The organism is Rhodococcus sp. BH5 (genome assembly GCF_027583855.1).
GTDB lineage: Bacteria > Actinomycetota > Actinomycetes > Mycobacteriales > Mycobacteriaceae > Rhodococcus_F > Rhodococcus_F qingshengii.
Genome location: NZ_JAJHVW010000005.1, coordinates 57,672 through 173,014 on the forward strand (window position 1 = coordinate 57,672; position 115,343 = coordinate 173,014).

At 63.2% G+C, this 115,343-nt stretch carries 104 protein-coding genes, 2 tRNA genes, 1 pseudogene and 1 riboswitch (1 of these 108 only partly in view); of the genes and pseudogenes, 69 read left to right on the forward strand and 38 right to left on the reverse strand.

What is annotated here, in order from left to right; genetic code table 11:
* A protein-coding gene (locus RhoBH5_RS14315) for an NAD(P)/FAD-dependent oxidoreductase (protein ID WP_270008454.1) crosses the window boundary here: on the reverse strand, positions 1-195 show its 5' portion. 1,041 nt of this gene lie to the left of the window's left edge; 195 of the gene's 1,236 nt are visible here — the first part of the coding sequence; its start codon is at positions 193-195; its stop codon lies off the left edge, out of view.
* Positions 196-361: 166 nt separating this feature from the next.
* Between RhoBH5_RS14315 and RhoBH5_RS14320 the strand changes: the two genes are divergently transcribed.
* Positions 362-985: a DsbA family oxidoreductase gene (locus tag RhoBH5_RS14320; protein WP_003944541.1), complete on the forward strand. Its 624-nt coding sequence runs from the start codon at positions 362-364 to the stop codon at positions 983-985.
* On the opposite strand, the gene RhoBH5_RS14325 is transcribed toward RhoBH5_RS14320, so the two are convergent.
* The gene (locus tag RhoBH5_RS14325) at positions 973-1,809 is read right to left on the reverse strand and encodes a M48 family metallopeptidase (protein ID WP_270008527.1); all 837 of its coding nucleotides are present in this window, start codon (positions 1,807-1,809) and stop codon (positions 973-975) included. The genes RhoBH5_RS14320 and RhoBH5_RS14325 overlap by 13 nt on opposite strands.
* 142 nt (positions 1,810-1,951) lie before the next feature.
* Between RhoBH5_RS14325 and RhoBH5_RS14330 the strand changes: the two genes are divergently transcribed.
* On the forward strand, positions 1,952-2,425 hold the full coding sequence (locus tag RhoBH5_RS14330; protein ID WP_003944571.1) for a ribose-5-phosphate isomerase: 474 nt from the start codon (positions 1,952-1,954) through the stop codon (positions 2,423-2,425).
* A 15-nt stretch (positions 2,426-2,440) separates the two neighbouring features.
* The gene (locus tag RhoBH5_RS14335; RefSeq protein WP_050654623.1) at positions 2,441-3,238 is read left to right on the forward strand and encodes an Fpg/Nei family DNA glycosylase; all 798 of its coding nucleotides are present in this window, start codon (positions 2,441-2,443) and stop codon (positions 3,236-3,238) included.
* Here RhoBH5_RS14335 and RhoBH5_RS14340 read toward each other — a convergent pair.
* Both RhoBH5_RS14340 and RhoBH5_RS14345 read right to left on the reverse strand, forming a co-directional pair.
* A complete protein-coding gene (locus RhoBH5_RS14340) occupies positions 3,235-4,005 on the reverse strand; it encodes a DUF1542 domain-containing protein (protein WP_270008528.1) in 771 nt (256 codons plus the stop codon). The two genes, RhoBH5_RS14335 and RhoBH5_RS14340, sit on opposite strands and share 4 nt — an antisense overlap.
* A 194-nt stretch (positions 4,006-4,199) precedes the next feature.
* Positions 4,200-4,273: transfer RNA gene (locus tag RhoBH5_RS14345), tRNA-Gly, on the reverse strand.
* Positions 4,274-4,681: 408 nt separating this feature from the next.
* Between RhoBH5_RS14345 and RhoBH5_RS14350 the strand changes: the two genes are divergently transcribed.
* The 5 genes from RhoBH5_RS14350 to clpX all read left to right on the forward strand — a co-directional run bounded on the left by RhoBH5_RS14350 (position 4,682) and on the right by clpX (position 9,372).
* A tRNA-Pro gene (locus tag RhoBH5_RS14350) sits at positions 4,682-4,755 on the forward strand.
* A 115-nt stretch (positions 4,756-4,870) separates the two neighbouring features.
* Entirely contained in the window at positions 4,871-6,244 is a 1,374-nt protein-coding gene (gene tig / locus RhoBH5_RS14355) for a trigger factor (protein ID WP_007730958.1), read from the forward strand.
* A 216-nt stretch (positions 6,245-6,460) separates the two neighbouring features.
* Positions 6,461-7,048, forward strand: coding sequence for an ATP-dependent Clp protease proteolytic subunit (locus RhoBH5_RS14360; protein WP_007730960.1), 588 nt, complete (start codon positions 6,461-6,463; stop codon positions 7,046-7,048).
* A 48-nt stretch (positions 7,049-7,096) separates the two neighbouring features.
* Positions 7,097-7,759 carry an ATP-dependent Clp protease proteolytic subunit gene (locus RhoBH5_RS14365; protein ID WP_003944539.1) on the forward strand — a complete coding sequence of 221 codons (663 nt, stop codon included), beginning with the start codon at positions 7,097-7,099 and terminating at the stop codon, positions 7,757-7,759.
* A gap of 332 nt (positions 7,760-8,091) precedes the next feature.
* The gene (gene clpX, locus RhoBH5_RS14370; protein ID WP_003944582.1) at positions 8,092-9,372 is read left to right on the forward strand and encodes an ATP-dependent Clp protease ATP-binding subunit ClpX; all 1,281 of its coding nucleotides are present in this window, start codon (positions 8,092-8,094) and stop codon (positions 9,370-9,372) included.
* Between the two features lie 100 nt (positions 9,373-9,472).
* Here clpX and RhoBH5_RS14375 read toward each other — a convergent pair whose 3' ends face one another.
* The 3 genes from RhoBH5_RS14375 to RhoBH5_RS14385 form a co-directional block, all read right to left on the reverse strand.
* On the reverse strand, positions 9,473-10,810 hold the full coding sequence (locus RhoBH5_RS14375; protein ID WP_003944496.1) for an MFS transporter: 1,338 nt from the start codon (positions 10,808-10,810) through the stop codon (positions 9,473-9,475).
* A 190-nt stretch (positions 10,811-11,000) separates the two neighbouring features.
* Positions 11,001-13,223: a glycoside hydrolase family 3 C-terminal domain-containing protein gene (locus tag RhoBH5_RS14380; protein ID WP_050654638.1), complete on the reverse strand. Its 2,223-nt coding sequence runs from the start codon at positions 13,221-13,223 to the stop codon at positions 11,001-11,003.
* A gap of 71 nt (positions 13,224-13,294) precedes the next feature.
* Positions 13,295-13,969: a TetR family transcriptional regulator gene (locus RhoBH5_RS14385; RefSeq protein WP_007730968.1), complete on the reverse strand. Its 675-nt coding sequence runs from the start codon at positions 13,967-13,969 to the stop codon at positions 13,295-13,297.
* A gap of 127 nt (positions 13,970-14,096) precedes the next feature.
* Between RhoBH5_RS14385 and aroQ the strand changes: the two genes are divergently transcribed.
* The 3 genes from aroQ to RhoBH5_RS14400 are packed head-to-tail and all read left to right on the forward strand — an operon-like array spanning position 14,097 to position 17,334.
* Positions 14,097-14,546, forward strand: coding sequence for a type II 3-dehydroquinate dehydratase (aroQ, locus tag RhoBH5_RS14390; protein WP_007730969.1), 450 nt, complete (start codon positions 14,097-14,099; stop codon positions 14,544-14,546).
* Positions 14,546-15,424, forward strand: a complete 879-nt coding sequence (locus RhoBH5_RS14395) for a shikimate dehydrogenase (protein WP_162113792.1) — start codon at positions 14,546-14,548, stop codon at positions 15,422-15,424. The genes aroQ and RhoBH5_RS14395 overlap by 1 nt, the downstream gene beginning before the upstream one ends.
* Positions 15,421-17,334, forward strand: coding sequence for a sugar phosphate isomerase/epimerase and 4-hydroxyphenylpyruvate domain-containing protein (locus RhoBH5_RS14400; protein ID WP_270008455.1), 1,914 nt, complete (start codon positions 15,421-15,423; stop codon positions 17,332-17,334). Before RhoBH5_RS14395 ends, RhoBH5_RS14400 begins: the two co-directional genes overlap by 4 nt.
* On the opposite strand, the gene fdhD is transcribed toward RhoBH5_RS14400, so the two are convergent.
* Together fdhD and RhoBH5_RS14410 are read right to left on the reverse strand one after the other, a co-directional pair.
* Complete coding sequence (fdhD, locus tag RhoBH5_RS14405; protein ID WP_003944453.1) at positions 17,285-18,154, reverse strand: formate dehydrogenase accessory sulfurtransferase FdhD; 870 nt, start codon at positions 18,152-18,154, stop codon at positions 17,285-17,287. The two genes, RhoBH5_RS14400 and fdhD, sit on opposite strands and share 50 nt — an antisense overlap.
* Before the next feature lies 1 nt (position 18,155).
* Positions 18,156-20,465 (reverse strand): FdhF/YdeP family oxidoreductase, encoded by a 2,310-nt coding sequence (locus RhoBH5_RS14410; RefSeq protein WP_030536640.1) that lies wholly within the window; start codon positions 20,463-20,465, stop codon positions 18,156-18,158.
* Positions 20,466-20,586: 121 nt separating this feature from the next.
* On the opposite strand from RhoBH5_RS14410, the gene RhoBH5_RS14415 reads away from it, so the two are divergent.
* From RhoBH5_RS14415 to RhoBH5_RS14425, 3 genes are all read left to right on the forward strand, one after another.
* Positions 20,587-21,594: an iron-siderophore ABC transporter substrate-binding protein gene (locus tag RhoBH5_RS14415; protein ID WP_270008456.1), complete on the forward strand. Its 1,008-nt coding sequence runs from the start codon at positions 20,587-20,589 to the stop codon at positions 21,592-21,594.
* A 63-nt stretch (positions 21,595-21,657) separates the two neighbouring features.
* Positions 21,658-22,272 (forward strand): GNAT family N-acetyltransferase, encoded by a 615-nt coding sequence (locus RhoBH5_RS14420; RefSeq protein ID WP_030536638.1) that lies wholly within the window; start codon positions 21,658-21,660, stop codon positions 22,270-22,272.
* 12 nt (positions 22,273-22,284) lie between these two features.
* Positions 22,285-24,318: a S9 family peptidase gene (locus RhoBH5_RS14425; protein ID WP_050654660.1), complete on the forward strand. Its 2,034-nt coding sequence runs from the start codon at positions 22,285-22,287 to the stop codon at positions 24,316-24,318.
* 71 nt (positions 24,319-24,389) lie between these two features.
* Here the strand turns inward: RhoBH5_RS14425 and RhoBH5_RS14430 are convergent, their stop codons facing one another.
* Positions 24,390-25,091 carry a hypothetical protein gene (locus RhoBH5_RS14430; RefSeq protein WP_007730988.1) on the reverse strand — a complete coding sequence of 234 codons (702 nt, stop codon included), beginning with the start codon at positions 25,089-25,091 and terminating at the stop codon, positions 24,390-24,392.
* A gap of 172 nt (positions 25,092-25,263) precedes the next feature.
* Between RhoBH5_RS14430 and RhoBH5_RS14435 the strand changes: the two genes are divergently transcribed.
* From RhoBH5_RS14435 to proB, 9 genes are all read left to right on the forward strand, one after another.
* Positions 25,264-27,945, forward strand: a complete 2,682-nt coding sequence (locus tag RhoBH5_RS14435) for a valine--tRNA ligase (RefSeq protein WP_050654661.1) — start codon at positions 25,264-25,266, stop codon at positions 27,943-27,945.
* A complete protein-coding gene (gene folC / locus RhoBH5_RS14440) occupies positions 27,942-29,381 on the forward strand; it encodes a bifunctional tetrahydrofolate synthase/dihydrofolate synthase (RefSeq protein WP_003944455.1) in 1,440 nt (479 codons plus the stop codon). The genes RhoBH5_RS14435 and folC overlap by 4 nt, the downstream gene beginning before the upstream one ends.
* The gene (locus RhoBH5_RS14445) at positions 29,378-29,818 is read left to right on the forward strand and encodes a DUF4233 domain-containing protein (RefSeq protein WP_003944448.1); all 441 of its coding nucleotides are present in this window, start codon (positions 29,378-29,380) and stop codon (positions 29,816-29,818) included. Before folC ends, RhoBH5_RS14445 begins: the two co-directional genes overlap by 4 nt.
* Positions 29,819-29,836: 18 nt before the next feature.
* The gene (gene ndk / locus RhoBH5_RS14450; RefSeq protein WP_003944527.1) at positions 29,837-30,256 is read left to right on the forward strand and encodes a nucleoside-diphosphate kinase; all 420 of its coding nucleotides are present in this window, start codon (positions 29,837-29,839) and stop codon (positions 30,254-30,256) included.
* Positions 30,257-30,704: 448 nt separating this feature from the next.
* Positions 30,705-33,950, forward strand: a complete 3,246-nt coding sequence (locus tag RhoBH5_RS14455; protein ID WP_192712953.1) for a translation initiation factor IF-2 N-terminal domain-containing protein — start codon at positions 30,705-30,707, stop codon at positions 33,948-33,950.
* A 319-nt stretch (positions 33,951-34,269) separates the two neighbouring features.
* On the forward strand, positions 34,270-34,581 hold the full coding sequence (gene rplU / locus RhoBH5_RS14460; protein ID WP_003944533.1) for a 50S ribosomal protein L21: 312 nt from the start codon (positions 34,270-34,272) through the stop codon (positions 34,579-34,581).
* Positions 34,582-34,623: 42 nt separating this feature from the next.
* Positions 34,624-34,893 (forward strand): 50S ribosomal protein L27, encoded by a 270-nt coding sequence (gene rpmA / locus RhoBH5_RS14465; protein WP_003944532.1) that lies wholly within the window; start codon positions 34,624-34,626, stop codon positions 34,891-34,893.
* A gap of 231 nt (positions 34,894-35,124) precedes the next feature.
* Positions 35,125-36,576, forward strand: coding sequence for a GTPase ObgE (obgE, locus tag RhoBH5_RS14470; RefSeq protein WP_003944579.1), 1,452 nt, complete (start codon positions 35,125-35,127; stop codon positions 36,574-36,576).
* Positions 36,577-36,620: 44 nt separating this feature from the next.
* Entirely contained in the window at positions 36,621-37,724 is a 1,104-nt protein-coding gene (gene proB, locus RhoBH5_RS14475; RefSeq protein ID WP_003944552.1) for a glutamate 5-kinase, read from the forward strand.
* Here proB and RhoBH5_RS14480 read toward each other — a convergent pair.
* A complete protein-coding gene (locus tag RhoBH5_RS14480) occupies positions 37,697-38,554 on the reverse strand; it encodes an NAD-dependent protein deacetylase (RefSeq protein ID WP_007730998.1) in 858 nt (285 codons plus the stop codon). The two genes, proB and RhoBH5_RS14480, sit on opposite strands and share 28 nt — an antisense overlap.
* A gap of 50 nt (positions 38,555-38,604) precedes the next feature.
* On the opposite strand from RhoBH5_RS14480, the gene RhoBH5_RS14485 reads away from it, so the two are divergent.
* Positions 38,605-39,126 (forward strand): VOC family protein, encoded by a 522-nt coding sequence (locus RhoBH5_RS14485; RefSeq protein WP_083059232.1) that lies wholly within the window; start codon positions 38,605-38,607, stop codon positions 39,124-39,126.
* A gap of 44 nt (positions 39,127-39,170) precedes the next feature.
* On the opposite strand, the gene RhoBH5_RS14490 is transcribed toward RhoBH5_RS14485, so the two are convergent.
* The 9 genes from RhoBH5_RS14490 to RhoBH5_RS14530 form a co-directional block, all read right to left on the reverse strand.
* The gene (locus RhoBH5_RS14490) at positions 39,171-40,103 is read right to left on the reverse strand and encodes a D-isomer specific 2-hydroxyacid dehydrogenase family protein (protein ID WP_030536631.1); all 933 of its coding nucleotides are present in this window, start codon (positions 40,101-40,103) and stop codon (positions 39,171-39,173) included.
* A 9-nt stretch (positions 40,104-40,112) separates the two neighbouring features.
* Positions 40,113-40,511: an ectoine synthase gene (locus RhoBH5_RS14495; RefSeq protein WP_003944463.1), complete on the reverse strand. Its 399-nt coding sequence runs from the start codon at positions 40,509-40,511 to the stop codon at positions 40,113-40,115.
* Positions 40,512-40,526: 15 nt separating this feature from the next.
* A complete protein-coding gene (gene ectB / locus RhoBH5_RS14500; RefSeq protein ID WP_007731008.1) occupies positions 40,527-41,789 on the reverse strand; it encodes a diaminobutyrate--2-oxoglutarate transaminase in 1,263 nt (420 codons plus the stop codon).
* A gap of 48 nt (positions 41,790-41,837) precedes the next feature.
* Complete coding sequence (gene ectA, locus RhoBH5_RS14505; RefSeq protein WP_003944572.1) at positions 41,838-42,353, reverse strand: diaminobutyrate acetyltransferase; 516 nt, start codon at positions 42,351-42,353, stop codon at positions 41,838-41,840.
* Positions 42,354-42,513: 160 nt separating this feature from the next.
* Positions 42,514-44,613, reverse strand: a complete 2,100-nt coding sequence (locus RhoBH5_RS14510; protein WP_030536630.1) for a RecQ family ATP-dependent DNA helicase — start codon at positions 44,611-44,613, stop codon at positions 42,514-42,516.
* Between the two features lie 39 nt (positions 44,614-44,652).
* Positions 44,653-45,474, reverse strand: coding sequence for a MerR family transcriptional regulator (locus tag RhoBH5_RS14515; protein ID WP_007731010.1), 822 nt, complete (start codon positions 45,472-45,474; stop codon positions 44,653-44,655).
* Between the two features lie 53 nt (positions 45,475-45,527).
* A complete protein-coding gene (locus RhoBH5_RS14520) occupies positions 45,528-46,409 on the reverse strand; it encodes a ribokinase (RefSeq protein WP_030536629.1) in 882 nt (293 codons plus the stop codon).
* Positions 46,406-47,848, reverse strand: a complete 1,443-nt coding sequence (locus tag RhoBH5_RS14525; RefSeq protein WP_003944479.1) for an MFS transporter — start codon at positions 47,846-47,848, stop codon at positions 46,406-46,408. Before RhoBH5_RS14525 ends, RhoBH5_RS14520 begins: the two co-directional genes overlap by 4 nt.
* A gap of 243 nt (positions 47,849-48,091) precedes the next feature.
* Positions 48,092-49,195, reverse strand: coding sequence for an NADH:flavin oxidoreductase/NADH oxidase (locus tag RhoBH5_RS14530; RefSeq protein ID WP_070161359.1), 1,104 nt, complete (start codon positions 49,193-49,195; stop codon positions 48,092-48,094).
* A 218-nt stretch (positions 49,196-49,413) separates the two neighbouring features.
* Between RhoBH5_RS14530 and RhoBH5_RS14535 the strand changes: the two genes are divergently transcribed.
* The 12 genes from RhoBH5_RS14535 (at position 49,414) to holA (ending at position 61,825) form a co-directional block, all read left to right on the forward strand.
* Positions 49,414-50,700, forward strand: coding sequence for a glutamate-5-semialdehyde dehydrogenase (locus RhoBH5_RS14535; RefSeq protein WP_192712956.1), 1,287 nt, complete (start codon positions 49,414-49,416; stop codon positions 50,698-50,700).
* Between the two features lie 40 nt (positions 50,701-50,740).
* Positions 50,741-51,652, forward strand: a complete 912-nt coding sequence (locus RhoBH5_RS14540; RefSeq protein WP_003944506.1) for an AAA family ATPase — start codon at positions 50,741-50,743, stop codon at positions 51,650-51,652.
* Between the two features lie 8 nt (positions 51,653-51,660).
* Complete coding sequence (locus RhoBH5_RS14545) at positions 51,661-53,124, forward strand: vWA domain-containing protein (protein WP_007731020.1); 1,464 nt, start codon at positions 51,661-51,663, stop codon at positions 53,122-53,124.
* Positions 53,125-53,142: 18 nt separating this feature from the next.
* Positions 53,143-53,859, forward strand: coding sequence for a nicotinate-nucleotide adenylyltransferase (gene nadD / locus RhoBH5_RS14550; protein WP_003944462.1), 717 nt, complete (start codon positions 53,143-53,145; stop codon positions 53,857-53,859).
* Positions 53,860-53,905: 46 nt separating this feature from the next.
* Positions 53,906-54,352 (forward strand): ribosome silencing factor, encoded by a 447-nt coding sequence (gene rsfS, locus RhoBH5_RS14555; RefSeq protein ID WP_003944502.1) that lies wholly within the window; start codon positions 53,906-53,908, stop codon positions 54,350-54,352.
* Positions 54,349-55,023 (forward strand): histidine phosphatase family protein, encoded by a 675-nt coding sequence (locus RhoBH5_RS14560; protein WP_019749053.1) that lies wholly within the window; start codon positions 54,349-54,351, stop codon positions 55,021-55,023. The genes rsfS and RhoBH5_RS14560 overlap by 4 nt, the downstream gene beginning before the upstream one ends.
* Positions 55,010-55,792: a diglucosylglycerate octanoyltransferase gene (gene octT, locus RhoBH5_RS14565; protein ID WP_030536627.1), complete on the forward strand. Its 783-nt coding sequence runs from the start codon at positions 55,010-55,012 to the stop codon at positions 55,790-55,792. Before RhoBH5_RS14560 ends, octT begins: the two co-directional genes overlap by 14 nt.
* Positions 55,793-55,796: 4 nt before the next feature.
* Positions 55,797-56,639 carry a DegV family protein gene (locus RhoBH5_RS14570; protein ID WP_228401102.1) on the forward strand — a complete coding sequence of 281 codons (843 nt, stop codon included), beginning with the start codon at positions 55,797-55,799 and terminating at the stop codon, positions 56,637-56,639.
* Positions 56,640-56,838: 199 nt separating this feature from the next.
* The gene (locus RhoBH5_RS14575) at positions 56,839-57,462 is read left to right on the forward strand and encodes a LysE family translocator (protein ID WP_270008457.1); all 624 of its coding nucleotides are present in this window, start codon (positions 56,839-56,841) and stop codon (positions 57,460-57,462) included.
* Positions 57,463-57,588: 126 nt separating this feature from the next.
* The gene (locus RhoBH5_RS14580; RefSeq protein WP_228401100.1) at positions 57,589-58,497 is read left to right on the forward strand and encodes a ComEA family DNA-binding protein; all 909 of its coding nucleotides are present in this window, start codon (positions 57,589-57,591) and stop codon (positions 58,495-58,497) included.
* On the forward strand, positions 58,494-60,851 hold the full coding sequence (locus tag RhoBH5_RS14585) for a ComEC/Rec2 family competence protein (RefSeq protein ID WP_270008458.1): 2,358 nt from the start codon (positions 58,494-58,496) through the stop codon (positions 60,849-60,851). Before RhoBH5_RS14580 ends, RhoBH5_RS14585 begins: the two co-directional genes overlap by 4 nt.
* The gene (holA, locus tag RhoBH5_RS14590) at positions 60,848-61,825 is read left to right on the forward strand and encodes a DNA polymerase III subunit delta (protein ID WP_228401098.1); all 978 of its coding nucleotides are present in this window, start codon (positions 60,848-60,850) and stop codon (positions 61,823-61,825) included. The genes RhoBH5_RS14585 and holA overlap by 4 nt, the downstream gene beginning before the upstream one ends.
* A gap of 161 nt (positions 61,826-61,986) precedes the next feature.
* Here the strand turns inward: holA and rpsT are convergent, their stop codons facing one another.
* Positions 61,987-62,247, reverse strand: coding sequence for a 30S ribosomal protein S20 (gene rpsT / locus RhoBH5_RS14595; protein ID WP_003944567.1), 261 nt, complete (start codon positions 62,245-62,247; stop codon positions 61,987-61,989).
* A 197-nt stretch (positions 62,248-62,444) separates the two neighbouring features.
* On the opposite strand from rpsT, the pseudogene RhoBH5_RS14600 reads away from it, so the two are divergent.
* From RhoBH5_RS14600 to RhoBH5_RS14615, 4 genes and pseudogenes are all read left to right on the forward strand, one after another.
* Positions 62,445-64,069 (forward strand): annotated as a pseudogene (locus RhoBH5_RS14600) (circularly permuted type 2 ATP-grasp protein).
* A gap of 56 nt (positions 64,070-64,125) precedes the next feature.
* A complete protein-coding gene (locus RhoBH5_RS14605) occupies positions 64,126-65,097 on the forward strand; it encodes an alpha-E domain-containing protein (RefSeq protein WP_003944483.1) in 972 nt (323 codons plus the stop codon).
* An 8-nt stretch (positions 65,098-65,105) separates the two neighbouring features.
* Entirely contained in the window at positions 65,106-65,936 is an 831-nt protein-coding gene (locus RhoBH5_RS14610) for a transglutaminase family protein (protein WP_007731033.1), read from the forward strand.
* Between the two features lie 59 nt (positions 65,937-65,995).
* Positions 65,996-66,769: an aquaporin gene (locus tag RhoBH5_RS14615; RefSeq protein ID WP_003944482.1), complete on the forward strand. Its 774-nt coding sequence runs from the start codon at positions 65,996-65,998 to the stop codon at positions 66,767-66,769.
* Positions 66,770-66,799: 30 nt separating this feature from the next.
* Here RhoBH5_RS14615 and RhoBH5_RS14620 read toward each other — a convergent pair whose 3' ends face one another.
* The gene (locus RhoBH5_RS14620) at positions 66,800-67,333 is read right to left on the reverse strand and encodes a type II toxin-antitoxin system PemK/MazF family toxin (protein WP_270008459.1); all 534 of its coding nucleotides are present in this window, start codon (positions 67,331-67,333) and stop codon (positions 66,800-66,802) included.
* Between the two features lie 72 nt (positions 67,334-67,405).
* Here RhoBH5_RS14620 and lepA point away from each other — a divergent pair, with 72 nt between their 5' ends.
* From lepA to RhoBH5_RS14635, 3 genes are all read left to right on the forward strand, one after another.
* Complete coding sequence (gene lepA / locus RhoBH5_RS14625) at positions 67,406-69,298, forward strand: translation elongation factor 4 (RefSeq protein ID WP_003944564.1); 1,893 nt, start codon at positions 67,406-67,408, stop codon at positions 69,296-69,298.
* Positions 69,299-69,304: 6 nt separating this feature from the next.
* Complete coding sequence (locus RhoBH5_RS14630; protein ID WP_030536619.1) at positions 69,305-70,234, forward strand: NAD(P)H-dependent flavin oxidoreductase; 930 nt, start codon at positions 69,305-69,307, stop codon at positions 70,232-70,234.
* An 80-nt stretch (positions 70,235-70,314) separates the two neighbouring features.
* Positions 70,315-71,295, forward strand: coding sequence for an ABC transporter substrate-binding protein (locus RhoBH5_RS14635; RefSeq protein ID WP_270008529.1), 981 nt, complete (start codon positions 70,315-70,317; stop codon positions 71,293-71,295).
* 56 nt (positions 71,296-71,351) lie between these two features.
* Here RhoBH5_RS14635 and RhoBH5_RS14640 read toward each other — a convergent pair whose 3' ends face one another.
* The gene (locus RhoBH5_RS14640) at positions 71,352-73,310 is read right to left on the reverse strand and encodes a glycoside hydrolase family 15 protein (protein ID WP_003944557.1); all 1,959 of its coding nucleotides are present in this window, start codon (positions 73,308-73,310) and stop codon (positions 71,352-71,354) included.
* Positions 73,311-73,392: 82 nt separating this feature from the next.
* Between RhoBH5_RS14640 and RhoBH5_RS14645 the strand changes: the two genes are divergently transcribed.
* The 6 genes from RhoBH5_RS14645 to RhoBH5_RS14665 all read left to right on the forward strand — a co-directional run bounded on the left by RhoBH5_RS14645 (position 73,393) and on the right by RhoBH5_RS14665 (position 77,745).
* A complete protein-coding gene (locus RhoBH5_RS14645) occupies positions 73,393-73,599 on the forward strand; it encodes a hypothetical protein (RefSeq protein WP_003944489.1) in 207 nt (68 codons plus the stop codon).
* Positions 73,600-73,722: 123 nt separating this feature from the next.
* Positions 73,723-73,812, forward strand: a complete 90-nt coding sequence (locus tag RhoBH5_RS32590; RefSeq protein WP_309599318.1) for an Ms4533A family Cys-rich leader peptide — start codon at positions 73,723-73,725, stop codon at positions 73,810-73,812.
* 196 nt (positions 73,813-74,008) lie between these two features.
* Positions 74,009-75,040: a sulfate ABC transporter substrate-binding protein gene (locus RhoBH5_RS14650; RefSeq protein WP_270008460.1), complete on the forward strand. Its 1,032-nt coding sequence runs from the start codon at positions 74,009-74,011 to the stop codon at positions 75,038-75,040.
* Between the two features lie 7 nt (positions 75,041-75,047).
* Positions 75,048-75,896, forward strand: coding sequence for a sulfate ABC transporter permease subunit CysT (cysT, locus tag RhoBH5_RS14655; protein WP_030536617.1), 849 nt, complete (start codon positions 75,048-75,050; stop codon positions 75,894-75,896).
* Positions 75,893-76,699, forward strand: a complete 807-nt coding sequence (gene cysW, locus RhoBH5_RS14660; protein ID WP_003944503.1) for a sulfate ABC transporter permease subunit CysW — start codon at positions 75,893-75,895, stop codon at positions 76,697-76,699. Before cysT ends, cysW begins: the two co-directional genes overlap by 4 nt.
* On the forward strand, positions 76,696-77,745 hold the full coding sequence (locus tag RhoBH5_RS14665; RefSeq protein ID WP_007731046.1) for a sulfate/molybdate ABC transporter ATP-binding protein: 1,050 nt from the start codon (positions 76,696-76,698) through the stop codon (positions 77,743-77,745). The genes cysW and RhoBH5_RS14665 overlap by 4 nt, the downstream gene beginning before the upstream one ends.
* Before the next feature lie 125 nt (positions 77,746-77,870).
* On the opposite strand, the gene RhoBH5_RS14670 is transcribed toward RhoBH5_RS14665, so the two are convergent.
* From RhoBH5_RS14670 to RhoBH5_RS14700, 7 genes are all read right to left on the reverse strand, one after another.
* Positions 77,871-78,767, reverse strand: coding sequence for a universal stress protein (locus RhoBH5_RS14670; protein ID WP_003944544.1), 897 nt, complete (start codon positions 78,765-78,767; stop codon positions 77,871-77,873).
* Between the two features lie 55 nt (positions 78,768-78,822).
* A complete protein-coding gene (locus RhoBH5_RS14675) occupies positions 78,823-79,599 on the reverse strand; it encodes a DUF998 domain-containing protein (RefSeq protein ID WP_030536614.1) in 777 nt (258 codons plus the stop codon).
* A gap of 94 nt (positions 79,600-79,693) precedes the next feature.
* Positions 79,694-80,449: a sirohydrochlorin chelatase gene (locus RhoBH5_RS14680; protein ID WP_118602583.1), complete on the reverse strand. Its 756-nt coding sequence runs from the start codon at positions 80,447-80,449 to the stop codon at positions 79,694-79,696.
* Between the two features lie 4 nt (positions 80,450-80,453).
* The gene (locus tag RhoBH5_RS14685; RefSeq protein WP_020969973.1) at positions 80,454-81,740 is read right to left on the reverse strand and encodes a sulfate adenylyltransferase subunit 1; all 1,287 of its coding nucleotides are present in this window, start codon (positions 81,738-81,740) and stop codon (positions 80,454-80,456) included.
* Positions 81,740-82,675, reverse strand: a complete 936-nt coding sequence (cysD, locus tag RhoBH5_RS14690; protein ID WP_058039499.1) for a sulfate adenylyltransferase subunit CysD — start codon at positions 82,673-82,675, stop codon at positions 81,740-81,742. The genes RhoBH5_RS14685 and cysD overlap by 1 nt, the downstream gene beginning before the upstream one ends.
* A complete protein-coding gene (locus tag RhoBH5_RS14695) occupies positions 82,672-83,385 on the reverse strand; it encodes a phosphoadenylyl-sulfate reductase (protein ID WP_054831423.1) in 714 nt (237 codons plus the stop codon). Before RhoBH5_RS14695 ends, cysD begins: the two co-directional genes overlap by 4 nt.
* Positions 83,382-85,112 (reverse strand): nitrite/sulfite reductase, encoded by a 1,731-nt coding sequence (locus RhoBH5_RS14700; protein WP_007731056.1) that lies wholly within the window; start codon positions 85,110-85,112, stop codon positions 83,382-83,384. Before RhoBH5_RS14700 ends, RhoBH5_RS14695 begins: the two co-directional genes overlap by 4 nt.
* Before the next feature lie 502 nt (positions 85,113-85,614).
* Here RhoBH5_RS14700 and hemW point away from each other — a divergent pair.
* Together hemW and RhoBH5_RS14710 are read left to right on the forward strand one after the other, a co-directional pair.
* The gene (hemW, locus tag RhoBH5_RS14705; RefSeq protein ID WP_042450186.1) at positions 85,615-86,841 is read left to right on the forward strand and encodes a radical SAM family heme chaperone HemW; all 1,227 of its coding nucleotides are present in this window, start codon (positions 85,615-85,617) and stop codon (positions 86,839-86,841) included.
* A gap of 35 nt (positions 86,842-86,876) precedes the next feature.
* Positions 86,877-87,497 carry a CG0192-related protein gene (locus RhoBH5_RS14710; protein ID WP_064444265.1) on the forward strand — a complete coding sequence of 207 codons (621 nt, stop codon included), beginning with the start codon at positions 86,877-86,879 and terminating at the stop codon, positions 87,495-87,497.
* 3 nt (positions 87,498-87,500) lie between these two features.
* Here RhoBH5_RS14710 and RhoBH5_RS14715 read toward each other — a convergent pair whose 3' ends face one another.
* Positions 87,501-87,824 carry a type II toxin-antitoxin system VapB family antitoxin gene (locus RhoBH5_RS14715; RefSeq protein WP_003944521.1) on the reverse strand — a complete coding sequence of 108 codons (324 nt, stop codon included), beginning with the start codon at positions 87,822-87,824 and terminating at the stop codon, positions 87,501-87,503.
* Positions 87,825-87,981: 157 nt separating this feature from the next.
* On the opposite strand from RhoBH5_RS14715, the gene hrcA reads away from it, so the two are divergent.
* The 5 genes from hrcA to RhoBH5_RS14740 all read left to right on the forward strand — a co-directional run bounded on the left by hrcA (position 87,982) and on the right by RhoBH5_RS14740 (position 93,174).
* Positions 87,982-89,025 carry a heat-inducible transcriptional repressor HrcA gene (gene hrcA, locus RhoBH5_RS14720; protein WP_003944583.1) on the forward strand — a complete coding sequence of 348 codons (1,044 nt, stop codon included), beginning with the start codon at positions 87,982-87,984 and terminating at the stop codon, positions 89,023-89,025.
* Positions 89,026-89,105: 80 nt separating this feature from the next.
* Positions 89,106-90,257 (forward strand): molecular chaperone DnaJ, encoded by a 1,152-nt coding sequence (dnaJ, locus tag RhoBH5_RS14725; RefSeq protein ID WP_003944460.1) that lies wholly within the window; start codon positions 89,106-89,108, stop codon positions 90,255-90,257.
* Positions 90,258-90,259: 2 nt separating this feature from the next.
* Positions 90,260-91,021 carry a 16S rRNA (uracil(1498)-N(3))-methyltransferase gene (locus tag RhoBH5_RS14730; protein WP_003944495.1) on the forward strand — a complete coding sequence of 254 codons (762 nt, stop codon included), beginning with the start codon at positions 90,260-90,262 and terminating at the stop codon, positions 91,019-91,021.
* Between the two features lie 123 nt (positions 91,022-91,144).
* Entirely contained in the window at positions 91,145-92,383 is a 1,239-nt protein-coding gene (locus RhoBH5_RS14735; RefSeq protein ID WP_003944568.1) for a L,D-transpeptidase, read from the forward strand.
* Between the two features lie 14 nt (positions 92,384-92,397).
* On the forward strand, positions 92,398-93,174 hold the full coding sequence (locus RhoBH5_RS14740) for an alpha/beta hydrolase family protein (protein ID WP_050654648.1): 777 nt from the start codon (positions 92,398-92,400) through the stop codon (positions 93,172-93,174).
* Here the strand turns inward: RhoBH5_RS14740 and RhoBH5_RS14745 are convergent.
* Positions 93,166-94,770 carry an MFS transporter gene (locus RhoBH5_RS14745; RefSeq protein ID WP_270008461.1) on the reverse strand — a complete coding sequence of 535 codons (1,605 nt, stop codon included), beginning with the start codon at positions 94,768-94,770 and terminating at the stop codon, positions 93,166-93,168. The genes RhoBH5_RS14740 and RhoBH5_RS14745 overlap by 9 nt on opposite strands.
* A 128-nt stretch (positions 94,771-94,898) precedes the next feature.
* Between RhoBH5_RS14745 and RhoBH5_RS14750 the strand changes: the two genes are divergently transcribed.
* The 5 genes from RhoBH5_RS14750 (at position 94,899) to era (ending at position 99,654) form a co-directional block, all read left to right on the forward strand.
* Complete coding sequence (locus RhoBH5_RS14750; protein ID WP_007731067.1) at positions 94,899-95,594, forward strand: TetR/AcrR family transcriptional regulator; 696 nt, start codon at positions 94,899-94,901, stop codon at positions 95,592-95,594.
* 112 nt (positions 95,595-95,706) lie between these two features.
* Positions 95,707-96,795 (forward strand): PhoH family protein, encoded by a 1,089-nt coding sequence (locus RhoBH5_RS14755; protein WP_064113190.1) that lies wholly within the window; start codon positions 95,707-95,709, stop codon positions 96,793-96,795.
* A gap of 48 nt (positions 96,796-96,843) precedes the next feature.
* Entirely contained in the window at positions 96,844-97,386 is a 543-nt protein-coding gene (gene ybeY, locus RhoBH5_RS14760) for an rRNA maturation RNase YbeY (protein WP_192712964.1), read from the forward strand.
* Positions 97,387-97,407: 21 nt separating this feature from the next.
* Positions 97,408-98,712, forward strand: coding sequence for a hemolysin family protein (locus RhoBH5_RS14765; protein WP_003944509.1), 1,305 nt, complete (start codon positions 97,408-97,410; stop codon positions 98,710-98,712).
* 24 nt (positions 98,713-98,736) lie between these two features.
* Positions 98,737-99,654, forward strand: a complete 918-nt coding sequence (gene era / locus RhoBH5_RS14770) for a GTPase Era (protein WP_003944451.1) — start codon at positions 98,737-98,739, stop codon at positions 99,652-99,654.
* Here era and RhoBH5_RS14775 read toward each other — a convergent pair.
* Both RhoBH5_RS14775 and RhoBH5_RS14780 read right to left on the reverse strand, forming a co-directional pair.
* A complete protein-coding gene (locus RhoBH5_RS14775; protein ID WP_030536607.1) occupies positions 99,651-100,202 on the reverse strand; it encodes a TetR/AcrR family transcriptional regulator in 552 nt (183 codons plus the stop codon). The two genes, era and RhoBH5_RS14775, sit on opposite strands and share 4 nt — an antisense overlap.
* Positions 100,203-100,206: 4 nt before the next feature.
* Positions 100,207-101,625: an amidase gene (locus RhoBH5_RS14780; RefSeq protein ID WP_042450174.1), complete on the reverse strand. Its 1,419-nt coding sequence runs from the start codon at positions 101,623-101,625 to the stop codon at positions 100,207-100,209.
* A gap of 329 nt (positions 101,626-101,954) precedes the next feature.
* On the opposite strand from RhoBH5_RS14780, the gene kdpF reads away from it, so the two are divergent.
* From kdpF to RhoBH5_RS14810, 6 genes are read left to right on the forward strand one after another with little or no spacing between them, the layout of a single operon-like run.
* Positions 101,955-102,053 (forward strand): K(+)-transporting ATPase subunit F, encoded by a 99-nt coding sequence (kdpF, locus tag RhoBH5_RS14785; protein ID WP_007731078.1) that lies wholly within the window; start codon positions 101,955-101,957, stop codon positions 102,051-102,053.
* Positions 102,053-103,738 (forward strand): potassium-transporting ATPase subunit KdpA, encoded by a 1,686-nt coding sequence (gene kdpA / locus RhoBH5_RS14790; protein WP_003944472.1) that lies wholly within the window; start codon positions 102,053-102,055, stop codon positions 103,736-103,738. The genes kdpF and kdpA overlap by 1 nt, the downstream gene beginning before the upstream one ends.
* Entirely contained in the window at positions 103,735-105,840 is a 2,106-nt protein-coding gene (gene kdpB, locus RhoBH5_RS14795) for a potassium-transporting ATPase subunit KdpB (RefSeq protein WP_050654652.1), read from the forward strand. Before kdpA ends, kdpB begins: the two co-directional genes overlap by 4 nt.
* Before the next feature lie 6 nt (positions 105,841-105,846).
* Complete coding sequence (locus RhoBH5_RS14800) at positions 105,847-106,497, forward strand: potassium-transporting ATPase subunit C (RefSeq protein ID WP_064113198.1); 651 nt, start codon at positions 105,847-105,849, stop codon at positions 106,495-106,497.
* Between the two features lie 7 nt (positions 106,498-106,504).
* Positions 106,505-109,045 carry a sensor histidine kinase gene (locus RhoBH5_RS14805; protein ID WP_003944466.1) on the forward strand — a complete coding sequence of 847 codons (2,541 nt, stop codon included), beginning with the start codon at positions 106,505-106,507 and terminating at the stop codon, positions 109,043-109,045.
* The gene (locus RhoBH5_RS14810; protein ID WP_003944545.1) at positions 109,042-109,722 is read left to right on the forward strand and encodes a response regulator; all 681 of its coding nucleotides are present in this window, start codon (positions 109,042-109,044) and stop codon (positions 109,720-109,722) included. The genes RhoBH5_RS14805 and RhoBH5_RS14810 overlap by 4 nt, the downstream gene beginning before the upstream one ends.
* A 9-nt stretch (positions 109,723-109,731) precedes the next feature.
* Here RhoBH5_RS14810 and RhoBH5_RS14815 read toward each other — a convergent pair whose 3' ends face one another.
* Positions 109,732-110,712, reverse strand: a complete 981-nt coding sequence (locus RhoBH5_RS14815) for a zinc-binding alcohol dehydrogenase family protein (protein ID WP_058227193.1) — start codon at positions 110,710-110,712, stop codon at positions 109,732-109,734.
* Positions 110,709-111,170: a MarR family winged helix-turn-helix transcriptional regulator gene (locus RhoBH5_RS14820; RefSeq protein WP_064113202.1), complete on the reverse strand. Its 462-nt coding sequence runs from the start codon at positions 111,168-111,170 to the stop codon at positions 110,709-110,711. The genes RhoBH5_RS14815 and RhoBH5_RS14820 overlap by 4 nt, the downstream gene beginning before the upstream one ends.
* Before the next feature lie 121 nt (positions 111,171-111,291).
* Between RhoBH5_RS14820 and dinB the strand changes: the two genes are divergently transcribed.
* Complete coding sequence (gene dinB / locus RhoBH5_RS14825; RefSeq protein WP_270008462.1) at positions 111,292-112,590, forward strand: DNA polymerase IV; 1,299 nt, start codon at positions 111,292-111,294, stop codon at positions 112,588-112,590.
* Here the strand turns inward: dinB and RhoBH5_RS14830 are convergent.
* Entirely contained in the window at positions 112,587-113,867 is a 1,281-nt protein-coding gene (locus tag RhoBH5_RS14830; RefSeq protein WP_064689225.1) for an LLM class flavin-dependent oxidoreductase, read from the reverse strand. The two genes, dinB and RhoBH5_RS14830, sit on opposite strands and share 4 nt — an antisense overlap.
* Complete coding sequence (locus RhoBH5_RS14835) at positions 113,867-114,631, reverse strand: 3-oxoacyl-ACP reductase (protein WP_046379952.1); 765 nt, start codon at positions 114,629-114,631, stop codon at positions 113,867-113,869. The genes RhoBH5_RS14830 and RhoBH5_RS14835 overlap by 1 nt, the downstream gene beginning before the upstream one ends.
* 17 nt (positions 114,632-114,648) lie before the next feature.
* Positions 114,649-114,742: riboswitch (TPP riboswitch) on the reverse strand.
* Positions 114,743-114,880: 138 nt separating this feature from the next.
* Between RhoBH5_RS14835 and RhoBH5_RS14840 the strand changes: the two genes are divergently transcribed.
* Positions 114,881-115,315, forward strand: a complete 435-nt coding sequence (locus tag RhoBH5_RS14840) for a DoxX family protein (protein ID WP_054781580.1) — start codon at positions 114,881-114,883, stop codon at positions 115,313-115,315.
* Positions 115,316-115,343 lie beyond the last annotated feature (28 nt).

The following is a 115,343-nucleotide window of genomic DNA, read 5'->3' on the forward strand; positions in this document are numbered from 1 at the left end:
GTGGACGGTGAATTCGGGGAGCGTCTTCTTGCCTGCGAAGAACTCTTTCGACAGCGGCGGACGCTCGTACGGGAGGTGGTCTTCTTCACTCAGTACGGTGATCTCACCGTCGAAATCTCTGTCACGCAGGGCTTCTGCGATCTTTGCGCCCGCGAGCCCGCCGCCGACGATCACGAATCTCCGGTTGGTGCTCATTACTGAACCACTCCTTCGTACTCGTTTCTTTTCGACACTACTGCGATCGGGAGGTGGTTCGGGGGAAAGCGCGGGAAGGATTGCGGGTTCATGATTGTTGGCAGAACGGGAGTATGTCCCCGAACTGATATGACCTGACCGACATGAACTGATAGGGAGTTTCTTCGTGAGCGCAACCTCGAGCAAGACCACGGACACTGCTGACTTCTGGTTCGATCCGCTCTGCCCGTGGTGCTGGATCACCTCACGCTGGATTCTCGAGGCCCAGCAGGTACGCGACATCGAGGCCAAGTTCCACGTGATGAGCCTTGCGGTTCTCAACGAGGGCCGTGACCTTCCCGACGAGTACCGGGAGATGATGACCAAGGCCTGGGGCCCGGTCCGTGTCGCCATCGCTGCAGCGCAGCTGAAGGGTGACGAGATCCTGCTGCCGCTGTACACGGCTATGGGGACGAAGATTCACAACGAGGGCAACAAGGACTTCGCCGACGTCATCAAGTCGTCCCTCGCCGAGGTCGGCCTGCCACCTGAACTGGCCGAGGCCGCCGACACCGACAAGTACGACGAGGCTCTGCGCGAGAGCCACCACAAGGGCATGGACGCCGTCGGACCCGACGTCGGAACCCCGACGATCCATGTCAACGGTGTGGCGTTCTTCGGCCCCGTGCTCTCACGCATCCCGCGCGGCGAGGACGCAGGCAAGGTGTGGGACGGCGCAGTCGCGCTGGCCGGCTACCCCCACTTCTTCGAGCTCAAGCGGACCCGCAACGAGGATCCTCAGTTCGACTGAGCGGCAGTGAGCGCCGGATTTCGGTAGAGCTGACCCGGCCGGAAGAACAGATGCCCTGGGTGCGTGCGGTTGCGAAGCGCAGCCGCACGCCAGGTCAGCACCGGATGCGACGACAAGATGTTGACGAACCACGGGAAAAACCCGGATTCGAGTGTCGCCCGATCGGCCAGTTCGTCGAACCCGACCAGACCCACCAGATACTTTCCCGCGCCGAGGACGCCCATCGCGCCCGGTGCACCCTGCGGACGCATGTGAAAGCCGAAGTTGTCCGCCGTGTACTCCATGGAACGCGACAGCGAAGACCCGATCACCGGAATGTAGTTCGACGCGAACTGTCCCCACTGGCGCCAGTACGACGCATGCCCGGCAGCGATGTGGCCGACCTCGTGGCCGATGATGAATGCGAGCGCATCGGGCTCGCGTGCCTGCCCACCGACTTCGAACAGGTCGCTGTAGACGACGACGAAACGGCGAAATCCGTGCCCCGACGCAAACGCGTTGATCCGTCCGTTCCCCAGCACGACGTAGGCATCCGGCGGAGTTTTCATGCCGAACCGTGCCGCAGCCTCGGCAACCAGCTGATACCCCTCCGGAAACTGTGAAGGCGTCATCTTGATTCCGTTGACCTGTTGCGATCCGTACAGCTGACCTCGCGCGAGGAACAGCAGGATCGGAGCCGCGAGCACCACGAGGATCCACGTCGACAGATCACCCGCAGCGATCAGAACGATCGCCACCACATAAGTGACGACCGTCGTCAGCACCGCGAGCACGAGTAGCGGGATTTCCCACGGGTGGCGAACGGCGTCACTGCCCGGTGACATACGAAGGGCGGGTGCAGCGGCCTGGCCGTTGACGGGGTACATGGGCACCACGATAGGTGTGCTCGCGCGGCGATGCGTGTTCCTGAAAGTGTGACGTCGACCCGGGTGCGCCCGGCTGGTCGGGCCTGAGAGAATTGTCGCCATGCGCGTATACCTGGGTGCCGACCATGCCGGATTCGAACGTAAGAACGAGATCATCGAACACCTGAAAGCGAACGGCCACGAGGCCATCGACTGTGGTGCTCACGAGTACGACGCCGTGGACGACTACCCGGCTTTCTGCATCGAAGCCGCAAAGCGCGTCGTCGCCGACGAGGGCAGCCTGGGAATCGTCCTGGGTGGCAGTGGCAACGGCGAGCAGATCGCCGCGAACAAAGTTCCCGGCGCACGGTGCGCCCTCGCTTGGAGCGTCGAAACGGCGAAGCTGGCACGTGAGCACAACAACGCTCAGCTGATCGGCATCGGCGGACGTATGCATTCCCTCGAGGAATCGCTTGCCATCGTCGACGCTTTCCTCGCCACCGCATGGTCGGGTGAAGAGCGCCACCAGCGTCGTATCGACATCCTGTCCGAGTACGAGAAGACCGGCGTCGCACCGGCTCTGCCGCAAGCCTGATCCGAAAGTTGTTCCGTGCCTGAAGGTCATACCCTGCACCGGCTGGCACGGTTGCATGCCCGCAAGTTCGTCGGTTCACCGGTCCGCGTCCTCAGTCCGCAAGGCAGATTCGCCGAGGACGCGCGCCTGGTGGACGGACACGTACTCACGTCCTCGGATGCCTGGGGAAAGCACCTCTGGCACACGTACGACAACGGTCTGACAGTTCACGTACACCTCGGGTTGTACGGAAAGTTCACCGACGCCACCCTGCCGATGGAAGAACCGGTAGGCCAGGTCCGGATGCGAATGGTCGGTGCCGACTTCGGCACCGACCTTCGTGGTCCCACCGCCTGCGAAGTCCTGCTACCTCCTCAGGTCGCCGCGATCGAGGCCAGACTCGGGCCGGACCCACTGCGCCGCGACGCGGATCCAGAGAAGGCCTGGTTGCGAATCTCCAAGTCCAAGACGGCAATCGGCGCCCTGCTGATGGACCAGGCGGTCCTGGCGGGTGTCGGCAACGTCTATCGCGCCGAACTTCTCTTTCGTCACGGAATCAACCCTGAACGACCGGGGAATCTCGTCTCTCACGGCGAGTGGACCGCCATGTGGGCAGACCTAGTCGAATTGATGAAAGTCGGCGTCAGACGGGGGAAGATGCACGTCGTTCGCGCCGAGCACGACAACGGAGATCCGGCGTACGCGAAGGATCGTCCGCGTACCTATGTCTACAGAAGAGCAGGATCGCCGTGCCGCGTGTGCGGCACACCGATCCTGCATTCCGTCATGAAGGCACGAAACCTGTTCTGGTGCCCGGTGTGTCAGTCGGCTTAGAAGTCGAAGCCTCCGAAGTCGCCGCCACCGAAATCGCCGCCTCCGAAGTCCCCGTAGTCGCTGCCTCCACCGTCTGCGGTGAAATCGGTGTTGTCGATACTTCCTTGGTCGGCGCCGGGATCACCGGCGTCCATACCCTGATCTCCCGAGTCGCCGGAGCCTGTATCGGCGCCGGAATCGCCGCCCTGGGCGAAAGCCTCTGCGCCGTAAGGAACCCCGGCCATGCCGGAGAACATGGTCGAAAACAGCATCATCGAACCCAGACCCCAGGCGCCGGCGACGAGTGCAGGCTTCCACCAGGGTTCGGAGTACCAGCCGGCCGGGACCGGGCGTCCGGCGACTCGGCCACCGGGGTAGTAGTTGGGTGTGTGCGACGACGGATTGGGTGATGCGGCGACCTTGCGGCCCTCGAATTCGACCTCACGGTCTTCGGTGACCGAACCGGCAGCCTTCTGTCCGTCGATGGAAGGAACTTCCGGTCCCGGATCCATGCCCATCGCCACCCGTGCCGCGCGGATGTAGTAAAGCCCTTCCAGTGCAGTCTGTTTCGCGAGACGTGCTTGGACCGGCGTTGCGGCCTGATCGATCTGTGAGCCTGCGGCGTTGTACCGTTCGGCCGCGTCGGCGAGGGCTTGGCGCGACGGGTCGTCACTGCCGGTCAGGTTGTAGACCTGACCGCCGAGGCGTTCGATCGCCTGCCGGGCATCGGCTTTCGCATCGTCGAGCTGTGTTGCGCTGTGGCCGGAACCGCGTTGCTGGCTTTTCATGACCAGAAATACGACTACGGCCAGAACGACGAGTATGAGAAGAATCGTGGTCACGAGTGGCCTCCCGAGCAGAATCGATCCGGACAACTCCAGGATACGGACCGCAGGGGAGTGGTCTGAGTGGACAAAGTCGGAATACCAAAAATCCGCACCGGCTGGGCCGATGCGGATCTTTTGTGGAGTTTCCCTCCTGATGGAGGGGATGACGGGAATCGAACCCGCGTGATCAGTTTGGAAGACTGAGGCTCTACCATTGAGCTACATCCCCGTGCATACGACAACTCGGGATCGCCGTGTTCGTCGTCTGCGATACGAAACTGTACCCAATGCCCCACCGGATTTCATAATCGGGGGGTCGGAGAAGTTCGAGACCGTCGTTCACCTGGGGAATTGGCGAATTGCTCGGCGAGTCGGGGTGTCTCGGCCGCAGGCGCGACTTCTGATTCCGGCTCTGAATGGCAGTTGAGGCAAGGCTGTATGTGGCTGCCGTATGTGGCTGCCGTCGGATGACATACTGACGGGGTCGACAGCCGGGCCGTGTACAAATGGCGGTCGGGTTCGTGAGAGAGTAGTGAGCGCGATAGGGTTGTGCGCGGTCACCGATGGTGGCTGCCTTTGTGGCCCGCTGTCTTAGTGGCCTCGGATGGCCGTATCGTGTGTTTCATGTGATCGGAAACGGGATGTAGCGCAGCTTGGTAGCGCATCCGCTTTGGGAGCGGAGGGTCGCAGGTTCAAATCCTGTCATCCCGACAAGTACGTACATGGCACTTCACCTCCAGTAAGTCCGGGAGTGAAGTGCCGCGCCAGACAGCAGTACCGATTCAACACAAGTTGTGAGCAAGACCAGACGAAGGAGCGAAGTTTCGTGAAGAGCACCGTCGAGCAGCTCAGCCCGACGCGAGTCCGTATCAACGTTGAGGTGCCCTTCGCGGAACTCAAGTCTGATTTCGACAAGGCCTACAAGGCCCTCGCGCAGCAGATTCGTCTCCCCGGCTTCCGTCCCGGCAAGGCTCCGGCCCGCCTCCTCGAAGCGCGTGTCGGTCGCGGCGCTGTGCTCGAGCAGGTCGTCAACGACGCTCTGCCGTCGCGTTACTCCGAGGCTGTCACCAGCGCCGGCGTGAAGGCCATCGGCCAGCCCGAGATCGAGGTCACCAAGATCGAAGACGGCGAGCTCCTCGAGTTCACCGCCGAGGTCGACGTGCGCCCCGAGATCGAGCTCCCTGACTTCAGCTCCATCAACGTCGAGGTCGATCCGATCGAGATCACCGACGAAGCTATCGAAGAGCAGCTGCTTTCGCTGCGTCAGCGTTTCGGTACCCTCACCGGCGTCGACCGCGCAGTCGAGGACGGCGACTTCGTCTCCATCGATCTGTCGGCCACCGTCGACGGCGAGAACGTTGCCGAGGCAACCGCGAGCGGACTGTCGCACGAGGTCGGTTCGGGCCAGCTCATCGAGGGCCTCGACGAAGCCATCATCGGCCTCAAGGCGGGGGAGTCCAAGGACTTCACGTCGACGCTGGTCGCCGGCGAGTACGCAGGCAAGGAAGCTGTTGTCACCGTGACCGTGCAGACGGTCAAGGAGCGCGAGCTTCCGGCTGAGGACGACGAGTTCGCTCAGCTCGCCAGCGAGTTCGACACCCTGGAAGAACTGAAGGCTGACCTCCGTGAGCGCGTCGCACGCGTCCGCAAGGTCGAGCAGGCCGGTCAGATCCGCGACAAGGTTCTCGAGCAGCTGCTCGAGACCGTCGAGGTTCCGTTGCCGGAGGCTGTCGTCAAGGCTGAGGTCGACGCTGCACTGCACGACGCCGTTCACGGTCTCGATCACGACGAAGAGGCACTGAACAAGCTCCTCGAAGAGCAGGGCAGCAGCCGCGAAGAGTTCGACAAGGATGCACAGGAAGCCGCTGAGCGCTCCGTCAAGACGCAGCTCTTGCTCGACTCGATTGCCGATGCGGGCAACGTCACCGTCGGTCAGGACGAGCTCACCGAGCGCATCCTGTTCCAGGCGCAGCGTTACGGCATGGCTCCTGAGCAGTTCATCCAGCAGATCCAGCAGGCCAACCAGCTCGGCGCCGTCTTCGCAGACGTCCGTCGTGGCAAGGCTCTCGCGTCCGTCGTCGAGTCGGCCGGTGTCAAGGACACCTCCGGCGCAGTTGTCGACACCGCAGAGCTGTTCGGCAGCAGTGAGGCCGAAACCGAAGCGGACGAGTCTGATTCCGCCGAGAGCGAAGACAAGTAAAAACGCAGGCGGACGGGTGTTTTCACCACGATCGACTGCACTGAGTTTTCCGCTTTGAGCGAAGTAGGGCGGCACCGGGACTCCGGTGCCGCCCTACTTCGTTACTGTCTGTGTCAGTAGAAGTGTTTCGCATAGACGATCCACCGCACAAGTAGATCCACATAGAAGGCAGGTACCGTGACTTCCAATCACCTGGAGACTTTGCAGAGTCCCGCCATGACTTCAGCGACCGCTGGGTTGAACCTCAGCGACTCGGTGTACGAGCGCTTGCTGCGAGAGCGCATCATTTTCCTCGGTACCCAGGTCGACGACGACATCGCCAACAAGCTGTGCGCACAGATCCTGCTGCTCTCGGCCGAGGACCCGACGCGAGACATCTCGCTCTACATCAACTCGCCCGGTGGATCCGTGACCGCAGGTATGGCGATCTTCGACACCATGCAGTTCGCCGAGTGCGACATCGCCACCTTCGGCATGGGCCTTGCGGCGTCGATGGGTCAGTTCCTGCTCTCGGCAGGCACCAAGGGCAAGCGCTACGCGCTGCCTCACGCCCGCATCATGATGCACCAGCCGTCCGCCGGCATCGGTGGTTCCGCAAGTGACATCGCGATCATGGCCGAGCAGTTCAAGCACACCAAGCGCGAAATGGCCGAGCTGATTGCTCAGCACACCGGCCAGACGGTCGAGCAGATCACCGCGGACTCCGATCGTGACCGTTGGTTCACGGCGAAGGAAGCTCTCGAGTACGGCTTCGTCGACCACGTCGTCTCCCGTGCGAATCAGGCCGGCGGCACCGGCAACTGAGCCGGTACGCCCATCCTTTCGCTGCCCAATTCATACTTTGGAGAACTGATGACCAATCTTTTCGGAGCTAACTCGCTGGGCGGCCAGGCGCCGTCGGGCCCCCAATCGCGTTACATCCTGCCCCAGTTCACGGAGCAGACCAGCTACGGCGTCAAGACGTCCGACCCGTACAACAAGCTTTTCGAGGAGCGCATCATCTTCCTCGGCTCGCAGGTCGACGACGTGTCCGCCAACGACCTCATGGCGCAGTTGCTGGTTCTCGAATCGCAGGATCCGGACCGCGACATCACCATGTACATCAACTCGCCCGGTGGTTCTTTCACCGCGCTGATGGCGATCTACGACACGATGCAGTACGTCCGTGCCGACATTTCCACCGTCTGCCTCGGTCAGGCTGCTTCGGCAGCTGCCGTGCTTCTGGCCGGCGGTACGCCGGGCAAGCGCTTCGCGCTCCCCAACTCGCGCATTCTGATCCACCAGCCGGCTACGGGCGGCATCCAGGGTCAGGTTTCCGATCTGGAGATCCAGGCTGCGGAGATCGAGCGTATGCGTCGGCTCATGGAGAGCACGCTGTCGCTGCACACGGGTAAGGATCCGGAGACCATCCGCGTCGACACCGATCGCGACAAGATCCTCACGGCCGAGCAGGCCAAGGAGTACGGCATCATCGACGACGTGCTGGCTTACCGGAAGCTCAGCGCACAGAAGTAGTCGATTTCCGCCTCGTGTCGAGGATCTGTATCCCGATTCCCGACACGAGGCGGACACGTCGAGAAGTGCCTGGTGGAGCGCTTGCCAGGCTGAAATCTCGACTCTTTTCTTTTTTATCCGCAGACGAAACGCCGAGAACAGGTCGACCCCGTTCGGGATCTGCGGGTACCGTCACTTCACGGGCTGGTTCTCGACCGGCGTTCTGCGATTGTTCGACCAGATTTGTTCGATCAGTTTGTCTGATCTGACAACTACCGAAGTACTGCGGAGCGTCTCGACCGATCGAGTGGCGGCGAGTGCACGTACATGATGGAAAGTAGGGACCTCACGAGATGGCACGCATCGGCGACGGCGGGGATCTGCTCAAGTGCTCTTTCTGCGGTAAGAGTCAGAAGCAGGTCAAAAAGCTCATTGCAGGACCCGGGGTGTACATCTGCGACGAGTGCATCGACCTCTGCAACGAGATCATCGAAGAGGAATTGGCCGAATCGAGCGAGGTCAAGCTCGACGAGCTTCCCAAGCCTGCGGAGATCCGAGAATTCCTCGAGAACTACGTCATCGGTCAGGACTCCGCCAAGCGGACGTTGGCCGTGGCCGTCTACAACCACTACAAGCGCATTCAGGCCGGCGACAAGGGCCGTGACGCGCGGGGTGAGACGGTTGAGCTCGCGAAATCCAACATCTTGATGCTCGGCCCCACCGGCTGTGGCAAGACGTATCTCGCTCAGACTCTCGCGAAGATGCTCAACGTCCCGTTCGCCATCGCTGACGCGACGGCGTTGACCGAGGCCGGTTACGTCGGTGAGGACGTCGAGAACATTCTGCTCAAGCTGATTCAGGCTGCCGACTACGACGTCAAGCGCGCCGAGACCGGAATCATCTACATCGACGAGGTCGACAAGATCGCCCGTAAGAGCGAGAACCCGTCGATCACGCGTGACGTCTCCGGCGAAGGCGTTCAGCAGGCGTTGCTGAAGATCCTCGAAGGTACGCAGGCAAGCGTCCCGCCGCAGGGTGGCCGTAAGCATCCGCACCAGGAATTCATTCAGATCGACACCACGAACGTGCTGTTCATCGTCGCGGGCGCTTTCGCAGGTCTCGAGCGGATCGTCTCCGATCGTGTCGGCAAGCGCGGTATCGGATTCGGTGCCGAGGTTCGGTCGAAGGCCGAACTGGATACGGTCGATCGTTTCGCCGAGGTCATGCCGGAGGATTTGATCAAGTTCGGTCTGATTCCGGAGTTCATCGGCCGACTGCCGATGATCGCGTCGGTGACCAACCTCGACAAGGAATCGCTCGTTCAGATCCTGTCGGAGCCCAAGAACGCTCTCGTCAAGCAGTATCGTCGCCTGTTCGACATGGACGGCGTCGAACTCGAGTTCACCGAAGAAGCGCTCGACGCTATTGCCGATCAGGCGATCTTGCGTGGAACCGGCGCTCGTGGCCTGCGCGCCATCATGGAAGAGGTTCTTCTTCCCGTGATGTACGACATTCCCAGCCGTGACGACGTCGAAAAGGTGGTCGTCACCGCGGAGACCGTCAACGACAACGTACTTCCGACCATCGTTCCGCGTAAGCCGGAACGTGGCGAGCGTCGCGACAAGACGGCGTAGAACTTCAAAACGACTGTGGCCCGGTATCTCTCGCGAGATGCCGGGCCACAGTCGTTCGCGCAACACAGTGGTTCGTGCAGGGTGTCTGCGGGGTGGTCGGCTAGATCGGGTTGCCGAGCTCCTTGAGGGGGGTGCGGAACGTCTCCTTAGCGGTGAACGCCGAGATCGCGCAGATGACGCAGGCCACCGAAGTCAGAATGGCAACGGGCATCCAGTGTGTCTTGTCGCCGCCCATGAGGGCGTTGCCGATGGCGGGGGCAAAGCCTGCGAGGGCGAAGCCGACCTGGGTGCCGATCGCAATGCCCGAGTAGCGGACCTTGGTGTTGAACATCTCGGAGTAGAACGACGGCCAGATGGCATTCGGGGCAGCGTAGAAGACGGACATCAATCCGATTGCGGCGAGGAAGATCAGGGGAACGTTGCCGCTGGCGATTGCGCCGAAGTACACGTAGATGAACACCGCGCTACCGAGGGCGCCACCGATGAACAACGGCCTGCGACCGATCCGGTCGGAGAGCATCGCCCAGGCGGGCTGACTGAGCAGGGCTACGGCGTTGGCTGCGATGGCAACCCAGAGCATGGTCGACTTCGGAATCCCCACTTCTTCGGTGGTGGCGAAAGCGAGACCGAAGACGGAGAAGATGGTCGAGACGACGGCGATGAAAGCGCAGCAGATCACGCGAATCAGATTTGCGCTGTGGGTGCGAAGAAGATCGGCAACAGGCAATTTGGCGACGGTCTTGGATTCCTGCTGCTCGGTGAACTCTTCGGGCTCTTCGAGCTTGAGACGCATGATGTATGCCGCGACCAGAACGATCAGGCTGCCCCAGAACGGGATTCGCCAACCCCACGTGTAAAGGATGTCGTCGGGGAGCGCGGCGATGGGCAGGAATACGAGGCTGGCGAGGATGAAGCCGGCCTGGGTGCCGTTGAGGGTCCAACTGCAGAAGAACGCGCGTCGGCCTTCGGGGGCGTGTTCGAGCGTCAGTGAGCTGGCACCGCTCTGTTCACCCGCGGCGGAGATGCCCTGGGCGATTCTCATCAGGACAAGAAGGATCGGTGCAAGAACTCCGATCGAATCGGCGCTGGGAATACATCCGATGAGGAAGGTGGCTGCGCCCATCAGAATGAGCGTGAGCAGCATGATCTTCTTGCGGCCGACGCGGTCACCGAAATGGCCGAGGACTACAGCGCCGAGGGGACGCGCGACGTACGCGACACCGAAGGTGGCCAGCGAAAGCAGAGCCGCATGTCCGCTGTCCGGGAAGAACACCGTGGGGAAGATGAGCGCAGCGGCGGAGGCGTAGATGTAGAAGTCGTAGTACTCGAGCATGCTGCCGAGAAACGACGATGTTGCGGCGCGCTTGACCTTGGTCGTATCCGGCCTTGCCAAGGACCCCGCCTCGGGCCCGGACGGTGTAACCGTGCTAGCTGACATGCTCATCTCCTGGGTGGAAGCGTCGTGGAGGCTCTACATCCGCCGATTGTGTTCGTATAAAGAACGTCTGTGCGGAGAGCGATACAAGGAATGTAACCGACGCCACAGCAACTACACAAGATTATTAACCAAATAGTTCATAAAAATCTACTGGCGGTCACGCCGCTCGTCGAAACCGCAGTTCAGGGAGTTAGGAGGCCGGCTGTGCTGCGGCCGCCACCAACTGCTCCACCTGTTCCTCGGTGATCCCGAGGCCGAAGGTGGCGAGTTTTCCGAGCGGCATCGAGCCTGCGAGTGCCATCATCTCGGGGCTGACCGCCTGTGCACCGTCGCCCGCTGCGGCAGCCATGGCGGCGCCGAGAACTGTGCTGCCGACGGGATGGGCGAGCCATTCGCCGATGGTCGACATGGCGTCGAGCGTGCCGACGCCGACGTTCCCGGCCAGGGTGATCGTGTCGGTGGTTGCGATGTCCCGAGACGAGAAGCCGACGCGGATCTCGTAGTCGCCAGGTTCGATCGCCCAGTCCTGCGCCGCGACGGACCAATAGGCAAATGCCCTGGTGTCGAGCGTGATGGTCACAGTCGCGGATTCGTCGGGGTCGAGGTGGACCTTGGCGAAGCCCTTCAATTCCTGCGCGGGTCGATCGATGCTTGCCGAGGCGTCGTGAACGTAGACCTGAACGACGGTGCTGCCCGATCGGTCGCCGCTGTTGCGCACGGTGACGGTCACTTCGGCGGAGTTCTCACCGGCCTCGACGGAGGTATCGGTGATGTCGAAGGTGGTGTAGCTCAGCCCGAACCCGAACGGGTACGCCACTTCGCGCAGCGCGGAGTCGTAGTAGCGGTATCCCACGTACAGGCCTTCGCCGTAGCGGACGTGCTGCTGTGATCCCGGGAAATGCAGATACGACGGATTGTCTTGGAGGCGAAGCGGAATGGTCTCCGTCAGGCGGCCGGACGGATTCGTGATGCCGAACAGAAGATCGGCAATCGCCGAGCCGCCCGCCTGGCCGAGTAGCCAGCCCTCGAGGATTGCGGCGGCATGATCCTTCCAAGGCTCGATCGCAACCACGCCGCCGTTGGCGAGCACGACGACCGTGTTCGGGTTCGCGCCGTGGACCGCTTCCAACAGGGCGATCTGGTCAGCCGGCAGTTCGATGTCGGTTCGGTCGAATCCTTCGGATTCCGTGGCGGACGGTAGTCCGAGGAACAGCACCGCGACGTCAGCGCGGCGTGCGGCGTCGACAGCCTCGGTGACCATGTCGTCGTCCGGAGTGCCGTCGAAGGTGAAGCCCGGTGCGAAAGTGACGCGGTCGGCGCCTTCGAGGTCGAGTATCGCGTCCAAGGCATTGTCGAGCTTGGTTGGAACCACCTGCGAACTGCCGGCCCCCTGGTACCGCGGGCTGCACGCGAATTCGCCGATCACCGCGACGGTTTGCCCGCCGGGGGTCAGCGGCAGCAGTTCTCCGTCGTTCGCCAGCAATACAGCGGACTCCGCTGCAGCGGTCCGCGCCAGTTCGTGGTGACGCTCGACGTCGTACGTGTGGCCTTCGGTGCGCGCGGCGGCGGTGCGTGCCACCAGCGTCGCCAGGCGCTCGGCGGCAGTGGTGAGCACTGATTCGTCCAGGTCGCCGCCGCGCACGGCGTCGACGATCTGGGTATCGGTTCCGGTCGGCGGCATTTCCAGGTCGAGGCCCGCGGCGAGTGCCGCCACGCGGTCGTTGACCGCTCCCCAGTCCGAAACGACGAGGCCGTCGAAGCCCCACTGTTCGCGGAGTACCTCGGTGAGCAGCCAATGGTTCTGGCTCGAGTACACACCGTTGATCTTGTTGTACGAGCACATGACCGTCGTCGGGGCCGCGGTCTTGACGGCGTATTCGAAGCCGGCCAGATAGATCTCGCGCAGCGTCCGTTCGTCGACGTCGGCACTGACTCTCATCCGGTCGTGTTCTTGGTTGTTGGCAGCGAAGTGCTTGAGCGAGGTTCCGACGCCGCGAGACTGGATGCCGGTGATCAGCGCTGCCGCGACGCGGCCGGAGAGGAATGGGTCCTCGGAGACGTATTCGAAATTCCTGCCACACAAGGGTGATCGTTTGATGTTGATGCCTGGGCCGAGGAGGACCGAGACCTGTTCGGCTTTGGCCTCGTCGCCCAGAGCCTCACCGACCTGGCGGATGAGGTCGAGGTTCCACGACGAGCCCAACCCGACCTCCGGTGGGAAACATGTCGCTGGAATGCTGTGGCCGAGTCCGAGTGCGTCGCCGCCCTCGGGTTGTTTCCGGACTCCGTGCGGACCGTCGGTCAGGAGTATTGATTCGATTCCGGGAACGGACTGGCTGTGCCAGAAATCCGAGCCCGACGTCAACGACGCCTTCTCCTCGAGTGAAAGCCCGTCTACGTAATTCTCGGTCACGTCATTCCTCCCGGTGGCAGCTGTGAGTTCCACTCACCACCGTAGGGGGATTTTTCGGACTTCGGGGTGGGTCAGGACGGCGCCTTCGAGGTCAAGAACGCAACAACCATGTCGCCGAGCATTGTTCGAAGATGCTCACGATGCGTCGAGTCGGTCAGGTCGCGGTCGAAGAGCGCTTTGAAGGTGTAACGATTGGCGATACGAAAGACGCAGTAACTGCTGATCAACATGTGAATATCGAGAGCATCTACGTCGGAGCGGAATGCTCCCGACTGCTGTCCGTCGTGGAGGATCTGCGAGACCAGGTCGGCGGCGGGGGCGCCGAGACCGCTGAGTAGCTCGGATTTCTCGATGTGCTCACCGCGGAGCATGTTCTCGTTGGCTACCAGCCGAATGAAGTTCGGGTGTTGTTCGTGGTGGTCGAAGGTGAGTTCGGCCAAGGCGCGGACTGCTGCCGTGGGTTTCAATCCCTCGAGGTCGAGTTCACGTTCCTGCGCACGAATGACGCTGTACGCGTGTTCGAGGACGGACTTGTACAGCCCTTCCTTGTCGGTGAAGTAGTAGTAGATCATGCGCTTGGTGGTGTGAGTCTTGGTTGCGATCTCGTCCACTCGGGCGCCGGCAAAGCCTTTGTCGGCAAACTCCTCGGTGGCGACGGCGATGATGTTCACCCTGGTCAGATCGCTGTTTCGGCGTCGTTTCTCCGGCTTCGACACCACGGAGTTCACTGACTGCTCGGAAACCATGTGCTCACTCTATCTGTCAGCAGTTTGTCGACTTTGCTTGTCGAGTCCGCGTCGGGGGAGTAACGTCCAGTGAACTAACTCACTAGTTCGTACATTAGTTTCGAGCGTCAACCCCGAGGTGCCCCTGATGACTTCATCTCTACCGATTCTGGTCCTCAACGGGCCCAACTTGAATTTGTTGGGCCAGCGCCAACCGGAGTTCTACGGGAGAGACACGCTGGACGACGTAGTTTCCCGCTGTGAAGCGGCGGCCGCGAAGTTCGGAGCGGTGGTCGAGGCAAGGCAGTCGAACCACGAGGGCCAACTGATCGATTGGATCCACGAGGCCAGGGGAAACGTTGCGGGCATCGTCATCAATCCCGGTGGGTACTCGCATACCTCCGTTGCGTTGCGTGACGCTCTGGTCACACTCGATGCCCCCGTCGTGGAGGTGCACATCAGCAACATCCACAGTCGCGAAGAATTCCGTCACCACTCGTATGTCTCCGGGATCGCCGACGCTGTCATCTGCGGATTGGGAATCGACGGTTACAGCGCCGCAGTCGAATTCGTCTGCGTCCGAGAAGGGAAGAACTGATGAGTGATTCGATCCTCTGCGGTCTGATCGGCACCGGCATCGGAGCCTCCTTGACTCCGATCATGCACGAGGAGGAAGGGCGCAGACAGGGCCTGCCGTACGTCTACCGCATCCTCGATCTCGATGCGATGGGGATGGCGCCGTCGGACATCGGTGAACTTCTCACCTATGCACGACGTTTCGGGTTCCGCGGCCTCAACATCACTCACCCATGCAAGCAGTTGGTGATCGAGCACCTCGACGAGCTCTCGCCGGATGCGAGCCGGCTCGGAGCGGTGAACACGGTCCTCTTCGACTCCGGCAAGGCGATCGGACACAACACCGATTGGTCGGGCTTCGGCCGAAATTTCGACGACGGACTTCCCGGAGCACAGCTCGATCGCGTCGTGCAGCTCGGTGCCGGCGGAGCCGGTGCGGCGGTTGCCTATGCCGCGCTCACCCGTGGCGTCGGGACACTGACGTTGGTCGATTCGAGCCTGCCTCGCGCGCAGGAACTTGCACAAACCTTCGCGCAGCAGTTTCCGGCGCAGGTTGTCGAGGCGCGGCATACGAGCGACCTCGCCGAAGTGCTCGGCAAGGCAAACGGATTGATCCACGCGACGCCGATGGGAATGGCGGCTCATCCCGGAATGGCGTTCTCGCCAGATCTGCTTCGCCCTGATCTGTGGGTGGCCGAAATCGTCTACCGTCCACTCGAAACCGAACTGTTGCGTCAGGCAAGGTTGATCGGAGCCCCGACGCTCAGCGGAGGCGGAATGACTGTCTTCCAGGCCGTCGACGCGTTCCGGATCTTCACGGGCATCGAGCCCGACAGTAAGCGCATGCTCGCGCACATGACGGAACTTGTACACGGCGAACAGACTGCGGCAGCGCTGTGAGTGCCCCGGTCCGGACGTCGATCGCGACGGTATCGCTCAGTGGCACTCTCGAGGAGAAGCTCGACGCCATCACTGCTGCCGGCTTCGACGGCTTCGAGGTGTTCGAGCCGGATTTTGTTGCTTCGCCGTGGTCCCCGAAGGAATTACGAACGAGGGCTGCGGATCTGGGCTTGACCCTCGATCTGTATCAGCCGTTCCGTGACTTCGACACGGTGGACGAGGCCCAATTTGCTCGGAATCTTGTTCGAGTGCAACGCAAATTCGAGCTCATGGATCAACTGGGGTGCGAGACGCTCCTGGTGTGCTCCTCGCCCCTGCCGACCGCAAGTCACGATGACGGTCAGTTGACAGAGCAATTCGGAGCTCTCGCCGAACTGGCGTCCGAGCACGGCAAGAAGGTTGCCTATGAGGCGCTCGCGTGGGGTGCCCACGTCAACACGTACGGCCATGCGTGGCAGATCGTCGAGGGCGTCGACCATCCTTCGCTCGGTACCTGTCTGGACAGCTTTCACATCCTCTCGCGCGGTGACGATCCCGCCGGAATTCGCGAGATTCCCGGCGAGAAGATCTTCTTCCTCCAGTTGGCGGACGCTCCGTTCTTGGCGATGGACATCCTCCAGTGGAGCCGGCATCACCGAAACTTCCCGGGGCAGGGCAGCTTCGATCTCAATGCGTTCGCTCAGCATGTCTACGCCACCGGTTACGACGGACCGTGGTCGCTCGAGATCTTCAACGACGTATTCCGCCGCGCCGACACCCAGCGGACGGCAATCGACGCTCATCGGTCGCTCCTGCATCTGGAAGAACAGGTCGCCGCCGCGAACCCTGCCGCCGGTGGACCCACGCTGTTCACCGCCCCGGAGCGCACACCGCTCGAAGGAATCGTGTCTCTGCGAATCGCGGCGGGTCCGGCGAAACAGGACCAGGTGCACTCGATGCTCTCCCGCGTCGGTTTTCATCTTGTCGGACGGCACCACGATCACGATTTGCAGTTGTGGCGGCACGGACCGCTCACCGTTGCCGTGGATGCGACTGCGGGCACGGTGTGGACGGCGCCCGGGCTGCCTGCGGATCTACCGGTTCTCACTCAGATCGGCATCCGGGCAACCGAACCCGAGGTGTGGGGAGAGCGCGCTCTGGCTCTCGAAGTGCCGGCGACGCGCGTGCAGTTGCCGGGGTCGAGCGACGAGAACTCCGAGGTACCGGACGTCGTACGCCTGAAGGTCACCGATGCGACATCGATCGACCTTCGTGGCCCCGGCAGCGCTGCAGCGTGGGAATCGGCATTCGAGATCTACCCGCTGCCCGCCGAGCGCAATCGTGAACAGGGCGCAGTGTTCACCGGGATCGACCACGTGGCACTGGCGGTTCCGGCCGAGAGCTGGGACGGCATCATGCTGCTCCTGCGGTCCGTGTTCGAGATGCAACCACACGAGGGGCAGGACGTCACCGATTCTGTCGGCCTCATGCGAAGCCAGGCGCTCACGCTCGTTCAAGGCGGTGACGGACATACCCTGCGCATCTCGCTGAACATGGTGGAGGGAAGTCGAAGTGGGCTGCCGACGGTCCGTCGCGGCGGCGTCAGCCACGTCGCCTTCGCGTGTGAGAACATCTTCGGTGCCGCTGCGTCCATGCAGGACTGGGGATTTGCTCCGCTACCCATTTCCCCGAACTACTACGACGATCTGGACGCGCGTTTCGGACTGAATCCGGAACTGCTCGACCGGATGCGCAGCACCGGAATTCTTTACGACGCGGACGCTCACGGCGAGTTCTTCCACCTGTTCACCCCGACCGTCGGGGGAGACCTGTTCTTCGAGGTCGTGCAGCGGGTGGGTGGATACGAGGGCTACGGGGAAGTCAACTCCGCTGTGCGACTGTCGGCTCAGTTGCGTGCGAGTTCGACGTGACCTCGACTCGGTGCGGGTGCGAGTAGACGTTCATCGAATCGCCGCGGATGAAACCGGCGAGAGTCAGCCCGGACTCCTGCGCTAGTTCCACTGCCAGCGACGACGGCGCGGAGACAGCACCGAGGATCGGAATGCCGGCCATGACGGCCTTCTGGACGAGTTCGAACGACGCCCGCCCGCTGACGATCAAGATCGTGTCGTAGAGGGGCACTCGGCCGTCGGTGATGGCCCAACCGATCACCTTGTCGACGGCGTTGTGACGGCCGACATCCTCGCGCAGTGCAAGGAGTTCGCCGGTGGCGGTGAACAATCCGGCCGCGTGCAGGCCACCGGTGCGCTCGAAGATCCGTTGGCTCTCCCGCAGTGTGACCGGCATGGCCGACAGGATGGTCGAGGTGACGGAAGTCGTGTCACCGACCAGCGGATGTCGCGTCGTGGTTCGGACGGCGTCGAGCGAGGTCTTGCCGCACACTCCGCACGCGGAACTGACGACGGTGTTGCGGTCGGTGGTGTGGTCGGGCAACGGCACTCCGGGAGCGAGAGCGATGTCGAGGACGTTGTACGTGTTCGCACCGGATTCGTCGACGCCGTCGCAGTAGCGGACGACGCTCACGTCGTCGCGGGTGGCGATGACACCTTCGCTGAGAAGGAATCCGTGCACGAGATCGACGTCGTTGCCGGGGGTCCGCATCGTCACTGCCAGCACCTGACCGCCAACTCTCATTTCGAGTGGTTCCTCGACGGCCAGCGTGTCGGGGCGCGTGACGACCCGATCACCCGAGATTCGAACGACCGGTGTTCGTGCGGTGACTCGTCCCATCTCAGGCGCCCGATGCTTCGAGTCGAACGGTGACGGCCTTCGACACCGGCGTGTTCGACTTGGCTGCAACGTGTTCGAGGGGAACGAGCGGATTTGTCTCGGGGTAGTACGCCGCAGCATTGCCGCGCGGGGTGTCGTAGGAGACGATGCGGAATTCCGTGACCCGACGCTCTTCGAGTGTGCCGTCGGGTGTTGTCCACTCGGACACGATGTCGACGAGATCGCCGTCACGGAATCCGAGCGCGGTGATGTCTTCGGCGTTGACGAGGATGACTTTGCGTCCGCCCTTGATGCCGCGGTATCTGTCGTCGAGGCCGTAGATCGTGGTGTTGTACTGGTCGTGGCTGCGCATCGTCTGCAGAATCAGGCGCCCACTCGGAGTGGGTATCCAGTGCAGGTCGTTCACGCCGAAGTTGGCTTTGCCGGTGTGCGTGCGGAACTCACGCGAGTCACGCGGCGGGTGGGGGAGTTGGAATCCGTCTGGCTCTCGAACGCGGGAGTTGTAGTTTTCGCAGCCTGGCACTACCCGTGAGATGGAATCGCGGATCAGATCGTAGTTGCCCTCGAAGGCCGACCAGCGGACGGAGTGATCGTTGCCGAGTAGTTCGCGGGCGAGTTGGCAGATGATGGCGACTTCGCTACGCAGGTAGGGGCTGACCGGTGTGAGGCGTCCGCGCGACAGGTGCACCATGGACATCGAATCCTCCACGGAGACAAGCTGCTTTCCGCCGGCTTGGACGTCGAGGTCGGTGCGTCCGAGGGTGGGGAGGATGATCGCGGTCTGCCCGTGGACCACGTGACTGCGGTTCAGCTTGGTGGACACCTGCACGGTGAGTTCGCATTGACGCAACGCTGTTTCAGTCGCTGCGGTGTCCGGGCTTGCCTGGATGAAGTTGCCGCCCATCGCCATGAAGAAGCTTGCCTTGCCTGCGTTCATGGCGCGGATCGCGTCGACGGTGTCCCATCCGTGCTTGCGGGGACTCGAGATCGAGAACTCGGTATCGAGCGCGGCCAGGAACTCTTCCGGCATCTTTTCCCAGATGCCCATCGTGCGGTCACCCTGGACATTGGAGTGTCCTCGCACCGGACAAACGCCGGCACCGGGTTTGCCCATCATTCCACGCATGAGCAGCAGGTTGACTGCTTCTTCGATGGTGGCGACTCCGTGTGTGTGCTGAGTGATCCCCATGGCCCAGCAGGTGACGGTTCGCTCGGATCGGGCAAGTGCGGCAGCCGTTTCCTCGAGCTGTGCCATCGACAGACCCGTTGCCTCGAGTACCGTGTCGAGATCGACCGCGCGGATGTGCTTCTCGTATTCGTCCCAACCGGCGCAGTACCGGTCGACGAAAGCGCGGTCGACGACCGTCCCGGGAGCGCGATCTTCCTGCTCGAGCAGCAGCTTCCCCAGGCCTTGGAACAGCGCCATGTCGCCGCCCAGCCGGATCTGCAGGAACTCGTCCGCGATGTCGACTCCGTGCCCGATCACGCCGGACACCTTCTGTGGATCCTTGAACCTGCGCAATCCCGCCTCGGGCAGAGGATTGATGGCAATGATCTTGGCGCCGTTGCTCTTTGCCTTCTCCAGCGTCGAGAGCATTCGAGGGTGGTTGGTGCCGGGGTTCTGTCCGGCGATGAGGATGAGATCGGCGTTCTCGAGGTCGGGAACCGTCACCGAGCCTTTGCCGATGCCGATGGATTCGGTCAGTGCGCTTCCGGACGACTCGTGACACATGTTGGAACAGTCGGGCATGTTGTTGGTGCCGTAGCTGCGAATCATCAACTGGTAGAGAAACGCGGCTTCGTTGGACGTGCGACCGGAGGTGTAGAACACCGCTTCGTCCGGCGATGCGAGGCCGTTCAGATGTTCGGCGATCAGTGCGTACGCGCCGTCCCAGTCGATCGGCCGGTAATGGGTTGCTCCCGGCGTCAGGACCATCGGGTGCGTCAGTCGCCCCTGCTGTCCGAGCCAGTAGTCGGTCTTGCCTTCGAGATCGGCGATCGAGTGCTCCGCGAAGAATTCGGGTGTGACGGTGCGAAGCGTTGCTTCCTCGGCAACAGCCTTCGCTCCGTTCTCGCAGAATTCGGCGGGCTTGCGATGTCCGGGAGTCTCCGGCCACGCACACCCCGGGCAGTCGAAGCCGTGTCGCTGGTTGAGTCTGGTGAGCGTTCGGGCGGTCCGCAAGGCTCCCATCTGCTCGATTCCTCGTTGCAGCGACACCAGAACGGCCGGAACTCCGGCGGCGTAGTCCTTGGGGTGCGTGACTTCGAGATCCGATTCGTCGATGTCCTTCGAGGGGCCCTGGCGCGTCATGTCTCCATAGTGGCCCGAACGGCGCGGTACTGCCATCGAATGGGCCGGTCGAACTAGCCGGAATGAAGCTTTCATCGGCTAGCCTTACCTACTGAACCAGCAGACTTTAAGGGGTAGGAACATGGATCGAACGGACGCAGGTCGGCTGACCCGGCGCGGATTTCTGATCGGCACGTCGGGAGCGTTGCTGGCATTCGCCGCAGCCTGCTCCAGTTCGAACGACGAGGACACACCTCCCAGCGGTGACTCTGCGGAATCGATCACGCACAAGTTCGGGGCTACGGAGTTGCCCAAGGATCCGCAGCGGATCGTCAGTGTCGGATACAACGATCAAGATGCGATCCTGGCGCTCGGTGGGACCTTGGTCGGAACCTTCGACTGGTACGGCGATTACCCCTACGGAGTGTGGCCCTGGGCGCAGCCGCTGCTGAACGGGCCGACTCCCGAGATCATCGGAACTGCGGGCACCACCATTCAGATGGAGAAGGTCGCTGCCACGACACCCGACCTCATTGTCGGCACCTACTCCGGGCTCACTCAGGCGCAATACGACAAACTCAGTGCCATTGCGCCGACGGTGGCGCAGCCCAAGGAGTTCGCGGATTACGGAATCCCCTGGCAGAACCAGACGACCATCATCGGCGAAGCGTTGGGGCAGCAGGGTAAGGCCACCGAGCTGATCGCCGGCGTCGACCAGAAGTTCGCCGACGTGAAGACGGCCAATCCGGCGTTTGCCGGCAAGACCGTTCTGGTCGGCGCGTTGAAGGGGCCGGGGCAGTTCGGGGTCTACGGACCGGAAGACCCGAAGGTGCGGTTCTTCACCGAACTCGGATTCGTGAATCCGCCTGTCACCGATCAGATCACGGGTAACTTCGCCGAGATCAGCACCGAGCAACTCTCGCTCGCGGACGTCGACGTACTCGTCTGGTACGCCGGTGGCGGCTACGGCGACAAGCTTCGCGCGGAGCTGGACAAGACCCCGATCTACCAGGAACTCGACGTCGTGAAGGACGGCCGCGCGATCATTCTGGAAGACGCTGCTGCCGAAGCCATGACGTGGAGCACCGTACTGAGCTTGCCGTACGCGCTCGAACAGATTCCGCCGCGGATTGCGGGCTTGCTCGTCTGATCGGTTCAAGGACAGCGCTGTTCAAAGTCCAGTGATTCGGACAGTCGGCGGTACTCTTGCCTCATGGGTGTACACGTACGGCCGGCTGTCCGATCCGATATTCCGGCACTGTCGGCAGTGTTGGCCGAGGCGTTCGAAGATGATCCCTTGATGGCGTGGATGTTGCCGGACGAGGCCACCAGGGCTGATCGCCTGACGAAACTGTTTGCCGCAGAAGCTCGTTACCACCACCTCGCCGGGGGCGGCGTCGAGGTGGCCACCGACGACAACGGCCTGATCGGCGGGGCAACTCTGTGGGATCCGCCGGGGCGGTGGAAGCAGTCGTGGATTTCCGGGCTCGTGAGCCTGCCCGCAATGGTGCGTGTCTTCGGCAGGGGGCTACGACACGCGGCCGAGGTCAGCTCCGTTCTCGAAGGAGCACACCCGAATTCGCCGCACTGGTATCTCGCGACCGTCGGGACCGGCAGCGCGGCGCGCGGTGGGGGATACGGCAAAGCGCTGCTGAACTCTCGGTTGGAGCGTTGTGACCGTGAACATGTCGACGCTTACCTCGAGAGCAGCAAGGAATCGAACATCCCGTACTACAACCGCTTCGGTTTCGAAGTGACCCGTGACATCGTCATGCCAGGCGGCGGGCCGACGATCTACGCAATGATGCGTCAACCGCGGGGCGCGTGATACGAACTAGTGGTGACCCAGATTCCCGAGCTCCACGCAGGCACACCGTTCGACGAACTCGACGACTACATCGCTCTGGCCAGGTTGTCCGGCCTGGTGTTGTCACCTGACGGCTCGCTGCTGATCTGCGCGCGCGCCGTTCTCGACGACAAGAGCGCCGAATACGTGTCCTCGTTGTGGGAGATCGACCCGGAAGGCCGGCGTCCTGCGCGTCGGTTGACCTGGGGTTCGACCAGCGAGTCCGGTGCTGCCTTCGCGTTCGACGGCGACGTGCTCTTCACTGCCACGCGAGCCGTGCCGGGCGAGAGTGATCCGCAACCAGCACTCTGGCGCCTACCAGCGGCGGGCGGAGAAGCTCAGCTGCTGATCTCGCGTCCCGGTGGTGTCTCGTCGGTATCAGCGGCGAAGGCGGCGCCGACGTTCGTGGCCCAGACGTCGGTCATGGCTTCGGCGATCAGCCTCGACCAGGACGATCAGGTGCGATCGGCGCGCAAGGACAAGAAAGTCACGGCGATGCTGCACACCGGTTATCCGGTGCGCCACTGGGACCACGACCTGGGCCCCGATCATCCGCATCTGGTTGTGGCCGAGACGGATTCGAAGGAATCCGTCGAGTTGCGGGACATCACACCGACGGCAGGCGCAGCGCTGCGGGAGACGTCGACCACGATTTCCGACGACGGTCTCTTCGTCGTGACCACGTGGACTGTCGGCGATGCGAGTGCCGCCCGCCGATCGACGTTGGTTCGGATCGACACGGTGACCGGTGACCGAGTCACGCTTGTCGACGAGGCCGACGCGGACGTCTACAACCCGGTGCTCTCGCCGGACGGAACCAAGCTCGCGTTCATCCGGGAGACACTCACCACACCGGAGTCCGCACCACGAATGACTCTGCAGCTCTACGACTTCGGATCCGGTGCCGTGACCGGCGTCGCCGACGGCTGGGATCGCTGGCCTACCTCACTTGCCTGGCTACCCGACGGATCCGGGCTGGTCGTCACCGCTGACGACGGCGGCCGCGGTCCGATCTTCACCATCGACCTGTGGGGCCAACCAGTGCGCCTGACAGCCGACGACGCGGCGTACACCGACCTTCGAGTGGCGCCGGACGGTGAGTCGATCTACGCGTTGCGAGCCTCGTACGAAGCGCCCCCGCACGTGGTGCGGGTCGATCTGCGATCAGGTGAGATCACCGCACTTCGTGGGCCCGACACTTTGCCGGAGCTGCCGGGAACACTGACCGAGATCACCGCGCGTGCCGAGGACGGTTCGACGGTGCGTAGCTGGTTGGCGCTGCCGACGGGCGCCGCGCCGCATGCACCGGTGCCATTGCTTCTCTGGGTCCACGGCGGCCCACTCGGTTCGTGGAACACCTGGTCCTGGCGGTGGAATCCGTGGCTGCTCGTCGCCAAGGGCTATGCAGTACTGCTACCAGATCCCGCGCTCTCGACCGGATACGGCCAGGACTTCGTCCAGCGGGGGTGGGGTCAGTGGGGCAAGGCGCCCTTCACCGATCTGATGGCGATCACCGATGCTGCTGTCGCCCAGCCCGAGATCGACCCCAAGCGAACCGGCGCGATGGGTGGTTCGTTCGGTGGTTACATGGCCAACTGGATTGCCGGACATACCAACCGTTTCGACGCCATCGTCACCCACGCGAGTCTGTGGGCACTCGATCAATTCGGCCCGACGACGGACGCTGCCTGGTACTGGCAGCGCGAGATGTCGCCTGAGATGGCCGTCGAGAATTCGCCGCATCTGTACGTCGCGGACATCACGACTCCGATGCTGGTCATCCATGGCGACAAGGACTACCGGGTTCCGATCGGTGAGGGCTTGCGACTCTGGTACGAACTGCTTGCCGAGTCAGGTCTGCCCGCCGACGACGACGGGAAAACGGACCATCGCTTCCTCTACTTCCCCGACGAGAATCATTGGGTGCTCAAGCCGCAGCACACCAAGATCTGGTACGAGGTGGTCACCGCGTTCCTCTCCGAGCACGTTCTCGGCGAAGATGTCGCGCTACCGGAGATTCTGGGCTGAACCCGCGCGTGCCTCGTTCGGATGAAACACCGAACGAGGCACGAGCGTCTTCGCGTGGATCCGGACCGGAATCAGGCGCCGGGGCAACGAACGGTGTACGACCACTCGGTGTGGTCAGGGCCCGTGACGCGAACCAGAACGGACGACGCCCCACCGGCGGGCACGTTGACGACAGCTGAACCAGTTCCCTCGTTGATGTTGTCGCCGATGTATCCGGTGCTGTGGATCAACCGACCTTCGTAGTACACCTCGATCAGGTCCGGGACGTTTTCGGTCTCGTAGCCGAGCACGAACGAGGTCGGGCCACCGCGGCCGAGTTCGTGCTTGGTGCTGGTGATTCCTGCGCCGCCCGAGACGGTCGAGGCGTCGCAGCGCTGCGTGGGCGCAAATGATCCGCCGCCGCCGCTGCCGCTGGCCAGGCCACTGAGAATGTCCCTGACGTTGCCACTGGCCAGGCCGTTGACGATGTCCATCGCGCTGGTCGAGCCGGCGTTCAGGCCGCCGAGGACGTCGTTGAGGTTCCCAGTGGCGATCCCGCCGACGATGTCACCCACGCTGCCGCTGGCGATGCCGTTTGCGATGTCGTTCCCGATATCGCCGACGCTTCCGTTGATCGTGGCGCTGCCACTGTCGATGCTTCCTTGCACACTTTCTTCGATGCCGGGGGCAGCAGACGCAGTCGCCGGAAGCACGAGGGCAACCGCCGCTCCGATCGTCGCGGCCGCCGCCAAGGTTCGAACGCCGGGACGGCGAGAACTCCAGTTGTTCAACATATTTGCTCCACGGGTCGTTGGTCGGTCGTCCTTCAGAGCGATCCTGTCAGCGGAGCGGATCGGTGAATATCGTTTGTTCGGCTGACCCCGGACTGCGGGGCAGTCGTTCGTGTGCGCTGCGGCGGCCGACGGGCGAATTCGTTCACGACGGGGGAGTCATTAGGATCAAGTGGTGACCAGTGCAGCTCCAGAGAACCCCCAGACCCCCGCCGACGCCCTACCCAAGAGCTGGGACCCCAGCGCGGTAGAGGCCGATCTGTATCAAGGCTGGGTAGACGCCGGGTACTTCCAGGCCGACGCGACCAGCGACAAGCCCGGCTACTCCATCGTGCTGCCGCCCCCGAACGTCACCGGCAGCCTGCACATGGGCCATGCCCTGGATCACACCCTCATGGACGTGCTCAGCCGTCGCAAGCGGATGCAGGGCTACGAGGTGCTGTGGCTGCCAGGCATGGACCACGCCGGTATCGCCACGCAGTCCGTCGTCGAGAAGCAACTCGCTGCCGACGGAAAGACCAAGGAAGATTTCGGCCGCGAGCTGTTCATCGACAAGGTCTGGGACTGGAAGCGCGAATCCGGTGGAACCATCGGTGGCCAGATGCGGCGCATCGGTGACGGCGTCGACTGGAGTCGTGATCGTTTCACGATGGACGAGGGCCTCTCCCGCGCCGTCCAGACCGTCTTCAAGCGCATGTTCGACGAGGGCCTGATCTACCGCGCCGAGCGTCTCGTGAACTGGTCGCCGGTGCTGCAGACCGCGATCTCCGACATCGAGGTGAAGTTCGAGGACGTCGAGGGTGAGCTGGTTTCCCTGCGCTACGGCTCGCTCGACGACAACGAGCCGCACGTCATCGTCGCGACCACTCGCGTCGAGACGATGCTCGGTGACACCGCAGTAGCGGTCCATCCCGAGGACGAGCGCTACAAGCACCTCATCGGCACCACTCTCGATCATCCGTTCACCGGGCGTCAGATCCCGATCATCGCCGACGACTACGTCGACCCCGAGTTCGGAACCGGCGCTGTGAAGATCACGCCGGCTCACGATCCCAACGACTTCGAGATGGGCCTGCGGCACAACCTGCCGATGCCCACCATCATGGACAAGACCGGCAAGATTGCCGACACCGGAACCGAATTCGACGGAATGGACCGCTTCGAGGCTCGCGTCAAGGTTCGCGAAGCTCTCGCCGAGCAGGGACGCGTCGTCGCCGAGAAGCGCCCGTACCTGCACAGCGTCGGGCACTCCGAGCGCAGTGGCGAGGCCATCGAGCCTCGTCTCTCGTTGCAGTGGTGGGTCAAGGTCGAGACGCTTGCCAAGGCTGCGGGTGACGCGGTTCGCAACGGGGACACCGTCATTCACCCGGCGAGCCAGGAGCCACGCTGGTTCGACTGGGTCGACAACATGCATGACTGGTGCATTTCCCGTCAGCTCTGGTGGGGTCACCGCATTCCGGTCTGGTACGGCCCCGAGGGTGAAGTTGCGTGCTTCGGTCCTGACGAAACGGCGCCGGAAGGCTGGGTCCAGGATCCCGACGTCCTCGATACCTGGTTCTCCTCCGGACTGTGGCCCTTCTCGACGATGGGCTGGCCGGACAACACGCCCGAACTCGAAAAGTTCTATCCCACCAGCGTTCTCGTCACCGGCTACGACATCCTGTTCTTCTGGGTCGCCCGCATGATGATGTTCGGCACCTACGTGTCCGAGGACGAGTCGATCACCGCCGGTTCGGGTAAGTCCGGCGCGCAGATGCCGTTCAAGGACGTGTTCCTGCACGGACTGGTCCGCGATCAGTACGGCAAGAAGATGTCGAAGTCTCGCGGCAACGGTATCGACCCACTCGACTGGGTCGATCGTTTCGGCGCCGACGCCCTGCGATTCACACTTGCACGCGGCGCCAACCCGGGCAGCGACCTGTCCGTCGGTGAGGACTCGGCGCAGTCCTCGCGCAACTTCGCGACCAAGTTGTTCAACGCGACCAAGTTCGCTCTGATGAACGGCGCTGCCCCCGCGCCGCTGCCCGCTCGAAGCGAACTGACCGACGCCGATCGTTGGATCCTCGACCGTCTCGACACGGTCCAGGCCGAGGCGGACGCCGCATTCGATCGCTACGAGTTCAGCAAGGCGTGCGAAGGCCTGTTCCACTTCGCGTGGGACGAGGTCTGTGACTGGTACCTCGAACTCGCCAAGGTGCAGTTCGCCGCCGACGAGGCCGTCGCCGCGAACACCCGCGCCGTGCTCGGCAACGTTCTCGATGCACTGCTCCGCCTCCTGCACCCGGTCATTCCGTTCGTGACCGAAACCCTGTGGAAGGTGCTCACCGGCGGCGAGTCCGTCGTCGTCGCCGAATGGCCCGTGTTGTCCGGTGAGGCAGTCGACGCCCAGGCCGCAACCAGGATCGAAGACACGCAGAAGCTGATCACCGAGGTGCGACGATTCCGAAACGATCAGGGACTCAAGCCTTCCCAGAAGGTCCCGGCTCGTGCGTCCGGGCTCTCGGAGGCCGGCATGGACGGCCAGTTCGCCTACGTGGCGGCGCTGGCCAAGCTGACCGAACCCGAAGAGGGATTCACCGCGTCGATCTCCGTCGAGGTGCGCCTGAGCCAGGGCACCGTCACTGTCGACATCGACACCTCGGGCACCATCGACCTCGGCGCCGAGAAGAAGCGGCTCGAAAAGGACCTCGCGGCAGCGCAGAAGGAGCTCGTCACCGCTGACAACAAGCTGGCGAACGAGGCCTTCCTGGCGAAGGCGCCCGACGCCGTCGTGGACAAGATCAAGACACGTCGCCAGATCGCCGTCGAAGAGATCGAGCGCATCACGGGACGTCTGAAGGAGTTGGCCGACAAGTGAGTTCGTACGAACCGTCCCAATTCGACGCTCAGAGTTCGGTTCCGACTCCGGTCGACATCGCCGAACTGGCGCTGGTGGAAGCAGAACTCGACAAGCGTTGGCCCGAGACCAAGATCGAGCCGTCACTGACTCGTATCGAGGCGCTCATGGATGTCCTGGGCTCGCCTCAGCACAACTATCCGTCGGTGCACGTCACGGGAACCAACGGTAAGACGTCGGTGACGCGCATGATCGATTCGTTGATGACGGCTCTGCATCGTCGCACCGGGCGAACCACCAGCCCTCATCTGCAGATCGCGACCGAGCGGATCAGCATCGACGGTCATCCGATCTCGCCGCGGCTCTACGTGGACACGTTCCGCGAGATCGAGCCGTACGTGCAGATGATCGACGCACAGTCGGAGGAAGCCGGGGGACCGGCGATGAGCAAGTTCGAAGTGCTCACCGCCATGGCCTATGCGGCCTTCGCGGAGGCGCCGGTCGACGTCGCCGTGGTCGAGGTCGGCCTCGGCGGACGCTGGGACGCCACCAACGTGATCGACGGGCAGGTTGCGGTGATCACGCCGATCAGCCTCGATCACGCCGAGTACCTGGGCACCGACCTGGCCGGGATCGCGGAGGAGAAGGCCGGGATCATCAAGAAGGGCCGCGAGGACCTGGTTCCGGTGGACACCGTCGCGATCATCGCCGAGCAGACTCCCGAAGTCATGGAGGTATTGCTGCGGCGTGCTGTCGAGGTGGAGGCCGCGGTCGCTCGTGAAGGCTCGGAGTTCAAGGTGCTTGCTCGCCAGATCGCGGTGGGCGGACAGCAGCTCGAACTTCAAGGCTTGAGCGGTGTGTACACCGACATCTTCCTCCCCCTTCACGGTGAGCATCAGGCGCGCAACGCCGCGCTCGCGCTCGCTGCCGTAGAAGCGTTCTTCGGTGCCGGTCCGGATCGACAACTGGATCAGGATGCAATCCGCAACGGGTTCGCCTCGATCGTCAATCCTGGTCGCCTCGAACGTGTTCGGAGTGCGCCGACGGTCTTTCTCGACGCCGCCCACAATCCAGACGGTGCCCGCGCTCTCGCGGCCGCACTGGCCGCCGAGTTCGACTTCCGCAAGCTCGTGGGAGTGGTCAGCGTCATGGCGGACAAGGACGTCGACGCCATCTTGACTGCATTCGAATCCGTCTTCGACGAGATCGTCGTCACCCACAACGGGTCACCCCGGGCGATGGACGTCGAAGAACTGGCGAACATCGCCGTCGCGAAGTTCGGCGACGAGCGCGTCGTCGTTGCGCCGGTGCTTGCCGACGCCTTGGAAGTCGCGATCGAAATCGCCGAGCAGGTCGCCGAACCCGGTGAGGCCGTATCAGGGGCGGGTGTGGTGGTGACGGGATCCGTCGTGACCGCAGGCGCCGCCCGCACGCTGTTCGGAAAGGACCCCGCGTGAGTACCCCGTCAGATGCCAATCCCGAGTCCGGAGACCACGAGCCCGGAGACACTGCCGGCGAGTTCGGGCCGCCGACCAAGGACCCGTGGAAAAGCTTCCGCGGAGTGATGGCCGGAACCCTGATCCTCGAGGCGATCGTCGTGCTGCTGGCTTTGCCGGTTGTCGCGGTCGTCGGCGGAGGCCTCACCGCGGCCTCCGCGGGATTCATCATCGGGTTGGCGGTACTGATGATTCTGGGTGCGGGCATCCAGGGCAAGCCGTGGGCGATGGGGTTCAACGTCGCGCTGCAGGTGATTCTTCTGTTCGGTTTCTTCGTCCACCCGTCGATCGCCGGTGTGGCGATCACCTTCGGGATCGTCTGGGGATACCTCGTCTACCTGCAGAGAGACATCAAGCGCCGGATGGACAAGGGCCTGCTTCCCGGTCAGCGGGACTGACCATTTAGGCTGTCCGCTGTGACTGAGCGCACCCTCGTACTGATCAAGCCCGACGCCGTTGCCCGTGGATACGTAGGAGAAATCCTCAGCCGTATCGAGCGCAAAGGCCTGACAATTGCAGCACTCGACCTCCGCGTAGCTTCCGAAGAGGTGGCTGGTAGCCACTACGCAGAACACGCCGAGCGTCCGTTCTACCCGAGCTTGTTGGAGTTCATCACCTCCGGTCCGCTGGTGGCCGCAGTGCTCGAAGGCCCCCGAGCCATCGCTGCTTTCCGTCAGTTGGCCGGCGGAACCGACCCGGTCGACAAGGCTCTTCCGGGTACGATCCGCGGCGACTTCGGACTCGAAGCGCAGCAGAACCTCGTTCACGGCAGCGACTCCGTGGAGTCGGCAGAGCGTGAAATCGCTCTGTGGTTCCCCGCGCTGTCGTCCATCTGAATCTCCGATCGGGCCTCTGGCCCACATGAACGGGCCTTCGGCCCACATCTCCACAGCGAATTCTCGGCACGTATCCCACATCGGTGCGCCCTTTGCAGTTGCAGGCGCGTTGGTGTGGGATACTGCTTTCAGTTGAACCGCAATTTGTTTTACGCACGTTCAACCGGATGACACCTAGGTTCGATGCCCTTTCATCGCTGCTCCAGGTCAACAGGAAATCCCTGGACCTCTGCACGCTGGATGATCAGGCGCTCGCGCACAGGACAACGGCCATCCAGCCAGGCACTTCATGTGCTCGCAGTGAATAACGGGCATTGCGGACCATGCGGAGCGAGACCTTACAATCTCGTACTCACTTCTGAGTGCGAGTACACACAGCACGCTCCCGCGTGGCCGCGTGACAACTCGACTTCTGGGTTGGACGCGCCCGGGGGCTGAGGAGACTTACGTGGCCGATCAATCCCCAACCGAATCAGATTCCAGCACCACCCCGGAATTTCCCGACAAGATGCGCGTACACGCGCTGGCGAAGTTGCTCGGCGTCACCAGCAAGCAGGTCCTTGCCGAAGCCGCAGCGCTCGGTACCGAATTGCGCAGCGCGCAGTCGAGTCTCCACCGTGACGTCGCTCAGCGGATTCATGCCTCGTTGACTTCCGCGGCCGAGGCCATCGAGCCCGTCGTCGCCGAGCTCGACACCCTCATCGACCCGGTTGTCGAGGCGCCTGTTGTCGAGGAGCCTGCTGCAGAAGCTCCCGTGGAGGCTCCTGTTGCAGAGGCTCCGGCCGAGAAGCCTGTCAGGGCTCGTCGCACCCGCAAAAAGGTCGTCGTCGAAGAACCTGCAGCAGAAGAAGCAGTGGATCCGGCTGTCGCCGAGATCAGCGCTGGACTCGACGCCGCTGCTGCGCTGCAGAGCAAGGAAGCCGAGCAGTCCGATCTGTTCACTTCCTTCGAGGCGCCGCAGACCCATCAGCCCGAGGTGGCTCCCGCCGCGCCGCAGGTCCCGCTGTTCCTGCAGCCGGATCTCGAAGCCGCCGAGGTAGCTCCGCGTCGCCGTCGCGCACGCCGCGAGCCTGCTGCACCGGCGGTCGTCGAAGAGAAGCAGACAACCGCGGAAGCCGAAACCGTCGTTCCCGAGGCAGCGCCGGTTGCAGTTCCTGCCGTCGAAGAGCCGGCTGTGACCGCACCGCAAACCGAGGGCGAGAGCGCCGAGTCCGAGGACGAGGACGACGATCAGCCGCGTCGCCGTCGTCGTGGACGCCGTGGACGTGGACGTGGTCGCGGTGAACAGGGTGGCGAGCAGGGTTCGGACGAAGAGTCGGATACCGCTACCGAATCGGAGCAGGAATCTGCCCCTGCGGCAGTCGAGAAGCAAACCGACGACGCTGCCGGCGAAGAATCCGGTGATAAGTCCGAGTCCACCGCTGATGCGGATTCCGAGAATGCCGACGATTCCGATCTCGATGCCGACGGATCGAGCCGCCGTCGCCGCCGTCGTCGTCGTCGCAAGACCGGCACCGACGGTGCCACCGACGCGACTGCGACGTCCGAGGACGATCCGCCGAACACCGTCGTTCACGAGCGCGAACCTCGCAACAAGACCCGCGTCAAGGACGAGGTCCAGGGCATCAGTGGTTCGACACGTCTGGAAGCGAAGCGTCAGCGTCGCCGCGACGGTCGTGACGCCGGCCGACGTCGCCCACCGATCCTGACCGAGTCGGAGTTCCTCGCGCGTCGTGAGGCCGTCGATCGCGTCATGGTTGTGCGCGATCGGGCAGACAGCGGTCAGCCGCATGCGACTACACAGGTAGCAGTCCTCGAAGACGGAGTGCTGGTCGAGCACTTCGTCACCAACTCGGCGTCCGCGTCGATGGTCGGCAACGTGTACCTCGGACGTGTCCAGAACGTGCTCCCCAGCATGGAAGCTGCGTTCATCGACATCGGACGTGGCCGCAACGGTGTTCTCTACGCCGGTGAGGTCAACTGGGAGGCTGCCGGTCTCGGTGGCAACTCGCGCAAGATCGAGCAGGCTCTCAAGCCTGGCGATCAGGTGCTCGTTCAGGTCAGCAAGGATCCGGTCGGCCACAAGGGTGCTCGACTGACGACACAGATTTCGCTTGCCGGTCGTTTCCTCGTCTACGTGCCCGGTGGTACGTCCACGGGTATCAGCCGCAAGCTTCCGGACACCGAGCGCAAGCGTCTCAAGGAAATCTTGCGCGACATCGTGCCCGCCGACGCGGGCGTGATCATTCGCACGGCGTCCGAGGGCGTCAGCGAAGAAGAGTTGGCGCGCGACGTGACTCGTCTGCAGGCTCAGTGGGCCGGCATCGAGGAGCAGGCTGCGGCTGCGGACACCGGTAAGTCCGGCAACCCGCAGGCGCTGTACGAAGAGCCTGACATGCTGGTCAAGGTCATTCGTGATCTGTTCAACGAGGACTTCTCCAAGCTGGTCATCGAGGGCGAGAAGGCGCACACGACGGTCGAGAACTACATCAACTCCGTTGCGCCCGACCTGCTTCCGCGGCTCGAGAAGTACACGCCGAACAACGGTATCGACGTCTTCGCGGCTCGCCGTATCGACGAGCAGTTGGCCAAGGCACTCGATCGCAAGGTGTGGCTGCCGTCCGGCGGCACCCTGGTGATCGACCGCACCGAGGCCATGACCGTCGTCGACGTCAACACCGGCAAGTTCACCGGAGCCGGCGGAAACCTCGAAGAGACCGTCACCCGTAACAACCTCGAAGCGGCCGAGGAGATCGTTCGCCAGATGCGCCTGCGGGACATCGGCGGAATGATCGTCGTCGACTTCATCGACATGGTTCTCGAATCGAACCGGGACCTGGTCCTGCGTCGGCTCACCGAATGCCTGGGTCGCGATCGCACGCGCCATCAGGTGTCGGAGGTCACGTCACTCGGGCTCGTGCAGATGACGCGCAAGAAGTTGGGCACCGGATTGGTCGAGGCCTTCTCGACCACCTGTGAGCACTGCCACGGCCGCGGCATCATCGTCCATTCCGAGCCCGTCGAGGTGAAGTCCTCGGACGACGGAGGATCGCGTTCGGGCTCGCAGCGCAGTGATTCCGGTACCTCGCGCAAGAACAAGCGTGGCCGCGGAGACAAGTCGGCTTCGACCGAGTCCAACGGACAGGAAGCTCCGGCGCCGGAGGTTCCGGCCGTCGACGCGACGGTCAAGCGGGCTCATCCGGTGGCATTGGCGATGGCCTCGCATCACCACGACGACGACGAGACCGTCGCGGCCGACTCGACCGAGTCTGATTCCGCCGGTGTGTCTTCGGGGGACGATGCATCCAAAAGTGCCGATCGGCAACAAGATCGGCCGATACATACTCCTGCTGCTGCTGAGCACCATGACGTTCCTGTTGTGGACTCTGCTGCGGAAGAAGTATCCGCAGTGGACAACGAGTCGGCCGCAGCTTCGACCGAAGCAGCTCCGCGCGGTCGTCGGCGTAGTCGCCGGGCGTCGCGGGCAGCGTCGGCACCGGTTGCCGAGGCAGCTCCCGAGGTGGGCACGGTCTTCGTGATTCCGACTCCGGAACCCGTGGTGGACGCGGTCGCGGAAAACGTTCCGGCTCCGGCCACCGAAGTTCCGGCTGAGGAAGAAGTTGTCGTCGTCAAGAGACCCCGTCGCAGGCGTGCAGCAGCACGTCCCGCAGGTCCTCCGGTAGACGGAGAGTAAGAACTACTGGCTTTCGGTCGGTTGGATGACTTCGCGATGAGCGAGGACATCCAACCGCTATCCGAAGTTTCAGCTGGTAGAAGCAGTACAGAGTAGTAAGCACCACCCCTCGGCGGGGCGGTTTGACCCTGACGGTTGCTTTCCCGTAACCTTGGAGGGTCGCCACCCGGCGGTAGAGATTCCATGTGCCTAGAGTGCGCGTGAATGTCCCGGTACGTCAGTGCCGAGCCGAGGTGACATAAACCAGACCAGTCGCGATGCATTTGAAGCCTCAGGCAGCAGCGCGAGCAAGTTCGAAGAAGCAAGGGGTAGCCCTCCGATGGCAACGTACGCGATCGTCAAGACCGGCGGAAAGCAGTACAAGGTCGCTGTTGGTGACCTCGTCAAGGTCGAGAAGATCGAGGGTGAGCCCGGCACTGCTGTCTCGCTTGCTCCCGTTCTCGTGGTCGACGGATCTGACCTGACCACCGACGCGGCCAAGCTGGCCAAGGTCGCAGTCACCAGTGAGATCGTCGAGCACACCAAGGGCCCGAAGATCCGCATCCACAAGTTCAAGAACAAGACCGGTTACCACAAGCGTCAGGGCCACAGGCAGCCGATCACGGTGCTCAAGGTCACGGGCATCAAGTAACCAGTTCTTTCTAGCTAATTTCACCCGAGGAGGGTCAATAGCATGGCACATAAGAAGGGTGCATCCAGCTCCCGTAACGGTCGCGATTCAAACGCCCAGCGCCTCGGCGTGAAGCGCTTCGGCGGCCAGTCGGTCAGCGCAGGCGAAATCCTGGTTCGCCAGCGCGGCACGCACTTCCACCCCGGCGTCAACGTCGGCCGTGGCGGCGACGACACCCTGTTCGCTCTCGCTGCCGGCGCAGTCGAGTTCGGCCAGAAGCGTGGACGCAAGACCGTGAACATCGTTCCGGCCGTCGTTGCGGCTGAGGTCTAGTCTTTCTCGCTAGTTGTGCGTCATCGGTTCTACTTCGGTAAGCCGGTTCTGCTTTCGGTAAGAGAGTGACGCGTTCCAAGCTCCCGATAGGGGCGGACCAGGGTTGAAATAACCCGGTCCGCCCCTATCGTTTGTTTAAGCAGTACCCGTTTTGCCCCGAGCAACCCTGCTCACCAGAAGTTCAGCTCATCGCGTGAGACCCGCAATTGACTGAGGAAGGATCCGGCAGTCATGTCCCGATTCATTGACCGTGTTGTGCTGCACGTCAGCGCTGGAAAAGGCGGCAATGGTTGCGCCTCCGTACACCGCGAGAAGTTCAAACCGCTCGGCGGTCCGGACGGTGCCAACGGAGGTCGCGGTGGCGACGTCATCCTCGTGGTCGACGAGAACATCCACACCCTCCTCGACTTTCACTTCCATCCCAACGCGAAGGCGACCAACGGCAAGCAGGGCGCCGGCAGTAACCGCGAGGGTGCAAACGGTGAAGACCTCATCCTCAAGGTTCCGGATGGAACTGTGGTTCTCGATACCGACGGCAACGTGCTTGCCGACCTCGTGGGAGTCGGTTCACGCTTCGACGCCGCTCAGGGTGGCCGCGGCGGACTCGGCAACGCAGCACTCGCCTCGAAAGCCCGCAAAGCTCCCGGTTTCGCACTCCTCGGTGAGGACGGTGTCGAGCGTGACCTGGTTCTCGAACTCAAGTCGGTAGCCGACGTCGGTCTGCTCGGATTCCCCTCCGCCGGTAAGTCTTCGCTTGTGTCCGTTCTCTCTGCGGCTAAGCCGAAGATCGCCGACTACCCCTTCACCACTCTGGTCCCCAACCTCGGCGTCGTCTCGAGCGGTGACACCACCTTCACCGTCGCCGACGTGCCCGGGCTGATCCCCGGTGCAAGCGAAGGCCGCGGTTTGGGCCTGGACTTCCTGCGCCACATCGAACGCTGCGCCGTATTGGCGCACGTGATCGACTGCGCCACCCTCGATCCGGGACGTGACCCGATCTCCGACATCGACGCCTTGGAAGCAGAGCTGGCCGCGTACACGCCCGCGCTCTCCGGCGATTCGGGACTCGGTGACCTCGACAAGCGCCCGCGCGTCGTCATCCTCAACAAGACCGACGTTCCCGAGGCCGCTGAATTGGCCGAAATGGTCACGCCTGAGATCGAAGCTCGCGGATGGCCGGTCTTCACCATCTCGGCGGTGAGCCGAGAAGGATTGCGACCGTTGACATTCGCGCTGGCGAAGATGGTCCGCGACTACCGCGAAGCTCATCCGAAGCCCGAGCCGAAGCGCCAGGTCATTCGCCCGGTCAAGGTCAAGGATTCCAGCTTCACCATCGAGAAGGATCCCGATATTCCCGGTGGGTTCGTCGTCCGAGGCACCCGCCCGGAGCGGTGGATTCGTCAGACCGCCTTCGACAACGACGAGGCCGTTGGCTACCTCGCCGACCGTCTTGCTCGATTGGGCGTCGAGGACGCATTGGTCAAGAAGGGCGCTCAGCCAGGAGCTTCCGTCACCATCGGCGACGTCAGCTTCGAGTGGGAGCCGATGACGCCGGCCGGTATCGATCTGACCCGCACGGGCCGTGGAACCGACCCGCGTCTCGATCAGGTGGAGCGCATCGGCGCCGACGAGCGCAAGCACGCGCGTCGTGTCCGCCGCGGCTTGCTCGACGAAGACGCCTGACCCACGCGATTTCAGGACGAAAACCGAAGAGAGGGAACGGGACTGTGCTCGGGTCCACCAGGGAGTCGATAGCGTCGGCTCACAGTATCGTCGTGAAGATCGGGTCGTCTGCGCTCACCAGTCTGGTGGCGGGACTCGATACTCACCGACTCGATCTGTTGGCCGACGCCATCGAGGCTCGCATGCGTGCGGGTTCCGATGTCGTCGTCGTCTCGTCCGGTGCCGTCGGCGCCGGACTGGCGCCGCTGGGACTGACCAAGCGGCCTCGCGATCTCGCGACCAAGCAGGCTGCGGCCAGCGTCGGTCAGTTGGCTCTGGCTCACGCCTGGGGTACGTCGTTCGCCCGTTACGGCCGTACCGTCGGGCAGGTTCTACTCACGGCTGACGACATCGCTCGACGGACGCAGCACCGCAACGCCCAACGGACACTCGATCGTCTACGGGCATTGCACGCGGTGGCGATCGTGAACGAGAACGACACCGTTGCCACCACCGAACTTCGATTCGGTGACAACGATCGGCTGGCTGCACTGGTTGCTCATCTGGTCGGCGCCGACGCGTTGATCCTGTTGTCGGATGTGGACGGACTGTACGACGGGGATCCCCGAAAGGGCGATGCCACACTGATTCCCGAGGTCAACAGTCCCGAGGATCTCGACGGTGTGGTTGCCGGTTCGGGTGGCGCCCTCGGTACCGGAGGCATGGCGTCGAAGCTCTCAGCAGCACGCCTGGCCGCTGATTCCGGCGTGCCGGTTCTGCTCGCGGCAGCATCGGATGCTGCGCAGGCACTCAGTGGTGCCGATGTCGGAACGGCATTTGCGCCCCGGCCGACGCGATTGTCGGCCCGCCGATTCTGGGTTCGTCACGCCGCTGACACATCGGGTGACCTCCACCTCGACGAAGGCGCCGTCCGCGCGGTCGTGTCCAAGCGTCGAAGCCTTCTGTCCGCTGGCATCGTCGGTGTATCCGGTGACTTCCACGCCGGCGACGTCGTGTCCCTGATGGGGCCGGGGGAGAAGCCCGTCGCCCGGGGTGTCGTTGCGTTCGACGCTGCGGAGATCGAGGAGATCCTGGGGCGCTCCACCACCGATCTACCGGCCGACATGCAGCGTCCCGTGGTTCACGCGGACGACTTGGTGGCGCTGTAGCTTTCGTGCTCGACGAGGGCGGAAAGTGCTTCAGCGCAACCGACTTCGAGCTTGAGGTCGGCGAATTCGTCGCCGCGAGTCGTGCCTCGATTGACGATGGCGATCGGCTTCCCGGTCTTGGCGGCATACCGGACGAAACGTAGGCCGGACATCACGGTCAACGACGACCCGGCTACCAACAGAGCGTCGGATTGGTCGACAAGGCTGTATGCACGGGCGACGCGTTCCTTGGGGACGGATTCGCCGAAGTAGACGATGTCCGGTTTGAGTAAGCCACCGCACACGGCGCAATCCACGACGCGAAAGTGTGCGGTGGATTCGATCACGGCATCTGCGTCGGGTGCGATTTCGACTCCTGTTGCAGCAGCGACTGTTTCGGCGAATCCAGGATTGGCTTCTTCCAGTCTCTCCGCGAGAGTGGTGCGGGAGATCAGCCGCTGGCAGCTCAGGCATCGAACCTGCGCGTAGGTGCCGTGGAGGTCGATGACGTTTCGCGCGCCGGCCTTGGTGTGCAGGAGGTCGACGTTCTGGGTGATCACGCCGACGGCTCGCCCTGTTCGTTCCAGCGCCGCGACGGCCCGGTGGCCCTGGTTGGGGCGGGAGCTGTCCATGTATCGCCAGCCGATGTGGTTGCGCGCCCAGTAGTGCCGCCGAAACGCCGGATCGCCGATGAACTGCTGGAACGTCATCGGATTGCGCGGGGGTGAATCAGGTCCGCGGTAGTCCGGGATTCCGGAGTCGGTGGAGATGCCGGCGCCCGTCAGAACTGCCAGGCGACGGCCGGCCAGGAGTTCGGGAAGGGCATCGAGGCGGCTGTTGTCGGTGGGCACTGCTCCAGGATAGGCGCGTGTGCGAGACGGAGGCGCGGAGGAAGTCCGAAATGTTCAATAGAACACGTGTGCGATCGCCGATACTCGTAGACATGAACACAGTGAACCCAATCCCCGCTGGTTACCGCACGATCACTCCCTACCTCGCGGTGCCGGACGGTCATGCCGCACTCGACTACTACAAACGAGCACTTGGAGCTGAGATAGTCGATGCGATGAACGCACCTGACGGCTCCCTCATGCATGCGGAGATCCGGATCGGCGATTCGATGCTGCAGCTTTCGCAGGAGATGCCGGACTTCGGACTCAAATCACCACAGGGCGGCTGGGTGCATTCGTCGATCGTCGTCTACACCGAGGACACGGACGGGTTTGTCGCTCGGGCAGTCGCCGAGGGAGGCACGCTGGTCACGGCTGTGGCCGATACATTTTCGGGCGACCGGCATGGAGTGTTTCTCGATCCGTTCGGCCACAGGTGGGCAGTATGCACGAAGGTCGAGGATGTACCTGCCGAAGAGGTCGCTCGCCGGGCGCGGGCGCTCTTCTTTCCGGAGACGCAGTCGCCACAGTAATTTGTGGCAACCGTGGTCCGAGCATTCGAGCTTCGGCGGCGTACTCAGTATCCGGCTACTGGGTCCACGAGGGCAGCCAGCGCCTCACCCTTCGCGAAGCGGGTCACGTTCTTGGAGACGTGATCCGCGAAGGCAGCGGGGCGAACGCCTGGCGGGTTGGAATCGTGGGGTGTGATGATCGCATTCGTCAGATCCCACAGTGGGTGACCGTCCGGGAGGGGTTCGGGATCGGTGACGTCGAGACCGGCGCCGCCGATCTGTTCCGACTCGATGGCCTCGACCAGTGCGTCGGTGTCGACCAGTGATCCGCGCGCGACATTGATCACCCAGGAATGGGGTTGCATCGCCGCCAACTGCGCACGGCCCACGAGGTGACGGGTGGCCGGGGTGGCGGGTGCAGCAATCACGAAGTGATCTGCGCGAGAATAGATTTCATCCATCCTGGATGCGGGGTACGTCGAGATCGCCCCGGGGACCGGGCTACCGGAACGATTGACTGCGATGCTGTCCGCCCCCTGCGCGGCCAGCATCGGAATCAGCGCGCGGCCGATACCGCCTGCGCCGATGATCGCAACCGTCGAGCCACGAAGGGTGCCGATCTTGGGAAAGAACTCGAACTGACGCCACGTTCGAGCCTCGATGTGTGCAGGCAAGTGACGAACTCCGGCCAAGAGAAGCATGAGTGCATGCTCGGCCACCGACGCCGAAAACGCACCGGCCGCCGAGGTCCACGTGATTTCTGTGTCCCTCGGAATCACACCGGAGTCGAACCAATCCTCGATTCCCGCCGACGGAAGCTGCACCCACCTGACCGACGCCGGTAACTCCGACGGAAAGGTCTCGGGTGAGCCCGCCCAGATCAGGGCGTCCGCAGTGTCGATCGGACTGATCAGACCACCGCCCCGAAGCACCGCGCTGTCGAGCAGTGCATCGGGGACGGGGCCGATCGCTACGCGTGGAGAGGTGTCAGTCGCCATGACTAGACGCTACGCGGGGACCTCCACCAGTGGGTAGACACCGTTCTCGTCGTGCACCTCACGCCCGGTGACCGGCGGATTGAACACGCACAGCATGCGCATCTGCGTGTCCGGCTCGACGCGGTGACGCTCGTGGCCGTTGAGCAGGTACATCGACCCCGGTGCGAGATCGTATTCCTTGTTGTTGTCGAGGTCGATCAGCTTGCCGGTGCCCTCGACGAGCCAGACAGCCTCGACGTGGTTGGCGTAATGGAACTCGTTGACCGAACCCGCCTTGATGGTGGTCTCGTGGAACGAGAACCCGACGCGGTCGCCGCCGAGGACGATGCGCTTGCTGCGCCAGTTTCCGTCCTCACTCGTGATGTCGCGGTCGGTGTCGGTGATCTCGGTGGTGGTGCGAACGATCATGGGAGAGTCCTTCCTCTAGCTGCAGACCTTGAGTGTCGCCTCGGCCAGAATGGAGAGGCCGTGCTCGAGCTCGTCGTCGGTAATCGTCAGTGCGGGAAGCAGTTTCACAACCTGGTCGGAGGGTCCGGAGGTCTCGGCGAGCAATCCCTCGTCGAATGCCAACTGGCAGACCTTGCCGGCGCGCTCGGGCTGTTCGAACACGAGGCCCTGAACCAAGCCACGCCCGCGGTGCGAGACCTCGCCGGGGAACTGATCGGAGAGGTTGGCGAAGCATTCGCTGATGCGTGCGCCCTTCTTCAACGTCGTCTTGGTGAGGGCGTCGTCGGACCAGTAGTGGTCGAGTGCCACCTTGGAGGTGACGAACGCCGGGTTGTTGCCGCGGAAGGTGCCGTTGTGCTCGCCCGGTCCCCAGACGTCGAGTTCACGCTTGAACAGCGTGAGCGCCATCGGCATTCCGTAGCCGCTGATCGACTTGGACAACGTGACGATGTCGGGAACGATTCCGGCCTCTTCGAAGGAGAAGAACGGGCCGGTACGGCCGCAACCCATCTGGACGTCGTCGACGATCAACAGGATTCCGCGATCCGAGCACAGTGTTGCCAGCGCCCGAAGCCATTCGGGGCGAGCGACATTGACGCCACCTTCACCCTGCACGGTTTCGACGATCACTGCCGCGGGGCGGTTGATTCCACTGCCGGAATCATCGAGAACGCGGGAGAACCACTGGAAGTCCTCGGTGACGCCGTCGAAGTAGTTGTCGAAGGGCATCGGTGTCGTGTGCACGAGGGGGACACCGGCGCCCGCGCGCTTCATCGAGTTACCGGTCACGGAGAGTGCACCAAGTGTCATTCCGTGAAATGCGTTGGTGAAGTTGATGACTGCCGAACGTCCGGTGACCTTGCGGGCCAGCTTCAGTGCAGCCTCGACGGTGTTCGATCCGGTCGGGCCGGGGAACTGGACCTTGTAGTCCAGGCCGCGTGGCTCGAGGATGTTGCGCTGAAAGGTCTCGAGGAATTCGCGTTTGGCGACTGTCGACATGTCGAGGCCGTGCGTGATGCCGTCGCTCATGATGTAGTCGACCAGTGCGGATTTGAGCACCGGGTTGTTGTGGCCGTAGTTGAGGGCGCCGGCACCGGCGAAGAAATCGAGGTAGTCGCGCCCGTTCTCGTCACGAATCCAGGATCCGGATGCGCTGGTGAACACTGCGGGCCAGTCACGGCAGTAGCTGCGAACCTCGGACTCGAGGGTTTCAAAAATGCTTGCTTCGTTGATATTCATATCTTCTTTGTTCCTCCGGGGCATGCTGTATGCCGAGCGCGAAGTGCGCTAGGCGCCGATCGTGTAAAGATCTTCGGCTTCGTGTCCATCGGGAAAATCGTTGGGCGAGAACAAGGTCTGCCTGGTTATCGGTACTTCGCGTCGACGTGCGAGCGCGGTGAAGAGTGCGATCGAAGCCTCGTTGTCGGGGCTGATCGTGGTCTCCAGATGTGTAACACCCAGTGGGGCAGTGCGATCCATCAAGTCGGACAGCATGCGGGCAGCAATTGCCTTGCCGCGCTGGTCTTCGTCGACCGCAACTTGCCACACGAACAGGGTTTCCTGCGCGCTGGGACGGGTATAACCGGAAACGAATCCGACTACGCGGCCGTCTACCTCCGCGACGATGGACGTCGCGCTGAAATCCCTGCACCACAACAGGTATGCATAACTCGAATTGAGGTCGAGCACCTTCGAATCACGTGCGATCTCCCAGAGCCGGACTCCGTCATCGATCTGTGGGCTTCTGAACAACACCGCGTCCGGCGCGGTGGTCGGGATAGCTCTCGTATCAACAGGCTTCATCGGTCATCTGAACGTAACAATCATTGCTGTCGAAGTCATGCAGATGTCCGTTTCGGGCCGTGTGGAACCCGTTGCGCCCCAGGTGAGGACATGAATGTGATGGTGCTCACATTATGTAACTTTTGCCGTTGTCGGAGCGACTATTTCGGGCAAAAACTCGCTATTTCGGGCTTGCGAGCGCCAACGGAAGTACAGAGTGAGCACCAGCCTGTCGAAGTGCGCGCGCGGCCATCGTGAAAGTCCAACCGGTATCGGCGATTGCGTCGACAAGAAGTATCGGTCCCTGGTGGATGCTCATGTCCGGGACTTCCCAAACATCGACCAGTCCGGACACGCGGTAGGCGGAGTTCGCTGCCGACACCGGAGGGTGGTCGGGGCGCAAGCGAAGAGTGCCCAGGTCGGTCAATCGCCCGACCTCGGCCAACTTGGCAGCCAGGCTCGACACCAACAAAGGATGCGTCGTGGATTCGAGGGCCATGACACCGGTGGGTCGCTCGGCCCAATTCCAGGCGGCCAGAACGCTGATACACGCGCTGACCACCGCATCGGGTACCTCGGCGTCGGGACCGTCGAAAAGCGCGCGGAGACGTTGACCCCAGCCCAGGTCCGACATCCGTCCGAGAATGCGCCCGGTTTCGGGCCCCTCGGTGATCTTCCCGGACAGCTTGACGCCCAGCTTGCTCAGGCCGGTCGGCCACATCTTGCGCGGCTCCAGGTCGAATCCGGGGCGCTGCAAGCGCGCCCGAGTCTCGTCGAGGGCGGCGGTGTCGACAGTGGTGTCGTAGCGATTGCCTGTGCAGTTGTCACAGCGACCGCACTGTGAGTTCTCCGAGGTCAGACCAGGATCGTCGAGTTGTTCACGCAGGAAGGTCATTCGACACGTCGTGATGCTCTGGTACTCGACCATTGCGGCCTGCTCGGCCTGGCGGGCGTCGTCGAGTCGGCCGTAGCGCTCGGCGTCGTACACCCAGGGTTCGCCGGTGCTGATCCACCCGCCCTTGACGCGTTTGACCGCGCCGTCGACGTCGAGGACTTTGAGGACCATCTCGAGACGCGTGCGATTGAGCTCCACCAGAGGTTCGAGTGCCGGTGTCGACGTGGCCTTTTCGGTGTCGAGGTGTTCGATGACGCTGCGGACCAGGTGCTCGCGGGGGAAGGCGACCGAGGCGAAGTAACTCCAGATCTGCTTGTCCTCGGCGCCAGGCAGGAGGATCACGTCTGCCCTGTCGGTGGAACGACCGGCGCGGCCCACCTGCTGGTAGTACGAGATCGGCGACGACGGTGCGCCGAGGTGGACGACGAACCCGAGATCAGGCTTGTCGAAGCCCATCCCGAGTGCCGAGGTGGCCACCAGAGCCTTGACGCGATTACCCAACAAGTCCTGCTCGAGAGATTCACGTTCAGTGGGATCGGTCTGGCCCGTGTAGGCGGCGACGGTATGGCCGCGCTCGGAGAGCAGGCTTGCGAGGTCGCGCGCGGCCGAAACCGTCAGCGTGTAGATGATGCCCGAACCCGGCAGCGTCTCGAGCATGTCGGCAAGCCAGGCAGCGCGCGCCGTCGCCTCCGGAATGTGGACTACAGAGAGGTGAAGCGATTCGCGTTCGAGCCCGCCGCGAAGGACGAGGGTTTCCTCACCGCCGACGCCGAGTTGGGCGGACACGTCCTCGACGACGCGGTTGTTGGCCGTCGCCGTGGTTGCGAGGACGGGAATGCCCTCGCCGAGTTCGGCGATCAAGGTCCTGATGCGGCGGTAGTCGGGACGGAAGTCGTGGCCCCAGTCGGAAACGCAGTGAGCCTCGTCGACTACGACCAGGCCGGCATCAGCTGCCAGGGCCGGGAGCACCTGATCGCGGAAGTCAGGGTTGTTCAGACGCTCGGGGCTGACCAGAAGGACGTCGAGATCATTGGCTGCGACGCGGGCATGGATGTCGTCCCATTCGGTGACGTTGCCCGAATTGATGGTTGCGGCGCGCACTCCGGCACGTTCGGCAGAACTGACCTGGTTTCGCATCAGGGCCAACAACGGAGAGACGATGACGGTGGGGCCGTGGCCCGTTGCCCGGAGCAGCTTCGCCGAGATGAAGTAGACCGCAGATTTGCCCCAGCCGGTCCGCTGTACGACGAGCGCGCGTTTGCGCTGCACCACCAGCGCCTCGATGGCCGTCCACTGGTCCTCGCGTAGGCGGGCATCCGGCCCCGCGAGTTCGCGGAGCAGCCGCTCGGCTTCGTCGCGCATGGCTGGGGCAGTGGCGGTGGTCATGGACCCCATGGTGCACGACCCTGCCGACACGTGCGGGCTTCAGGCCTTGGCAACAGGTTCCTGCAGTTCGGTGACCCAGCCGTCGACATCCTCCGGGCACGCCAGCGTCACCTCACGGCTGGGGCCGGCATTGCGGTATCCCGCTGCGTCGATCCATTGGGCCAACGCCTGATAAGCGGGCAGGCAGTTGTCCATCGAACCCTTGTGCAGCAGCGAGGCCACGTGCTCTTCGGCCCGCAGGTCTACCACAGCGAACTCGTAGTCGCCATCGGGATTCGCGTCTACCGGTAGCGCCGCATGGACGACGACGTTCTCGTCGTCACCGGCATCCTCGTAGTAAGCGACAGCGGGTCCGATCGCGGCGATACCGGCACGATCCAGACCGGTACAAAGGCGCTCGTACAACCCGCGAACCACCGGGCCGATCGACGACGGATCCATCGTCTTGGCGGTACCGGTCAACTCCGCGACCCGCAGCGCCGGAACTGACTTGATCACAACCTCGTATGCGGACATCTGTCCCTCACTTTCGATGATCCGTAGGCGCGCCTGTACATGCGCCAGTCGCGCGGTGTCTTCCTGGATTCGGGTTTCGAGTTCTGCTCGGCGAAGCGTGAGCATCCCGCGGATCTCGTCGACGGTGACCGCCGACTCCACCACTTGCTGGACCTGGGCCAGAGTCAGGCCCAACTCCTTGAGAGCGACGATGCGGTTGAGCAGCGCCAACTGGCCCGCGGTGTACGAGCGATACCCGGTGGATGCGTCGACCCTCGCGGGTCTGAGCAGACCGATGGCGTCGTAGTGGCGGAGCATGCGCACCGACACACGACCGGCTCTCGCGAAGTCTCCGATGCTCAACATCCTTGATCGCCCCGTTTCTCTCTCACAAACCCGATACCTACAGGTTTACGACCTCACACGGTGTCAGAGTCAAGCTGTCGGTTCAGGACTTTTTCGATCGCAGCGCGAGTGGGTGACGACACCGACGCGCCGCGGACCGTCGTCGCCAGACTTCCCGCCGTGGCAGCGAACTGCAGGGCGCGGTCCTGGCCCTGCACCCACTCCACGGCGAAGGCGCCGGTGAAAGCATCGCCTGCGCCAGTTGTATCCACGGGTGTCACGGCCGGGGAGTCGGCGTGGATTGTCTCCTCGCCCGACCGGAGATCCGCGCCGCCGGCCCCGAGCGTCGTGACGAGGTATCGGACGCGACCGGTGACCGCGGCCAACTGCTCCGACTCGGTCTGGTTGACGATCAGGATGTCGACAGACTCGATCAGGGCGCCCGGAAGGTCTTGTACCGGTGAAGGATTGAGGATGACAGTTGTTCCGTTGGCACGCGCGTGCCGGGCCGCTGTGGTGACCGTGTCGAGGGGTATTTCGAGTTGGCACAGGAGAACGTCGGCGTGTGCGATCGCGTCGAGGTCTACTTCGGACAACGAGGTGACCGAGGAATTGGCGCCCGGGACGACGATGATGTTGTTCTCCGCGTCCTCGCTCACGGTGATGGCGGCAACGCCGCTCGGGCCGTCGACACTACGAAGCAACGCGGTGTCGACCCCGGCGTCTTGCAGGGTCTCGCGCAATTGGGTGCCGAAACCGTCGTCGCCGACCGCGCCGACGAACGACACGTCCCCACCGGCTTTCGCGGCGGCGATGGCCTGGTTGCTGCCTTTGCCTCCCGCCGCGGTGGCAAAGGCAGTGCCGAGTAGCGTTTCTCCCGGAGCGGGGAATCTGGACACTGACGTGGTCAGATCCATGTTGATACTGCCGACGACGACGATTCGAGGCGTGCTCATACCTCGAGGTTATCGGCCTTCATTCTCTTTCGACGAACCTTGCGGATGATCCGACGTGCTTCCTCGTCGGTGGCGACAGAGGGCGGAGAGCCGTCGAGTGGCTTGCGTGCGGTCTCGGGGATCATCAGGACTGCGATACCGCCGATCACGGCGGCGATCATCATGTACATCGGTGCGACCAAGTTGCTGCCCGTTGCACTTTCGAGGGCGGTGAGCACCAGGGGAGTGGTCCCGCCGAAGATGGAGACCGCGAGGTTGTATCCGATTGCCAAGCCGCCGTACCTGATTCCGGTCGGAAACAGTGCGGGAAGCACGGACGGGAACACTCCGACGAACAGCAGGAGCAAGCCGCCGAGAATTGCGAGTCCCAGGAAGACCGTCACGTAGTTGCCGACGCCGATCAGCAGGTAGGCAGGCAGGGACAGGACGAAGAATCCGATGAAACCGCTGAGCAGCAAGGGTTTACGCCCGACGCGGTCCGAGAACTTTCCGACGTAGCTGATTCCCATCATCATCACGATCATGACGATGATCATCAGAACGAGTCCGTGGGATTCGTCGTAACCCAACGTGTTGGTCAGATACGTCGGCATGTAGCTGAGCAGGCCGTAGTGAGCGATGTTGTACGTGGCCACCAGGACGATGCACAGAACAAGCGGACGCCAGTTGTCGACGAGAGTTTCGCGTAGTTTCTTGCCTGTGGATTCATCTGCGAGGGAGCGCTCTTCGGCCTGCTCCATCATCTGGAATGCGGGAGTTTCCTCCAAACGCAGACGGAGGTACAGGCCGATGAGACCCAGAGGTCCGGCGATGAGGAAGGGGATGCGCCAGCCCCACTGGAGGAGGTCCTCGGCACTGACGACGGTCTGGATGATCGTCACGATGCCCGCTGCCGCCACATATCCTGCCAGAGTCCCGAATTCGAGGAAGCTGGCGAAGAAACCCCGGCGCTTGTCCGGTGCGTATTCGGCGACGAACGTACTGGCTCCGCCGTATTCGCCGCCGGTGGAAAAGCCCTGCAGTAGGCGTAGGAGTACCAGCAGGATCGGGGCGGCGATACCGATGGATTCGTAGCTCGGGATGAGGCCGATGGCGAAGGTGCTGCCCGCCATCAGAATGATGGTGGTGGCCAGGACTTTCTTGCGTCCGATGCGGTCACCGAGTGGACCGAAGAACAATCCGCCGAGTGGGCGGACGATGAAGGCTGCCGCAAAAATTGCAAAGGTAGAGAGGAGTTGAGCGCTGCCGCTCGCGTCCGGGAAGAACACTTTTCCTATGGTGGTAGCTAGATATGCGTAAACGCCGAAATCGAACCACTCCATGGCATTTCCGAGCATCGTTGCCTTGACAGCGCGCTTGACGGACGCATTGTCGGTGACGCAGACATCGGGTGATTCGGCCACTTCGAGAGCGCTGATCGAGTTCTCTGGTGTAGTCATGACATGCGCTCCCCAGCGCAATCATCGAACCGAGCGGGGCACGTACCTGATGCACGCATCTTTTCGTTGCCCACTCGCCGATGAGCCGGTCGGGAAATCGAGCGTCCGCGTGCCCTGTGGCTCGTTGCGACCCCCGTCGCACGGCTCTGGCCCGCGGCAGTGTCCGGAGCCCACAGGGCTCCGGACTACCGGCAAGTAAGACGCTTACGCTATCAAAGTTGTGCGCGGGAGCCGATTTTCGGGCTAGAAGGCGCGGGCGTACTGCGACGGGATATGCGGTCCTACCTCGGCGTTCAGTTCACGGGCCGCCCGGCGCGCCCAGTAGGGATCACGCAACAGTTCGCGGCCGAGGAGCACCGCCACTGCGCTTCCGTCTTCGACGATCTTCTCGGCCTGCTCGGGTTCGGTGATGAGGCCGACGGCGGCGGCCGGTAGCAGGCTCTCGTTCTGCAGGCGACGGGCGAACGGAACCTGGTATCCCGGCTCCACCGGAATCTTGGCTGCCGGTGAATTACCGCCGGTGGACACGTCGACGAGATCGACGCCGTAGTCGGAGAGGATGTTGGCGAGGGCAACGGTCTGATCCGCGGTCCAGCTGTCGACGTCGAGCCCACGTTCTTCCGTGAGCCAATCGGTCGCCGAGACCCGGACGAAGAGCGGTAGCTCGGCCGGCCACACCTCGCGGACTGCGCTCAGGATTTCGAGGAGCAATCGAATGCGGTTCTCGAAGCTGCCTCCGTAGCGGTCCGTTCGCTTGTTGCTCTCGGGGGAGAGGAACTGATGGATCAGGTATCCGTGGGCCGCGTGAATTTCCACGACCTTGAATTCGGCCTTCAATGCGCGGGTAGCCGCCGCTGCGAAGTCCGCGACGACCTTCTCGATGCCTTCCGTGGTGAGCTCGACCGGATCGGCAAGGTGACCGAACGGAACCGCGCTCGGGGCCACCGTCTGCCACGAGAGTCGGTCGTCGGCGGGCAGACTCTTGCCGCCGCGCCACGGAACCTGCGTCGACGCTTTGCGTCCGGCGTGCGCCAGCTGAATTCCGGGCACTGCGCCGAAGTACGCGAGTTGCGCGTTGATCTCGGCGAAGGCTTGCGCCTGCGTGTCGTTCCAGATCCCCAGATCAGCTGCCGATATGCGGCCTTCGGGATTGACGGCCGTCGCCTCGGTGAGAATCAGGCCGGTGCCGCCGATTGCACGGCTCACCAGATGCGTGCGATGCCACTCGTTGGGCACTCCGACCTGGTCGCCGATGACGTCAGCGGAGTACTGGCACATCGGTGCCATCCAGACGCGGTTCGGGATGGTGACGCCGCGCAGGGTCAAAGGCTCGAACAACACACTCACGGATGGCTCCTGACTCGAAGAAGAAGGTCGGTGGGTGCAACAGTGTCGCGCGCCGGAATTGTTCCCCGGCGGTCCGCCGAAATGTTCGCAGGCGGTCCGCCGAAATGTTCGCAGGCGGTCCGCCTAAATGTTCGCAGGCGGTCCGCCGGAATGGTCCCGGGTGGTCACAGCCTCGTTCCGCCGAGCAGGCCGTCACGGTGGGTGGTTAATGTGTATTCATGACCGCTGTGACTTCCAACGCAGAAACCGTCGACTCGGACGCGTCCGACACCAAGTCCGTCGTGCACGACGCCGCACGCCGAGCCCGTAAGGCTTCGCGTGTCCTGGCTCTGCTGACCACGGCGCAGAAGGATGCTGCGCTCCACGCCGCAGCCGACGCGGTACTCGCGGCAAGTGATCGGATTCTCGCGGCCAACGCTCTCGATATCGACACCGCGAAGGCGGGCGGCACCGAGGAATCGCTGCTCGACCGTCTTCGTCTGACCGCTGACCGGATCGAGGGCATCGCGTCGGGTTTGCGTCAGGTTGCCGGACTACCCGATCCGATCGGTGAAGTGCTTCGTGGATCCACTCTGCCGAACGGTTTGGAACTACGTCAGCAGCGCGTTCCGCTCGGTGTCGTCGGTATGGTGTACGAGGCTCGTCCTAACGTGACCGTCGATGCCTTCGGGCTGACTCTCAAGTCGGGAAATGCTGCGCTGCTTCGTGGTTCGTCCTCGGCGGTCAAGTCCAACGAAGCGTTGGTGGCGGCTCTGCGTGCGTCGTTGGTTGATCAGGGACTGCCCGAGGATTCCGTTCAACTTCTGCCGAGTGCGGATCGCTCCACGGTCACTCATTTGATTCAGGCCCGTGGCCTCGTCGACGTCGTCATCCCGCGCGGCGGTGCCGGCTTGATCAGCGCCGTCGTGCGTGATGCCACCGTGCCCACCATCGAGACCGGTGTCGGTAACTGCCACGTCTATGTTCACTCGGCCGCCGATCTACTGATGGCCGAGAAGATTCTTCTCAACTCGAAAACCCGTCGGCCCAGTGTGTGCAACACGGCAGAGACGGTGCTGGTCGACGCCGCTATTGCCGAGACGGCCGTGCCGAAGCTGCTCCAAGCGCTCCAGATGCACGACGTCGTCGTGCACGGTGATCTGCCGGGACTGGTTCCCGCGACCGAGGACGACTGGTCGAAGGAATACCTCACCCTCGACGTCGCCCTCAAGGTCGTCAAGGACTTGGACGCTGCCGTCGAGCACATCGACCAGTACGGGACCGGCCACACCGAAGCCATCGTGACGTCCGATCTCTCGGCTGCCCGCGAGTTCACCGCTCGAGTCGACGCTGCGGCAGTGATGGTCAATGCGTCGACTGCCTTCACCGACGGTGAGCAGTTCGGGTTCGGCGCCGAGATCGGCATCTCCACCCAGAAACTGCACGCGCGTGGCCCCATGGGGCTGCCGGAACTGACGTCCACCAAGTGGATCGTCTGGGGCGACGGGCATACCCGACCCGCCTGAAAAGTTCACCAGACTTGCCCCACCTCTCAAGGAGTTAACCGTGGACCGAGCACTTCCCGACACGACGCCGTTCTTCTCGACCGTCGACGACGTGATCGAACGGCTGGCCGAAACCGGCTATCTGTCCGACAAGGCCACCGCGACGGCAGTGTTCCTTGCCGACCGACTGGGCAAGCCCCTGCTCATCGAGGGACCGGCCGGTGTCGGTAAGACCGAGTTGGCGCGCGCGGTAGCCCAGACGACAGGCGCCGAGTTGGTACGCCTGCAGTGCTACGAGGGCGTCGACGAGGCTCGTGCGCTGTACGAGTGGAACCACGCGAAGCAGATTCTTCGGATTCAGTCGGGCGGGGCGAGCGGAGCGAGGGGTGATGTCGCGGTCGACCACAGCTGGGATTCGACGAAGGCGGATGTGTTCTCGGAGGAGTTCCTGCTCGCACGTCCACTGCTCAAGGCCATTCGCCGCGAGGACCCGACGGTGCTGTTGATCGACGAGACGGACAAGGCAGACGTCGAGATCGAAGGTCTGCTCCTCGAAGTGCTCAGCGACTTCGCGGTCACGATCCCCGAGCTCGGAACGATCACCGCCACCCGCAAGCCGTTCACGGTGTTGACCTCGAATGCCACTCGTGAACTCTCGGAGGCTCTGAAGCGTCGTTGCCTCTTCCTGCATCTCGATTTCCCGGACGCCGACCTCGAGCGTCGCATCCTCGCAAGCCGTGTGCCGGAGCTTCCTGAAGCGATTGCCGAGCAGCTGGTCAACACCATTCGTGTTCTTCGCGGAATGCAGCTCAAGAAGGTCCCTTCGGTATCCGAGACCATCGACTGGGGACGCACCCTTCTTGCTCTGGGCATGGACACTCTCGACGACGATGCCGTTCGCGCCACGCTCGGCGTGATCCTCAAGCACCAGTCGGACCAGGTGCGTGCCGCCGCTGAACTTCGGCTGAACTGAGGTCTGACATGGCTCCCGCAGCATCGACGTCGCCGCTCTCACCTGGCGGCCTGGCAGCGCCGCACGGGATTCCCGGTCACCTCGTCGATTTTGTCGAGGCTTTGCGACGACGCGGAATCATGGTCGGCCCGTCCGAGACAGTCGACGCCGGTCAGGTCATGTCTGTTCTCGACCTGCTCGATCGTGAAGCGCTTCGTGAAGGGCTGGCATGCTCGCTCCTGCGCAGGCCGACCCACCGGGCGACGTTCGACGCCGTCTTCGACCTGTGGTTCCCCAAGGCGATCGGTGACCGTGCGGTCGGCGACGTCGACGTCACACTGCCGCGCAAGCCAGACGGCTCGATCGACCTGCAGGCCTTGCGTGAGCTGATCGCCGAACTGCTGACAGACGGCAGTGACGAGGCGATGGAGATGACCGAACTCCTGACCGCCGCGATGGTCGAGGAACTCGGGCAGTACCAGTCGAGTAACGGCCCGTCGTTCTCCGCCTATCAGGCGCTGCGTGACGTCGCCCCGGAGACGTTGCTCAACAAGATCCTGCAGGGCCTGCTCGGCAACCAGGAGGGTTCCGGGTCAGAGGGCAAGGACAACTCCGACTATCAGTCCGAGGTCGCCAAGCGCACGGCAGCGCAGCGCATCGCGGACTTCCGCAAGATGGTCGAGAAGGAAACGCGTCGACGCACAGCCGAGAATTTGGGCAAGGAGCGGGTCGCCACGTACGGCGTTCCGAAACTCGCCGAGGAAGTCGACTTCTTGCGAGCGTCCGATGCCGAACTCACCACGCTGAAGAAGAACGTCGCACCCCTGGCTCGCTTGTTGGCCAGTCGTCTCGCCGTGCGTCGTAGCCGCTCTCGCGCGGGTTCGATCGACCTACGTCGTACGTTGCGCAAGTCCATGTCGACGGGCGGAGTGCCGATCGATCTGGTGCAGCGCAAGCCGAAGCGGGCGCGGCCCGAACTTGTGGTGATGTGCGACGTGTCCGGCTCGGTGGCGGGGTTCAGCCATTTCACTCTGCTGCTCGTGAACGCTTTGCGTGAGCAGTTCTCGCGCGTGCGGGTGTTCGCGTTCATCGACACGACCGACGAGGTCACGCGGTTCTTCGACTCGAACGCAGACCTCGGATCAGCGATGTCACGGATGGTGCGTGAGGCCGAACTGATCACCTACGACGGCCACTCAGACTACGGACACGCCTTCGGAGTGTTCCAGGAGAAGTTTGCGCAGTCGATCACCAGTCGCACGTCGCTACTGGTACTCGGCGACGGTCGCAACAACTACCGCGATCCCAACCTTCAGTCGCTGTCGCAGATGGTGGCAGTAGCCAAGCACGCGCACTGGCTCAACCCCGAGCCGAAGGGGCAATGGGGAACGGGTGACTCCGCGGCGAAGGTCTACAACGAGGTCATCAGCATGCACGAGTGCCGCTCGGCCCAGCAGCTTGCCGACGTCGTGTCCCGTCTGCTGCCGGTCTGACCCGTAAGCTCGACACTCGTGCAGAAGGGACTATCGGTGGAACGTGCTCGACGCCTAGGAGTGATGGGTGGCACCTTCGACCCCATTCACCATGGCCACCTCGTTGCGGCCAGTGAGGTCGCCGACCGGTTCGGACTCGACGAAGTGATCTTCGTCCCCACCGGGCGGCCCTGGCAGAAGCAGGGGAAGGGCGTCAGTCCTGCCGAGGACCGGTACCTCATGACGGTCATCGCCACCGCCTCCAACCCGCGGTTTTCCGTCTCTCGGGTCGACGTCGACCGTGAAAAAGTGACGTACACCGTGGACACGCTGCGAGACCTCCGGGCCTACCACCCTGACGCCGAACTCTTCTTCATCACCGGTGCCGATGCGCTGGCCAGCATCCTTTCCTGGCAAGATTGGGAAGAGTTGTTCGCATTGGCGAAGTTCGTCGGGGTATCGCGACCGGGTTTCGATCTCAATGCAGAGCACCTGGCCGGTCACCTCGACACCATGCCCGCCGACGCGGTCACGTTGATAGAGATTCCGGCACTTGCCATTTCGTCGACCGAATGTCGGCGTCGGGCAAGTGAAGACCGCCCCGTCTGGTACCTGGTGCCGGACGGAGTGGTGCAGTACATCTCGAAGCGGAACCTGTATCGACCTGTCGACGCGGAGCGCCGCGACGGAGCTACAACGATGTCGGAGCCCGCACCGGGGAAGTCGGAAGCCGTCCCGGGCGCCGAATCGAGCTAGCCGAGAACAACAAGTACTTTCTGAAGACGAAACTGGAGAACATCGAGTGAGCGCAAACACCGAAGCCATCGACATGGCACGCATCGCGGCCTTGGCAGCCGACGAGAAGCTGGCCACCGAAGTGGTGGTGCTCGATGTGTCCGAACAGCTGGTCATCACGGACTGCTTCGTCATCGCATCTGCGACGAACGAGCGTCAGGTCAACTCGATTGTCGAGAACATCGAAGACCGTCTCCGCGAAGCGGGACACAAGCCGGTCCGCCGTGAAGGCACCCGCGAGGGCCGCTGGGCACTGCTCGACTACGCCGACATCGTCGTCCACGTCCAGCATGACGAGGAGCGCAACTTCTACGCTCTCGATCGTCTGTGGAAGGACTGCCCGACGGTCGAGGTCGAAGGCCTCGGACAGAACCGTCCCGGCCCCGCCGACGCCAACACGGTGTTCGAGACCGACACGGTTTCCGAGCCGGACGCGCAGGATCCCTCGCTGTGACTTCGTCGGCGCCCAGTGCGGCGTCGAACCCTGTCCGCCGGCTCATCCTGCTGCGTCACGGACAGACCGAATACAACGCCGACTCTCGGATGCAGGGGCAACTCGACACCGACCTGTCGGAGTTGGGACGCACGCAGGCCAAGAGTGCAGGTCCGGTGATCGCCGATCGCAGGCCGTTGACGATCGTGTCCTCGGATCTGCGTCGGGCGTACTTCACGGCCGTCGCAGTCGGTGATGCCGCCGGACTTCCGGTCCTCACCGACACGCGTCTGCGTGAGACACACCTGGGGGAATGGCAGGGCCTGACTCATCATGACGTCGACGAGCGCACTCCCGGTGTGCGATCTGCGTGGCGAGCGGATGCCACGTTGGCGCCGCCCGGCGGCGAAAGCCGAATCGACGTCGCGAATCGCAGCCTCCCCGTAGTTCACGAATTGCTCGACACGCACCCGGACTGGGCCGAGCGGCCCGTGGTTCTGGTGGCGCACGGAGGCTTGATCGCGGCACTGACAGCGGCATTGCTCGACTTACCCGTCGATCGCTGGGCCGTCCTCGGCGGATTGGGAAACACCAGTTGGGTGCAACTCAGTGGACATGGTGACGTCAAGTCGATCGAGTGGCGACTCGACGTATGGAATGCTTCTGCGAGTGTCGCAAATGACGTCCTCTGAAAGTGCCGACGGGCAGCGCCCCGTCCTCCTCGTACTCGCGGATTCGCTGTCGTATTTCGGCCCCAAAGGCGGCCTCGCGGCAGATCATCCACGCATCTGGCCCAACATCGTGGCCGACGAACTCGGCTGGGACGTCGAGTTGGTCGCCCGTATCGGATGGACGTGTCGCGACGCGTGGTGGGCACTGACTCAGGATCCTCGTGTGTGGGCGGCGGTGCCGCGGGCCGGCGCCGTCGTGTTCGCGGTCGGCGGGATGGACTCGCTGCCGTCCCCATTGCCTACCGCGCTCCGCGAGACCATCCGCTACGTTCGGCCACCCGCGCTTCGACGCGTGGTGCGCGAGGGTTATCAATGGCTGCAGCCGCGGCTTGCACCTCTGGGCCGCCCGGTCGCACTTCCGCCCAAGCTGAGCGTCGAGTATCTGGAAAGCTCGCGAAATGCGTTGGAGTACATGCGGCCGGAACTGCCGATGATCGCGACCCTGCCGTCAGTGCACCGCAGCGATGCCTACGCGAGCGTGCATGCCGGACGGCCTGCCGCGGTGTCCGCGATCACCGAGTGGGCTACGGAGAAAGACGTTCCCGTAGTCGACCTTGCGGATGCAGTGCGTGACAACGTCTTTTCCGAGAACGGCAATCCTGACGGCATTCACTGGGGTTGGGACGGTCACGTCGGCGTAGCCCGCGCGATGATCGCTGCGATTCGCGGGGTCGAGGCGCAGAAAGTGGTTTCGCCGGAACTGGTAGCACCGCCGAGCGAAGTCGGGTAGCAGAATGCCGGTCGTCGTCGTCACGGATTCCTCCGCCTGCATTCCGCAGGAGTCGGCCGACGCATGTGGCATTCAGGTTGTTCCGCTCCACGTGCTCCGTGACGGGTGCGACTTGCGAGAGGGCGTCGACGCAATGCCGAACGATCTGTCGGGAGTGACAACGGCCGGAGCGTCGCCCGCCGAGTTGTCCGAAGCGTACGCACGCGCCCTGGAGATGAGCGACGGTGACGGTGTCCTCGCCGTTCATATTTCACGCCAACTGTCGGGAACGTGGGAAGCCGGACGAGTCGCGGCCCAGGAGTTCGGTGGCGCTGTTCGGATCGTCGATTCACAGTCCGCCGGAATGGGTTTGGGATATCCCGCTCTCGAAGCTGCGCGCTTGGCCGAGAAGGGCGCTTCACTCGAAGAGGCATATGGCCGGGCGGTCGACGTTGCAAGTCGTGGGCGCTGCTACATCGTCGTCGACAAACTTGATCAATTGCGCCGGGGCGGACGAATCGGAACCGCAGCAGCGTTGCTGGGCACTGCATTGGCGATGAAGCCGATCCTGCATCTGGTGGACGGCAAGCTGGTGCTCGGCGAGAAAACACGTACCACCACCAAAGCGCTTGCACGCTTGGTGGATTCGGCCGTCGAGCGCGCTGGTCTCGGTCGTGTGGCGATAGCCGTGCATCACATGCGAGCGCGAGAGCGTGCGGACGGGATCGCGGAACAGTTGGCCGAGCGCATCCCCGATGTAGCGGAATCCGTGGTCACTGACTTCAGCGCGGTCATCGGAGCGCACGTCGGTGTCGGCGCGATCGGTGTGGTGGTGTGCCCGCTGCCGGACATCGACACGAGCGCCTGAGCGGTCTTGAACTATGCATTGTGGCTCGATCACTGTGCTGATGTCGATGCATCAAAACAAATCGATCGCGGAGAAGTTCGTTCGCTCGTATCATTCTCGATCGTGACCCGATAGCTCGAACTTCATGGTTACCGCTGTCGGAATGGGTCGGGGGACGACTCTTCGCAGAGCATTCGGGGCGCAGGGGGAGAGAAGTCGCATGCAGATTGGCAACCTGGCGAGTTTCGCAGTTCTTTGCCTGGCGTTGTCGATATCGCCGGGTCCCGATTCACTACTGGTGATCAAACTTGCGCTTGAACGTCGATTGTTCGGGTTCATGGTGGCTGCGGGATCCGCAATCGGATCGATTGCATGGGCAGCACTTGTTGCGGTGGGAGCGGCAAGTTTCCTGGCGCACACTCCAATGGCGGCAGCAGCACTCCATGTCGCGGGTGGTCTGTATTTGATGTACCTGGGTGTCCGGGAGTTTCTCTATCGGGACACTTCCGACATCGAATTGGATTCAATTGCTCTGCAGGCACAATCAATTGGATGGCGTGCATTCGCTCAGGGCTTCGTTTCGTGCATCCTCAATCCGAAGGTCGGATTGTTCTTTCTACTCGTGGCGCCGCAGTATGCGCAGCCATTGACGGTGTACTCCGTTCTCAGTCTCGGAATTGTCGATGCCGCGGTGGCATTCGGATGGCTTGGAATTCTTGCATTGGGCGCAGCCTTCATGTCGAAGAAACTGAGCGACGCACGAATTCGACAGCGTGTCTTCAGGTCGATGGGCCTGGTGATCACAGCCGTCGGCGTCTATGTAGTACTGAGCGCTTTCGCCTAGGCATTCTCCAGCCGGATCACTCGGTGACCACAACCAACCGCGAGACGAATTCTCCACAACCCTCGAGTTCTCCACAGCTTGAAATTGTTCGTCGTTGGCGGCGAGGTCTCTCGTTAGCGTCCAGTCATGAGGATCAGCGAGGAGCGCGAGCGGGCGCGTGATCGCCTCGCGGCGATGGACGGCAACTACAGGCGGCGACATGAGGACGTCGACGAATTCGAGGATTCAGCGTCTTTCGAGAGGTCCCCGCAGCCATTCGAGAGATCCCCCGAGTGGCTTCAGGACTTCGACGAGGACGAGTACGAAGCTCAACTCGACTCGTCACGGTTCGATCGACTGCCCGAGCGTTGGCGCGGAACGCGTTGGCGCCCGAGTCGATCGGCGACCTGGGTGTTGGCGATCGTCGCTGCACTGGCCACGGCTATCGGCTTGTTCACCGTGTGGTGGGATTCTCCGAGTATGCAGGCGGTCCCACCGCTGCCCTCGCCCCAGAATGTCACGGCGCCGACTGTCGCTGCCGACGATGGTGAATCAGCCAGTCCCGTACCTTCCGGTGTCGTAGCAGAGCAGCGGCCTGAGGCTCTGGTGGTCAGTGTTGTCGGACTCGTGCGCACGCCGGGTCTTGTCAACCTACCTCCGGGCTCGCGCATTGCCGACGCGCTCGCCGCGGCAGGCGGCGTGGTCGACGGCGCGGAGACGGTGGGCCTGAATCTGGCGCAGAAGCTTGCCGACGGTGATCAGATATTGGTGGGTGCGGCCGATCAGCTCGGCGGTGTTTCGCCGAGTTCGAGCACCACCGCGGGAAGTACCGGCGTTGCCGCTGCAGGTGAAACGGGCGGGGCCGGCATGGTGAACCTCAACACCGCTACCGAGGCCGAATTGGACGAGCTTCCCGGGGTGGGGCCGGTAACGGCTGCGGCGATTGTTTCCTGGCGCACCTCCAACGGAAAGTTCACGGACATCGAGCAATTGGGGGAAGTCGACGGGATCGGCCCGGCAAGGTTGGCAAAGCTGCGAGTGCTGGTGTCGGTATGAACGAATCGGAGGTCCGGCCCGTTCTCGACGCTCGACTGCTTCCGTCTGCCGTCGCAGTGTGGGGGAGCAGCGCGGTGGGGACCTTGTACGGTGCGACCACTGCGTGGGTGCTGGCGGCATGTTCGGTTCCAGCGGCAATCCTGACTGTCGTGGCTGTGCGCCGGACATCTGCGGGGTGGGCACGAATCATGTTGGCGGCATTACTGTTCGGTGCCGGATGCAGTGTCGTCAGCGGATGGCGGGCGTCCGAGGCGGAGAGTCACCCACTGGCCCGAGCTGCCCGCGAAGGAGCCTGGGTGAGTGTCGAAGTGGAACCCACTGAGGATCCGCACGTGGTCTCCGGCGCGGCGGGTCAAGGTCAGGTCTTCTTTCGGGCAACCGTCAATTTGGTGACTGCACACAACGACAGCTACTCCGGAGGCGGCTCGGTCACCATCCGGGCGCCCAGTTCGTCGTGGCTCGAAGTTGTTCCAGGGCAGAGCCTCACGGTTCGCGGCCGGGCGGGTCAGCCCTGGCGTAGCGATTCCACGCTCGCCGTGATCACGTCCGAAGGGCCTCCCGTCGCGGTGGGAGAACTGCCCTGGTACCAGCGATGGGCGAGCGTGGTGCGCACTCGTTTCGCGGCCGCGTGCTCGGCTGCACTCCCGCCGGATCAGGCAGGTCTGCTGCCTGGCCTCGTCGTCGGAGACACGTCGGCGTTGTCGCCGGTGGTGAAGGATAACTTCACCGTTGCCGGGCTTTCCCACCTCACCGCGGTATCCGGCGCCAACATCAGCATTCTGCTCGGGGCCGTTCTGCTGTTGGTCAGAGCAGCGGCGCTGAGTCCGCGGGTCGGCGCCGTCTTGGCACTGATGGCCCTCGTCGCTTTTGTTGTCGTCGCGAGGCCGTCGCCGAGTGTTCTGCGTGCGTCGGTGATGGGCCTGATCGGCCTGCTCAGTTTGGTCACCGGTCGTCGCAAACAGGCACTGCCTGCTCTTGCCGCCGCCGTCATCGTTCTGGTTGGCGTGATGCCCGAGCTTGCCGTCGACTGGGGATTTGCGCTCTCGACCACGGCCACCGGAGCACTGGTGGTCATTGCCCCCGTGTGGGTGGATGTTCTCCGTCGACGAAGTTGGCCTCGATGGCTCGCGGAGATGACAGCCGTCTCGAGTGCTGCGTTTGTCGTGACTGCACCGTTGGTGGGCGCCATGGCGGGAACAATCAGTGTCGTCACGATTGCCGCGAACATGGCAGTAGCTCCGGTGATCGGAATTGTCACGGTGTTCGGTGCGGTGATTGCTCTGTGCGCGCTGATCAGTCCATCGATTGCCGTGTTCATTGCTCCGCTCGTCCGGCCTCCGATGGGGTGGCTGCTGTACGTGTCCGAGCGAGCGGCGGCGCTTCCCGGAGCGTCGGTGGTGGTGCCGTCAGGACTCATCGGCGCTCTCGTCGTCGTGGGCGTCTTACTGGTCGTAGCACTGACGCTGTGGAATCGGATCTCGAGATGGGTGGTCGGCGTCCTCGTTCTGGGAGTTGTTCTAGCGCTCGTCTTTCAACACGTGTTCGGGGGTGGTCGTATTGCTCCGGGGTGGGTACTGGTGATGTGCGACGTCGGTCAGGGGGACGGTCTTGTGCTCTCGACCGGCGACGGCAGGGTGATCGTCGTCGATGTCGGTCCTGATCCCACGTCGATGGATCGTTGCCTGAACATGTTGGACGTCAGCGACATCGCGTTGCTCGTGATCAGTCATTTTCACGCCGATCACATCGGAGGATTGGAAGCAGTTCTGGGTGGGCGTTCGGTCGCTGCGATCGGAGTCGGGTCGATGTTGTTGCCGGAGTCAGGTTTTCGGTCGGTGAAGAGTGCTGCCGACTCGCAGGCCGTTCCGGTTGTCTCGTTGCGGGCGGATGCAGAGTTGACGTTGGGATCGGTGCGCATGGAGGTTCTCGGTCCGTTGGTTCCGGCTCCCCGCGATTCCGTCTACGCCGCGGATGCTGCCAACGATCAGTCGCTGGTGGTGATGGCGCACACGGGCGCGGGTCGAATTCTGTTGACGGGCGATGCCGAAGTTGCGGGGGAGGAGGCCATCCTCCGATCGGGAACGGACGTGAGGGCCGATGTGTTGAAGCTGCCCCATCACGGTTCCCGGACCACGTCGTCGGCATTTCTGGAAGCGGTGCGTCCGAGGTTGACGATGATCAGCGTCGGCGCCGGCAACGGTTTCGGGCACCCGAATGCTGAGGTTCTCGACGAACTGGCGTCGTTGGGTGGGGCGGTGGTTCGGACGGACGTCGACGGCACTGTCGCGGTGTACGGCGGGGGCGGCGGGTCTGTGTCGATCGTGTCGGTTCCTCGTGGGACCATCTTCGGGTGAGTAATCCGTCTGGAGTCGATCCGCTGCATCTTGTTCTGGGGGACGACGAGTTCCTCATCGACCGCACGGTATCGCAGCTCATCAGAGCCGTCCGCGGTGACCGCGGCCAGGGCATTTCGGATCTCCCGGTAACCAAGATGCGTGCCGGAGACACCAATGCTCCCGAGTTGGCTGAGCTGCTCAGCCCTTCTCTTTTTGCCGAAGATCGTGTGATCGTCTTGGAATCGGCCGCAGAAGCAGGCAAGGATGCCGTAGCTCTTGTACTCGAAGCGGCGCGCGAGCCTGCGGAAGGTGTGGTTCTGATCGTCGTGCACTCGGGCGGTGGTCGCGCGAAGGCGTTGGCACCCGCGCTCGAGAAGCTCGGTGCCACGGTGCACAGCTGCGGAAAACTGAACAAGAGTCAGCTGGTCGACTTCGTTCGCGGTGAGTTCCGGACCGCCGACGTCAGGGTTGCGCCCGACGCGATCGCAGCGATGATCGAAAGTGTCGGCTCCAACCTCCGCGAACTGGCATCGGCCTGCTCACAATTGGCGGCAGATACCGGCGGCAAGATCGACGTCGAAGCAGTCCACAAGTACTACTCGGGCAAGGCCGAGGTCTCCGGCTTCGACGTGGCCGACAAAGTCATCGTCGGTGATACCCGGGGTGCACTCGAGGCTCTGCGATGGGCCGATCAGATCGGAACTGCCCATGTTCTGCTCGCTGATGCCCTCGCCGACGCAGTCCACACCATCGCGAAGGTCGGCCCGTTTGCGCGGGGCGGTGACCCGTTCCGGCTGGCGTCGGATCTCGGGATGCCGCCGTGGAAGGTCAAGAAGGCGATCAAGGAAGTCGGCGGCTGGGATCCCACGTCGATCGGCGCTGCAATGCAGATCGTCGCCGCCCTCAATGCCGACGTGAAGGGCGCCGCAGTCGACTCGTCCTTCGCGCTGGAGATAGCAGTGCGGAAAGTGTGTGCACTGCGGAAAAACTGAGGACACGATGTCTCAGAACGAGGTTGGTCGGCAGTAGTCCCGCGACCGCCGAGCCACCCGTCCCTTCAGCCCGATCGAGAACGCAAAATAGCCGCCTGGTCTTTCGACCTGGCGGCTATCGAGACGAACCAGTATGACGGCGAACCGTCACAGTGGAAACGTCAGAGCTTGTTGGCAGCCTGCGAGAGTGCAGACTTCTTGTTGGCAGCCTGGTTGGCGTGAATGACGCCCTTGCTGGCTGCCTTGTCGAGCTTGCGGCTGGTGGAGACGAGGAGCTCGTTGGCCTTGTCCTTGTCACCGGCTGCCGCAGCCTCGCGGAATGAACGGATCGCGGTACGCAGCGAGGACTTCACCGACTGGTTACGGAGTCGGGCCGCCTCGTTGGTACGGATTCGCTTCACCTGGGACTTGATGTTGGCCACGCGTAAAATCCTTGTCGTCTTTAGCTGGTTACGGTCGAGAAAGCTGTGGGCGCACTGATGCACCGACTGGCAAGATTACCAGCCGAGGGCCCAAGAACCCAAACCGTCGCACGTTGCGTCTGTCGAGAAGGGTACACCGAGCGCCCGATTTCTCGCCGCGCTGCCGAATAGCCCCACTTGTAGCAGCATGTTGCCCTATGACGCCGCCGCCTTCGAAAAGTTCGAGTAAAACAGGTTCGACCACCACCCGAGCGCGTCCTGCCGCAGTGTTCGACGGATATTCAGACATCGGTCGCTACGAGTTGGCTTTCGACGAGATGTTCGAGCCCGACGGCTCGGTGCGTGGTCCGTACAAGGGTGTGTACAAAGCCCTGGCGCCGACGAGCAGCGCCGACCTCGCCGCGCGTGCCGACGCACTCGGACGCGCATTCATCGACCAAGGTGTGACGTTTTCGCTGTCCGGGCAGGAACGACCCTTCCCGTTGGATCTGGTGCCACGCGTCATCGCTGCCCAGGAGTGGTCGCGGCTGGAAAAGGGCATCAAACAGCGGGTGAAGGCGCTCGAGTTGTTTCTCGCGGACATTTACGGAGAGCAGCGAATCCTGCGCGATCACGTGTTGCCGCGCCGCCTGGTCACCTCGTGTGAGCACTTCCACCGTGAAGCGGCAGGCATCGTGCCGCCCAACGGTGTGCGAATTCACGTCGCGGGTATCGACCTGGTCCGAGACGAGGCGGGAGAGTTCCGAGTTCTCGAGGACAATCTGCGATCTCCGTCCGGTGTCTCCTATGTGATGGAAAACCGTCGCACCATGACTCGGGTGTTCCCGGATCTGTTCATGTCCCACAAGGTGCGGGCGGTCGGTGATTACGCAACACATCTGCTGAGGGCGCTGCGTGCGGGTGCTGCACTCAACGAAGCGGACCCGACAGTGGTTGTTCTCACACCGGGTATCGCCAATTCCGCCTATTTCGAGCATTCGTTGCTCGCTCGTCAGATGGGTGTGGAACTCGTCGAAGGTCGCGACCTGTTCTGCCGCGACAACATGGTGTACATGCGCACTACGGAAGGCGAGCGCCAGGTCGATGTCATCTATCGCCGCATCGACGACGAGTATCTCGACCCGATGCACTTCCGTCCGGATTCGATTCTCGGCGTCGCAGGCCTACTGAATGCGGCGCGGGCGGGCAACGTGGTGATCTCGAGCGCCGTCGGCAACGGAGTCGGTGACGACAAACTCGTCTATACCTACGTTCCGCAGATCATCGACTACTACCTCGGTGAGAAGCCGCTCTTGCAGAACGTCGACACGTTCCGCTGTTGGTTGGACGAGGAGTGCGAGCAAGTCCTCGACCGCGTCGCCGAACTGGTCATCAAGCCGGTGGAAGGGTCCGGCGGCTACGGAATCGTCTTCGGACCCGACGCGAGCCCCAAGGAACTGGCCGCGATAACCCGCAAGATCAAGGCAGACCCGCGCGGGTGGATTGCGCAGCCACTCGTGCAGTTGTCCACGGTGCCGACCAAGATCGACGATGTTCTCTCGCCGCGCCACGTGGACTTGCGGCCCTTTGCCGTCAACGACGGTGAGGACGTGTGGGTGTTGCCCGGCGGCCTGACCCGGGTGGCACTTCCGGAAGGTTCGCTGGTGGTCAACTCCAGCCAGGGCGGCGGAAGCAAGGACACGTGGGTGCTTGCGAGTCGCACCTCTGACGAAGACCCAGAGTGTCAGGCGAGGAACTGGTGTCCGAGCCCCCGGAATCCGCGGAGCCGGTGCAGGGTCCCGAACTGAGCACCTCGCAGCAACAACAGCAGCAGCAACAGTGAACACCTCGGAAGTGCCCAGCTACCAAGAACTATCAGTGAACGGAGCGTGGTGACCGATGCTTGCTCGCAACGCAGAGTCCCTCTACTGGATCGGCCGCTACGTCGAGCGCGCCGACGACACTGCTCGGATCCTCGACGTCGCCGTCCATCAATTGCTCGACGACGCCACCGTCGACCCGGACCGCACGTCGCGTCTGCTCCTGCGTGTCCTCGGCATCGAGGCGCCGGAGGGCAAGCTCGACGTGCGCTCGCTCACCGATCTGGTTGCGTTCAGCCGCAACCAGGTTGGTTCGATCGTGGACTCGCTGGCAAGTGCACGTGAGAATGCTCGCGGGGCGCGTGAGGTCACGTCGAGTGAGATGTGGGAGTGCCTGAACACCACGTACAACGGACTGGCCGAGCGTGAACGTGCCTCACGCAGGCTGGGGCCACACGAGTTCTTCCGCTATGTGGAGGAACGCGCAGCGATGTTCGCGGGCCTGGCGGATTCCACGCTCAGTCGCGACGACGGCTATCGGTTCCTTCTGCTGGGCAGGTCGATCGAACGTGTCGACATGATCGTGCGGATGCTTCTGGCGCGCGCCGGTGACCGCCCGTCGTCGCCGGCATGGGTCAGCGTTCTTCGCTCGGCGGGCGCACATGACACGTATCTGCGTACGTATCGCGGAGCACTCGACGCCAATCGCGTCGTCGAGTTCATCTTGTTGGACAGGCTCTTTCCGCGCTCGGTGTTCCACTCGATCAGGCAGGCCGAGAAGTGCCTGCAGGAGCTCGACCCGCAGCCGGGCAGTCGCGTCGGAATCCGGGCGGAGGCGCCGCGGCTTCTGGGCCGCGCACGCAGCGAACTCGAGTTCCTGCCGCAGGGCGTGTTGCTCGAGGATCTGCAGGGACGGTTGCTCGGTTGGCAGGAGACCTGCCGCGAACTGGGTGAGGCAATTGCATTGCAGTACTTCCACGCTGCGCCGTGGGTCGCGTGGACGGATGCCGGCGCCGCGTATGCGGAGTCGACGGTGGAGGGAGAGCTGTGAGCTGGCGAATGAGGGTCGTGCACACCACGGGATATGCGTACGACGCCCCGGTGACGTCGTCGTACAACGAAGCGCGATTGACACCTCGCGGCGACACCAGGCAGACGGTGATACTCACGCGCGTCGAAACCCAGCCGGCCACACGTTCCTACCGATACACCGATTACTGGGGCACCGCGGTGACCGCCTTCGACTTGCACGCCCCGCACACGGAACTCGAAGTGACCGGACTGTCGGTGGTGGAGACGGAACCGTTCGTTCAGCCCGAGGAAACCGTCGACTGGGATGAATTGTCGGGAAACGCGATTAAAGATCGATTCAACGAACAACTGAGTTTCACGAGATATGTTCCGCGTGATCGTAAGCTGGCGACAATTGCCAAGGAATTGCGCAAAGATAAATCACCTGAAGATGCAGTAGTGGCTGCGTCGCAATGGGTTTACGGCGAAATGTCATATGTTCCGGGTACGACCGGAGTGCATACGTCGGCGGTCGAGGCGTGGTCGGCACGGAAAGGCGTCTGCCAGGACTATGCGCATCTGACCTTGGTATTGCTTCGAACGATGGGAATACCGTGTCGATACGTTTCCGGCTATCTCCACCCCAAACGTGATGCGGCAGTCGGGGACACGGTGGTCGGCGAATCGCACGCGTGGATCGAAGCGTGGACCGGCGCGTGGTGGGGATACGACCCGACCAATGCGATAGCTGTGAATGAACAGCATGTCTCGGTCGGAATAGGAAGGGACTATTCGGATGTGCCGCCATTGAAGGGAATCTTTTCCGGTGGACGCTCCACAGATCTCGAAGTTGTTGTGGAGATCACCAGGCTTGCGTAAAGTCCGGCAAATCTAGGCGCGTGAGCATTACTACCGTTCGATGAGAAGAAGGTGGGAATATGTCTCCAACTGCACAGGAATTGACTGAGATCGAACCGATCTCGGATGTGAAGAAGTATGCGGCCGAAGCGGTGGGAACATTCGTGCTCGTGTTCTCCGCAGTCGGAACTGCCGTCTTTGCAGGTGCGAAAGTCGGCAACCTCGGAGTTGCCTTCGCATTCGGCCTGACCCTGCTGTTCCTCGTATATGCGATCGGCCCGATTTCCGGTTGCCACGTCAACCCAGCCGTGACTCTCGGCCAATTCGTGATCGGGCGAATCTCAGCCGTCAATGCGGCGATTTACGTTGTCGCGCAAGTGATCGGCGGCTTGGTCGCAGGCGTCGTGATCTACACGGTGGCCAACAGTCTCCCGGCGTACAACCGTGCTGCTGACGGTTTGGGTGCAAACGGTTGGGGCGCACACAGTCCGTCTGCCGAGAAGAATCTTCTCGGAAACGTGGTTTCCGACGGCTACGGCATCGGTGCCGCCATGATCATCGAGATCCTGCTGACAGCACTGCTGGTATTCGTCGTTCTCGCGTCGACCGACCAGATCTCCGACGTGCCTCTCGCCGGGGTGTCCATCGGCTTCACCCTGGCCGTCATTCACCTGATCTCGATCCCGATCGACAACACCTCCGTCAACCCCGCTCGAAGCCTCGCTGTCGCGCCGTTCCAGGACGGTGCACTCGGCCAGGTGTGGTTGTTCATCGTGTTCCCGCTCATCGGCGGTGCGCTCGGTGCACTCATCTATCGAGCACTCTTCGGACGGTTCAACCGTATGGACAGCTGATCGACACTGTTTCCATCGTCCGGGTCGGCTTCAGCTCCAGCTGAAGTCGGCCCGAAGTTTTGCCGCGACCGCGTCGAACTTATTGTGATCCATGACGGCGCCCTCGCGCCGGATCCCGCTCTCGGGAACGTCGAGCACCCGGTCGAGCCGGACCCAGCTGGGCCTTCCCTCGCCGTCCCATGGACCCGAACCGATTGCGAGCCAATCACGCTCGCCTTCGCGTTTGCTCTGCGAGGACAGCATCAAACCGAGCAGCGTGTTGCCGTCGCGGCCGACAACCAGCACCGGGCGGTCTTTGCCTTGGGTCGGATCCTCCTCGTAGGCAACCCAGGTCCAGACGATTTCGCCCGGATCGGCCTTGCCGTCGAGGTCGGGGGAGTACTCGACCTTGCGGGCGCGATGTGCGGTCGGAGACGTCCGCGCGGCGATCGGGCGGCCGGACGGACCCGGCTTCGAGGCAGACGACTGGGACGTGGACGACTGCAGCTGGCGCAGCAACGCAGGGCCCTTCTCCACCGCGAGGGCGCCGAGGGTTCTGCCGATCTGCTTCCACATGCTTGCCATAGCGTTCGAGCATAATCACCCACCCGTGGGAACCCCTGGTACGGCGGCGCCGAGACTTGGATATCCTGAGGGTTGACAGTGGCCCGGATCCGGGCCGGTGCCGGTCCGACTAAGGGGTCTCCCATCAGCAGCTTCGCCGACAAGACGTTCACGGATCCTGCGCAGATCCGGAACTTCTGCATCATCGCGCACATCGACCACGGTAAGTCGACGCTGGCAGATCGCATGCTTCAGCTCACCGGTGTGGTCGAAGAGCGGGCGATGCGTGCGCAGTACCTGGACCGCATGGACATCGAGCGTGAACGCGGCATCACCATCAAGGCTCAGAACGTTCGTCTGCCCTGGACCGTCGACGGCGAAGAGTTCGTCCTCCACCTCATCGACACTCCCGGCCACGTCGACTTCACGTACGAGGTCTCCCGTGCGCTCGAAGCATGCGAGGGCGCAATTCTGCTGGTCGACGCTGCTCAGGGCATCGAAGCTCAGACGCTGGCGAACCTCTACCTGGCGATGGAGAAGGATCTCAAGATCATTCCCGTCCTCAACAAGATCGACCTCCCGGCCGCGGATCCCGACCGCTATGCCGAAGAGATCGCGCACATCACGGGCTGCGAGCCCGGTGATGTCCTGCGCGTCTCGGGTAAGACCGGTATGGGCGTCAAGGAACTGCTCGACGAGGTGATCAAGCAGGTACCTGCGCCTGTCGGCGATGCTGACGGTCCCGCCCGCGCGATGATCTTCGACTCCGTCTACGACGCCTACCGCGGCGTGGTCACTTACGTGCGTGTGGTCGACGGTCGGATCCGTCCCCGCGAGAAGATCACGATGATGTCCACGGGCACTACACACGAACTGCTCGAGGTCGGCATCATTTCCCCCGAGCCGAAGGCCAGTATCGGTCTGGGCGTCGGCGAGGTGGGCTACCTCATCACCGGTGTGAAGGACGTCCGTCAGTCGCGCGTCGGTGACACCGTCACCACCACCCGCAACGGCGCGACCGAACCGCTGGTCGGCTACCGCGATCCCAAGCCGATGGTCTACTCGGGCCTCTACCCGATGGACGGCTCGGACTACCCCGTGCTGCGCGATGCCCTCGACAAGCTCCGTCTCAACGACGCGGCCCTGGCGTATGAACCCGAGACGTCGGTTGCCCTCGGATTCGGCTTCCGCTGCGGCTTCCTCGGCCTGCTCCACATGGAGATCACCCGCGACCGCCTCGAGCGTGAGTTCGGCCTCGAACTGATTTCCACCGCGCCCAACGTCGTCTACCGCGTCGTGATGGAGGACGGGGCCGAGGTCATCGTCACCAACCCGTCGTACTGGCCGGAAGGCAAGGTTCGCGAGGTCTACGAGCCCGTCGCCAAGTGCACCGTCATCGCCCCGAGTGAGTACGTCGGCGCCATCATGGAGCTGTGCCAGTCCCGTCGCGGTGAGCTCGGCGGCATGGACTACCTCTCCGAGACTCGTGTCGAGCTGCGATACGAACTGCCCATGGGCGAGATCATGTTCGACTTCTTCGACGCCCTCAAGTCCCGCACCAAGGGTTATGCCAGCCTCGATTACGAAGAGGCCGGTGAGCAGCAGGCCGACCTGGTGAAGGTCGACATCCTGCTGCAGGGCGAGGCGGTCGACGCGTTCTCCTCGATCGTGCACCGTTCCAACGCCGGCGCTTACGGCGGACGCATGACGTCGAAGCTTCGTGAGCTGATTCCTCGCCAGCAGTTCGAGGTTCCGATCCAGGCCGCGATCGGCGCGAAGATCATCTCGCGCGAGAACATTCGCGCAATCCGCAAGGACGTTCTCGCCAAGTGCTACGGCGGCGACATCAGCCGTAAGCGCAAGCTGCTCGAGAAGCAGAAGGAAGGCAAGAAGCGCATGAAGACCATCGGTCGCGTCGAGGTGCCGCAGGAAGCATTCGTGGCGGCCCTGACGTCGGAATCGGTCGGCGAGAAGCCCAAGAAGTAGGAGCGCATGGTCACCACCTGGTTGTCCCGAGAGTTCGGAATCGAAATCCCGGTTCTCGGGGCGCCCATGGGTGGGCGCGCGGGCGGCGCGCTCGCCGGAGCTGTATCGGCGGCCGGCGGGTTGGGTCTGCTCGGCGCGGCTCGGTACAACACACCGGAGTGGATCGAGGCCGAAGCCGAGGTGGCCCGGTCGATCGGCGGAAAATTCGGCGTCGGCCTGATGACGTGGTCGCTGCCCGAGAACGAGTTGATGCTCGACGCCGCGATTGCCGTCGAGCCGACCATGATCACCTTGTCGTTCGGTGATCCCGCCTCGTATGTCGGACGAATCCACGATGCGGGCATTCCCGTTGTGTCACAGATCAATACGCTCGAAGACCTTCGCATTGTCGAGGCCGCGGGTGTCGACGGCGTGATCGCGCAAGGCGGTGAGGCAGGCGGTCACACGGGCCGAATCGGAACCTTGCCGCTGCTGCAGGAGATCCTCGAAACGACATCACTTCCAGTACTGGCGGCCGGCGGAATCGGGACCGGCCGCGGTTTGGCCGCAGTCCTGGCGGCCGGCGGGGAAGGCGTGATGATCGGAACGGCGCTGCTCGCCAGCCCGGAGACGGTCGGGCCGGACTATGCCCGCGACCGCGTCGTCGAAGCCGGAAGTGCCGACACGATTTACACCTCGGTGTTCGACCGAGCGCGCAGTCAACCGTGGCCGCAGCGGTGGGGTGGCCGCGCGGTGGCCAACGAGTTCACTGCCGCCTGGCACGGAGTCGACGCCGATGAGGAAATGCTGGCAAAGGCGTACGACCCGTCGGATCCCCACAGCGGAGTCGTCTACGCCGGAGAAGCTGTCGGACTCGTACACGGAACCCATCCGGCCGGCGACGTGGTTCGACGCATCGGCGCCGATGCGGAGCGTCTGCTCTCTCGTTTCGCCTGAAAGCAAGGTCGGACACAGCCGGGTCCCATATGAGAAGGTAAGCCTCTGCTAACTAGTGGAGGAGTATTTTCGTGCGTGCGATGAAGTTTTCGGCGGTGGCTCTCTTGGGAGCGCTGGTCGTAGGTATCAGCGGATGTTCGTCCTCGGACGCCGACGAGATCGCGGGCGGTCGGGTCACCACGATCGACCACAAGTTCGGCGCCACCACGATCACCGGGACGCCGACGCGCATCGTCGCGGCCGACACCCAGTGGCTCGACGCTCTGCTCGAACTCGGAATCCAGCCGGTGGGGTACCTGGCTGCCGGCCCGATGGGCGACGAGCGTGGTCTGTTCCCGTGGGAGAGTGGCGTGGACGCGTCGGCGAAGGAACTCGATCGCTCGGCGATCCAGCAGTTCGGTGTCCCGCTCAAAGCTGAAGAAATTGCAGCCTTGGATCCCGATCTGATTCTCGGCGGGTTCTCCGTCGCCGATCAGAACGATTTCGACCAGTTGAGCAAGATCGCTCCGACAATTGCCGGTCTGTCCGACGTCCAGGTCGATCCGTGGCAGGACCAGGTGGAGATTCTCGGCCGGGTTCTCGACAAGGAGTCGCGAGCCGACGAGATCGTCGAGGCGACAAACGGGCAGATCGATGCGCTCGCACAGCGGTTGCCGGGGCTGAAGGGTAAGACCGCTCTTTTGTCGCAGTACGTCTTCCCGACGTCGCAGTTGGTGATCGTCGCTGATCCCAAGGACGGTGCTTCGGGACTGTTCACGCGTCTGGGAATGTCGTTGCCGCCCAAGCTGGTCGACGAGGCCGGTGTGACCGGTGGCCGGCTGACACTCAGCCCGGAACGGGTCGACGCTCTCAGCGCCGACGTCGTGGTGCTGCTGCCCAACGGCGGGTCGCTCGACGACATGATGAAGCTGCCGGGGTTTGCCGACCTGCCTGCAGTCAAGGGTGGCGGATTGGCCATCGTCGACTATCCGACTGTTGCCGGCCTGAACACTCCGTCGTCGCTGTCGCTGAAGTACTCGCTCGAATCGATCACGCCGCAGCTCGAAGCGGTGGCCGGCTAGACCTGCTGTGCGCCTTTATTAGCCGCGGGCGGTTAATAAAGGCGCACAGCAGGGGTCTAGGTTGCGTTGTGCGCGGGCTGGAAAGCTCCGGCTTCGGCAGCTTCCTCGGCGCGGATCACGTGGACCACGGCGTTGATCAGCGCCAGGTGTGTGAACGCCTGCGGGAAGTTACCCAGATGGCGACCGGTGTGCGCGTCGATCTCCTCCGCGTACAGCTTGAGCGGGCTCGCGAACCCGAGCAGACGCTCGCAGAGATGCTTTGCCCGATCCAGTTCGCCGATCTCGACGAGGGCGGAGACGAGCCAGAAGGAGCAGATGGTGAACGTGCCCTCTTCTCCGCTCAATCCGTCGTCGGTGGTGTCGACGCGATAGCGCAGGACCAACCCCTCTTCGGTGAGCTCGTCGGCGATCGCCAGCACCGTCGCCCGGATGCGCGGATCGTCGGCCGGCAGGAAGCGCAGCAGCGGTGCCAACAAGAGCGACGCGTCGAGTGAATCGTGGCCGTACCGCTGTGTCAGAACTCCGCGCGAGTCGACACCGTGCGCGAGGATGTCGGCCTTGATCTCGTCCGCGATGGCCGTCCATTGCTGTGCAAAGCTCTTCTCGCCCTGCATCTCTGCCAGCTTGGCGCCGCGATCGAGTGCGACCCAGCACATGATCTTCGACGACGTGAAGTGCTGCGGTTCACCGCGCACCTCCCAGATCCCGCGGTCGGGTTGACGCCAGTGCTTGATCGCTTCCTCGACCTGCTTCTTGAGCAGCGGCCACAGCGCTTCGGGGACACGCTCGCGGGTACGGATGTGGAGGTACACCGAGTCGAGCATGGTGCCCCAGATGTCGTGCTGCTGTTGATCGAACGCCCCGTTGCCGATACGCACCGGACGGGCGCCGTCATAGCCGGACAGATGGTTGAGTTCGGATTCCTCGAGCGTGCGCTCGCCGCCGATGCCGTACATCACCTGCAAAGGATGCGGCTGACCGTTATCCGAACTCGACACGTCGTAGATGAAGTTGAAGAAGTCGTTGGCCTCACGGTCCAACCCGAGCGTGTAGAGGCCCCACAGTGCGAAGGTGGAATCGCGAACCCACGCGTAGCGGTAGTCCCAGTTACGTTCTCCGCCTGGTGTTTCCGGTAGCGAGGTCGTCGAAGCCGCAAGCAGGGCTCCGGTCGGTGCGTAGGTGAGCCCCTTGAGTGTGAGCGCACTGCGCTGCAGGTATCCGCGCCACGGGTGATCGGGGAACTTGCCGATCGTCACCCACTCACGCCAGGACTTGGACGTCTGCCACATCTTGTCGGCGGCCTCGTCGAACGTCTGCGGCGCGGGAAGATCCGACCACGAGAGCGCGACGTACACGTTGTCGCCTTCGACCAGTCGCGTCCGGGCCCGTGCCTCACGACCTTCCAGACCCAGTCGGAGATCGGTGGTCAAGCGCAGAGTGGGATGGTCGCCGGGCTTGGCGGAGCGACACGTTGCCGTTGCTTCCTCGTAGACCTTTCCGGTGTACTCCCAATTCGCCGTGCCACGGTGATAGTCGAACGCCGGCTCACAGCTCATCTCGAGTTCGACGGTGCCGCTGACGCATTTGACCGTACGGAGAAGAGTGTGTTCGGCATCCCAGTCGGTCGGTGTGCGCTTGTGCGTGTTCGATCGCTTGTCGACGTTGTGCCAGGGACCGAGAACCAGGGCGTCGCGGACGACGAGCCAGCCGGTCTCGGTCTGCCAGGTCGTTTCGAGAATGAGTCCACCCGGCAGATAGCGCCGAGCGGCCGGCACGTTCTGGCCGTAGGGGCCGATACGGAAATGGCCCGCACTGCGGTCGAGGATGGCACCGAACACGCTGGGGGAGTCCGGGCGGGGAACGCACATCCACTCGACAGATCCGTTACGGGCAATCAGGCACGAGGTTTCGCAATCGGAAAGAAACGCATAGTCGTCGATCGGGGGAAAGTTGCTTCGATGGTGACCCGTGGAGGCGGGAGGAATCGTCTGCACCACTTCGTCGTCAGCACTCATTCGGCCATCATCCGGCCAGAATCGGCACACGTCCAATCCACACGCTGTCGGGACCGTATCGTCCGAAGGATAGGGTGTTGGCGTGGATCGGATTGCGGATTGGTGGGACAGCTTCGAGCTGTGGATGGCGGGGCTCCCGTTCATCCCGCAGGTCGCGTTGGTCCTGATCGTCGTCGTTCCGCTGTGCCGCCTGGTGGCCATCGGTCTGGATCGCGCGTTGGCCGCCGTTCTCGCTCTGCCGCTCTTCGGCTGGTTGCGTAGGAATTCTCGAGAAGTAGAGGAAAGCTGATGCCCCGCTCACGGGTCACTCTCGCCCTGATAGCCCTGATTCTCCTCGTGATCGTCGCGTGGCTTCTCACCCGTTAGTTCTCCCGATTAGAGCGGGCGCCGGTGCTCTGCTAAAGTCCACCGCGTGTCCGAAGCAACAGCTCCCGTAATCCGCCACCAGTTGGCGTTGATTGCTGTCGGCATGCTCGACGTCGCTGACGTCGCCTGTTGTTGATTTCCTGAGTTCGACCTCTCCGGTGGTGCTGCGCACCCCACTCGAACTTCTCTGCGCGTAACTCGCGCCCCCGATTCAGGGCTCATCGCCCGTCGGCTCTCCATGTCTGAACATCCCGATGGAATCAGCCCCAGAGGTCTCGGACTTGTCGTTTGACCAACCCTCGTTTGTCAGTCCTTTCAGGAAGGTATCTGCAATGAAACGCCGTTCCCGCACACTTCTCACTGCTATCGCGACCATGGGGGCCGTGGTACTCACAGCGTGCAGTGGTGGCTCGAGCGACACCGTGGGTGGTGACAGCGCCGCCAGCGACGGTAGCGCCGGCACGATCAACCTGTTCGCCTACGCCGTGCCGAAGCCTGGCTTCGACAAGCTCACCGCAGCCTTCCAGGCGACCGACGAGGGCAAGAACGTCAACTTCAATCCTTCCTACGGCGCCTCGGGCGACCAGTCGCGCAAGGTGAAGGACGGTGCCGAGGCAGACTTCGTCAACTTCTCCGTCGAGCCCGACATCACCCGTCTGGTCGATGCCGGTCTGGTAGATCAGAACTGGAACCAGGACGCCTACAACGGAATTCCGTTCGGATCGGTAGTCACCATCGTGACGCGTCCGGGCAACCCGAAGGGCATCAAAGACTGGGACGACCTGCTTCAGCCCGGCCTCGAGGTCGTCACGCCGAACCCGTTCAGCTCCGGCTCGGCCAAATGGAACCTCTTGGCGCCGTACGCCGCGAAGAGCGACGGTGGCAAGAACCCGCAGGCGGGTCTCGACTACGTCACCGCCTTGGTCAACGACCACGTCAAGATCCAGCCCAAGTCGGGACGCGAGGCTTCGGAAGCCTTCCTGCAGGGTAGCGGTGACGTTCTGATCAGTTACGAGAACGAGGCACTGTTCATCGAAGGCAACGGCGACCCGGTCGAGCACGTCACCCCGCCCACGACCTTCAAGATCGAGAACCCCGTTGCCGTGATCTCGAACAGCAAGGTCCTCGACAAGGCGACCGCGTTCAAGGACTACCTGTACACGACCGAGGGTCAGACGCTCTGGGCCGAAGCAGGATTCCGTCCCGTGGATCCCGCCGTCGCTGCCAAGTTCACCGACAAGTTCCCCGAGCCGAACAAGCTGTGGACCATTGCAGACCTCGGCGGCTGGAAGGCCGTGGACAGTGCTCTGTTCACCAAGGACACCGGTTCGATCGCAGTGATCTACGACAACGCGACCAAGTAAGACTGACGTGACTGACACTATTGACCCCACCCCCGTGGCTCGTCGGCGAAAACTCGCGCGGGTCACGGGGAGTGTGGGGCCGCTCGGAATCGGAGTGGCCACTCTGTGGCTCTCCGTGATCGTTCTGCTTCCGCTCGCCGCGTTGACCGCCACCGCGTTCGACGAGGGGATCTCCGGATTCTGGGACGCCGTCACCGCACCCGTCGCCTTGGCGTCGTTGCGCGTGACGTTGTTGGTCTCGGTGATCGTGGCACTGATCAACGTCGTGATGGGCACGATCATCGCGTGGGTGCTGGTCCGGGACGACTTCCCGGGCAAGCGCATCGTCAACTCGATGATCGATCTGCCGTTCGCACTGCCGACAATCGTGGCATCGATCGTGCTGCTGTCCCTCTACGGCCCGCAGTCACCGATCGACATCCATCTCAATGCAACCCAGCCCGGACTGATCGTGGCATTGGCCTTCGTGACCTTGCCGTTCGTGGTCCGTTCCGTGCAGCCGGTGCTGATGGAGGTCGACCGCGAAGTCGAGGAAGCCGCTGCGTCGTTGGGAGCTTCCAACTGGACGATCTTTCGCTCGGTTGTTCTCCCGACGTTGGCGCCTGCCGTCATCTCCGGTGCGGGCCTCGCGTTCGCCAGAGCGATCGGTGAATACGGCTCGGTCGTTCTGATCGGCGGCAACATCCCACGCGTGACACAGATGACGTCGCAGTACATTCAGCAGCAGATCGAGATCGATCGTCCGACCAACGCCGCTGCCGTCTCGGTAGCGTTGCTGGCCATCGCATTCGTGACGCTGTTCGTCCTGCGAATCTTCGCATCGCGGGGACAGCGACGTGAGGAGAGTTCCCGATGAACGTGTCCAGAGGATCGAAGATCGGTCTGCGGACCATCGCTCTCGTCTACCTGTTCGTGTTGCTGGTCGTGCCGATCGGTGTGATCCTGACGCGAACGTTCGAGAACGGAATCGGCCCGTTTCTCGAATCGATCACGACACCGGCAGCGATCTCCGCGCTGAATCTTTCGCTGATCATCGTGGCGATCGTGGTCCCGATCAACGTCGTGTTCGGCGTCGTCACTGCTCTGGCACTCGTGCGTGGGCGTTTCCCGGGCCGCGGAGTTCTGCAGTCGGTGGTCGACCTGCCCTTCGCGGTCTCGCCCGTCGTCGTCGGTGTGTCGTTGATTCTTCTGTGGGGTGCCAACGGTTGGTTCGGCGGAATCGAATCGTTGGGGTTCAAGGTCATCTTCGGTTTGCCAGGCATGGTGATCGCGACGATTTTCGTGACGCTGCCCTTCGTCGTCCGGGAAGTCGAACCCGTACTTCACGAGATCGGCGACGAGCAGGAACAAGCAGCCGCGACGCTCGGTGCCTCGGGCTGGCAGACGTTCTGGCGGATCACCTTGCCCGCGATCCGTTGGGGCCTGACATACGGAATCGTGTTGACGGTGGCGCGTTCGCTCGGTGAATTCGGCGCAGTCATCATGGTCTCTTCCGGCTTCCCGGGGGTATCCCAGACACTGACGTTGCTGGTGCACTCGCGATACATCGACGACCACAACACCTTTGGTGCGTATTCGGCGGCAACGCTGCTAATGGGCATCGCCATCATTGTCCTGTTGCTGATGACGCTGCTGGACCGTAAGAGGAGCACCACATGATCACAGTGACCGGGGCCCGCAAGAACTACGGTGATTTCGCGGCGCTCGACGACGTGACGGTCAACATTCCCTCGGGTTCGTTGACGGCATTGCTCGGGCCCAGTGGCTCGGGAAAGTCGACGTTGCTGCGTTCGATCGCAGGGCTCGAAGAACTCGATTCGGGAACCATCACCATCGCAGGCAAGGACGTCACCGGCGTGTCGCCGCAGAAGCGTGACATCGGTTTCGTGTTCCAGCACTACGCGGCGTTCAAGCACATGACCGTGCGGGACAACGTGGCGTTCGGGCTCAAGATCCGCAAGCGCCCGAAGCCGGAGATCGAGAAGAAGGTCAACGAACTACTGGGGATCGTCGGTCTCGACGGCTTTCAGCATCGGTACCCCGCGCAGCTCTCCGGCGGTCAGCGTCAGCGCATGGCGTTGGCACGCGCTCTGGCTGTGGATCCGCAGGTGCTCCTGCTCGACGAGCCCTTCGGCGCGCTCGACGCGAAGGTGCGTGCCGACCTGCGCACGTGGTTGCGTCGCCTGCACGACGAGGTGCACGTCACCACCGTCCTGGTCACCCACGACCAGGAAGAGGCTCTCGACGTCGCCGACCGCATCGCGGTGCTGAACAAGGGGCGGATCGAGCAGATCGGTGAACCTGCCGACCTGTACGACCGCCCGTCCAACGACTTCGTGATGTCCTTCCTCGGATCCGTCGCGAAGCTCAACGGGCAGTTGGTCCGTCCGCATGACATCCGTCTCGGCCGGGATCCGAGCATGGCTCTCGCGCAGGAATCCGGAACGGCCGAGTCGCTCGGCGTCACACGCGCAACAGTCGAGCGCGTCGTGTATCTCGGCTTCGAGGTTCGAGTGGACCTGCGCAACGAGGCAACCGGCGAGCTCTTCTCGGCTCAGGTCACGCGCGGTGACAGTGCAGCGCTGCACCTCGAGGCGGGGGAGACGGTGTACGCGCGTGCTACCCGGGTGCCGGATCTGCCGGAGACCCCGGTGTCGACGCCGGTGCAGGAGCCGGTCACGGTGAGCGTGGTCGGCCAGGTATGACCCGCTCGCCCTGTTTGACCTGTTGTACCCCCACTCCTGTTTGAGCGAACGGCACTTTCGGCCTCCTGATGGCGCCGAAAGTGCCGTTCGCTCAGAGTTGGGGGCCGGGCAACAGCGAGACGAGTTCAGCCCTCTCGGCAGACGAGGACCGGGCACTGGGCGTGGTGGATGAGGCTCTGACTGGTCGATCCGACTATCGACGCCATGAACGGGCTGCGGCCGTGGCTACCGACGACTACGAGTTGCGCTTCCGCCGAGTGCTCGAGCAGTGCCTTCATCGGTCCGCTGCGCTGGACACTCCGGGTGACTTCGACATCGGGGTACTTCTCCGTCCAGCCGGCGAGGCACTCGGACAGCAGGGCGTGCTCATGCTGTTCGTACGGTCCCCAGTCGACGAAGCGCCTGGCTTCGGAATACCCGCCCAGCGAGGCGTGCTCGTTCCACGTGTGGACCGCAACCAAAGGTGCGCCGAGGAACGCGGCAAATTCGAAGGCATGCGCGACGGCGAGTTCGCTGAGCTTGCTCCCGTCGACGCCGACGACGATGGGCCTGGTGTCGGCCATCGCGTGATCACCCGTACCGCGGAATACGGCCACGGGACAGTGCGCGCGGTTGACCACCCGAATGGTGTCGGATCCGAGAAACACGGACTGCATTTCGCTGGTGCCGGCCTGACCCAGTGCAACGATGCGAGCCGACTTCGAGAGTTCGACGAGTGTGGTTGCGGGAGTACCGGTCACGAGGCCACGTTCGACGGTGACGTCGGTGTGATCATCGCGGATGGCGTCCTCGGCCTCGTCGAGCAGTTTTGCACCCTCGACGCGAAGGTGGTGGTCGAACATCTCTTCGTCGGTGACGTTGGTACCGCCACCGGACTCGGGTTGTCCTGGCAGCACGTGGGTCAGGCGAAGTGGTTCGTCGAATCTCTTTGCAGCCGAAGCTGCCCACCTCGCGGCGTTGACCGCGCTTGCCGAGCCGTCGATACCGGCCACGATTCCGTGTCGAACAGATGCACTGGTCATGGAAGTCTCCTCGCGTCGCCTCCTTACCAGTGTGTCCCTGCTCACCCCCGGTTCGCTACAAACCGGTCAGCTCCCGTGGTGCGAGAACGTCGGTGGGCACTGCCGCGCGAGATCGACGCGGGCGCAACGACAACAGAGCGGTGATGAATCCGTTACCGGACAGTGTCAGTTCCACGTTCTTCAACACGGTTCGGCGCATCAACGCAAGCAGGGCTGCGACGCCGGTGACGGCCATCCACATAGGCAGCGGGTACAGCGTCAGGCGTTCACCAAGGCCGAAAGTGAGGGTTCGTCCGAGAAGCAGTACGGCACCTACGATTCCGGTAGCCGCGCACAGCCCCGACCACACTGCGATCCATTTGCTGTGCTTCCAGAATTGAATTGCCATGAGGACGAGAACGGCATGACGTGCGACGAAGCCGGGAAGTACGGCGGTCCAATGAACGAAGGTCCCGTCGTTCGCCGGGAAGAGGCCGGTGGCCGCGGTGCTCAATGCAACGACGACGGCAAGACCGAGAATCCACTTCTTCGCACGACCGTCCGGAATGTACTTGTGCAGCAAGGCTGCACCGAGGATGGTGAGCGCACCGAGGATCATGAAGGCCGCGTTCATCACGTCGTGCATCGGCGAACACGAATCCACGCTGCATGTCGTCACGCCCAGCGAACTGATGGAGTCGCGCGCGAAGCTGTACGGCGTCTTCCATGCTCCGGCTGTGAAGATTTCGACAAGCAGGTAGAGCACCGACAGGACCCATGCGATGCCGGCTGTGCCGAGGCGAAGATTGTGAGTGATGGTGTTCCCTCTCGCGGCGCTCTGAGGGGATTGCACCCAAAGATCTGTTTCGCAGGCGAAGGAGGTACCTTCGCGAGCTGGACAGATCCAACACTACGGTAACAATCTGATAACGGCCTGTGAAACCGGATCAGGCGGAGCGGACCAGACGGTCGGGTAGTGCATCAGCGACTTGTCGGTAACGGTCGATCATCGTTTCGATCAGTAGAGAGTGCCCACCGATCGTGTCGGCGAAACGCGCGCGCGGACATGCAGTTGCTGCGGCAGCGCTGAGTCGATCGGTCAGTAGGCCGGGAGCCAAGAACCACGGCGCGACGACAACACGTTCGGCGCCGTCCTGCTCGAGTGCGGAGATCGCCTGGGTAACTGTCGGTTCCGCGGATGTTGCGAAACAGATTCGAACGCCCGACCAGTTGGTTCCGCCGAGGAGAGTGGACGCCAATTCTGCGGTCGCGGCATTGGCGCGCGCGTCGGACGAGCCGACTGCCGCAAGAGCGACACCGACCGACGGATCGTCCGGCCGGGCACCCGCTTCGAGAATTCGCTCGCGTACTGCCTCGATCAGCCGAGCATCGCGACCCAGTACGTCTGCTTGGAACACGGTCAACTGGGGGTGGCGTGTCGCGGCAGTGGCCAAGAGTCCGGGCAGATCTACCCGAGCGTGGAAGGCATTGCCCAGCAGCATCGGAACAACAACGGCGTGAGTGTGGCCGTCGTGTGCAACTCCGTCCAGGACCTGATCGATGGACGGTGCATTGAGGTCGAGAAACGCCAGCCGGACATCGAGGTCTGGCCGGACTTCACGAAGAGCTGCCACAGCAGCCGCGATCACCCGAGCAGAACGGGGGTCACGGCTGCCGTGCGCGACAGCGATGAGCGGAACCATCGACTTAGACGCGCTCGCCCAATTCGACAGCGGAAATGACGTCGCCCACCAGGCCGGCTGCGAGAGTGTTTCCACCAGCGGGATCGATCAGCAGGAAGCTGCCGGTGTGGCGGTTCACGGCGTAGTCGTCAGCCACGATCGGCTCGGCCACCCGGATGGAGATCTTGCCGATCTCGTTGAGCTCGAGAGTGTCCGGACCCTGATCCGTGGTGAGGTCCTGCTCGTTGAAGCGTTCCACCAAGCTGCCCACGATGGCCTGCGTCGTTCGCGTGCCGTGCTTGAGCAGCAGACGTGCACCGGGGCGCAGTGACTTCTCGGCCAGCCAGCAGACAGTGGCGTCGAATTCGCCGATCGGCTCGGGTGCGTCGGACGGCGATGCGATGGTGTCGCCGCGAGAGACGTCGACGTCGTCGGCCAGGATCAGCGTGACGCTGCGTCCGGCGTGGGCGACGTCCAGTTCGCCGTCGGCCGTGTCGATACGTGTGACGGTGGTGCGCGTACCCGAGGGCAGGATCACCACTTCGTCGCCGGGCACGACGGAACCGGCAGCGACCTGACCGGCGTAGCCGCGGTAGTCGAGGAACTCTGCGGTGCGGGGGCGGATCACGTACTGCACCGGGAAACGCAGACCGACGCGATGTGGCTCGGCGTCGACCGGAATCGACTCGAGGTGCTCGATCAGCGTGGGGCCGGTGTAGTACGGGGTCTTGTCGGAGCGGATGGCGACGTTGTCACCGTGCAGTGCCGACACCGGGATCTCGACGACGTCTTCGCTTGCCCAGCCCAGTGAGCTGGTGAGTTCGTTGAACTCGGCGGAGATCGAGGTGAAGACCTCTTCGGGGTTCTCGACGAGGTCGATCTTGTTCACGGCGAGAACGAGCTTCGGGACACCGAGCAACGCGAGAACCGCTGCGTGCCTGCGAGTCTGCGCGATGACGCCCTTGCGAGCATCGACCAGCAGGATCACGAGCTGAGCCGTCGAGGCACCGGAGACCGTGTTGCGGGTGTACTGCACGTGGCCCGGTGTATCGGCGAGCACGAAGGTGCGCTTGGGGGTCGCGAAGTAGCGGTACGCCACGTCGATGGTGATGCCCTGCTCACGCTCGGCGCGCAGTCCGTCCACCAGGAGCGACAGGTCAGGGGTGTCGAGACCGCGGTCCACCGACGCACGGGTCACGGCGTCGATCTGGTCGGCGAGAACGGATTTCGTGTCGTACAACAGGCGGCCCACGAGTGTGGACTTTCCGTCGTCGACGCTGCCGGCAGTTGCCAGTCTGAGCAGATCGCTCATCAGAAGTAGCCCTCTCGCTTGCGGTCTTCCATGGCCGCTTCGGAAACTCGGTCGTCGCCACGGGTCGCGCCGCGCTCGGTCAAACGTGATGCCGCAACCTCGGCGAGGATCGCTTCGTTGTCGGCCGCATCGGAGAGAACAGCACCGGTGGTCGAACCGTCGCCGACGGTGCGGTATCGCACCGAAAGGGTCTGCAGCTCTTCGCTGTCAGCCGGACCACCCCAGACTCCGGGGGTCATCCACATGCCGTCGCGCTGGTACACCGGACGCTGGTGGGCGTAGTAGATGCTGGCGAGTTCGACGTTGTCGCGGGCGATGTAGCGCCAGATGTCCAGCTCGGTGAAGTTGCTGAGCGGGAAGACGCGCACCTGCTCGCCGGGGGAGTGGCGACCGTTGTAGAGGTTCCACAGCTCCGGGCGCTGCTTCTTGGGATCCCACTGGCCGAAAGCGTTGCGCAGTGAGAAGATCCGCTCCTTGGCGCGGGCGCGCTCCTCGTCGCGGCGAGCGCCACCGAAGACGGCGTCGAAGCGGTTCTCGGAGATCGCGTCCAGCAACGGCACGGTCTGCAGAGGATTGCGGATACCGTCTGGACGCTCGGTGAGGCGGCCGTCCGCGATGTACTCCTCGACGCTGGCCACGTGCAGGCGCAGGTTGTACTTGGCCACCACGTGATCGCGGAAGTCGAGGACTTCCTGCAGGTTGTGGCCGGTGTCGACATGCAGCAGGGTGAACGGCAACGGCGCAGGCCAGAAGGCCTTGATCGCCAGGTGCAGCAGCACGGTGGAGTCCTTACCGCCCGAGAAGAGAATGACCGGGCGTTCGAATTCGCCGGCCACCTCTCGGAAGATGTGGATCGCTTCGGACTCGAGGGCGTCGAGAGTATCGAACTGTGTGCCGTCGAGCTGAGGCCGTGAAGGTGTCAAGTCAACTGTCATGATGCGTGCAACCCGCATTCTGTCTTGGAGGCACCGGCCCAACGACCGCTACGCGGATCGCTGCCGGGGGCTGGCTTGCTGGTGCAGGGTGCGCAGCCGATGGACGGATATCCCTCGTCGACAAGGGGATTGACGAGGATGGAATTGGTGTCGATGTAGTTCTGCATCTCCTCGTCCGACCAGGGAGCGATCGGGTTGATCTTCACGAGTCCGAAGGCTTCGTCGAAGGAGATCAGGGGAGCGTTGGCGCGGGTGGGCGCTTCGACGCGGCGGATGCCGGTCACCCACGCGCTGTACCCGGACAGTGTCTGCTTGAGCGGCGCGACTTTGCGTAGTGCGCAGCAGCGGTTGGGGTCACGGGCGAACAGATCCTTGCCCTCGGCGACATCCTGCTCGGCGACGCTTGCCAGCGCACGAGCGTTGATGACGTTGACGCCGTACACCTGCTCGACCGCGTCACGCGTGCCGATGGTTTCGGGGAAGTGGTAGCCGGTGTCGAGGAAGAGTACGTCGACGCCCGGATGAACTTGTGCGGCAAGGTGAACCAGCACTCCATCCTGCATGTTCGACGCCACGATGTACGAGTCACCGAACGTGTCCTCGGTCCACTGCAACAGTTCCTGCGCGCCGGCTCCGTCGAGTTCTACTGCACCGCGCTCGGCGATGGCCCGAAGCTCGTCGGCAGTTGCTCGCGAAATGTCCACTGTCATCGCAAATCTCCTTCGTCTGCGCGCACTGCCCATTCGGCGAACCGTTCACCTTCGTTGCGGTTCTTGACGAACTGACGTACGACGCGGTCGATGTAGTCACCCATCTCGACGCTGGTGACCTTGTGCTGGCGCAGCTTGCGTCCGAAGGCGCTGTCGAATCCGAGGCTGCCTCCCAGGTGAACCTGGAAACCCTCGACTTGATTCCCCTCACCGTCGTCGACGAGCTGGCCCTTGAAGCCGATGTCGGCGATCTGCGAGCGAGCGCAGGAGTTGGGGCAACCGTTGATGTTGATGGTGATCGGCACGTCGAGCTGGCTGTTGATGTCGGCGAGACGCTGTTCGAGTTCGGGCACGAGCACCTGCGAACGCTTGCGGGTCTCGGCGAACGAGAGCTTGCAGAACTCGATGCCGGAGCAGGCCATCAGGTTCTTGCGCCAGTGTGACGGTCGGGCGGGAAGGCCCAGCGCGTCGAGATCGGCGATGAGCGGCTCGAGCGTCTCGTCGGCGACGTCGAGGATGATCAGCTTCTGGTACGGAGTGAAGCGGATCCGGTCGCTGCCGGCCTTCTCCGCGGCGTCGGCGACCTGAGCCAGGATGTCTCCCGAGACGCGGCCGGCGATCGGAGCGAAACCGACTGCGTTGTGGCCGTTGCGGGTCTTCTGGATGCCGACGTGATCGATCGGGCGCTTGGGCTTCTCAGGCGCGGGGCCGTCGATGAGCGGGCGCTCGAGGTACTCGGTCTCGAGAACCTCGCGGAACTTCTCGATACCCCAGTCCTTGACGAGGAACTTGAGCCTGGCCTTCGCGCGCAGACGGCGGTAGCCGTAGTCACGGAAGATCGAGACGACACCCTCCCAGACATCGGGGACTTCGTCGAGCGGAATCCAGGCGCCGACGCGCTGCGCCAGCATCGGGTTGGTGGACAGTCCGCCGCCGACCCAGAGGTCGAGGCCCGGGCCGTGCTCGGGGTGGTTCACGCCGATGAAGGCGATGTCGTTGATCTCGTGAACGACGTCCTGCTGGCCGGAGATGGCGGTCTTGAACTTGCGCGGCAGGTTGGAGTACTTGGGGTCGCCGATGTAGCGGCGAACGATCTCGTCGATCGCCGGGGTGGGATCGAGGACCTCGTCGAGCGATTCGCCGGCCAGGGGAGAACCGAGGACGACGCGGGGGCAGTCACCGCACGCTTCGGTGGTCTTGAGTCCGACGGCTTCGAGGCGCTTCCAGATCTCCGGAACGTTCTCGACCTCGATCCAGTGGAACTGGACGTTTTCGCGGTCGGAGAGGTCGGCGGTGTTCCGGCCGAATTCCTTCGAGATGCCGGCGATGGTGCGCAGCTGCTCGACGTTGAGAGCGCCGGCGTCGCAACGCACGCGCATCATGAAGTACTTGGCCTCGAGCAGGTCGATGTTCTCGTCGCCGGTGAAGGTGCCGTCGTAGCCTTCTTCGCGCTGGGTGTAGAGACCCCACCAGCGGAAGCGGCCGCGAAGGTCGCCCTTGTCGATGCTGTCGAAGCCCTGCTTGGAGTAGATGTTCTCGATGCGGGCCCGAACGTTGAGCGGGTTGTCGTCCTTCTTGGCCTGCTCGTTGGCGTTGAGAGGCTCGCGGTAACCGAGGGCCCACTGACCTTCGGCGCGACGCTTGGCGGGACGCGCAGCGCGTGCAGGCCGGGCTTCGGCAGCTGCTGCCGAATCGGCGGGTGTGGCGGCGTCGGTGGTCGACGTCATCGATGAACTCCTGGATCTGGGCGGTTGATCGGCACGCGGCACGCACTATCGATGAACTGTGGCGGTGTCTGATCGGGACGCACCGGTCCGTGTCGGAAATCGAGGGGGCTGTCCTCGGTCTCGGAAAGCTCGCGGCCGGCAGGTGTGCTCACGAAAACGAGCAGCTGGAGAAGCTGCGTCCCTGAAAAGGCATGTCTCTGCAGAGAGTGTTTCGGTGAAGCAGATGGAGATGAGCGGGAAAGGCTGGAAGATCAGTGAAAGATCAACAGCTACACAGGTGCAGACACGACGAGCTGCACACACGCTTGAAGTCGACATGGCGACGCGCCACAAGTCGCACTCCGAGTCCGGTCATGCGGACCATTGTGCCACGTCAACTCGATAATTCCGACTCGGGCGCATATTTCCACGAAAAACGGGGGAAATATCGAGTTCAAGCCGTACGCCGACCTGCATCGCAGGCTGAATAGGTGTGCGTTCCGGATGCTGGGACACTGGAGGCGTGAATGCCACCAGCACGACTCCCACTCGACAGAGCGAGGCGACGCCCTTCGCCTTGCCCGCGCGATCGCTCGAGGGTGTCGGGAAACGGCCGTTCGGGATCTACATCCACGTCCCGTTCTGTGCCACCAGGTGTGGGTACTGCGATTTCAACACCTACACGGCCGGAGAGCTCGGAACTTCCGCCTCGCCGCAATCGTGGTTGGAAGGTCTGCGGCGCGAACTCGATCTCGCGGCCGAGATGACGGGCGCCCCGGCGGCGGAGACCGTGTTCGTGGGCGGTGGAACGCCGTCGCTGCTCGGTGGTGACGGATTGTCCGACGTGCTGTCGGCGGTGCGGAGCAGCTTCGGCCTGGCGTCCGGCGCCGAAGTGACCACGGAATCGAACCCCGAATCGACGTCGCCGGAGTTCTTCGGTGCTCTCCGCAGCGCTGGATTCACCCGGATTTCCCTCGGCATGCAGTCGGCCGCCCAGCACGTTCTGAAGATCCTCGACCGCACGCACACCCCCGGTCGCGCCGTCGCTGCCGCGAAAGAGGCTCGCGCAGCTGGTTTTTCGCACGTGAATCTCGATTTGATCTATGGAACCCCGGGGGAGCGCGATCAAGACCTGGACGCCTCACTCGATGCGGTCCTTTCCGCCGATGTCGATCACGTCTCGGCCTACGCGTTGATCGTCGAGGACGGCACCGCCATGGCTCGCAAGGTCAGGCGCGGCGAACTGCCCGCCCCGGACGACGACGTGCTGGCCTCGCGGTACGAACGAATCGATTCACGCCTGTCCGAGGCAGGCTTGCGGTGGTACGAGGTCTCCAACTGGGCAAAGGCGGAAACCGCGGACTCCGGCGACACCCGGTGCCGTCACAACCTCGGCTACTGGGACGGCGGTGACTGGTGGGGTGCCGGTCCGGGCGCGCACAGCCACGTCGGCGGAGTGCGGTGGTGGAACGTCAAGCACCCGGCGCGGTACGCGGAACAGTTGGCGCTCGGCGAACTTCCCGTCGGCGGCAGCGAAGAACTGACCGCCGAGGACGAACACATGGAGCGAGTCATGCTGACCGCACGGTTGCGTACGGGACTTCCGTTGTCGGAACTGTCTGCATCCGAACGTCTTTCGGCCGAACAGGTGGTAGTCGACGGGTTGGCCGTGATCGAGAACGATCACGTGGTTCTCACCGACCGTGGTCGCCTGCTCGCTGATGCGGTGATTCGCACGATCCTGACCTGACGCGCAACCATCCTTCGCCGCGTAATGTGGCCGTGGTGGCCATCATTCATCGTGCGCAGCTGAATCCGTCCAAGAACGACCTGCTCCGAGCGTGGGTGCCCAAGCAGCCGTGGCTCGGGTCGGTCGACTGTTCGACGCTCGAACGCGTCGACGCCTATCGTTTCGACGACCCGGACGGTGAGGTCGGAATCGAGACGCACCTGATGCGCTCTGCCGACGGTCGAATTCTTCAGGTCCCGCTCACTTATCGAGGTGCTCCGCTGGACGGGGCGGACGCCGCACTGATCGCGACCATGGATCATTCGGTACTGGGCGAGCGGTGGGTGTACGACGCATGCTGTGATCCGGTCTACGTCAGCGCGGTGGCGACCGCGATTCTGACCGGTGGGGCCGGAGTCGAACTGGTCTTCGCGGACACCGCCGATCGCATCCCCGTGACAGCTCACGTAGTTGGCAGCGGTACGGCCCGCGCTTCCGTACCGGCAGTCGAATCCGTGACCTGCTCGACAGTCGGCACCGACACGATCATCCGCGCGGGAGATCTGGAACTGACTGTGGCGAGAGTGATCGACGCAGATCGAGTCTCGGGCTCGGCGACGCTCACCGGAACCTGGCCGGGGCAAACGACACCTGCGTTGCTCGTGACTATCGCCTGAGCGTCAGCGGACTCCCTCGATGACACCGGGCATCGCGTCGAAGTCGAAGACACGCGCGTGCAGCACGACGCGGTTTCGCAGGGCCGAACGAACCGCTCGGTGCAGACCGTCCTCGAGGTAGAGAGTGCCGCGCCACTGCACTGCGTGCGGGAACAGATCGCCGTAGAAGGTCGAGTCCTCCGACAGCAGGCGATCGAGTTCGAGGACCTTCGTGGTGGTCACGATCTCGTCGAGTCGAACCTGACGTGGAGGGAACTTCGACCAGTCGCGTAGAGACAGTCCGTGATCGGGATACGGTTTGCCGTCCATCACGCCTTTGAAGATCATGTGCCGCCTTGTCCATGGTTGTGCGATCGACCTTTCGCCGATCTCACTCCACAGTAAGGGCAACAGCCGTCTCTGGCGCTCGGGCGATTAGACTGCCAGTGGAAACCGATGTGTAAATGTCGGTGTTCGTTCTTTTCAGGAAACGGAGGTGGCAACGATGTCGAGTACCGACGACAGGCGTTTCGAGGTCTTACGTGCAATCGTGGCCGATTACGTCTCCACCCAGGACCCGGTGGGATCCAAGGCACTGGTCGAGCGTCACAACCTCGGAGTGTCGAGCGCCACTGTGCGCAACGACATGGCATTCCTCGAGGCCGAGGGCTACATCGCCCAACCGCACACCAGTTCCGGCCGCGTCCCCACCGACAAGGGATACCGCGAATTCGTCGATCGCATCGCCGACGTCAAGCCCATGTCCGGGCCCGAGCGTCGAGCGATCCTCGAGTTCTTGGAGTCGGGTGTCGATCTCGACGACGTTCTGCGCCGCGGTGTGCGACTGCTCGCGCAACTGACCCGTCAGGTCGCGGTTGTCCAGTACCCGTCGCTGTCCGCGTCGTCGGTTCGCCACCTCGAGGTGGTCGCGTTGACGCCGGCGCGCCTGCTTCTCGTTCTCATCACCGATTCCGGCCGCGTCGATCAGCGAATCGTCGAACTCGGAGACGTCCTCGAAGACGAAGACCTTTCCCGGTTGCGTACGCTTCTCGGCGGAGCACTGGAAGGCAAGCGCCTGGCCGCCGCGTCGATTGCCGTAGCGGAACTGGCCGACGAGTCTCCGGCCGACCTTCGCGACGCCGTGATCCGCTCGGCAACGGTTCTGGTCGAGACCCTGGTCGAACATCCGGAAGATCGTCTCGTTCTGGGCGGAACCTCGAATCTCACGCGCAACGCCGCCGATTTCTCCGGTCTGGCCGGCTTCCCCGGTTCGCTGCGCGCTGTGCTCGAAGCACTGGAAGAGCAGGTAGTGGTCCTCAAACTGCTCGCTGCGACGCAGAACTCCGGCACGGTCACCGTTCAGATCGGTGAAGAGACGCAGGTCGAACAGATGCGCGGAACCTCTGTGATTTCGACTGGCTACGGCGCGGCCGGTACCGTTTTCGGTGGTGTCGGTGTGCTCGGACCCACTCGGATGGACTATCCGGGAACAATTGCATCGGTTGCCGCCGTTGCCAGATACATCGGCGAAGTTCTCTCCGAGCGATGACGGACGTCGACATTCGTCGGCACGCCTCCTCGCGAGGACTGAGGAAAACCTAGAAGTAAGAGAAGGACGAGAGACTCAACGTGGCACGGGATTACTACGGATTGCTCGGCGTCGACAAGAACGCGACAGACCAGGAGCTCAAGCGCGCTTACCGCAAGCTGGCACGCGAACTGCACCCGGACGTCAACCCTGACGAGGCGGCGCAGGCCAAGTTCAAGGAGATCTCGACGGCCTACGAGGTCCTGACCGACCCGGAGAAGCGTCGCATCGTCGATCTCGGCGGAGACCCGCTCGAGTCCGGTGGTGGCGGCGGTGGTGGCTTCGGCGGCGGATTCGGTGGCGGCGGCCTCGGCGACGTCTTCGAAGCATTCTTCGGCGGCGGTGGCGGCGCAGGTCGTGGGCCGCGCGGTCGCGTTCAGCCCGGAGCCGACTCGTTGCTTCGCACCAAGCTGACCCTCGCAGAATGTGCGACGGGAGTCAGCAAGCACGTGACCGTCGAGACGGCCATTCTGTGCGACAGCTGCACCGGAGCCGGAACCAACGGCGACTCCAAGCCTGTCCGCTGTGAGACCTGCAACGGTGCCGGCGAAGTTCAGTCCATCCAGCGCTCGTTCCTCGGTCAGGTCATGACCTCGCGTCCCTGCCCGACGTGCCGCGGTGCCGGTGAGACCATCCCGGATCCCTGCCACAAGTGTGGCGGCGACGGCCGAGTTCGGGCCAAGCGTGACATCACCGTGAAGGTTCCCGCGGGCGTCGCCGGTGGCATGCGCATCCGTTTGACCGCGCAGGGTGAAGTGGGCCCGGGCGGCGGACACCCCGGCGACCTCTACGTCGAGATCGTCGAGCAGCAGCACGATGTCTTCGTTCGAGACGGTGAAGACCTGCACTGCACGATCCGCGTTCCGATGGTCGACGCAGCGCTCGGTACGACTGTCACCGTCGACACCATCATCGACGGCCCCAAGGAAATCACCATCGAGCCAGGCACCCAGCCCGGACACGTTGCTGTTCTTCGCGGTCATGGCATGCCGAAACTGCGGTCGGGAGTGCGCGGCGACGTGCACGCTCACCTCGAGGTGGTCATCCCGAGCCGTCTCGATCACAAGCAGTCCAAGCTGCTCAAGGAATTCAAGCTGCTCCGCGATCGTGACGAGGCCGAGGTTGTCTCGACGGCCTCGCAGAACAGCGGTGGATTGTTCTCGCGTCTTCGCGAAGCATTCAGCGGCCGCTGACGGTGGCCGCAACGGTCTTCTTTCTCGACCCGGTTCCCGGCGTCGGTGAAATCGCAGTTCTGGACGGACAGGAGGGTCGCCACGCGGCCACTGTCCGCCGGATCGGCGTCGGTGAGCGATTGGTGTTGGCCGACGGCCGTGGCCGGGTGGCCGACGCCGAGGTGACGAGCGTCGGCAAGGACCGCCTGGAACTGTTGGTCAGTGACGTTCAGGTTCTCGAGCAGCCCAAGCCGTTGGTGACCCTCGTTCAGGCACTTCCCAAGGCCGAGCGTTCCGAGTTGGCCGTCGAACTGGCGACCGAGGCGGGGATCGACGCGGTGATCCCGTGGCAGTCCTTGCGTTGTGTCGCCAAGTGGGAGGGCCCCAAGCTCGCCAAGGGCGTCGCACGCTGGCGAAGTGCGGCAGTGTCTGCGGCAAAGCAGTCCAGACGCGCGTTCGTCCCGGAAATTGCGGAACTGCACAAGACGCCGGCGGTGATCGCGTTGGTTCGTGACGCCGTTGCCCGTGGCGCTGTGGTTGCGGTGCTTCACGAATCGGCGACGACGCCGTTGGCCGGTTTGCCGCTGGCGAGCGCGGACGAGGTATTTCTGGTTGTCGGTCCCGAAGGTGGGCTGGACGATTCGGAGATCAGCGCGTTGTCGGAGGCCGGGGCCACTCCGGTGCTTCTCGGCCCGACGGTCCTGCGTACGTCGACCGCCGGGGCTGTTGCTCTGGGCGCGATCGGAGTGCTGACCGATCGTTGGGGACCACGGCCACTGCACTGATCTTGTTGTGATCCCGAGCTGAATCGGATCCGGCGCTCAGCGAAGTGTCAGATTTGCGCACTATCGTAAAGACGTCGGGGGTCGCCTTCGGCGTGAGTTGGTTCGGGGATTTCAGGAGGCCAGATGTTGTCACGTGCGCATATGCGAATCGTTGGAGCGGTGTGTGCCGCGGCGGCGTTGATGCTCGTCGCGGGGTGCACGGTCTCCACCGGAGACAACACGGGTTCCTCCAGCAGCGCCGTCACCACTACCCCGACCAGCGAGGCGCTCGTCACCGTCACACCGGCGGACGGCGGAACTCCGGTGAGTCCACTCGACCCCATCGAGGTCCAGGTCGCGAAGGGAACACTGACGACCGTCGCGCTGACCAATCCCGAGGGTAAGGAAGTCGCCGGTATCACCACGCCGGACAAGACGTCCTGGAAACCGAGCGAACCACTCGGATACGGCAAGACTTACAAGCTGGTCGTCGACGCCGTCGACGCGAACGGTGTTGCCACGACCAAGAACACGACGCTGACCACCGTCGCGCCGAGTAACCAGACCCGGGCGTACATCAACACCACCGGTGGCGCCTCGATATCGGACGGTGGCACGTACGGTGTCGGCACCGTCGTCGCCGTTCATTTCGACGAGTTGATCGGTGACAAGGCCGCGGCCGAGAAGTCTCTGCTGGTCACAACCAATCCGCCCGTACAGGGATCGTGGTACTGGGTCGACGGTCAGAACGTTCACTGGCGACCGCAGAACTACTACGCACCAGGCACGACGGTCTCGGTGAACGCGAACATCTACGGCAAGCAGCTCGGCAACGGCCTGTACGGCCAGCAGGACGACACCGTGTCCTTCAAGATCGGCGACTCCCACGTCTCGGTCGCCGACGACAACACCAAGATGGTGACCGTCTACGAAAACGGTCAGGTGATCAAGGAAATGCCGACCTCGATGGGAATGGGCGGCACCGAGACGATCGGCGGCACGACGCTCTCGTTCTGGACCCAGCCCGGCACGTACACCGTGATGGACAAGGCAAATCCCGTCATCATGGATTCGTCGACCTACGGTCTGCCGATCAACTCGCGCCTGGGCTACAAGGAATCCATCAACTGGGCCACCCGCATCAGCACGGACGGTATCTATCTTCACGAGTTGGAGAGCACCGTCTGGGCGCAGGGAAACACCGACACCTCGCACGGTTGCCTCAATCTCAGTGCGGCCAATGCCAAATGGTTCTTCGATTTCTCGCAGCCGGGAGATGTCGTCGAGATCAAGAACACCGGCGGCGCTCCGCTGGAGGTGTGGCAGAACGGCGACTGGACCCTTTCCTGGGCAGACTGGGCCGCAGGCAGCGCCCTCGCCTGAGATAGATTTCCTCGGTGCCTCGATTCAAGATTCCGTACGGCCGACACGAGCAGCAGTTCGGGCATCTCTACGTTCCCGACGGAGTCGTTGACGGCCCGATCCCGGTCGTCATGCAGATCCACGGCGGCTTCTGGAGCGGGCAGTACGGATTGACTCTGGGCACCGCATTTGCCGTCGAACTCGCGCGGCACGGCGTCGCGGTGTGGAACATCGAATACCGCCGTCTCGGGGCGGGCGGTGGTTGGCCGGAGATGTCCGCCGACGTGAAAACGGCATACGACGAAATCCCCGGACTGGTTGCCGCGAAGTCCTCGGCCGAATTGGATCTGAATCAGATTCGCTTGCTCGGGCATTCGGCCGGAGGACATCTTGCAGTGTGGCTGGCGGGGGAGAAGGACACGTTCACCCGGCCTGAACGGGTCATCGCACAGGCGGCCGCACTCGATCTGGCGTCGGCAGGCGAGCGTGGACGACGGATCAGCTTCATCGAGGATCTGTTCGGCGTTCCGTTCGACGCGGACCCGGATCTGTATCGCAGTGCGTCGCCGCAGCATCGATTGCCGATCGGCGTCCCCGTTGTGTGCGTTACGGGTGCGGAGGACCTGCAGGTGCCGGCCAAGGTGAGCTCCCGGTACGCGAAAGCCGCGGAAGCGGCTGGTGATCCCGTGTCACTGCGTGTGATCGAGGGCGAAGGACACGACGCATTTCTCTCACCCTCGACCGAGTCGTGGCGGGTCTCCCGCGAGTTGGTTCTCGCCGAAGACCCGCTCGCTCCGAGCACGTCAGACTGACGCGGGGTCCACTTCCACAGGGGCCTTCTTGCCCGGCAGGATGAACGCCACGACAACTGCCCCCACGAACAGTGCAAGACCGCCCGCCCAACTGGCCGCCGAAATCGCGTCGGCGTAGGCACTGCCTGCGGCGTCGAGCAACGGCCCTGCCTGAGCTGCAGCCAACGGGTTGCCTGCCATCTCTTCGGCGACCAACGAAGCGCCGCCGACGGATTCGCCCGACACCTCCATCGCGTACGCAGCCTGTTGTGCAAGTTCGCCCGTCAACTGCGGAACCTGCATTCCATTGATGAATCCGGCAATCGAATCCTTGTAGCTCGCAGCGAGGATCGAGCCGAGGATCGCGATACCCAGCGAGCCGCCGAGTTCGATGGCGGTGTCGTTGAGGCCACCCGCAGCACCGAGATCGTCCTCGGAGAAGTTGTCCATGATGGCGTCGGTGGCCGGCGGTTCGCTGAGACCGATGCCCAGGCCGAGCAGGATCAGTGGGACTGCGAACATCCAGTAGCCCGAATCGCCGTCGACCTGCGTGAGAATCAGAACGCCGATCGCGGCGACCACCATGCCGCCGACGATGGACGCCCGGACGCCGATCAGCGGAGTGATCCGCCCACTGACAACGGCGCCGATCGAAACGGCAATTGCCAAGGGCAGCAAACGAACACCGGTTTCGAGTGCGCCGTAGCCGAGGATGAACTGGAACTGCTGTGAGATGAAGTAGATGGCGCCGAAGGCGGCCAGGAACAGCAGAAGTACGGCGAGCGTCGCGCCGCCGACCATGCGCTGGCCGAGCTTACGGACGTCGAGCAGTGGCTGCGGGTGACGCAGTTCCCAGAGGACGAACGAGACGAGGCCGATCGCAGCGAGTACGGCGGCACCGATGGGTCCGCCGGTCCACCCGAAGTGGAATCCGTTGATGATCGAGTACACGAGCGAGCCGATGGTGACCACCGAGAGTGCGCCGCCGATCCAGTCGATCCGGCCCAGGTGCTCGGCCTTGCTCGGCGGCACCAGAATTACGGCGGCGACGGCAGCGACTGCGGCGATCGGGACGTTGATCAGGAAAGTGATGCTCCAGGAATGACTGTCGAGAATCCATCCGGCCAACAGCGGACCGAGTGCAATCGCGAGACCCGATGTCGCCGCCCACGCCGCGATGGCGCGTGATCGCTCCGCTTTGGGAAAGGTAGCGACCAGAAGCGAAAGCGTCGCGGGCATGATGATCGCGGCGCCGACGCCCATGATCATTCGTGCCGCGATGACGGCGTTGGTGGTGTCCGCGATGCTGCCGAAGACGGCGCCGCCGGCGAACACGGCGAGTCCGGCGAGAAGTGCGCCGCGGCGACTGTACTTGTCACCGATCACGCCGAACAGCAGCATCAATGCGGCGTAGGGAACGGTGTAGCCGTCGATGACCCATTGAAGTTGCGTGCTGGTGAGGCCGAGGTCTCTGGTCATGTCCGGCGCCGCGACGATCAGCGCGGTATTCGCCATCACGACGATCAGCAGACTCAGGCACAACACCCCGAGCGCGGCCCACCGCCGTGAGTACGGCTGGTCCATCTCCGAGACAGGTTTGCTCATGAGTGTCGTCATGACGCGACTCCGTTCCTGATGATCGAAGACACTCCTCGATCTATTTGCACACTGATGTGTAAATTAATAACTTGCACACCGATGTGCAACTATGATTGACCTAGATCACAGTTGGGCAGTCGAAAGAGGTGGAACGCGCGTTGACGCATTCGGGCACAGTCGTTTCGGGAACTGCCGAATCGGGCGGACGGCAGCGTCGTAGTCAGGCCGCGGCCAATCGCAATCGCATCATCGAGGCGGCGATCACGGCGTTCGCTGCTGATCCGGATGCGAGCATGGACGACGTCGCAAAGGCCGCCGGTGTGGTCAGGCGAACCGTGTACGCGCATTTCGACAGCCGAGAGGCGCTGATCAACGGCATCGTGGACGAGGCGTCGACCGATCTCGTAGCTGCGCTGAGCCAAGCCGGCGAGCCGCCCGAGCGCCCGGATCTGGCGACTGCCGTACTGGCATTGCTGTCATGGCCGGTCGGTGATCGCTTCCGGATGCTGCTCAGCTTTGCTCGCAAAGAGTTGGGGGAGCAGCGGATTCTCGATCTGATGGAGCCCGCGCGCGCCGTGAGTATCAGCGTCGTCGAGCGCGGTCAGCGTGACGGAACCTTCTCGAAATACCTGCCGGCCGAGACTCTGGTAGCGATGACCGAGGCGATCACGATCACTTTGTTCGATCAGGCCAACAGTGGGCTCATCACGGACTCGGGCGAATCCTTTGCCGCCGTGTGCCTGGTCATCGCGGGTATCAGTCCGGACAGAAGCTCCGAGATCGTCGCCGAAGCGTCGGAGTGGATCCGCGAATCGCTGCCGTCCGGTCGCCGCGAGGATTAGGCCGGGACGATTAACAAGTGGGCCGTGTCCGACTCTGGCGCTAGACTTCGAAGTATCGAGGCTCACGAGTCGAGTGGGCTGATCGGACCAGAAAGCAGGCCATATTCACCACGTGAGTGAACACAGTGAACTCGACGGGAACCGTGTAACCACCATCACCGAGCGCGCTCTGCCCGCAGAGCGCACCGTCCGTTCGAGTATGGATCTGGCGCCGGAGACCGTGCGTCAAATCCTGGGGGCGACGGACGAGAATCTCACCGCGATCGAACGTGAGCTTCGTGCCGACATTCATGTACGTGGCGGAACCATCTCCTTGTCGGGGACGGCTGCAGACGTGGCGCTGGCAGAACGTGTGTTCAGTGAATTGGCGTCGTTGGCCGGTCGAGGGCAGCCCATTGCCCCGGACGCTGTTCGACGAACCATCGGCATGCTCACCAACGAGGTCGGCGAGTCTCCGGCCGAGGTGCTCTCCCTCGACATTCTTTCGCGTCGGGGCAAGACGATTCGGCCGAAGACCCTCAACCAGAAACGCTACGTCGACGCCATCGACGAGAACACCATCGTGTTCGGAGTCGGCCCGGCCGGTACCGGCAAGACCTACCTCGCCATGGCCAAGGCCGTTCAGGCGTTGCAGGCCAAGCGGGTCTCTCGGATCATCTTGACCAGGCCGGCAGTCGAGGCCGGGGAGCGACTGGGCTTTCTGCCCGGCACGCTGCACGAGAAGATCGATCCGTATCTCCGCCCGCTGCACGACGCATTGCACGACATGATGGATCCCGAGGCGATTCCGAAGTTGATGCAGGCCGGAGTCATCGAGGTCGCTCCGCTCGCCTACATGCGTGGCCGGACGCTCAACGACGCCTTCATCATCTTGGACGAAGCGCAGAACACCACGGCCGAGCAGATGAAGATGTTCCTGACCCGCCTCGGGTTCGGTTCCAAGATCGTGGTCACCGGAGACGTGACCCAGGTCGATCTGCCGGGCGGGGCCCGTTCGGGTCTGCGCGCGGCATCCGAAATCCTCACCGGGATCGACGATATTCATTTCGCCACTCTCGACAGCAGCGACGTCGTACGTCATCGGCTGGTCTCTCACATCGTCGACGCTTACGAGCGTCACGAATCGGATCGGTCCGGCGAGTTGGCGGTCGGAAACCGGGCGCAGCGCCGCGCTGCACATGCTCATTCACCGCGACGGTAGGCTGAGCGACGCATCAACCCCTACTTTTCCCAGGAAAGAGCGTCGCACATGAGCATCGAGGTCTCGAACGAATCGGGCATGGACATCTCCGAACCGGAGTTGATCAGCGTTGCCCGTTTCGTGATCGCTCGGATGGATGTCCATCCGGCGGCCGAGCTGTCGATGGTTCTCGTCGACTCCGCGACGATGGCGGATCTGCACGTTCGCTGGATGGACCTGCCGGGCCCGACCGACGTCATGTCGTTCCCGATGGACGAACTCGAGCCTGGTGGCCGTCCCGATTCCCCCGAGCCGGGGCCGTCGATGCTCGGCGACATCGTGCTGTGTCCGTCTTTTGCCGCGGATCAGGCTGACAAGGCCGGGCATTCACTGGCTCACGAACTTGCCCTCCTGACCGTCCACGGTGTGTTGCACCTCCTCGGCTACGACCATGCGGAGCCGGAGGAGGAGAAGGAGATGTTCGGCTTGCAGAACAACCTCCTCGAAGAGTGGTACGAAGACCTTCGCCGTATCGACCGCGAAGCAGCACTGGCCGAACGCGATCAGAAGCTGCTCGGTAAGACCGGTTTCGTCGACGGAGTGGACCGATAACAGTTATCCGGGGGTTCTGTAGTGAGTAGCGCCATAGCGCTCTTTGTTCTGGCGATTGCTCTTGTCCCGGTCGGTGGTGTGTTCGCGGCCGTCGACTCGGCGCTCAACACCATTTCGTCGGCGCGGATCGACGAGATGGCAAAGGAAGAGCGAGCCGGCGCCGCGCGAGTGCAACGCATCCTGACCGATCGTCCGCGATACGTGAATCTGATGGTCCTGCTTCGCATTTTGTGCGAGATCACGGCCACCGTCGTACTCGTGGGCGGCCTGATCGACGTCCTCTCGCTGGGCTGGGCACTGACCGTCACCGCGGTGATCATGGTTCTCGTCTCGTACGTGGTCATCGGCGTCGGACCGAGAACGCTTGGGCGCCAACATGCGTACTCCATCGCGATGGCCGCGTCGCTGCCACTGCTGTGGATCGGGGTTCTGCTCGGGCCGATCAGTCGCGTCCTGATCCTCGTGGGTAACGCATTGACCCCGGGTAAGGGCTTCCGCAACGGCCCGTTCGCGTCGGAAATCGAGTTGCGTGAACTCGTGGACATGGCGCAGGAACGTGGCGTCGTGGCCGACGAAGAACGCCGAATGATCCAGTCCGTCTTCGAACTGGGAGACACGTCGGCGCGCGAGGTGATGGTGCCCCGCACCGACATGGTGTGGATCGAGAACGACAAGAATGCCGGGCAGGCAACGTCGTTGGCCGTCCGCAGTGGTCACTCGCGCCTGCCGGTCATCGGGGAGAACGTCGACGACGTGCTCGGTGTCGTCTACCTCAAGGATCTGGTCAAGCAGACCTACCACCTGCCCGACGGCGGCCGGAACGTCAACGTCTGCGACGTCATGCGGCCCGCCGTCTTCGTTCCCGACTCGAAGCCGCTCGACAGCTTGCTGGCCGAGATGCAGCGCGACCGCAACCACATGGCGATACTCGTCGACGAGTACGGCGGAATCGCCGGGCTCGTCACGATCGAGGACGTCATCGAAGAGATCGTCGGTGAGATCGCCGACGAGTACGACGAGGACGAGACGCCGCCCATCGAGGATCTCGGTGACGGAATGTTCCGCGTATCCGCGAGACTTCCCATCGAAGACCTCGGTGAATTGTTCGATCTCGAACTCGAACTCGACGAGGTGGAGACCGTCGGCGGGCTGATCGGATACGTACTCGGCCGAGTGCCACTTCCCGGTTCCGAAGTGGAGTACGACGGTTTGATCCTGCGCGGCGAGGGAACCAATACGGGCCGAGGCCGGGTACGCATCAGCACGGTGTTCGTGCAGCGCATCCCGCCGTCCGAAGACGAAGAGACAGAAGACACCGATGACTGAGCGAGAGTTCAGCGAGGAGCAGTTATGAGCAAGAACGAATTCCGGTCAGGCTTCGTGTGTTTCGTGGGTCGACCCAATACGGGCAAGTCCACGCTGACCAACGCGTTGGTCGGCAGCAAGATCGCGATCACGTCCTCGCGCCCGCAGACGACGCGCCACACGATTCGCGGCATCGTTCACCGCGAGCATGCGCAGCTGATCCTGGTGGACACCCCTGGACTGCACAAGCCCCGCACTTTGCTCGGGCAGCGCCTCAATGACCTGGTTCGCGACACGTACTCCGAGGTCGACGTCATCTGCCTGTGCATCCCGGCCGACGAGGCCATCGGGCCCGGAGACCGCTGGATCGTGCAGCAGGTCCGTCAGATGGCGCCCAAGACCAAGCTTGTCGGCATCGTGACCAAGATCGACAAGGTCAGCCGCGACGCCGTCGGAAAGCAGTTGCTCGCGCTGTCCACCCTGCTCGGCCCCGAATCCGAGGTCGTTCCGGTGTCCGCGAAGTCGGGTGAACAGGTCGAGATCCTGGTCGACGTCCTCGCCGGTCTGATGGACGAGGGCCCGGCCTTCTACCCGGACGGGGAACTGACGGACGAGCCCGAAGAGGTGCTCATGGCCGAACTGATCCGTGAGGCTGCGCTCGAGGGGCTCGGCGAAGAATTGCCGCACTCCCTGGCTGTGGTGATCGAGGAGGTCATCCCGCGTGAGGGTCGCACCGAGAAGCAGGGCGAGATGCTCGACGTGCATGCACTGCTCTACGTCGAGCGGCCCAGTCAGAAGGGCATCGTCATCGGTAAGGGCGGAGCGCGTCTGCGGGAAGTCGGTACCAGTGCGCGCCTGCAGATCGAGAAGCTGCTCGGTGTGCGGATCTTCCTGGAGCTGCACGTCAAGGTCGCCAAGGACTGGCAGCGCGACCCGAAGCAGCTCGGCCGGCTGGGCTTCTAGGGCCGGAGGACCCTGAGGATCGCCGCGCCGATGTCCTGCTCGTCGACGCCGGTGGCCAGGCGTCGGAGTTGGAGGCCGGTGATGACGGCGACGAGCGTCGATGCAATCGACTCCGGATCAGGTACACCGAGTGCCGTCAGAATCGTGACGGTCAAATCGTCGTAGGCGGCGAAGCATTCGACGGCGACTTCGTGGAGTTCGTGGTCGCGCCCGGCGGCGATGTACATCTCGAACGGCGCGATCCGCTCGGCCGAGAACGAAAGATCTCGCGTCACCTTTTCGGCTATTGCCGCGGCGTCCTCGACGCTCAGACCTTTGTCGCGGTACTCCTCGGCCAAGGCGCGCAGGCGCGTCGTCTCGTCGGTCACGAAACGAGACAGAGCAGCGCGGAGCATGTCCGACTGGCTCGCGAAGTGATACGTGATCGATCCGAGTGAGACGCCGGCCTGCGCGGCGATGCGCCGGTTGCTCACACCCGGGATGCCGTCGGTACCGACGACGTGCAGAACGGCGTCGAGTATTCGCTCGCGGACGTCCCGGTTACTCATCGGGTCACCACCACGGCTCGGGGCGGATCTGATCCCAACGCAGGACCGATTCCAATTGTGAAGCGAGGGAGACCAACAGAGGTTCGGTGTTCTCGTTGCCCATCAACTGCGCACCGATGGGCAGGCCGGCCTTGCTGAATCCGGCCGGCACGTTGACCGAGGGCCAGCCGAGGACGTTCCACGGCCACGCGTACGGGCAGGCGCCGGTCATGACCTTGTCTGTGTCCCAGCCACCGATGCCGTCGATCGCGGTCGCCATGATCGGTGGAGTTGCCGTCGTGGGTGCCAGGACGACGTCGTAGGTGTCGAAGATCGCTCCGATCCGCTTTCGCATCCGTGGCTCGGCCGCGCGGGCCGCGCGCAGAGGTGCGCCGCGAAGTAGCTTGCCGTTCTGGGCATTTCCGCGTGTTCTGGCATCGACCAGTGTCGGGTCGGGAACGCGTCCGAGCCAGTCGTGGACCCCGACGAGTGAGCGGGGCAGAAAGTTCAGGCCGAAGATCAGGCCGTATGCGGGATCGTCGACGACGACGTGGTGTCCGAGCTCCCGCAGCGTGTCGGCGATCGAATGCACGGCCAGGCGCACTTCCGGGTCCAGCTTCACGGGAGTGGCGGTGAACGGATTGCGAAGGGAAAGCGCGATTTTCAGTTTTCCGGGGTCGCGTCCCACCGCGTCGCTGACGGTGACCGGTGTCGGCTTGTGGAGGTCGCCGTCATGGTTGCCGGCAGCGACGTCGAGCAGCAGTGCCGCGTCGGCGACGGTGCGCGCGAGCGGGCCGTTGACCGTCAGGCCGTAGAACGCTTCGGCGTCGGGCCAGGTGGAGATGCGCCCGCGCTGCGGTTTGATTCCGACGAGGTTGGTCCAGGCCGCAGGGATTCGGATGGAACCGGCACCGTCGGAACCGATTCCGGCGCTGACCAATCCGGCGGCGACGGCCGCGGCGGTGCCGCCCGACGATCCGCCTGGAGTGTGGTGACGCGACCACGGATTGCGCGTGTAACCGAAGGCTGAACCGCTCGTAAGGGGCCACTGGCCCAATTCCGGGCTGTTGGTCTTGCCCACGATCACTGCGCCGGCGTCGCGGAGGCGTCGAACCATCTCCGAGTCCTCGGTCTTGGCCGGGAAATCGCCAGGGCAACCGAAGGCGGTGGGTTCGCCGGTGATGTCGACGTCGTCCTTCACTGCGATCGGCACGCCGAGAAGAGGTAGGCGCTCGCCGAGTGCGAGACGCCTGTCGGCCTCGGCAGCTTCCTCGAGTGCCTTCTCGCGCCGCACGATCTTGAACGCATTGAGGTGAGGCTGAGTGGCCTCGATCCGGCTCAGCGTTGCCTCCGTGGCCGCGACGGACGAGGTGGCGCCCGAGGCCAGACTCGCAACCTGGTCGACAAGACCGGGGGCGAGATCGTGGTCGGTTCGAGAAGTCATCAGGTTCCCTTCGCAAAACTGTTCGTTCGAACGAACAGTAACTTGTTTCAGTATTAGTGAACTTCGGTTTCGCGTCAAGATCGCGTCAAGACGCCAGGTCAGTGCGTAAGCGGATCGTCAGAGACGCGGAATCGGCCTTTCCGGAGGTCGAAGCTGAGAGAGCGCATCCGGTCGAGGGCGACCGCGCGTCATGGCTGCGATGCACAGCAGCACGGCAAAAGATTTCGAAGAGGGAAGCTCATGGCCGATCTGGCCTACGTTGCTCTGATTCTCGGCGGTTTTCTCGTGTGCGCGCTGGTACTGCGCGCCCTACAGGCGAGCGCTCCCAAATGACGGTTGCCGGTGTGGTCAGCGTGGTTCTGATCGCCGTCGCCGCGGCATTGGTCATTTACCTGCTCGTTGCACTCGTAGATCCTGAGAGGTTCTGATGTCGCCCGCTCTTGCAGCCGGCCTGCAGATCGCTTTTGTCCTCGTCGTTCTGGCAATCGCCTACGTTCCGGTGGGCGACTACATGGCGCGTGTTTACTCGTCGACGCGAGATCTTCGGGTCGAGAGTGTGATCTACCGCGTCGGTCGGATCGACTCGAGGGCCGAGCAGACGTGGTACGGCTACGCCGCAAGCGTTCTCGGATTCTCGCTGGCCAGCGCATTGTTCCTGTACTTCCTGCAACGGATTCAGGGAGTACTGCCGCTGAGTGACGGTCTGTCCGGGGTCAGTCCTGCCGTAGCGTTCAACACCGCGATTTCGTTTGTGGCGAACACCAACTGGCAGTCGTACACGCCGGAAACGACGATGAGCAACTTCGTTCAGCCCGTCGGTCTGGCGGTGCAGAACTTCGTCTCGGCAGCGGTCGGCATGGCGGTGGCCATCGCATTGGTTCGCGGCTTCATTCGGGTGGCCAGGGGCGGCGAGATCGGCAACTTCTGGGTCGATCTGACGCGTGGTTCTCTGCGCATCCTCCTCCCGTTCTCCTTCGTGATCGCCCTGATCCTGTTGAGCCAGGGAGTGATCCAGTCGTTCCACAGCGGTTTCGCCTCCACCGGCCTCGACGGCAATGCGGTCACCAATGCACTGGCCCCCGTCGCGTCCCAGGAAGCGATCAAGGAACTCGGCACCAACGGTGGCGGGATCTTGGCTGCCAACTCGGCGCACCCGTTCGAGAACCCCACCCCGTTGAGCAATGTCGTCGAGATCCTGGCGATCCTGTTGATTCCGGTCTGCCTCACCCGAACGTTCGGAACTCTCGTCGGGGATCGTAGGCAAGGCCTCACCCTGCTGGCAGTGATGGGAATCCTGTGGAGCGGGCTGCTCGCAGTCACGCTCGCTGCCGAATCCGGCGCACGCGGTGTTGCCGCCACAGCAGCTGGTTCGATGATGGAGGGCAAGGAAGTTCGCTTCGGAATCCCCGGATCGGCGTTGTTCGCGGTGGCGACCACGGGAACGTCGACGGGCGCGGTGAACTCGGCCCACGACAGCATGTCACCCCTCGGCGGCGGCGCGGTCCTGCTCAACATGTTGCTCGGCGAAATTGCGCCAGGTGGAGTCGGAACCGGCCTCTACGGGATTCTTGTGCTGGCATTGATCGCAGTGTTCGTCGGCGGACTGCTGGTCGGTCGCACGCCCGAATATCTCGGCAAGAAGTTGGGTCGACGCGAGATCACCCTTGCGGCGCTGTCGATTCTGGTCATGCCCGCGCTGGTCTTGATCGGTACCGCCATCACCGTCATCCTCGGTTCGACCACCGGTTATCAAGGCAATGGGGGAGATCCGGGCACGCCGGGATCGATCCACGGGTTCAGTGAGGTGCTTTACGCCTTCGCCTCCGCCTCCAACAACAACGGCAGCGCCTTCGGCGGTCTGACGGTCACCAGCGACTGGTTCCAGTCGTCTCTCGGAATCTGCATGCTTCTCGGCCGATTCCTGCCGATCATCTTCGTTCTCGCTTTGGCCGGTGCTCTTGCCTCGCAGAAGAAGGTGGCGCCGACGGCCGGCACCCTCCCGACGTCCGGACCGATGTTCACCGGTTTGTTGACCGGCACCGTCGTTCTTGTTGCTGCACTTACATTCTTCCCGGCCCTCGCGCTGGGCCCGCTAGCGGAGGCTCTTCAATGACCGTGCGTATCAGTGAGAAACCCGTGGTAGCGCAAGACGCTGCCGACAAGGTTGATCCAGGCCAGTCCCGTCAAGTACACGCTGGCGTTTTCAACCCGCGGCAGATGATCACCGCGTTGCCGGGGGCCGTGCGCAAACTCGACCCACGCCACCTCGCCCGCAACCCGGTCATGTTCGTGGTGTTCGTCGGTTCCGTCATCACCACTGTCATGGCGATCGCCGATCCCTCGGTGTTCTCCTGGGTGATCACCCTGTGGCTCTGGTTCACGGTGATCTTCGCGAACCTCGCCGAATCCGTGGCCGAAGGGCGCGGCAAGGCGCAGGCGGCGAGCCTGCGAAAGGTGAAGCAGGACACCACAGCACATCGGATCACGATGAGCGGTGCGATCGAATCGGTTTCCGGCACCGAACTGGTGGTCGGCGATCGGGTGATAGTGGTTGCCGGCGAGGTCATCCCCGGCGACGGCGACGTGGTCGAAGGTATTGCCTCCGTAGACGAATCGGCGATCACCGGTGAATCCGCGCCGGTGGTCCGTGAATCCGGTGGTGACCGGTGCGCCGTCACCGGTGGTACGACGGTTCTCTCGGACCGCATCGTCGTGGAAATCACCGCAGCACCGGGCAGTTCGTTCGTGGACCGGATGATCGCGCTCGTCGAGGGTGCTTCACGTCAGAAGACACCCAACGAGATTGCGCTCAACATCCTGCTCGCGTCGTTGACCGTCATCTTCCTCCTCGCCGTCGTAGCCATCGGCCCGATGGGCTTGTACGCGGGGCACGAGCAGGATCCGATCAAGCTGATCGCACTTCTCGTCTGCCTGATCCCGACGACCATCGGAGCGCTGCTCTCGGCGATCGGTATCGCGGGCATGGACCGCCTCGTCCAGCGCAACGTTCTCGCGATGTCGGGGCGCGCGGTGGAAGCTGCGGGCGACATCGACACCCTGTTGATGGACAAGACCGGAACCATCACTTTCGGTAACCGCCGGGCCACCGCACTCCATCCGGCGCCCGGTGTATCCGCCGACGATCTTGCTGCGGCAGCTCGCTTGTCGAGCCTGGCCGACGGAACTCCCGAGGGACGGAGCATCGTCGAGCTGTGCGCAGCGGATTTCGGTCTCGCTGCCGAGCCGACGTTGGACGAAGAACGCGCCGAGTTCGTTCCGTTCACGGCACAAACCCGGATGAGCGGACTCGACCACTCCGGACGCCAAATCCGAAAGGGTGCAGCAGATGCGGTGATGAACTGGGTCGTCAGTGGCGGTGGACACGCGGAGAGCGCGGTGACCGACACCGTGAACGACATCGCCCAAGCGGGCGGAACGCCGCTGGTAGTTGCCGTCAAGCATGGTGAGAGTACCTCGATCCTCGGCGTGATCGCGTTGTCCGACGTCGTAAAGCCGGGAATGGCTGACAGGTTCGCCGAACTCCGGGCGATGGGTATTCGCACGATCATGATCACCGGCGACAATCCGTTGACCGCGAAGGCGATTGCCGACGAGGCGGGCGTCGACGACTTCATGGCGGAGGCCACCCCGGAAGACAAACTGGCCCTGATCCGGAAGGAACAGGAAGGCGGACGTCTCGTCGCGATGACCGGTGACGGGACCAATGATGCTCCCGCCCTTGCCCAGGCCGATGTCGGGGTCGCGATGAACACGGGAACCTCGGCAGCCAAAGAGGCCGGGAACATGGTCGATCTCGACTCCGATCCCACCAAGCTGATCGAGGTGGTGGAAATCGGCAAGCAATTGCTGATCACCCGCGGCGCGTTGACCACATTCTCGTTGGCGAACGACCTGGCGAAGTATTTCGCAATCCTGCCGGCCTTGTTCAGCGGCATCTACCCGCAGCTGGACGCGTTGAACATCATGCGTCTCGCCACCCCCGAATCGGCGATCGTCTCGGCCGTGATCTTCAACGCCTTGGTGATCATCGGTTTGATTCCGTTGGCACTCAAGGGCGTTCGATACCGACCGTCGACGGCATCGCAGTTGCTCGGACGTAACCTGCTCGTCTACGGTCTCGGCGGTGTGATCACACCGTTCGTCGGTATCTGGTTGATCGATCTCGTCGTACGTTTGATTCCTGGAATTGGGTGACCTGACATGCGTTTCACTATCGGTTTTGCCAAACAGGTGTGGGCGGGTTTGCTCGTATTGCTCGCGCTCACCGTCGTTCTCGGTGTGGTCTATCCCGCCGCGGTGTGGGGTGTCAGCCGGATCAGCTCCGGATCTGCCGAAGGCTCACCGGTCACCGATGCCGCCGGTTGCGTGGTCGGCAGTGCCTGGGTGGGTGTCGATCTGCAGGTCGCCGAAGGGCAGCAGGACCCGTTCTTCCACAATCGTGTTGTCGGATCCGTTTCGGACGAGGATCCGTTTGCCACCGGTGATCCCGCTGCGGCACTGCCGTCCAACCAGGGGCCGAGCAGCGAGATTCTGGCCGGATTCGTCATCGAGCGCCGGGCAGCCATCGCGGCACGTGAGGGTGTCGACCCTGCATCGGTTCCCGTCGACGCAGTCACCGGTTCGGGCTCGGGTATCGATCCCCACATCAGTCCGGCGTACGCCGAACTGCAGGTCGCGAGGGTGGCGGCGAACAACGGCATCTCGGAAGACCAGGTGCGGGACTTGGTGGCCGAGCACACCGACGGTCGGCAACTCGGATTTCTCGGAGCCGAGCGAGTCAACGTCCTGGAATTGAACCTGGCACTCGGATTGACGGCACCTACGTGTGCTGCACCGACGACTGGTGGATGATTGTCACGTGAGTTCTTCGGAGAAGGTCGGTCAATCTTTCGGTAGGGCACGCAAACGTGGTGAATTGCGTATCTACCTCGGCGCTGCGCCTGGCGTCGGAAAGACCTTCGCGATGCTCGGTGAGGCTCATCGGCGTCGAGATCGTGGCTGTGACGTGGTCGCGGCCGTCGTGGAGACACACGGCCGCGCCCGCACCGCGGCGCAGATCGGAGACCTCGAAACAGTGCCGCCCAAGCTGGTGGATTATCGCGGAACACGGATGCCGGAACTGGACGTCGAGGCCGTGTTGGCTCGGCGTCCGGCCCTTGTCCTGGTGGACGAGTTGGCACATACCAACACGCCAGGGAGCAAGAATCACAAGCGCTGGCAGGACGTACAGGAACTGCTCGAAGCCGGGATCGACGTTCTGTCCACGGTCAACGTGCAACACCTCGAAAGCCTCAACGACGTTGTCGCGCACATCACCGGCGTGGTTCAGCAGGAGACGGTTCCGGACGCGGTAGTGCGTAGTGCGGCGCAGGTCGAGCTGGTCGACATCACCCCGGAGGCGCTGCGCCGCAGACTTTCTCACGGAAACGTGTATTCACCGGAACGGGTCGATGCGGCCTTGGGCAATTACTTCAGACGCGGAAACCTCACGGCGCTACGCGAACTGGCACTGCTGTGGGTGGCCGATCAGGTGGACGCCGCACTGGCGAAATACCGGGCCGAGAACAAGATCACCGATACCTGGGAGGCGCGCGAGCGTGTCGTCGTTGCCGTGACCGGGGGACCGGAGTCGGAAACCCTGGTACGACGCGCATCTCGAATCGCGTCGAAGTCGAGCGCCGAGCTGATGGTGGTCCACGTCGTACGCGGTGACGGACTCACCGGTGTCTCGGCCCCCGAGATGGGGAAGGTGCGCGCGTTGGCTGTCGGAGTCGGCGCCACGCTTCACACTGTTGTCGGTGACGACGTACCGTCGACGCTCCTCGAGTTCGCGCGTGAGGAGAACGCCACACAGTTGGTGCTGGGAACGTCGCGGCGTTCCCGCCTGGCTCGCATCCTCGACGAGGGGATCGGCGCTGCGGTGGTTCAGCAGTCCGGTGGTATCGACGTTCACATGGTCACGCACGAGGAAGCGACGGCGCGACGACGCATTTCGGTGCTGGGGCGCTCGGAGCGCCGGGTCCTGTCGTGGATTGCGGCGATCGTCGTGCCTTCGCTCGCGGCCGCGATCATGGGTCTCGTCGACCGAATCTCCGGGGTCAACGGCGAGAACGCGCTGTTCTTCGTCGTGGTCGTTCTGGTTGCCCTCCTCGGCGGCGTCGGCCCGGCGATATTGTCGGCCCTGATCTCGGGACTGCTGCTCAATTACTTCTTCACCGATCCGCGGTACAGCTTCACCATCGCCGAACCTGACAACTTCATCACCACTGTCGTGCTGTTGATCGTGGCTGTGGCAGTTGCAGTTCTGGTCGACGCCGCAGCAAAGCGCGCCCGCGAGGCGAAGCGCGCATCCGAGGAAGCCGAACTGCTCACACTGTTCGCGGGATCAGTTCTCCGCGGAGCGGATCTGTCGACACTTCTGGCGAAGGCACTCGAAATCTATCGCCAGCGAGGGGTTTCCGTCATTCATCACGACGACGGAGTCATCGCCGCCGTGGGTACGCAGCCGCCGACCACGGACGACGAAGCGGATACGGTCTGTGAGGTCAACGACGGGGAATACGCGCTGTTGTTGGCTGGGCCCGACCTGAGTGCGCGGGATCGACGAGTGTTGACGGTGGTCGCTCACCAAGCAGTTGGGATGATCCGCCAGGAGAAACTGACAGTCGAGGCGAGCAAGGCTGCCGCGCTCACCGAGGCTGATCAACTGCGGCGAGCCCTGCTGTCAGCGGTAAGCCATGACCTGCGAACGCCTCTCGCCGGAGTGAAGGCGGCGGTGTCCAGTCTGCGCAGCGACGACATCGAGTTCTCGCCCGAAGACACCGCTGAATTGTTGGCAACCATCGAGGAGTCGGCGGATCAGTTGACGGCACTGGTCGGGAACTTGCTCGACTCGTCCCGCCTTGCCGCCGGGGTGGTGAAACCCACGCTCCGGCCGGTGTATCTGGACGAGGTGGTTCACCGCGCGTTGCTGGGCCTCGGCATCGGTGGACGCTCGGATTCGCGGGCTCGAAGTGTAGTCGTCGACGTGGGTACCGTTGCAGTGCAAGCAGATCAAGGTCTGCTCGAGCGGGTGATTGCGAACATCGTCGACAACGCTCTGCGCTACGGGGGAGAAACCCCGGTGCGCGTCGGGGCGGCGCAACTCGGTGATCGTGTGGTGATCAGTGTTGCCGATACGGGCCCAGGTGTTCCGCGAGGTGAGGCCGAAACGATGTTCCAGCCGTTCCAACGGATGGGAGATCGCGACAACACCGGCGGAGTGGGCCTCGGACTTTCCGTGGTGCGCGGGTTTGTCGATGCGATGGGCGGAACGGTCAGCGCCACAGACACACCTGGTGGGGGATTGACGATGATCGTGGAGTTGGCTGCGGCCGGTACGAATGGGAATGGATCATGAGTCGAATCCTGGTAGTGGACGACGAACCGCAGATTCTGCGAGCTCTGCGTATCAATCTTTCGGTGCGCGGGTACGAGGTGGTGACCGCGTCGACGGGCGCCGGTGCCTTGCGGGCTGCTGCCGAGCGTCCACCGGACGTCGTGGTACTCGATCTCGGACTGCCCGACATGGACGGCACCGAAGTGCTTGCCGGCCTGCGTGGCTGGTGCACGGCGCCGGTCATCGTGCTGTCGGCGCGCACGGATTCCGCGGACAAGGTCGAGGCTCTCGACGCCGGTGCGGACGACTACGTCACCAAGCCCTTCGGGATGGACGAGTTTCTGGCCCGCGTGCGCGCTGCGGCGAGGCGGGGAACCTCCGCGGCGGACACTTCGGAACCGTCGGTCGAGACCGCGTCCTTCACGGTGGACTTGGCTGCGAAAACAGTGAGTCGGCGCGGTGAACAGGTGCACCTGACTCCGACCGAGTGGGGCATGCTCGAGATGCTTGTGCGCAACCGCGGAAAGCTGGTCGGGCAGAAGGAGTTGCTTCGGGAAGTGTGGGGACCGGCGTACGACACCGAGACCCACTATCTGCGTGTCTACCTGGCTCAACTTCGTCGGAAGCTCGAGGATGACCCGGCGAACCCCAAGCATCTGATCACCGAGGCAGGAATGGGTTATCGATTCGTGGTGTGAGAAGCCAGGTCAGAGCACAACTACCAATTTGCCACGTGCCGTACCGGCTTCCATCTTGGCATGTGCTCGCGCGATGTCCTCGAACGCGAACACCTCGTCGATCGGTACCACCGCCTCGCCTGATGCCACAGCGGAGAGGAAGTCTTGCAGTACGCCGGCAGGCAGGTCGGACGCGTCCCCACCGTACGAGGTCAATCGCACTCCGCGTGGAATGTAGTCGATCGGATAAAAGTCTTTGACTGTCCACTCGTTGGACAGCATTCCCGTGAAACATACGGTGCCGTGAACGCGGGTCGCGCGCAACGTGTCGGGAAGTGTTGGTGTTCCGACCAATTCGAGGGCCAGATCAACACCGCCCGGGAGGATGTCTCGAACCTGGCCGGCCACAGCACCGTCGTCGACGATAACGTGGTCAACCCCGATCGCGGTCAACGACGACGCTTTGTTCGCATCTCGGGTGGTCGCAAGGACAGTGAGCCCCCACTGCTTCGCCAGGACTGCGGTTGCCATGCCGACCGAGGAGGTTCCTCCCCGGATCAACAGGGATTGACCGGATTTCGCGTCCAGTCCTACCGTCAGCGAGCCGTAGGACGTCTGCAGCATCTCGGGAACAGCTCCCACTGTCGACCAGTCCAGTTCGCTCGAGAAGGGAACGACCTGACTGACGGGAACGCACGTGTACTCGGCATAACCGCCGTCGAACGTCCTCCCCATCCCACCCATCATGGCGGCGACTTGCCGGCCTTCGGTGAGCTCCCCGCCGGGGCAGTTCACCACTTCGCCGACGGCCTCGATGCCCAGCACCCTCGGGAATGTCACGCCTTCGGCGAGGCCGAGGCGGGTGTGAAGTTCGGATCGATTGAGGCCGAAAGCCTTCACCCGGACCAGTACCCAGCCCGCAATCGGCACGGGTATCGGAATCACTTTGATAGTCAATGCTTCTGGCGGGCCGGGGGCGTCGAGTACGATTGCGCGCATTGTGCCGGTCATGCTTTTTCCTTCGTGGTCGGTGTCAGGTTTCGATTGGCTTCACGCAGCGTGGCCAGTGTGGCGCCGAATCGATCGAGAGCGTCGGGCGTCAGCACGGAACCGAGACGGCGCTCCAATTCGTCGTCGAACGTTGCCTTCGCCCGCCGCAACAGCTCATTGCCCTCGGGAGTCAACTCGATGAGTGAGGATCGTTTGTCGGTGGGATTGGATTTTCGACGGCAGTGTCCAGGCGCTTCGATTCGATCCACCAGCTTGCTCGTGCCACCGACGGTGATCGCGAGGGCCTCGGCGATGTCGAAGACCCGACAGGAGCCGAGCCTGTCGATGATCTGCATCGGCTCGAATCGACTCAGTGGCAGGTCGTGCTCGATTCGGAGTCGCTGGTCGACGGCCGTCCACAGTTCGGTTTCGAAGCGGACGAGGTTGTCGAAGTGCCTGCTCAGGGCTGATCTGGTCAAGAGCAGACTCCGAACCGATATGCATTCCGTGGAATCATTCTTTCACCGTACGCCCGATTCGTGATCAATTCCATGGAATCTATTTGCGGTCTTTCATTGTGTCGGTGGCGCATGGGAACATATGTTCGTGTCGCATGAACCGCTGGATCAAGAAACGCCAGGTAATCACCCTGGCGGTGCTCGTTCCGGCGGTAATCATTCTGGCGATAGTCGGTCCACAGGTGACGCAACAATCCTGCATGCGGACCTCGATTCGTTCTACGCATCAGTCGAGCAACGCGACGACCCGACTCTGGCCGGCAGGCCGGTCATCGTCGGTGGTGGGGTGGTCTTGGCGGCAAGCTACGAGGCCAAGGAGTTCGGGGTTCGCACAGCCATGAGCGGTGGTCAAGCCCGATCACTGTGTCCTCAGGCGATAGTCGTCCCTCCGCGAATGTCGGCGTACTCGCAGGCGAGCAAAGACGTGTTCGACGTCTTTCACGACACGTCGCCGCTGGTCGAAGGAATCTCCATAGACGAGGCCTTTCTCGAGGTCGGCGGGCTCGCCAAGATCGTGGGAAACCCGCTGCAGATCGGAGCCAACCTCAGACGCGATGTGGCCGAGCAGGTCGGACTACCGATCACGGTCGGAATCGCACGCACCAAGTTCCTGGCCAAGGTCGCCAGTGCATTCGCGAAACCCGACGGATTGCTGCGAGTGCCGCCGGAGGGCGAGACCGAGTTCCTGCATCCCTTGCCGGTCGAGAAGCTGTGGGGCGTCGGCAAGATCACGGCCCAGAAGCTGCGAAACTTCGACATCGTGACGGTGGGTGACATCGCTCGGCACGACGAATCCTCGATCGTCTCGATTCTCGGGGGCGGCGCCGGTCGCCATCTCTACGCACTCTCACACAATCGAGATCCGCGCCCCGTCCGCGCCTATCGTGGCCGCAGTTCGATGGGTGCTCAGCATGCGCTGGGTCGCGGATCCCATCCCCGCGCAGAACTCGATGCGTCGTTGATGTCTCTTGTCGACCGTGTCAGTCGACGCATGCGTTCGGCGCAGCGGACGGGGCGCACGGTCACGCTCCGGCTCCGCTTCGCGGATTTCACGCGGGCAACTCGATCTCACACGCTGCGCCGGTCCACCGCCGACACAGCGGAATTGCTGAACGCCTCGATGGTGCTGCTGGACGAAGCGATACCGATGATCGCGGACAAGGGCATCACGTTGATCGGTGTCGCTGTCTCCAACCTGGATAGGGACGGCGCCGAACAACTCGAATTGCCCTTCGACGGTCCAGGATTCGCGGGTCCGGACACTGCCGCCCTCGACTCGGCAATGGACAGTGTCCGGAAGAAGTTCGGCTCCGCGGCCCTCACGAGGGGAGTGCTCCTGGGACGCGATCCGGACCTGTCGGTGCCGCTACTGCCGGACTAGGTGAGGTTTTCTCGCAGAGTCGCTCCCTCGTATTCGCGACGGAACAACCCACGCGCCTGCAGCACCGGAATCACGTGATCGACAAAATCTTCCAGACCCTGCGGATAGGTCGGCGGCATCAGATTGAAACCGTCGGCACCGCGGCCGTTCAACCAGGATCCCATCTCGTCGGCAATCGACTCCGGTGTTCCGATCATCGTTGCGTGACCACCACCCGCAGCGAGCGTCCCGAGGAGCTCCCGCACAGTCGGTGCGTCCTTCTTGACGATCCGCAAAATAGTGGCGTAGCGTCCCTGCGGCCCGGTGAACGCTTCGAGTGGAGGCAACGGGGGCACGGGCCCGTCGAGATCCCAGTTCTCGCAATCCTGTCCGGTGAACAACGAGAGTTGGCGTATCGACTGTTCGGTGGGCAGCAGGAGATCGAGTTCGGCCTTCTTCGCCCTGGCCTCGGCGACGGTGCTGCCGACGTAGGTGACCAGTCCCGGCATCACGGCGACAGAGTTCGAATCCCGGCCGGCTCGCTCGATTCTCGATTTCACGTCCGCGTAGTAGGCCTGTGCGCTGGGTAAGTCGTAGGCAACCGAATAGATTGCCTCGGCGCGACGCGCCGCCAGATCGCGGCCCTGCTCGGACGCCCCGGCCTGGAACAACACCGGCCGGCCTTGCGGGGAGCGCGGAACCGTCAACGGCCCGTCCACCCGAAAATGTTTGCCGTCGTGATCGATTCGAGAAATCCTGTTTGCGTCGGCAAAACGCCCCGACCGGTCGAGAATCAGCGCGTCTTCCGACCATGAATCCCACAATGCGAGGGCCACTTCGACAAATTCGTCGGCTCGTTCGTATCGGGATGCGTGATCGGGCATCGCCTCGAGTCCGTGGTTGCGCGCCTCCTGGTCGAACATCGAGGTCACGACGTTCCAGCCGGCCCGTCCGCCGCTGATGTGGTCGAGCGAGGCCAACAGTCGCGCCGCGTGAAACGGCGTGTAGAAAGTGGTGGAAATGGTGGTCACCAGGCCGATGTCCGCTGTCGCTCGTGCCATGGCAGTCAATGCGGTGATCGGCTCGAGAAACCACGACGCACCCGACTCGGGTTCGCGAACACTGTGACCGTCAGCGAAGAAGACGGCGTCCAGCTTGCCGCGTTCGGCGATCTGGGCGAGCGACTCGTAATACGTTATGTCGCCGAGACTTTCGACCGGTGAGTCGCGATGACGCCATGCCGCACTGTGATGTCCGCAACCGAGCAGGAACGCACCTATCCGCAGCTGTGCGCCCATCAGTTCTTGACGAGTCCGCCGTCGACAACCAGGTTCTGGCCGGTCACGGCCCGCGACCATGGGGAGGCGAAAAAGAGTGCAGCGTCGGCAAATTCGTCCGGCGTGGTGACTCGGCGCAGGGGAGTGCTTGCCGCGATCATGTCGAACACGGCTTCCGGTGTTGCGGCGCTCGCATCGGTGGTGCGGAGCAAGCCGCCCGAGACCATGTTGACTGTGATCCCGTCCGGACCGAGGTCGGCGGACAGCGTCCGTGTCAGTGCCAACAGTGCGGCCTTGGCAGCGGTGTAGTCGTGGTACGGAACTACCGGATTCTGGACCAGATTGGTTCCGACAGTGATGATTCGGCCGAAGCCGAGTTCGCGCATGCCTGGTAGCGCTGCCTGGGTGGTATTGAGTGTTCCGGCAACAGCTCCGCGTAGTTGAGAGTCGAAGTCGGCCCAGGTGATCGTGTCCGCGTTCGGCCGTGCATCGCCGTTGAACGAGAAGTCGACCAGTGCATTGTCGACCACGGTCGAGATCGGTGCGTCGAATCTCTCGCGTGCAGCGGAGAACAACTGGTCGACGGAACTGCGGTCCGTCACGTCCGCCTGGACTGCGAAGGTGCGATCCTCACCCAGTTCGGCGACCAGGGCCTCGGCGGCATCGCGGCTCTTGTTGTAGTTCACGATTACGCGGGCGCCCGAGCGGGAGAATGCTCGGCTCAGTGCGGCGCCTAGCCCGCGGGCGCCACCGGTGATCAGAACGATCTGCTCGTCGAGGTTCAATGCGCGCTGAAATTGCTGTTCGGTCACGTCGACATCCCTCCGCCAGTGCTAACTGGTCAGGTTCATCGGGTCTGATCTCAGCCGACTTTTTCGGCACCCCGTGTCACCGTCCATCAGACCACGTGAGGTGAATCGTCCTGAACGCCGGGTGCGTTGTAACGGCCGGCGCGATGAGTTTTCGATCGCGCGGGAGTCGTAATTGCAAGCGAAGTGGCAACCGGACGCTCGCCTTCGCCCCAGGAGATTCCGATGACCACCCAGCCCGTCCACACTGTTTCCGGTAACGCCACGACGACGACACCTTCGGCCACGGCTCGCAAGCTCGGATACGTCCTGAGTGGGCTGTTCGTCGTTTTCATGCTCTTCGACGGCATCATCCACATTCTCAACCTTCAGACAGTCAAGGATGCGTCGGCTGAACTTGGGTTGCCGGACTCGCTGGCATTGACGGCTGGGGTGGTGCAACTGATCTGCCTTGCGCTGTACGTGATTCCGCGAACGTCGATACTCGGCGCGATTCTGCTCACCGGTTACCTGGGGGGAGCGGTGTTGACCAACCTTCGAGCTGAACAGCCTCTGCTGAGCACGACCCTGTTTGCCGTCTACACCGGAATCGTCATGTGGGCGGGACTGTATCTCCGGGACGAGAAGGTTCGCGAGATCATCCCGCTGCGTCGGGCCTGAAATAGGCCCCCCGAGGGGGTTGCGTGGG

What these genes read in the sequence shown, in the direction of transcription:
- RhoBH5_RS14325 (WP_270008527.1), bottom strand. Translation starts at nt 1,809, where the DNA reads ATGTCACCGGGCAGTGACGCCGTTCGCCACCCGTGGGAAATCCCGCTA.
- RhoBH5_RS14330 (WP_003944571.1), top strand. Translation starts at nt 1,952, where the DNA reads ATGCGCGTATACCTGGGTGCCGACCATGCCGGATTCGAACGTAAGAAC.
- RhoBH5_RS14340 (WP_270008528.1), bottom strand. Translation starts at nt 4,005, where the DNA reads ATGAAAAGCCAGCAACGCGGTTCCGGCCACAGCGCAACACAGCTCGAC.
- RhoBH5_RS14360 (WP_007730960.1), top strand. Translation starts at nt 6,461, where the DNA reads ATGACTTCAGCGACCGCTGGGTTGAACCTCAGCGACTCGGTGTACGAG.
- RhoBH5_RS14365 (WP_003944539.1), top strand. Translation starts at nt 7,097, where the DNA reads ATGACCAATCTTTTCGGAGCTAACTCGCTGGGCGGCCAGGCGCCGTCG.
- clpX (WP_003944582.1), top strand. Translation starts at nt 8,092, where the DNA reads ATGGCACGCATCGGCGACGGCGGGGATCTGCTCAAGTGCTCTTTCTGC.
- RhoBH5_RS14375 (WP_003944496.1), bottom strand. Translation starts at nt 10,810, where the DNA reads ATGTCAGCTAGCACGGTTACACCGTCCGGGCCCGAGGCGGGGTCCTTG.
- RhoBH5_RS14385 (WP_007730968.1), bottom strand. Translation starts at nt 13,969, where the DNA reads ATGGTTTCCGAGCAGTCAGTGAACTCCGTGGTGTCGAAGCCGGAGAAA.
- aroQ (WP_007730969.1), top strand. Translation starts at nt 14,097, where the DNA reads ATGACTTCATCTCTACCGATTCTGGTCCTCAACGGGCCCAACTTGAAT.
- RhoBH5_RS14395 (WP_162113792.1), top strand. Translation starts at nt 14,546, where the DNA reads ATGAGTGATTCGATCCTCTGCGGTCTGATCGGCACCGGCATCGGAGCC.
- fdhD (WP_003944453.1), bottom strand. Translation starts at nt 18,154, where the DNA reads ATGGGACGAGTCACCGCACGAACACCGGTCGTTCGAATCTCGGGTGAT.
- RhoBH5_RS14410 (WP_030536640.1), bottom strand. Translation starts at nt 20,465, where the DNA reads ATGACGCGCCAGGGCCCCTCGAAGGACATCGACGAATCGGATCTCGAA.
- RhoBH5_RS14415 (WP_270008456.1), top strand. Translation starts at nt 20,587, where the DNA reads ATGGATCGAACGGACGCAGGTCGGCTGACCCGGCGCGGATTTCTGATC.
- RhoBH5_RS14420 (WP_030536638.1), top strand. Translation starts at nt 21,658, where the DNA reads ATGGGTGTACACGTACGGCCGGCTGTCCGATCCGATATTCCGGCACTG.
- RhoBH5_RS14430 (WP_007730988.1), bottom strand. Translation starts at nt 25,091, where the DNA reads ATGTTGAACAACTGGAGTTCTCGCCGTCCCGGCGTTCGAACCTTGGCG.
- rplU (WP_003944533.1), top strand. Translation starts at nt 34,270, where the DNA reads ATGGCAACGTACGCGATCGTCAAGACCGGCGGAAAGCAGTACAAGGTC.
- rpmA (WP_003944532.1), top strand. Translation starts at nt 34,624, where the DNA reads ATGGCACATAAGAAGGGTGCATCCAGCTCCCGTAACGGTCGCGATTCA.
- obgE (WP_003944579.1), top strand. Translation starts at nt 35,125, where the DNA reads ATGTCCCGATTCATTGACCGTGTTGTGCTGCACGTCAGCGCTGGAAAA.
- RhoBH5_RS14485 (WP_083059232.1), top strand. Translation starts at nt 38,605, where the DNA reads ATGTTCAATAGAACACGTGTGCGATCGCCGATACTCGTAGACATGAAC.
- RhoBH5_RS14490 (WP_030536631.1), bottom strand. Translation starts at nt 40,103, where the DNA reads ATGGCGACTGACACCTCTCCACGCGTAGCGATCGGCCCCGTCCCCGAT.
- RhoBH5_RS14495 (WP_003944463.1), bottom strand. Translation starts at nt 40,511, where the DNA reads ATGATCGTTCGCACCACCACCGAGATCACCGACACCGACCGCGACATC.
- ectB (WP_007731008.1), bottom strand. Translation starts at nt 41,789, where the DNA reads ATGAATATCAACGAAGCAAGCATTTTTGAAACCCTCGAGTCCGAGGTT.
- ectA (WP_003944572.1), bottom strand. Translation starts at nt 42,353, where the DNA reads ATGAAGCCTGTTGATACGAGAGCTATCCCGACCACCGCGCCGGACGCG.
- RhoBH5_RS14510 (WP_030536630.1), bottom strand. Translation starts at nt 44,613, where the DNA reads ATGACCACCGCCACTGCCCCAGCCATGCGCGACGAAGCCGAGCGGCTG.
- RhoBH5_RS14515 (WP_007731010.1), bottom strand. Translation starts at nt 45,474, where the DNA reads ATGTTGAGCATCGGAGACTTCGCGAGAGCCGGTCGTGTGTCGGTGCGC.
- RhoBH5_RS14520 (WP_030536629.1), bottom strand. Translation starts at nt 46,409, where the DNA reads ATGAGCACGCCTCGAATCGTCGTCGTCGGCAGTATCAACATGGATCTG.
- RhoBH5_RS14525 (WP_003944479.1), bottom strand. Translation starts at nt 47,848, where the DNA reads ATGACTACACCAGAGAACTCGATCAGCGCTCTCGAAGTGGCCGAATCA.
- RhoBH5_RS14535 (WP_192712956.1), top strand. Translation starts at nt 49,414, where the DNA reads ATGACCGCTGTGACTTCCAACGCAGAAACCGTCGACTCGGACGCGTCC.
- RhoBH5_RS14545 (WP_007731020.1), top strand. Translation starts at nt 51,661, where the DNA reads ATGGCTCCCGCAGCATCGACGTCGCCGCTCTCACCTGGCGGCCTGGCA.
- octT (WP_030536627.1), top strand. Translation starts at nt 55,010, where the DNA reads ATGACGTCCTCTGAAAGTGCCGACGGGCAGCGCCCCGTCCTCCTCGTA.
- RhoBH5_RS14570 (WP_228401102.1), top strand. Translation starts at nt 55,797, where the DNA reads ATGCCGGTCGTCGTCGTCACGGATTCCTCCGCCTGCATTCCGCAGGAG.
- RhoBH5_RS14575 (WP_270008457.1), top strand. Translation starts at nt 56,839, where the DNA reads ATGCAGATTGGCAACCTGGCGAGTTTCGCAGTTCTTTGCCTGGCGTTG.
- RhoBH5_RS14580 (WP_228401100.1), top strand. Translation starts at nt 57,589, where the DNA reads ATGAGGATCAGCGAGGAGCGCGAGCGGGCGCGTGATCGCCTCGCGGCG.
- RhoBH5_RS14585 (WP_270008458.1), top strand. Translation starts at nt 58,494, where the DNA reads ATGAACGAATCGGAGGTCCGGCCCGTTCTCGACGCTCGACTGCTTCCG.
- RhoBH5_RS14605 (WP_003944483.1), top strand. Translation starts at nt 64,126, where the DNA reads ATGCTTGCTCGCAACGCAGAGTCCCTCTACTGGATCGGCCGCTACGTC.
- RhoBH5_RS14610 (WP_007731033.1), top strand. Translation starts at nt 65,106, where the DNA reads ATGAGGGTCGTGCACACCACGGGATATGCGTACGACGCCCCGGTGACG.
- RhoBH5_RS14615 (WP_003944482.1), top strand. Translation starts at nt 65,996, where the DNA reads ATGTCTCCAACTGCACAGGAATTGACTGAGATCGAACCGATCTCGGAT.
- RhoBH5_RS14620 (WP_270008459.1), bottom strand. Translation starts at nt 67,333, where the DNA reads ATGGCAAGCATGTGGAAGCAGATCGGCAGAACCCTCGGCGCCCTCGCG.
- RhoBH5_RS14630 (WP_030536619.1), top strand. Translation starts at nt 69,305, where the DNA reads ATGGTCACCACCTGGTTGTCCCGAGAGTTCGGAATCGAAATCCCGGTT.
- RhoBH5_RS14635 (WP_270008529.1), top strand. Translation starts at nt 70,315, where the DNA reads ATGAAGTTTTCGGCGGTGGCTCTCTTGGGAGCGCTGGTCGTAGGTATC.
- RhoBH5_RS14640 (WP_003944557.1), bottom strand. Translation starts at nt 73,310, where the DNA reads ATGAGTGCTGACGACGAAGTGGTGCAGACGATTCCTCCCGCCTCCACG.
- RhoBH5_RS14650 (WP_270008460.1), top strand. Translation starts at nt 74,009, where the DNA reads ATGAAACGCCGTTCCCGCACACTTCTCACTGCTATCGCGACCATGGGG.
- cysW (WP_003944503.1), top strand. Translation starts at nt 75,893, where the DNA reads ATGAACGTGTCCAGAGGATCGAAGATCGGTCTGCGGACCATCGCTCTC.
- RhoBH5_RS14665 (WP_007731046.1), top strand. Translation starts at nt 76,696, where the DNA reads ATGATCACAGTGACCGGGGCCCGCAAGAACTACGGTGATTTCGCGGCG.
- RhoBH5_RS14670 (WP_003944544.1), bottom strand. Translation starts at nt 78,767, where the DNA reads ATGACCAGTGCATCTGTTCGACACGGAATCGTGGCCGGTATCGACGGC.
- RhoBH5_RS14680 (WP_118602583.1), bottom strand. Translation starts at nt 80,449, where the DNA reads ATGGTTCCGCTCATCGCTGTCGCGCACGGCAGCCGTGACCCCCGTTCT.
- RhoBH5_RS14685 (WP_020969973.1), bottom strand. Translation starts at nt 81,740, where the DNA reads ATGAGCGATCTGCTCAGACTGGCAACTGCCGGCAGCGTCGACGACGGA.
- cysD (WP_058039499.1), bottom strand. Translation starts at nt 82,675, where the DNA reads ATGACAGTTGACTTGACACCTTCACGGCCTCAGCTCGACGGCACACAG.
- RhoBH5_RS14695 (WP_054831423.1), bottom strand. Translation starts at nt 83,385, where the DNA reads ATGACAGTGGACATTTCGCGAGCAACTGCCGACGAGCTTCGGGCCATC.
- RhoBH5_RS14700 (WP_007731056.1), bottom strand. Translation starts at nt 85,112, where the DNA reads ATGACGTCGACCACCGACGCCGCCACACCCGCCGATTCGGCAGCAGCT.
- RhoBH5_RS14715 (WP_003944521.1), bottom strand. Translation starts at nt 87,824, where the DNA reads ATGATCTTCAAAGGCGTGATGGACGGCAAACCGTATCCCGATCACGGA.
- hrcA (WP_003944583.1), top strand. Translation starts at nt 87,982, where the DNA reads ATGTCGAGTACCGACGACAGGCGTTTCGAGGTCTTACGTGCAATCGTG.
- RhoBH5_RS14735 (WP_003944568.1), top strand. Translation starts at nt 91,145, where the DNA reads ATGTTGTCACGTGCGCATATGCGAATCGTTGGAGCGGTGTGTGCCGCG.
- RhoBH5_RS14745 (WP_270008461.1), bottom strand. Translation starts at nt 94,770, where the DNA reads ATGACGACACTCATGAGCAAACCTGTCTCGGAGATGGACCAGCCGTAC.
- ybeY (WP_192712964.1), top strand. Translation starts at nt 96,844, where the DNA reads ATGAGCATCGAGGTCTCGAACGAATCGGGCATGGACATCTCCGAACCG.
- era (WP_003944451.1), top strand. Translation starts at nt 98,737, where the DNA reads ATGAGCAAGAACGAATTCCGGTCAGGCTTCGTGTGTTTCGTGGGTCGA.
- RhoBH5_RS14775 (WP_030536607.1), bottom strand. Translation starts at nt 100,202, where the DNA reads ATGAGTAACCGGGACGTCCGCGAGCGAATACTCGACGCCGTTCTGCAC.
- RhoBH5_RS14780 (WP_042450174.1), bottom strand. Translation starts at nt 101,625, where the DNA reads ATGACTTCTCGAACCGACCACGATCTCGCCCCCGGTCTTGTCGACCAG.
- kdpF (WP_007731078.1), top strand. Translation starts at nt 101,955, where the DNA reads ATGACGGTTGCCGGTGTGGTCAGCGTGGTTCTGATCGCCGTCGCCGCG.
- kdpA (WP_003944472.1), top strand. Translation starts at nt 102,053, where the DNA reads ATGTCGCCCGCTCTTGCAGCCGGCCTGCAGATCGCTTTTGTCCTCGTC.
- kdpB (WP_050654652.1), top strand. Translation starts at nt 103,735, where the DNA reads ATGACCGTGCGTATCAGTGAGAAACCCGTGGTAGCGCAAGACGCTGCC.
- RhoBH5_RS14800 (WP_064113198.1), top strand. Translation starts at nt 105,847, where the DNA reads ATGCGTTTCACTATCGGTTTTGCCAAACAGGTGTGGGCGGGTTTGCTC.
- RhoBH5_RS14810 (WP_003944545.1), top strand. Translation starts at nt 109,042, where the DNA reads ATGAGTCGAATCCTGGTAGTGGACGACGAACCGCAGATTCTGCGAGCT.
- RhoBH5_RS14815 (WP_058227193.1), bottom strand. Translation starts at nt 110,712, where the DNA reads ATGACCGGCACAATGCGCGCAATCGTACTCGACGCCCCCGGCCCGCCA.
- dinB (WP_270008462.1), top strand. Translation starts at nt 111,292, where the DNA reads ATGTTCGTGTCGCATGAACCGCTGGATCAAGAAACGCCAGGTAATCAC.
- RhoBH5_RS14830 (WP_064689225.1), bottom strand. Translation starts at nt 113,867, where the DNA reads ATGGGCGCACAGCTGCGGATAGGTGCGTTCCTGCTCGGTTGCGGACAT.
- RhoBH5_RS14840 (WP_054781580.1), top strand. Translation starts at nt 114,881, where the DNA reads ATGACCACCCAGCCCGTCCACACTGTTTCCGGTAACGCCACGACGACG.